General features: G+C 61.6%; 109 protein-coding genes, 3 tRNA genes and 3 rRNA genes (2 of these 115 cut by a window edge). 56 read left to right on the top strand and 59 right to left on the bottom strand.

The window, feature by feature from the left end; all coding sequences use genetic code 11:
- The 5 genes from KIG99_RS15375 to KIG99_RS15355 form a co-directional block, all read left to right on the top strand.
- A protein-coding gene (locus KIG99_RS15375; protein ID WP_226460942.1) for a cyanophycin synthetase crosses the window boundary here: on the top strand, positions 1–1,533 show its 3' portion. The gene continues 723 nt to the left of window position 1, outside the view; 1,533 of the gene's 2,256 nt are visible here — the last part of the coding sequence; its start codon lies off the left edge, out of view; the stop codon is at positions 1,531–1,533.
- A 15-nt stretch (positions 1,534–1,548) separates the two neighbouring features.
- The gene (gene cphA, locus KIG99_RS15370) at positions 1,549–4,122 is read left to right on the top strand and encodes a cyanophycin synthetase (RefSeq protein WP_226460941.1); all 2,574 of its coding nucleotides are present in this window, start codon (positions 1,549–1,551) and stop codon (positions 4,120–4,122) included.
- Positions 4,123–4,272: 150 nt separating this feature from the next.
- Complete coding sequence (gene cobA / locus KIG99_RS15365) at positions 4,273–5,037, top strand: uroporphyrinogen-III C-methyltransferase (protein ID WP_226460940.1); 765 nt, start codon at positions 4,273–4,275, stop codon at positions 5,035–5,037.
- Positions 5,034–5,435: a Rap1a/Tai family immunity protein gene (locus KIG99_RS15360; protein WP_226460939.1), complete on the top strand. Its 402-nt coding sequence runs from the start codon at positions 5,034–5,036 to the stop codon at positions 5,433–5,435. Before cobA ends, KIG99_RS15360 begins: the two co-directional genes overlap by 4 nt.
- Positions 5,436–5,460: 25 nt before the next feature.
- Positions 5,461–5,545: transfer RNA gene (locus KIG99_RS15355), tRNA-Leu, on the top strand.
- A gap of 411 nt (positions 5,546–5,956) precedes the next feature.
- Here the strand turns inward: KIG99_RS15355 and KIG99_RS15350 are convergent.
- The 3 genes from KIG99_RS15350 to KIG99_RS15340 all read right to left on the bottom strand — a co-directional run bounded on the left by KIG99_RS15350 (position 5,957) and on the right by KIG99_RS15340 (position 11,012).
- A complete protein-coding gene (locus KIG99_RS15350; RefSeq protein WP_226460938.1) occupies positions 5,957–9,037 on the bottom strand; it encodes an autotransporter outer membrane beta-barrel domain-containing protein in 3,081 nt (1,026 codons plus the stop codon).
- An 18-nt stretch (positions 9,038–9,055) separates the two neighbouring features.
- The gene (locus KIG99_RS15345) at positions 9,056–9,856 is read right to left on the bottom strand and encodes an alpha/beta hydrolase family protein (protein WP_226460937.1); all 801 of its coding nucleotides are present in this window, start codon (positions 9,854–9,856) and stop codon (positions 9,056–9,058) included.
- Between the two features lie 403 nt (positions 9,857–10,259).
- Positions 10,260–11,012 carry a response regulator transcription factor gene (locus KIG99_RS15340; protein ID WP_226460936.1) on the bottom strand — a complete coding sequence of 251 codons (753 nt, stop codon included), beginning with the start codon at positions 11,010–11,012 and terminating at the stop codon, positions 10,260–10,262.
- Between KIG99_RS15340 and KIG99_RS15335 the strand changes: the two genes are divergently transcribed.
- Both KIG99_RS15335 and KIG99_RS15330 read left to right on the top strand, forming a co-directional pair.
- Positions 11,011–13,050 (top strand): sensor histidine kinase, encoded by a 2,040-nt coding sequence (locus KIG99_RS15335; protein ID WP_226460935.1) that lies wholly within the window; start codon positions 11,011–11,013, stop codon positions 13,048–13,050. The two genes, KIG99_RS15340 and KIG99_RS15335, sit on opposite strands and share 2 nt — an antisense overlap.
- Positions 13,037–13,939 (top strand): transporter, encoded by a 903-nt coding sequence (locus KIG99_RS15330; protein WP_226460934.1) that lies wholly within the window; start codon positions 13,037–13,039, stop codon positions 13,937–13,939. Before KIG99_RS15335 ends, KIG99_RS15330 begins: the two co-directional genes overlap by 14 nt.
- Before the next feature lie 376 nt (positions 13,940–14,315).
- Here the strand turns inward: KIG99_RS15330 and KIG99_RS15325 are convergent, their stop codons facing one another.
- Positions 14,316–15,236, bottom strand: coding sequence for a hypothetical protein (locus KIG99_RS15325; RefSeq protein ID WP_226460933.1), 921 nt, complete (start codon positions 15,234–15,236; stop codon positions 14,316–14,318).
- Positions 15,237–15,324: 88 nt separating this feature from the next.
- On the opposite strand from KIG99_RS15325, the gene queA reads away from it, so the two are divergent.
- The 6 genes from queA (at position 15,325) to KIG99_RS15295 (ending at position 21,289) form a co-directional block, all read left to right on the top strand.
- Complete coding sequence (queA, locus tag KIG99_RS15320) at positions 15,325–16,371, top strand: tRNA preQ1(34) S-adenosylmethionine ribosyltransferase-isomerase QueA (RefSeq protein ID WP_226460932.1); 1,047 nt, start codon at positions 15,325–15,327, stop codon at positions 16,369–16,371.
- Positions 16,361–17,470 carry a tRNA guanosine(34) transglycosylase Tgt gene (gene tgt, locus KIG99_RS15315; protein ID WP_226460931.1) on the top strand — a complete coding sequence of 370 codons (1,110 nt, stop codon included), beginning with the start codon at positions 16,361–16,363 and terminating at the stop codon, positions 17,468–17,470. Before queA ends, tgt begins: the two co-directional genes overlap by 11 nt.
- A 42-nt stretch (positions 17,471–17,512) precedes the next feature.
- On the top strand, positions 17,513–17,836 hold the full coding sequence (gene yajC / locus KIG99_RS15310) for a preprotein translocase subunit YajC (protein ID WP_226442821.1): 324 nt from the start codon (positions 17,513–17,515) through the stop codon (positions 17,834–17,836).
- A 49-nt stretch (positions 17,837–17,885) separates the two neighbouring features.
- The gene (gene secD, locus KIG99_RS15305; protein ID WP_226460930.1) at positions 17,886–19,763 is read left to right on the top strand and encodes a protein translocase subunit SecD; all 1,878 of its coding nucleotides are present in this window, start codon (positions 17,886–17,888) and stop codon (positions 19,761–19,763) included.
- Positions 19,764–19,774: 11 nt separating this feature from the next.
- Entirely contained in the window at positions 19,775–20,722 is a 948-nt protein-coding gene (gene secF, locus KIG99_RS15300) for a protein translocase subunit SecF (protein ID WP_226460929.1), read from the top strand.
- Positions 20,723–20,875: 153 nt separating this feature from the next.
- Entirely contained in the window at positions 20,876–21,289 is a 414-nt protein-coding gene (locus KIG99_RS15295; RefSeq protein WP_226460928.1) for a bacteriohemerythrin, read from the top strand.
- Positions 21,290–21,343: 54 nt separating this feature from the next.
- Here the strand turns inward: KIG99_RS15295 and KIG99_RS15290 are convergent, their stop codons facing one another.
- The 4 genes from KIG99_RS15290 to purB form a co-directional block, all read right to left on the bottom strand.
- Positions 21,344–22,033: a cytochrome b/b6 domain-containing protein gene (locus KIG99_RS15290; RefSeq protein ID WP_226460927.1), complete on the bottom strand. Its 690-nt coding sequence runs from the start codon at positions 22,031–22,033 to the stop codon at positions 21,344–21,346.
- 77 nt (positions 22,034–22,110) lie between these two features.
- Complete coding sequence (locus KIG99_RS15285) at positions 22,111–22,566, bottom strand: c-type cytochrome (RefSeq protein ID WP_226460926.1); 456 nt, start codon at positions 22,564–22,566, stop codon at positions 22,111–22,113.
- Positions 22,567–22,699: 133 nt separating this feature from the next.
- The gene (locus KIG99_RS15280) at positions 22,700–23,017 is read right to left on the bottom strand and encodes a DUF2322 family protein (protein WP_226442806.1); all 318 of its coding nucleotides are present in this window, start codon (positions 23,015–23,017) and stop codon (positions 22,700–22,702) included.
- A gap of 153 nt (positions 23,018–23,170) precedes the next feature.
- Positions 23,171–24,538: an adenylosuccinate lyase gene (gene purB, locus KIG99_RS15275; protein WP_226442805.1), complete on the bottom strand. Its 1,368-nt coding sequence runs from the start codon at positions 24,536–24,538 to the stop codon at positions 23,171–23,173.
- Positions 24,539–24,631: 93 nt separating this feature from the next.
- On the opposite strand from purB, the gene KIG99_RS15270 reads away from it, so the two are divergent.
- Positions 24,632–25,240 carry a glutathione S-transferase gene (locus KIG99_RS15270; protein WP_226460925.1) on the top strand — a complete coding sequence of 203 codons (609 nt, stop codon included), beginning with the start codon at positions 24,632–24,634 and terminating at the stop codon, positions 25,238–25,240.
- 42 nt (positions 25,241–25,282) lie between these two features.
- Here the strand turns inward: KIG99_RS15270 and KIG99_RS15265 are convergent, their stop codons facing one another.
- The 5 genes from KIG99_RS15265 to KIG99_RS15245 form a co-directional block, all read right to left on the bottom strand.
- Positions 25,283–26,170, bottom strand: a complete 888-nt coding sequence (locus KIG99_RS15265; RefSeq protein WP_319002397.1) for a patatin-like phospholipase family protein — start codon at positions 26,168–26,170, stop codon at positions 25,283–25,285.
- 12 nt (positions 26,171–26,182) lie between these two features.
- A complete protein-coding gene (locus tag KIG99_RS15260) occupies positions 26,183–26,761 on the bottom strand; it encodes an OmpA family protein (RefSeq protein ID WP_226460924.1) in 579 nt (192 codons plus the stop codon).
- A gap of 317 nt (positions 26,762–27,078) precedes the next feature.
- Positions 27,079–28,176 (bottom strand): tRNA 2-thiouridine(34) synthase MnmA, encoded by a 1,098-nt coding sequence (gene mnmA, locus KIG99_RS15255; protein WP_226460923.1) that lies wholly within the window; start codon positions 28,174–28,176, stop codon positions 27,079–27,081.
- Entirely contained in the window at positions 28,169–28,723 is a 555-nt protein-coding gene (locus tag KIG99_RS15250; RefSeq protein WP_226460922.1) for a hypothetical protein, read from the bottom strand. Before KIG99_RS15250 ends, mnmA begins: the two co-directional genes overlap by 8 nt.
- A complete protein-coding gene (locus KIG99_RS15245; protein ID WP_226460921.1) occupies positions 28,723–29,172 on the bottom strand; it encodes an NUDIX hydrolase in 450 nt (149 codons plus the stop codon). Before KIG99_RS15245 ends, KIG99_RS15250 begins: the two co-directional genes overlap by 1 nt.
- Positions 29,173–29,261: 89 nt before the next feature.
- Here KIG99_RS15245 and KIG99_RS15240 point away from each other — a divergent pair, with 89 nt between their 5' ends.
- The 6 genes from KIG99_RS15240 to KIG99_RS15215 all read left to right on the top strand — a co-directional run bounded on the left by KIG99_RS15240 (position 29,262) and on the right by KIG99_RS15215 (position 34,351).
- Entirely contained in the window at positions 29,262–30,182 is a 921-nt protein-coding gene (locus tag KIG99_RS15240; protein WP_226442799.1) for a branched-chain amino acid transaminase, read from the top strand.
- 16 nt (positions 30,183–30,198) lie between these two features.
- Positions 30,199–30,387 (top strand): zinc-finger domain-containing protein, encoded by a 189-nt coding sequence (locus KIG99_RS15235; protein WP_226460920.1) that lies wholly within the window; start codon positions 30,199–30,201, stop codon positions 30,385–30,387.
- A 36-nt stretch (positions 30,388–30,423) separates the two neighbouring features.
- A complete protein-coding gene (gene waaF, locus KIG99_RS15230; protein ID WP_226460919.1) occupies positions 30,424–31,437 on the top strand; it encodes a lipopolysaccharide heptosyltransferase II in 1,014 nt (337 codons plus the stop codon).
- The gene (locus tag KIG99_RS15225; RefSeq protein ID WP_226460918.1) at positions 31,434–31,865 is read left to right on the top strand and encodes a YybH family protein; all 432 of its coding nucleotides are present in this window, start codon (positions 31,434–31,436) and stop codon (positions 31,863–31,865) included. The genes waaF and KIG99_RS15225 overlap by 4 nt, the downstream gene beginning before the upstream one ends.
- On the top strand, positions 31,862–32,830 hold the full coding sequence (locus KIG99_RS15220; protein ID WP_226460917.1) for a YheT family hydrolase: 969 nt from the start codon (positions 31,862–31,864) through the stop codon (positions 32,828–32,830). The genes KIG99_RS15225 and KIG99_RS15220 overlap by 4 nt, the downstream gene beginning before the upstream one ends.
- Before the next feature lie 267 nt (positions 32,831–33,097).
- Positions 33,098–34,351: an EAL and HDOD domain-containing protein gene (locus KIG99_RS15215; protein WP_226460916.1), complete on the top strand. Its 1,254-nt coding sequence runs from the start codon at positions 33,098–33,100 to the stop codon at positions 34,349–34,351.
- Positions 34,352–34,492: 141 nt separating this feature from the next.
- On the opposite strand, the gene rrf is transcribed toward KIG99_RS15215, so the two are convergent.
- From rrf to rsxA, 29 genes are all read right to left on the bottom strand, one after another.
- A 5S ribosomal RNA gene (gene rrf / locus KIG99_RS15210) occupies positions 34,493–34,606 on the bottom strand.
- A 105-nt stretch (positions 34,607–34,711) separates the two neighbouring features.
- Positions 34,712–37,592 (bottom strand): 23S ribosomal RNA (locus KIG99_RS15205).
- Positions 37,593–37,798: 206 nt separating this feature from the next.
- Positions 37,799–37,874: transfer RNA gene (locus KIG99_RS15200), tRNA-Ala, on the bottom strand.
- 96 nt (positions 37,875–37,970) lie between these two features.
- Positions 37,971–38,047 (bottom strand) — tRNA-Ile (locus KIG99_RS15195).
- 62 nt (positions 38,048–38,109) lie between these two features.
- Positions 38,110–39,647: ribosomal RNA gene (locus KIG99_RS15190) — 16S ribosomal RNA — on the bottom strand.
- Together the 16S, 23S and 5S rRNA genes with 2 tRNA genes alongside form the textbook arrangement of a ribosomal RNA operon.
- A gap of 503 nt (positions 39,648–40,150) precedes the next feature.
- Positions 40,151–41,359 carry a cysteine desulfurase NifS gene (gene nifS / locus KIG99_RS15185; protein WP_226460915.1) on the bottom strand — a complete coding sequence of 403 codons (1,209 nt, stop codon included), beginning with the start codon at positions 41,357–41,359 and terminating at the stop codon, positions 40,151–40,153.
- Between the two features lie 39 nt (positions 41,360–41,398).
- On the bottom strand, positions 41,399–42,295 hold the full coding sequence (gene nifU, locus KIG99_RS15180; RefSeq protein WP_226460914.1) for a Fe-S cluster assembly protein NifU: 897 nt from the start codon (positions 42,293–42,295) through the stop codon (positions 41,399–41,401).
- A 12-nt stretch (positions 42,296–42,307) separates the two neighbouring features.
- Positions 42,308–42,631 carry a HesB/IscA family protein gene (locus KIG99_RS15175; protein WP_226442791.1) on the bottom strand — a complete coding sequence of 108 codons (324 nt, stop codon included), beginning with the start codon at positions 42,629–42,631 and terminating at the stop codon, positions 42,308–42,310.
- Between the two features lie 121 nt (positions 42,632–42,752).
- On the bottom strand, positions 42,753–43,178 hold the full coding sequence (locus tag KIG99_RS15170) for a hypothetical protein (protein WP_226460913.1): 426 nt from the start codon (positions 43,176–43,178) through the stop codon (positions 42,753–42,755).
- A gap of 30 nt (positions 43,179–43,208) precedes the next feature.
- A complete protein-coding gene (locus KIG99_RS15165) occupies positions 43,209–43,568 on the bottom strand; it encodes a hypothetical protein (RefSeq protein ID WP_226460912.1) in 360 nt (119 codons plus the stop codon).
- A gap of 11 nt (positions 43,569–43,579) precedes the next feature.
- A complete protein-coding gene (gene fdxB, locus KIG99_RS15160) occupies positions 43,580–43,855 on the bottom strand; it encodes a ferredoxin III, nif-specific (RefSeq protein ID WP_226442788.1) in 276 nt (91 codons plus the stop codon).
- Positions 43,856–43,858: 3 nt separating this feature from the next.
- Positions 43,859–44,068, bottom strand: a complete 210-nt coding sequence (locus KIG99_RS15155; RefSeq protein ID WP_226460911.1) for a CCE_0567 family metalloprotein — start codon at positions 44,066–44,068, stop codon at positions 43,859–43,861.
- A 50-nt stretch (positions 44,069–44,118) separates the two neighbouring features.
- Complete coding sequence (locus KIG99_RS15150; RefSeq protein ID WP_226460910.1) at positions 44,119–44,568, bottom strand: NifX-associated nitrogen fixation protein; 450 nt, start codon at positions 44,566–44,568, stop codon at positions 44,119–44,121.
- Entirely contained in the window at positions 44,558–45,016 is a 459-nt protein-coding gene (locus KIG99_RS15145; protein WP_226460909.1) for a SoxR reducing system RseC family protein, read from the bottom strand. Before KIG99_RS15145 ends, KIG99_RS15150 begins: the two co-directional genes overlap by 11 nt.
- Before the next feature lie 8 nt (positions 45,017–45,024).
- Positions 45,025–45,447, bottom strand: coding sequence for a NifB/NifX family molybdenum-iron cluster-binding protein (locus KIG99_RS15140; protein WP_226460908.1), 423 nt, complete (start codon positions 45,445–45,447; stop codon positions 45,025–45,027).
- A 16-nt stretch (positions 45,448–45,463) separates the two neighbouring features.
- Complete coding sequence (gene nifN, locus KIG99_RS15135; protein ID WP_226460907.1) at positions 45,464–46,873, bottom strand: nitrogenase iron-molybdenum cofactor biosynthesis protein NifN; 1,410 nt, start codon at positions 46,871–46,873, stop codon at positions 45,464–45,466.
- A gap of 634 nt (positions 46,874–47,507) precedes the next feature.
- Positions 47,508–48,908 (bottom strand): nitrogenase iron-molybdenum cofactor biosynthesis protein NifE, encoded by a 1,401-nt coding sequence (nifE, locus tag KIG99_RS15130; RefSeq protein WP_226460906.1) that lies wholly within the window; start codon positions 48,906–48,908, stop codon positions 47,508–47,510.
- Between the two features lie 132 nt (positions 48,909–49,040).
- A complete protein-coding gene (locus KIG99_RS15125) occupies positions 49,041–50,114 on the bottom strand; it encodes a ComEA family DNA-binding protein (protein WP_226460905.1) in 1,074 nt (357 codons plus the stop codon).
- A 183-nt stretch (positions 50,115–50,297) separates the two neighbouring features.
- On the bottom strand, positions 50,298–51,620 hold the full coding sequence (locus tag KIG99_RS15120; protein ID WP_226460904.1) for a citrate transporter: 1,323 nt from the start codon (positions 51,618–51,620) through the stop codon (positions 50,298–50,300).
- A 69-nt stretch (positions 51,621–51,689) separates the two neighbouring features.
- Positions 51,690–53,060 (bottom strand): NAD(P)(+) transhydrogenase (Re/Si-specific) subunit beta, encoded by a 1,371-nt coding sequence (locus KIG99_RS15115; protein WP_226460903.1) that lies wholly within the window; start codon positions 53,058–53,060, stop codon positions 51,690–51,692.
- Between the two features lie 87 nt (positions 53,061–53,147).
- Positions 53,148–53,429 carry an NAD(P) transhydrogenase subunit alpha gene (locus tag KIG99_RS15110; RefSeq protein WP_210426598.1) on the bottom strand — a complete coding sequence of 94 codons (282 nt, stop codon included), beginning with the start codon at positions 53,427–53,429 and terminating at the stop codon, positions 53,148–53,150.
- On the bottom strand, positions 53,429–54,556 hold the full coding sequence (locus KIG99_RS15105) for an NAD(P) transhydrogenase subunit alpha (RefSeq protein WP_226460902.1): 1,128 nt from the start codon (positions 54,554–54,556) through the stop codon (positions 53,429–53,431). Before KIG99_RS15105 ends, KIG99_RS15110 begins: the two co-directional genes overlap by 1 nt.
- Before the next feature lie 5 nt (positions 54,557–54,561).
- Complete coding sequence (locus KIG99_RS15100) at positions 54,562–54,834, bottom strand: RnfH family protein (RefSeq protein ID WP_226460901.1); 273 nt, start codon at positions 54,832–54,834, stop codon at positions 54,562–54,564.
- Between the two features lie 12 nt (positions 54,835–54,846).
- The gene (locus tag KIG99_RS15095) at positions 54,847–55,554 is read right to left on the bottom strand and encodes an electron transport complex subunit E (protein ID WP_226460900.1); all 708 of its coding nucleotides are present in this window, start codon (positions 55,552–55,554) and stop codon (positions 54,847–54,849) included.
- Complete coding sequence (locus KIG99_RS15090) at positions 55,551–56,165, bottom strand: RnfABCDGE type electron transport complex subunit G (protein ID WP_226460899.1); 615 nt, start codon at positions 56,163–56,165, stop codon at positions 55,551–55,553. The genes KIG99_RS15095 and KIG99_RS15090 overlap by 4 nt, the downstream gene beginning before the upstream one ends.
- Position 56,166: 1 nt before the next feature.
- Entirely contained in the window at positions 56,167–57,264 is a 1,098-nt protein-coding gene (locus tag KIG99_RS15085; RefSeq protein ID WP_226460898.1) for an RnfABCDGE type electron transport complex subunit D, read from the bottom strand.
- A complete protein-coding gene (gene rsxC, locus KIG99_RS15080; protein ID WP_226460897.1) occupies positions 57,261–58,769 on the bottom strand; it encodes an electron transport complex subunit RsxC in 1,509 nt (502 codons plus the stop codon). The genes KIG99_RS15085 and rsxC overlap by 4 nt, the downstream gene beginning before the upstream one ends.
- Positions 58,770–58,776: 7 nt before the next feature.
- Positions 58,777–59,304, bottom strand: a complete 528-nt coding sequence (locus KIG99_RS15075; protein WP_226460896.1) for an RnfABCDGE type electron transport complex subunit B — start codon at positions 59,302–59,304, stop codon at positions 58,777–58,779.
- Between the two features lie 13 nt (positions 59,305–59,317).
- Positions 59,318–59,896, bottom strand: a complete 579-nt coding sequence (rsxA, locus tag KIG99_RS15070) for an electron transport complex subunit RsxA (RefSeq protein ID WP_226460895.1) — start codon at positions 59,894–59,896, stop codon at positions 59,318–59,320.
- Between the two features lie 290 nt (positions 59,897–60,186).
- Here rsxA and nifL point away from each other — a divergent pair, with 290 nt between their 5' ends.
- From nifL to KIG99_RS15055, 3 genes are all read left to right on the top strand, one after another.
- Complete coding sequence (gene nifL, locus KIG99_RS15065) at positions 60,187–61,713, top strand: nitrogen fixation negative regulator NifL (protein WP_226460894.1); 1,527 nt, start codon at positions 60,187–60,189, stop codon at positions 61,711–61,713.
- 22 nt (positions 61,714–61,735) lie between these two features.
- Positions 61,736–63,364 (top strand): nif-specific transcriptional activator NifA, encoded by a 1,629-nt coding sequence (gene nifA, locus KIG99_RS15060; RefSeq protein ID WP_226460893.1) that lies wholly within the window; start codon positions 61,736–61,738, stop codon positions 63,362–63,364.
- 97 nt (positions 63,365–63,461) lie between these two features.
- Positions 63,462–64,940 (top strand): methyl-accepting chemotaxis protein, encoded by a 1,479-nt coding sequence (locus tag KIG99_RS15055; RefSeq protein WP_226460892.1) that lies wholly within the window; start codon positions 63,462–63,464, stop codon positions 64,938–64,940.
- 17 nt (positions 64,941–64,957) lie between these two features.
- Here KIG99_RS15055 and KIG99_RS15050 read toward each other — a convergent pair whose 3' ends face one another.
- Together KIG99_RS15050 and KIG99_RS15045 are read right to left on the bottom strand one after the other, a co-directional pair.
- Positions 64,958–65,725 (bottom strand): NAD-dependent deacylase, encoded by a 768-nt coding sequence (locus KIG99_RS15050; RefSeq protein WP_226460891.1) that lies wholly within the window; start codon positions 65,723–65,725, stop codon positions 64,958–64,960.
- A 21-nt stretch (positions 65,726–65,746) separates the two neighbouring features.
- Positions 65,747–67,726, bottom strand: coding sequence for a response regulator (locus tag KIG99_RS15045; RefSeq protein WP_226460890.1), 1,980 nt, complete (start codon positions 67,724–67,726; stop codon positions 65,747–65,749).
- Positions 67,727–67,862: 136 nt separating this feature from the next.
- On the opposite strand from KIG99_RS15045, the gene KIG99_RS15040 reads away from it, so the two are divergent.
- From KIG99_RS15040 to KIG99_RS15020, 5 genes are all read left to right on the top strand, one after another.
- The gene (locus KIG99_RS15040; RefSeq protein ID WP_226460889.1) at positions 67,863–68,543 is read left to right on the top strand and encodes an alpha/beta hydrolase; all 681 of its coding nucleotides are present in this window, start codon (positions 67,863–67,865) and stop codon (positions 68,541–68,543) included.
- Positions 68,544–68,662: 119 nt separating this feature from the next.
- On the top strand, positions 68,663–68,995 hold the full coding sequence (locus tag KIG99_RS15035; RefSeq protein ID WP_226442763.1) for a (2Fe-2S) ferredoxin domain-containing protein: 333 nt from the start codon (positions 68,663–68,665) through the stop codon (positions 68,993–68,995).
- A gap of 3 nt (positions 68,996–68,998) precedes the next feature.
- Positions 68,999–69,268 carry a nitrogen fixation protein NifZ gene (locus KIG99_RS15030; protein WP_226460888.1) on the top strand — a complete coding sequence of 90 codons (270 nt, stop codon included), beginning with the start codon at positions 68,999–69,001 and terminating at the stop codon, positions 69,266–69,268.
- Positions 69,269–69,274: 6 nt separating this feature from the next.
- Positions 69,275–69,808 carry a flavodoxin gene (locus KIG99_RS15025; RefSeq protein ID WP_226460887.1) on the top strand — a complete coding sequence of 178 codons (534 nt, stop codon included), beginning with the start codon at positions 69,275–69,277 and terminating at the stop codon, positions 69,806–69,808.
- Positions 69,805–70,110 carry a hypothetical protein gene (locus tag KIG99_RS15020; RefSeq protein WP_226460886.1) on the top strand — a complete coding sequence of 102 codons (306 nt, stop codon included), beginning with the start codon at positions 69,805–69,807 and terminating at the stop codon, positions 70,108–70,110. The genes KIG99_RS15025 and KIG99_RS15020 overlap by 4 nt, the downstream gene beginning before the upstream one ends.
- A gap of 1 nt (position 70,111) precedes the next feature.
- Here KIG99_RS15020 and KIG99_RS15015 read toward each other — a convergent pair whose 3' ends face one another.
- Both KIG99_RS15015 and KIG99_RS15010 read right to left on the bottom strand, forming a co-directional pair.
- A complete protein-coding gene (locus tag KIG99_RS15015) occupies positions 70,112–72,157 on the bottom strand; it encodes an ATP-binding protein (protein WP_226460885.1) in 2,046 nt (681 codons plus the stop codon).
- 9 nt (positions 72,158–72,166) lie between these two features.
- On the bottom strand, positions 72,167–73,006 hold the full coding sequence (locus KIG99_RS15010; protein ID WP_226460884.1) for a phosphate/phosphite/phosphonate ABC transporter substrate-binding protein: 840 nt from the start codon (positions 73,004–73,006) through the stop codon (positions 72,167–72,169).
- A 306-nt stretch (positions 73,007–73,312) separates the two neighbouring features.
- On the opposite strand from KIG99_RS15010, the gene KIG99_RS15005 reads away from it, so the two are divergent.
- The gene (locus KIG99_RS15005) at positions 73,313–73,726 is read left to right on the top strand and encodes a hypothetical protein (protein ID WP_226460883.1); all 414 of its coding nucleotides are present in this window, start codon (positions 73,313–73,315) and stop codon (positions 73,724–73,726) included.
- Between the two features lie 87 nt (positions 73,727–73,813).
- On the opposite strand, the gene KIG99_RS15000 is transcribed toward KIG99_RS15005, so the two are convergent.
- The 3 genes from KIG99_RS15000 to KIG99_RS14990 all read right to left on the bottom strand — a co-directional run bounded on the left by KIG99_RS15000 (position 73,814) and on the right by KIG99_RS14990 (position 77,882).
- Entirely contained in the window at positions 73,814–76,420 is a 2,607-nt protein-coding gene (locus KIG99_RS15000; RefSeq protein ID WP_226460882.1) for an ATP-binding protein, read from the bottom strand.
- 5 nt (positions 76,421–76,425) lie between these two features.
- Entirely contained in the window at positions 76,426–77,286 is an 861-nt protein-coding gene (locus KIG99_RS14995; protein WP_226460881.1) for a phosphate/phosphite/phosphonate ABC transporter substrate-binding protein, read from the bottom strand.
- A gap of 167 nt (positions 77,287–77,453) precedes the next feature.
- Positions 77,454–77,882, bottom strand: coding sequence for a TOBE domain-containing protein (locus KIG99_RS14990; RefSeq protein WP_226460880.1), 429 nt, complete (start codon positions 77,880–77,882; stop codon positions 77,454–77,456).
- Between the two features lie 199 nt (positions 77,883–78,081).
- Here KIG99_RS14990 and KIG99_RS14985 point away from each other — a divergent pair, with 199 nt between their 5' ends.
- The 8 genes from KIG99_RS14985 to KIG99_RS14950 all read left to right on the top strand — a co-directional run bounded on the left by KIG99_RS14985 (position 78,082) and on the right by KIG99_RS14950 (position 85,799).
- The gene (locus KIG99_RS14985; protein WP_226460879.1) at positions 78,082–78,900 is read left to right on the top strand and encodes a TOBE domain-containing protein; all 819 of its coding nucleotides are present in this window, start codon (positions 78,082–78,084) and stop codon (positions 78,898–78,900) included.
- Positions 78,901–79,114: 214 nt separating this feature from the next.
- Complete coding sequence (modA, locus tag KIG99_RS14980) at positions 79,115–79,861, top strand: molybdate ABC transporter substrate-binding protein (RefSeq protein ID WP_226460878.1); 747 nt, start codon at positions 79,115–79,117, stop codon at positions 79,859–79,861.
- Between the two features lie 14 nt (positions 79,862–79,875).
- Entirely contained in the window at positions 79,876–80,718 is an 843-nt protein-coding gene (modD, locus tag KIG99_RS14975) for a ModD protein (protein WP_226460877.1), read from the top strand.
- 143 nt (positions 80,719–80,861) lie between these two features.
- Positions 80,862–81,254, top strand: a complete 393-nt coding sequence (locus KIG99_RS14970) for a NifB/NifX family molybdenum-iron cluster-binding protein (RefSeq protein WP_226460876.1) — start codon at positions 80,862–80,864, stop codon at positions 81,252–81,254.
- 13 nt (positions 81,255–81,267) lie between these two features.
- Entirely contained in the window at positions 81,268–81,942 is a 675-nt protein-coding gene (modB, locus tag KIG99_RS14965) for a molybdate ABC transporter permease subunit (protein WP_226460875.1), read from the top strand.
- Positions 81,939–83,018, top strand: coding sequence for a molybdenum ABC transporter ATP-binding protein (gene modC, locus KIG99_RS14960; protein WP_226460874.1), 1,080 nt, complete (start codon positions 81,939–81,941; stop codon positions 83,016–83,018). The genes modB and modC overlap by 4 nt, the downstream gene beginning before the upstream one ends.
- A 165-nt stretch (positions 83,019–83,183) precedes the next feature.
- Positions 83,184–84,146, top strand: a complete 963-nt coding sequence (locus tag KIG99_RS14955) for a hypothetical protein (RefSeq protein ID WP_226460873.1) — start codon at positions 83,184–83,186, stop codon at positions 84,144–84,146.
- Between the two features lie 186 nt (positions 84,147–84,332).
- A complete protein-coding gene (locus KIG99_RS14950; protein WP_226460872.1) occupies positions 84,333–85,799 on the top strand; it encodes a type IV pilus assembly protein FimV in 1,467 nt (488 codons plus the stop codon).
- On the opposite strand, the gene KIG99_RS14945 is transcribed toward KIG99_RS14950, so the two are convergent.
- Positions 85,796–87,136: a (Fe-S)-binding protein gene (locus tag KIG99_RS14945; protein ID WP_226460871.1), complete on the bottom strand. Its 1,341-nt coding sequence runs from the start codon at positions 87,134–87,136 to the stop codon at positions 85,796–85,798. The two genes, KIG99_RS14950 and KIG99_RS14945, sit on opposite strands and share 4 nt — an antisense overlap.
- 302 nt (positions 87,137–87,438) lie before the next feature.
- On the opposite strand from KIG99_RS14945, the gene KIG99_RS14940 reads away from it, so the two are divergent.
- Together KIG99_RS14940 and KIG99_RS14935 are read left to right on the top strand one after the other, a co-directional pair.
- Positions 87,439–88,554: an ABC transporter substrate-binding protein gene (locus KIG99_RS14940; RefSeq protein WP_226460870.1), complete on the top strand. Its 1,116-nt coding sequence runs from the start codon at positions 87,439–87,441 to the stop codon at positions 88,552–88,554.
- On the top strand, positions 88,551–90,845 hold the full coding sequence (locus tag KIG99_RS14935; RefSeq protein ID WP_226460869.1) for a hybrid sensor histidine kinase/response regulator: 2,295 nt from the start codon (positions 88,551–88,553) through the stop codon (positions 90,843–90,845). Before KIG99_RS14940 ends, KIG99_RS14935 begins: the two co-directional genes overlap by 4 nt.
- 104 nt (positions 90,846–90,949) lie before the next feature.
- On the opposite strand, the gene KIG99_RS14930 is transcribed toward KIG99_RS14935, so the two are convergent.
- Both KIG99_RS14930 and KIG99_RS14925 read right to left on the bottom strand, forming a co-directional pair.
- A complete protein-coding gene (locus KIG99_RS14930) occupies positions 90,950–91,873 on the bottom strand; it encodes a hypothetical protein (protein ID WP_226460868.1) in 924 nt (307 codons plus the stop codon).
- On the bottom strand, positions 91,870–93,021 hold the full coding sequence (locus tag KIG99_RS14925; protein ID WP_226460867.1) for an alpha/beta hydrolase: 1,152 nt from the start codon (positions 93,019–93,021) through the stop codon (positions 91,870–91,872). Before KIG99_RS14925 ends, KIG99_RS14930 begins: the two co-directional genes overlap by 4 nt.
- A 322-nt stretch (positions 93,022–93,343) precedes the next feature.
- Here KIG99_RS14925 and nifB point away from each other — a divergent pair, with 322 nt between their 5' ends.
- From nifB to draG, 8 genes are all read left to right on the top strand, one after another.
- Positions 93,344–94,852 (top strand): nitrogenase cofactor biosynthesis protein NifB, encoded by a 1,509-nt coding sequence (gene nifB / locus KIG99_RS14920; protein ID WP_226460866.1) that lies wholly within the window; start codon positions 93,344–93,346, stop codon positions 94,850–94,852.
- Positions 94,853–95,131 (top strand): 4Fe-4S binding protein, encoded by a 279-nt coding sequence (locus KIG99_RS14915; RefSeq protein WP_226442727.1) that lies wholly within the window; start codon positions 94,853–94,855, stop codon positions 95,129–95,131.
- Between the two features lie 4 nt (positions 95,132–95,135).
- The gene (locus KIG99_RS14910) at positions 95,136–95,609 is read left to right on the top strand and encodes an ArsC/Spx/MgsR family protein (protein ID WP_226460865.1); all 474 of its coding nucleotides are present in this window, start codon (positions 95,136–95,138) and stop codon (positions 95,607–95,609) included.
- Positions 95,587–96,858 carry an FprA family A-type flavoprotein gene (locus tag KIG99_RS14905; protein WP_226460864.1) on the top strand — a complete coding sequence of 424 codons (1,272 nt, stop codon included), beginning with the start codon at positions 95,587–95,589 and terminating at the stop codon, positions 96,856–96,858. The genes KIG99_RS14910 and KIG99_RS14905 overlap by 23 nt, the downstream gene beginning before the upstream one ends.
- A 15-nt stretch (positions 96,859–96,873) precedes the next feature.
- The gene (locus KIG99_RS14900) at positions 96,874–97,161 is read left to right on the top strand and encodes a 2Fe-2S iron-sulfur cluster-binding protein (RefSeq protein WP_226460863.1); all 288 of its coding nucleotides are present in this window, start codon (positions 96,874–96,876) and stop codon (positions 97,159–97,161) included.
- A 160-nt stretch (positions 97,162–97,321) separates the two neighbouring features.
- The gene (locus KIG99_RS14895; protein ID WP_226460862.1) at positions 97,322–97,684 is read left to right on the top strand and encodes a 2Fe-2S iron-sulfur cluster-binding protein; all 363 of its coding nucleotides are present in this window, start codon (positions 97,322–97,324) and stop codon (positions 97,682–97,684) included.
- A gap of 10 nt (positions 97,685–97,694) precedes the next feature.
- Positions 97,695–98,267 carry a nitrogen fixation protein NifQ gene (locus KIG99_RS14890; RefSeq protein WP_226460861.1) on the top strand — a complete coding sequence of 191 codons (573 nt, stop codon included), beginning with the start codon at positions 97,695–97,697 and terminating at the stop codon, positions 98,265–98,267.
- The gene (draG, locus tag KIG99_RS14885; protein ID WP_226460860.1) at positions 98,246–99,214 is read left to right on the top strand and encodes an ADP-ribosyl-[dinitrogen reductase] hydrolase; all 969 of its coding nucleotides are present in this window, start codon (positions 98,246–98,248) and stop codon (positions 99,212–99,214) included. Before KIG99_RS14890 ends, draG begins: the two co-directional genes overlap by 22 nt.
- Positions 99,215–99,218: 4 nt before the next feature.
- Here the strand turns inward: draG and KIG99_RS14880 are convergent, their stop codons facing one another.
- A complete protein-coding gene (locus KIG99_RS14880; protein ID WP_226460859.1) occupies positions 99,219–102,191 on the bottom strand; it encodes a bifunctional diguanylate cyclase/phosphodiesterase in 2,973 nt (990 codons plus the stop codon).
- 157 nt (positions 102,192–102,348) lie between these two features.
- Here KIG99_RS14880 and KIG99_RS14875 point away from each other — a divergent pair, with 157 nt between their 5' ends.
- Positions 102,349–102,816, top strand: coding sequence for a YeeE/YedE family protein (locus KIG99_RS14875; protein ID WP_226460858.1), 468 nt, complete (start codon positions 102,349–102,351; stop codon positions 102,814–102,816).
- A complete protein-coding gene (locus tag KIG99_RS14870; RefSeq protein WP_226460857.1) occupies positions 102,813–103,238 on the top strand; it encodes a DUF6691 family protein in 426 nt (141 codons plus the stop codon). The genes KIG99_RS14875 and KIG99_RS14870 overlap by 4 nt, the downstream gene beginning before the upstream one ends.
- Here KIG99_RS14870 and KIG99_RS14865 read toward each other — a convergent pair whose 3' ends face one another.
- From KIG99_RS14865 to KIG99_RS14855, 3 genes are read right to left on the bottom strand one after another with little or no spacing between them, the layout of a single operon-like run.
- On the bottom strand, positions 103,239–103,625 hold the full coding sequence (locus tag KIG99_RS14865; protein ID WP_226460856.1) for a bacteriohemerythrin: 387 nt from the start codon (positions 103,623–103,625) through the stop codon (positions 103,239–103,241).
- A complete protein-coding gene (locus tag KIG99_RS14860; RefSeq protein WP_226460855.1) occupies positions 103,625–104,182 on the bottom strand; it encodes a hypothetical protein in 558 nt (185 codons plus the stop codon). The genes KIG99_RS14865 and KIG99_RS14860 overlap by 1 nt, the downstream gene beginning before the upstream one ends.
- A gap of 27 nt (positions 104,183–104,209) precedes the next feature.
- Positions 104,210–105,046, bottom strand: a complete 837-nt coding sequence (locus KIG99_RS14855) for an SIR2 family protein (RefSeq protein WP_226460854.1) — start codon at positions 105,044–105,046, stop codon at positions 104,210–104,212.
- 222 nt (positions 105,047–105,268) lie between these two features.
- Here KIG99_RS14855 and KIG99_RS14850 point away from each other — a divergent pair, with 222 nt between their 5' ends.
- From KIG99_RS14850 to KIG99_RS14820, 7 genes are all read left to right on the top strand, one after another.
- Positions 105,269–105,409 (top strand): hypothetical protein, encoded by a 141-nt coding sequence (locus KIG99_RS14850; protein ID WP_226460853.1) that lies wholly within the window; start codon positions 105,269–105,271, stop codon positions 105,407–105,409.
- A gap of 81 nt (positions 105,410–105,490) precedes the next feature.
- The gene (locus tag KIG99_RS14845) at positions 105,491–106,069 is read left to right on the top strand and encodes an SCO family protein (protein WP_226460852.1); all 579 of its coding nucleotides are present in this window, start codon (positions 105,491–105,493) and stop codon (positions 106,067–106,069) included.
- Positions 106,069–106,401 carry a hypothetical protein gene (locus tag KIG99_RS14840; protein WP_226460851.1) on the top strand — a complete coding sequence of 111 codons (333 nt, stop codon included), beginning with the start codon at positions 106,069–106,071 and terminating at the stop codon, positions 106,399–106,401. Before KIG99_RS14845 ends, KIG99_RS14840 begins: the two co-directional genes overlap by 1 nt.
- Entirely contained in the window at positions 106,364–107,497 is a 1,134-nt protein-coding gene (locus tag KIG99_RS14835; RefSeq protein WP_226460850.1) for an ABC transporter permease, read from the top strand. Before KIG99_RS14840 ends, KIG99_RS14835 begins: the two co-directional genes overlap by 38 nt.
- A 7-nt stretch (positions 107,498–107,504) precedes the next feature.
- Positions 107,505–108,179: an ABC transporter ATP-binding protein gene (locus KIG99_RS14830; RefSeq protein WP_226460849.1), complete on the top strand. Its 675-nt coding sequence runs from the start codon at positions 107,505–107,507 to the stop codon at positions 108,177–108,179.
- 5 nt (positions 108,180–108,184) lie between these two features.
- On the top strand, positions 108,185–109,192 hold the full coding sequence (locus KIG99_RS14825) for a hypothetical protein (protein ID WP_226460848.1): 1,008 nt from the start codon (positions 108,185–108,187) through the stop codon (positions 109,190–109,192).
- A gap of 1 nt (position 109,193) precedes the next feature.
- Positions 109,194–109,679 (top strand): TlpA family protein disulfide reductase, encoded by a 486-nt coding sequence (locus KIG99_RS14820; protein ID WP_226460847.1) that lies wholly within the window; start codon positions 109,194–109,196, stop codon positions 109,677–109,679.
- A gap of 129 nt (positions 109,680–109,808) precedes the next feature.
- Here the strand turns inward: KIG99_RS14820 and KIG99_RS14815 are convergent, their stop codons facing one another.
- The 3 genes from KIG99_RS14815 to KIG99_RS14805 form a co-directional block, all read right to left on the bottom strand.
- Positions 109,809–110,360, bottom strand: coding sequence for a nitrous oxide reductase accessory protein NosL (locus KIG99_RS14815; RefSeq protein ID WP_226460846.1), 552 nt, complete (start codon positions 110,358–110,360; stop codon positions 109,809–109,811).
- Between the two features lie 37 nt (positions 110,361–110,397).
- Positions 110,398–113,121, bottom strand: coding sequence for a TonB-dependent receptor (locus KIG99_RS14810; RefSeq protein ID WP_226460845.1), 2,724 nt, complete (start codon positions 113,119–113,121; stop codon positions 110,398–110,400).
- Positions 113,122–113,223: 102 nt separating this feature from the next.
- On the bottom strand, positions 113,224–113,460 hold the 3' end of the coding sequence (locus KIG99_RS14805) for a FecR family protein (protein WP_226460844.1). Its footprint extends 693 nt past the window's final position; 237 of the gene's 930 nt are visible here — the last part of the coding sequence; its start codon lies beyond the right edge, outside the window — the gene reads right to left on this strand; the stop codon is at positions 113,224–113,226.

Here is a 113,460-nt window from a genome sequence, read left to right as displayed (position 1 = left end):
AGCAGCGCCGAAGATGCCTGGGAAGCCGCCGAAGACATCGGCCTGCCGGTCGTCGTCAAACCGACCGACGGCAACCACGGACGCGGAGTGTTTATCGACCTGACCAGCAAGGAAGAGGTAGCCAAGGCCTACGCCATCGCCGTCGAAGAAGGCTCCGGCGTTCTGGTCGAGCGCTCCATCCAGGGCATCGAACACCGCCTGCTCGTCGTCGGCGGCAAACTGGTCGCCGCCAATCGCAGCGACCTGATCACAATCAACGGCGACGGCAAGTCGACCGTGCAGGAACTGATCGACAGCCAGATCAACGTTGATCCTCGACGTGGCACGACCGAACTGCATCCGCTCTCGATCATCCGCATCGACACCGCGGCCCGCATGGAACTCGAACGCCAGGGCCTGAGCGCCGACAGCGTGCCGGCGGCCGGGCGCGAAGTGCTGATCCAGCGCAACGCCAACCACGCCTTTGACTGCACCGACGACGTCCATCCGGAAACGGCACGTACCGCCGCCCTGGCGGCGCGCATCGTCGGCCTCGACATTGCCGGCATCGACCTCGTCTGCAAGGACATCGCCAAGCCGCTCGCCGAACAGGGTGGCGCCATCGTTGAAGTCAACGCCGGCCCCAGCCTGCTGATGCACATCAAGCCGGGCATCGGCAAACCGCGCCCGGTTGGCCAGGCCATCGTCGACAACCTGTTTGGCGCTGGCGTCGGCGGTCGCGTACCGCTGGTCGGCGTGACCGGCACGCACGGCAAGACCGCCGTTGCCAAGCTGATTGCCCACTTCCTCTACCTGTCCGGCCAGAAAGCCGGCCTGGCCTGCAGCGACGGCATTTTCCTCGGCCGCCGCCAGGTCCAGAAAAGCAATGCGGCCAACTGGGAAGGCGGCCGTCGCCTGCTGCTCAACCGCTCGGTCGAAGCTGCCGTCATCGAGAACGGCGCCGAAGTCATCCTCGGCGAAGGCCTGCCTTACGACCGTTGCTCGGTCGGTGTCATCACCGACATCGTCCCGGCCGACGAAGACCTCTCGCGCTGGGATGTCCAGCCCACAGGCGGCGAGTACTACACGACGCACCGCTCGATCTACCGCACCCAGGTCGATGTCGTGCTGCCCAGCGGCCATGCCGTACTCAATGGCGCCGACGAGCTGGTCGCCGAGTTTGCCGAGCTGTGCGACGGCGAAGTGATCTTCTACGCCGCCGATCCGGCCACCCCGGCCCTGGTCACGCACCGCGCCGGCAACGGCCGCACGGTCTATGTCGCCGAGGGCCGCATCATCATGGCCAGCGGCCAGGACGAGATCCGCCTGTGCCGTCTGGGCGATGCCCCGGTGATCGGCAAGCAGAAGGATCCGCACACCATCGCCAACGTGCTGGCCGCGGTCGCTGCCGGCTGGGCCCTGGGCCTGACGCAGGAAGTCATCGTCACCGGCCTCAAGACCTTCGGTATCGAACTGCCCGACCCCGCCGCGCTGCTACCGCTGCGCGCCAAGAAATCGCCCGTGGCCAAAAAGCCGGCGACCCACCGGAACTAACAAGGATTTAGCGTCATGGACGTTTCCCGTATTCGTGCCCTGCGCGGCCCCAACCTGTGGAGCCGGCACACCGCGATCCAGGCCATCGTCACCTGCGAAGGTGCCGAATGTGCCATCTCCGATCTGGACAATTTCGAAGCCCGCCTGCGCGAGCGCTTCCCGGCGCTGGGCGACCTGATCCCGGCCGACCACCTCGACACCGTTTCGATGGCGCATGCCCTCGAGTTTGCCGCTCTCGGCCTGCAGGCCCAGGCCGGTTGCCCGGTCACCTTCAGCCGCACGGCACAAACCGTCGATCAAGGCGTTTATCAGGTCGTCGTCGAGTACACCGAAGAAGAAGTCGGTCGCCTCGCCTTCGAGCGCGCCGAGCAACTCTGCCTGGCCGCAATCGCTGACACACCCTTCGATCTTGAAGGCACGCTCAAGGAATTGCGTGAGCTCGACGAGGATATCCGCCTCGGCCCATCGACCGGCGCCATTGTCGCCGCGGCCGTGGCGCGCGGCATCCCCTACCGCCGCCTGACCCAAGGCAGCCTCGTCCAGTTCGGCTGGGGCAGCAAGCAGAAGCGTATCCAGGCGGCCGAAACCAGTCTGACCAGTGCGATCGGCGAAGCCATCGCGCAGGACAAGGAACTGACCAAGAAGCTGCTGCACGCCGCCGGCGTTGCCGTGCCTTACGGCCGCCCGGTCGAGGACGAGGACGATGCCTGGGTAGCCGCCCAGGAAGTCGGCCTGCCGGTCGTCGTCAAGCCGCAGGACGGCAATCAGGGCAAGGGCATCTCGGTCAACCTGACCACCGAAGAACAGGTCCGCAAGGCCTACCAGGTCGCTGTCAGTTTCTTCGACGACATCATGGTCGAGAAATTCCTGCCCGGCCACGACTGGCGCCTGCTGGTCATCGGCGACAAACTGATCGCCGCAGCCCGGCGCGATCCGCCGCTGGTCATCGGCGATGGTACGCACACCGTGCGCGAACTGGTCGACATCGTGAACAGCGATCCGCGCCGCTCGGATGGTCACGCCACCTCGCTGACCAAGATCCGCTTTGACGCCATCGCCCTCGCCCGCCTCGAAGAGCAAGGCTATACGGCCGAGTCCGTACCCGGCCGCGGGGTGCGTGTCGTGTTGCGCAACAACGCCAACCTGTCGACCGGCGGCACCGCCACCGACGTCACCGACGACGTGCATCCGGAACTCGCTGCTGCCGCCATCGCTGCCGCGCAGACGGTCGGCCTCGACATCTGCGGCATAGACGTTGTCTGCGACACCATGCACAAGCCGCTCGAAGAACAGGGTGGTGGCATTGTCGAATGCAATGCCGCCCCCGGCCTGCGCATGCACCTCGACCCGTCTTTCGGCAAGGGCCGCGCCGTCGGCGAAGCGATTGTCGGCATGATGTTCCCGGACGGCGACAACGCCCGCATCCCGGTTGTCGCCATCGCCGGCACCAACGGCAAGACGACGACCAGCCGCCTGATCGGCCGCATTTTTGAGGCCCAGGGACTGCGCGTCGGCATGACCAGCACCGACGGTGTCTATATCGAAGGCCGCCGCACCGATGACGGCGACTGTTCCGGCCCGCGCAGCGCCCGCAACGTGCTGCTGCATCCGGACGTCGACGCTGCCGTGTTCGAAACCGCCCGTGGCGGCGTGCTGCGCGAAGGCCTCGGTTTCGACATGTGCGATGTTGCCGTGATCACCAATATCGGCCTCGGCGACCACCTCGGTCTCAACTACATCACGACGGTCGACGAGCTGGCCGTGGTCAAAAGGGTCATCGTCGAAAACGTGGCGCCGACCGGTACCGCCGTGCTCAACGCCGCCGACCCGGTAGTCGCCGCCATGGCGCACCATTGCCACGGCGACATCATCTTTTTTGCGCGCGACCGCATGAACCCGGTACTCGCCACGCACCGCGCCCAGGGCCGCCGGGTGATCTACGCCGAACGCGACGCGATCATCTGCGGCGAAGGTCGCAAGAAACACCGCATCCCGTTCGCCAACATTCCGCTGACCCGTAACGGCACGATCGGCTTCCAGGTCGAGAACGCCATGGCGGCCATCGGCACCGGCTGGGCGCTTGACTACGCCTGGGAAGTGATCGAAAAGGCACTGGCCAACTTCGTCAGCGACGCGGCGACCGCTCCCGGTCGTTTCAACGTCTTCGACTACAAGGGTGCGACGCTGATTGCCGACTACGGCCATAACCCGGATGCCATCCAGGCGCTGGTCGGCGGCATCGCCAACATGCCGGCGGTACGCCGCTCGGTGGTGATCAGCGGCGCCGGCGACCGGCGCGACGACGACATCCGCCAGCAGACCGAGATCCTCGGCGAAGCCTTCGACGACGTCATCCTCTACCAGGATGCCTGCCAGCGCGGCCGCGAAGACGGCGAAGTCATCGGCCTGCTCCGCGAAGGCCTGGCCAACGCCAGCCGCACCAAGCATATCGATGCGATCACCGGCGAGTTCCTGGCCATCGATACGGCACTGGAGCGTCTGCGTCCGGGCGATCTCTGCCTGATCCTGATCGACCAGGTCGACGAGGCACTCGCCCATATCGCCCAACGAATCAGCGAAGCCGGCTAAAGCGACAAGCAAAATGCATCACGGGCTGCTGCAAGGTGTACGCGCACCAGGCAGCAGCCCTTTCCTTTTAACGGTCGACCGGGGAAAAACAGTGTTTTTCCCCGGTCGACCGCCAGTCACCCAGCGAACAAGCCCGTGCCGAAAACCGACATGAACGACAACGAAACACACTCCACCGGCAAGGTCTGGCTGGTCGGTGCCGGCCCCGGCGATGCCGACCTGCTGACCGTCAAGGCGGCCCGCCTGATCGCCAGTGCCGACGCCATCGTCTATGACCACCTGGTCGGCGAAGGCGTGCGCGCCCTCTTTCCGACCCACAGCCGTCACATCTACGTCGGCAAGAAGGCCTCCCGGCACACCCTGAAGCAGGAAGAGATCAACCAGCTGCTCGTCGAACTCGCGGCAGAAGGCCTCGCCGTGATCAGGCTGAAAGGCGGCGACCCGTTCATCTTCGGGCGCGGCGGCGAAGAGCTTGAAATCCTCCAGGCCTCCGGCGTTCCCTTCGAGGTCGTTCCCGGCGTCACCGCTGCGGCCGGCTGCGCCGCCTATGCCGGCTTCCCGCTGACGCATCGCGACCACGCCCAGTCGGTCACCTTCGTCACCGGCCACCTCAAGGATGGCAGCGTCAATCTCGACTGGCCGGCACTGGCCCGCCCCGGCCAGACCGTGGTTTTCTACATGGGCATCGGTGCCGCCGAACAAATCTGCCAGCAGATGATCGCGCACGGTCTGCCGTCACTGACACCGGCCGCCGTCATCCGCAAGGGCACCCTGCCCGAACAGCAAACGCTGCTCGCTACGCTCGGCACCTTGCCACAGCGCATTGTCGAGTCCGGCATCAAGCCGCCGGCGCTGATCGTCGTCGGCAGCGTCGTCAATCTGCATGACAAGCTCAACTGGTTCGAAAAATCATGAAAAGACTCTTCTGCCTGCTCGCCCTCTGCTGCGCCACCTCAGCCCACGCCTACTCGATCGATGAGCTGCGCGACGACTGCCAGGCCGCCGACGACTTTTACGCCCGGAAAAAGACAACCGACCCTTACCAGTCGGTGCGCAGCGCCCGCTGCATTTCCTACGTCGCCGGCTTTGCCGACGGTTACGCCGTCAGTGACTATCTCGCCGACAAGATCGGCATCAAACTCAATGCCTTTTGCCTGCCAAATGAAGCCGATCTGACACCGCGCCTGGTCCGCGCCGTGCTCGCCCATCTTGAACATCTCCCCCCCAAACCCGGCGGCAACACCGCCATGCTGGTCGCCAGCGCCCTGGCTAAATCCTTCTCCTGTCCTGATTCACTTGAAACGAAGAAGTGATTCATGGATAATCCGGCCTCCATTCGCCCCGATGGCGGAATCGGTAGACGCAGCGGATTCAAAATCCGCCGCCGAAAGGTGTGCCAGTTCGAGTCTGGCTCGGGGCACCAGTTAGCTGGTTAAAGCAGTCCAAGCAAGTCCATGAAACCCGCACCAGTGCGGGTTTTTTGTTGCCTTTCGTTCCACCACGGTCCAGAATGATCCAAACAAATCCGGGCCTTTGTGGGGGTAACTCTGGGGGTAGCAGCACTTACCCCCAGAGTTACCCCCAAGCACTTACCCCCACAGGCTACGGCAACCCGTGACGGTCACCTCTGATAGTGCAGGCTCACCAACTGCGCGTGCCACGGCGCAAAAACCCAAAAAAGCGATAGTTGCCCCAATCTTGCCTAGCCGCCCCCCTGCTTTTATCAACATATCATAATTTCAGGCCCACTCAATAAAGTCTGCCTTCTGGCTTATTCAGCTAGGCAAGGCGACAAACACTTCAACCGGATTGAGTGGGGTATCTGTTGAACGACTCAGAAATCCCAGCGCCCACTCAGTTGCAAGGCATGTGACTGATAACCCGAGCGTCCCTCAAAGTCGTAATTCAGGCTGAATTTGGCCAGCTTGTTTGGTTGAACCGTCACACCCAAGCCAAGATTGATCGCATCCTTCTCGATCTTCTGCCCCGGCGTCAAAAAGCTGGCGCCGCCGCCTGTGTAGGTCGACGTCGTATCCGTGCCGGCATCCTTGAAATCATGGAACCAGACGACGCGTGCTTCAGGCTTGACCGCCATGCCCGCCACAAATGTATCAGCCTGCAGACGTGCGCCCAAACCGGAGCGCAGACGCGTGTTACTTGCTGCATCGACATTCAAATTCAAGGCGCCAGCACCAGTTTCAGTGTACGCATCCTGCTTGAGCTGGCTCCACTCCAGTGAAGCCAGCGGAGTGACCGTCGTAACACCCAGCGGAATGCGATAGCCGCTATCCAAGCGCGCGCTCAATTGCGTACCGCTCCAGTTACCGCTCGCTGTGCGGCTCAACGCTGTCGCACGATGGCTCTTGTAATCGTGCCGGGCGTAAGCCAGCAAGCCATCAACATAGGCAGCCCCAAATTCCTTCATGGCATAAAAAGTTCCCTGATAGCTCGTGATGTTCGTGCCATCGCCATGGCGCTGATCCTGTTGAGCAACGCCGGTACCGGCATAGCTGAAGGCGGCACCCAGTCGCAGGTTGCTCGCGCCGACCAGCGTATCGGCCCCCAAGGAGACACCGGCTGAATTAGCCTTGTAGCCGCTGTAGGCATCCTTCGCATCCTGTTGCCCCCAGGAGCCAAAGCCCTTGAGCCAGACGCTGCGACCGCGCTCGTCATCACCGGCCGAAAGACCGGTCTGTCCGGCCGAGGCCAATTGTTCACCACGCAGGTTAGCCAGGCGGCCAGAAACTGTGCTCAAACCGGCGTTGACCGTAGAAAGGCTGGCCGAAGTTAGCGCGTTGTTTGAAACCGGTGCCAGCTTTTGCACTTCACTGTTCAACTGTGCCGCGGAATACATATTGAAAGTATTGACCACCGTCTGCATGTCACCCGTACCGCCGTTGGTGTTGGCGATGTTACTCAACACATTGCCGGCACTGGCAGAGGGATTGCTGCTAGTAACATTTCCGGAAGATGTGTAGTTCGCGCCACTGGCCGCGCTGGCCAGCACCCAGAGGTCTTCGCCTGCCGCACCTTCAGCACTGTTCAGCTTGTTACCGTCGTTGTCACCGGACTGCGCCGTAAAAGTGAGCGTCGCGCTGTTGGTGCTGACGTGCTTGGACATCAAGGTCTTCGCATTCATCCCGCCGGTAAAGTCAATCAGTCTGAACTTGGCGCCGTTGGCGACTCCACCTGTCATATTCACGGTAAGCAGCTCGTAGCCACTCATGCTACCCGCCCTCGCAACAATCTTGCCGTTGCTGGTGAAAGCACTTCCGTTACCTGCTGCATCGACCTTGATCCAGCCTAGGCTACTGCTATTGAATTCGCCGACTTTGCTCGTTCCTGAGCCGAGTTCCAATGTTCCTGAACTGCCAAGTGTCAGCGCCCCGGATAGGGTCATGCCGCCAGCAGTGTTCAGTGTGCCACTGCCAGTCATGTTCAACGTATTGGCCGCGAGGGAACCGGAAACACTGACAACAGAGCCGTCAACGCCGGCGTTGATGACATCCACACCTGCCACATTGCCCTTAACGACACTGCTACCGGCAAAGGTCAGCGTGCTGCCGGTTACTGTGTTCCCCGTGTTTTGTACATCCCCGGTCAAATTCTGGTTATTGGCGAGAACAACTGTACCTGCCTTGTTGTTGAAATTGATATTGCCGATCAGCCCGCCATTCAGTTTGATCGTGCCGGTACCGGACAGATTGAGCGTGCTTGCATCAACGCTGCTGCTGAAGGTTGCTATCTTTCCGGTTTCGCCGGCATTGATCGTGTTCAAGCCAGCCACCGTTCCGGTAATCGTTGAAGTGCCGAGTACGTTCAAGGTGCCGTTGCGGCCAAGGGGGCTGGAAACAGTACCGGTCAGATCCTTGGCATCAGCGAGGTTGACCGTGCCGGCCTTGTTGTTCATATCCAGATTGCCGGCCAGTCCGCCGTTGAGGTTGATCGTGCCGGGGCCAAGCAATTTGACGGTGCTTGCCGCATTACCAACGGTGAAATCAACTGTTTTGCTATCAGCACCGGCTTCGATGGTGCTCCAGATGCCACTGGTGTTGCTGACGGTACCGTCTCCGGCATAGCGCAGGGTCGCTTTGCCGGTGTTGCTGATGGTGCCGCTGATCGTTTGTGCATCACCGAGAACAATGGTGCCGCTCTTATTCTGACCGTCAAGGTCGCCGGTGAGCCCCGCATTTAATTCAACCGTGCCAGTGCCGGAGAGATTCAGTGAATATGCGATGACCTTTTGCTGGAATGTCACTGTCTTGCCATCCGCGCCCGCGTTGATGATAAAGGTGTTCGCGGAATCTGGCGTAAATCCACTATCGGTAAATGCACCATTGATAGTTGAGGAGCCCAAAAAATTAAGCGTGGCGTGGCCATTCAATCCCCAAAAACTTCCGGTGGTGATGTTTACACCATCAGCAACATTGATTTGAGGTGTCGCGAGCGCAAGCAAACGGCCAGAGGAGCTAATATTCAGATCCCCATTGAGATCAAGGGTTGGTACATGGCTCCCTAGTTGCAAGTCCCCTGCGAGAAACGTGGCGCCGTTTATCGTGAGAGCACGACCGGTGATAATCTCTCTCAGGCGGCTCGAGTCGCTACCCACGTCACCCGTGATCACCAAGGGTGACGTAACCCCCCCGCTGAATGCATATAAGCTTCCTTCTCCACTATTGTTTGTGACAGTATTGCCCGTTATGGAAGTCAGTGTATATCCCGTATAGACAGCATCGGGGCCAGTAAAGTAGATCGCTGTACTACCCGGCATGTTCGGGTCATCCGATAGATTGAAATTGCTGGAGGTAACGTTGAATGTTCCTGCGTGGACTGACGTGCCCAATATTCCTACCGCAATTGCCGCCGCCTTACCGCCTAACTTGACGATCCGAAACATCTGATTCCGTTCTTTCATTTTTTCTCTCCGAGCAATTCATCGAGCCGCACAAGGCAGCGGTGTATTCAAAAAATCAATCCAGCGTTTTTCCCAGCCGCCGCTATGCGTGGCGTTTGCTACGGTTTGCAGCCGTGTGCAGTTGCCTTGGCCGACCGCATTGGCGTAGCGATTGGCGAGTGGCGGCGGGATGCTTGTGTCGTTCTGGCCGAGCCAGTGGGTTTGTGGAATCTTCGCCAGCGTGGCGGCATGGCGCAGCGGATTGCTCTCCGGCCCTAGCGGCGTGACCTGGTGATGGCTGGTGAAGGCATCGGTATCGAGGTTGCCGGCGACGGTGCGGATGCTGGCAATGTCATTGCGCTGCGCGGCAATCAGCAAGGCCATGGTGGCACCGCCGGAATAGCCGATCAGGTTCAGGCGTTGGGCGGCGACCCGTGTTTTAAGTTGGGTAATGGCCGCATCCAGCGCGTTGACCAGTTCGCGGCTGTAACGCAGGGTGCTCCAGTGATCAGCGCGACAGTTGGCGGAATCAGCCAAAACGTACTGGCAGGGGCGGGCCAGCCAGGCCACGTTGGCAGCGGGATCAAGCGCGGCAAGTTTCAGGGCGAGCGGATTAACCGGCGTCGGGTCAGCCGATAACTGATTGCGGCTGAGCCAGGCGTCGCCATCGCCTTCGATATAGATATTGAGTTCCTGACCCGGCTGGCTGATGCGGGTCTGCGCGAAAATCGGAAAACGCTGCGTTTGCAGGGTTGTAGCGGTCAACCCAGATTTTTGGCCGATATTCGCAGCCTGTTCGCGCTCGCTGAGCAGGCTGGCGCAGCTCGCAAGTAAAAGCACCGCCATCATCAATACAGTCGGCAATGCTTTGTGGTGATTCAGCGATCTTGCATGACTGCGCTGAAGAGATGCCAATTGAGCCAAAATGATGCCATCGAAATGAGTAATCTGCGAAATTTACCCATTGCTTTGACAAATTGTCAGTCTCAACTTCTCTCAATTTCTCTCAAATAACGACTTCGGAACCTCGCAATTGATTTTTTGCTACCAGAAGTAGCCCTTGCCGAAAATGCTTCGCATCGGAAGCGGCGCACCAAGCTGGTTTTATGCTTTTTGACGCAAGGGGAAACGATGACCGCAATCGAGATAATAGTTCGAAGCCCCTTCCTGGACGGCAGGGAGAGGTTCCCGACGACAGCTTCAGGGCATCCAGGTTCGCAAAAACCGGGGGGCTGACTGGCAGCTATCGGGAGTCCGAACCTCGCATCTGATTTTTGGACACCAGAACAAAACCCTTACCAAAAATGGTTCGTATCGGTAGAGGTGAGCCAAGCAGACTCTCGGACTTCTGGCGCAGGCGGGAAACGATAACGTCGACACGGTGCAAATCGATTTCTTCGGCTTCAGGGAAAATCGCTGCGTGCAGGGCAGCCTTACCGACCACCAGCCCCTGAGCCCCCATCAGACAGGCGAGCAGATTGCATTCGCGCTCGGAAAACTTGATCTTCCTGCCATCCGGTAAGTTCAGCGTCTGGGCGGTTGGCTCAAGTACCCAATTATCGGCACTGGCGAGCGGTGTTGAGTTTTTTGCGCCTTCGGTTGCAGCAGACCTGGCGACCATTCTTCGCCACAAAGACTCGATTGCAGCGAGCAATTCGCGTGTATCGACCGGTTTGATGAAATAGTGATCAGCCCCGGCTTCCAGTCCGGCAATCCGGTTCTCGGAGCCCCCCCGTGCAGTAACGACAATAATCCCGAGATTGCCGTTCTGACGTAGGTGGCGCAAGGCAGAGAGGCCATCTTCGCCAGGCAGACCGAGATCAACCAGCACAATATCCGCCGGCGAAACAGCACGCTCACGATAGAATTCTTCGGCGCTGGCGGCCCCCCATGTGGGGTAATTTTTGCTGCGCAGCGTGAGTAACAAGTTGGCACGCAGGTCTTCGTCATCTTCAATGACGGCTATGCAGGGGAATGTAGGGAATGGGTGATCCATGCGCGTAAATATACGTGATTTCTTTGATTTGCTAATTCGTTGGCCGCTGATTGCGGGTTTTCTGGCGATATTTCTATTGGTTGGTAGCGTCCATGCTGGGGGCACTCCCGAGCATGACAGGCTCGCTCCGCCCCTGCGACTGGGCGTTGAATTGCCCTACGGTGTGCTGGTTGACCCGACCGGCAAGCTGTCGCATGAAGAGGTCGCGGCTCTACCCAGCGAACGCTTTGCCAAATACCAGGGCGCTTTTGCCGCCGGCTTTACAACGAGCGCCTTCTGGCTGCGCGTAGACTTGCCGCCACAGGCTAAAACCAATCAGGAAAGCTGGCTGGTATTGAGCCCACCGTTCATAGATTCCGTGCAGATTTTCGAGTCGACAGCAATCGGCTGGCGCAGGCACGAGGGGGGTGATCTGTTGCCCCTGTCAACGCGCGAAATGGATTCCCGCGACTTTGTGTTCCGCCTTAAGCCGCAAGGCAATCAACCGCTTTACATCCGCGTGGCCAGCACCAGTACCGTAATTTTGTATGGCGCCCTATGGCAACCGGCGGCTTTTGCGACACAGGCTTTGCCTGAGGCGCGCAATTGGGGCTTGTACTTCGGCACGATGGCTTTCATAGGCATCCTGCTGGTTGGCCTAGTCGTCATTTTTCGCCAACGACGCTTTGTGGTGCTGCTGCTGACTTGTCTTTTCAATTACGGGATGGTCGCGGGGTTGCAAGGTTTTCACGTCTGGCTTCTGTGGCCCGAATCACCGCAACTGGCCAGCATGAGCCTGGGCATTCTGGTGTGCCTGGGGAGTGCAACCGGGATTTTGCTGGTGCGGGAATGTTTATCGCTTTCCCGAAGTTTCCCGCGCATCGACAAGTTATATCTCGCAACTGCCAGCCTTCTGGTCATCGGTGCCTTGAGCGTACCGCTCAATCTTTACCACTGGGTCGCAGGCTGGGTGACGCTGGCCACTGAATTGGCCAGTCTGGGCGCCTTCATCATGGCGCTGATTCTGGCGTTGCGGGACAACAGATTGCAACTGGCCTTTGCGCTGGCTTTTCTGGTTCATTTTCTGGCGGTTGCACCGGCACTTGCCATCAACTTCGGCTTGTTGGCGCCCTCGCGTGCCATGCACACGCTTTGGCAATACGAGTTGATCCCGCACATGCTGGTGATAGCCGGCATCTTCCTGTTTGAAATCCGGCGCGCGCATGTGCAGTGGGTCAGTGAGCAAAACGAAGCGTTACTGGCGACCCGGGAGGCCAAAACCTTGCTCGAAGCCAAGGTGCAGGAACGCACTCGGGACTTGTCGCTGGCACAAGCCTCCTTGCAATACGCCCTCGATAACGAGCGCCAGGCGCTGTTTGAACATCGGCAATTCATGGCCATGGTCTCGCACGAATTTCGCACGCCGCTGGCGGTGATTGATGCAACGGCAAACAACCTGACCGAGGTGCCGCCACAGGATGATGAGGACTTGCAGATGCGAGCCAGACAGGTGCTGCGCGCCACACGCCGCCTGACAAAACTGACCGATACCTGCCTCGCCGATGCCCGCCTGCGTGACGATGCCTTTGCCTTGCATTGGGCAGACGTACCTCTGGAAATCCTGGTGCGCGAGGCGGCGGATATCGTCATCTGGTCGGCAAAGAACACACTGGTTACTGATTTTTCCCGGGCACCTGAAATATGGCGCTGCGATCCGGCATTGCTGCGCATTGCCCTCTCCAACCTGCTCGATAACGCGGTCAAATACGGCGGCCCGGGCGAGGTGAAAGTTTCAGTCGCCAAAGCCGACGACGACTTGCTGATCGAAGTCAGCGATCAAGGGCAAGGCATTGCCGAAGCTGACCGCATCAGGATATTCGAGCGTTACCAGCGCGGCGTCAATGTACCGGAAGGTAAAGGTGGCGGGCTTGGACTGGCTGTTATCCGGATGATTGCCAAAGCGCATGGCGGCAGCATTGAACTGCGGACCAAGGAAACGCCCGGCTGCCTGTTTGCGCTACGCTTGCCACGACAAGGGAGTGACGATGTCCAATCCTGAAATGAAAATGCCGATTCGCCGCCATTTGGCCGCGGCGACAGCACTGATGCTTGGCTTGTCGGCAAATGCTGCGGTCAATGACGTTTTGCCGGCCGATTTTTTCCCGCTGGCAACCGGCACGACGACCTTTGCCGTGTATGCATACAATCGCCAGTTTAGCGGCCCTTACAGCCACGGCAACAAACTGCTCGACGGCGAATTGTCGTCACAGATTGTTGCCTTGCGCGCGGGACATTTCATTGAGGTGGCAGGGATGCCGGTTTCGCTGGTAGCTGTTTTGCCGTGGTCGCAAAATGCCGTCAGCCCGACGCCACTGGCGCGCGCCCTGGGCGAAGAAGCCCGCGGCCTGGGCGATCTTCGTTTTGGCGCAACCGGCTGGCTATTGGCCAACCGCGAGAGTGGCGAATATATCGGCCTCACCAGCCTCTTGTTCGTCCCAAGCGGGGATTACGACAGCCGCCAAGCACTGAATGTCGGCGAAAACCGCTACAAATTCACACTGAACGGCGGCTGGATTAAGCCGCTGGGTAGCGGGGTCATTTTTGAGCTAGTCCCTGAAGTCGCGTGGTTCGGCGACAACACCGACTACGTTGGGGGACGTACTCTGAAGCAGAAAACCGCCTATGCACTCAGCAGCCACCTGCGCTATCGCGCCAATCAGAACTGGCAGTTTCATTTGGGCAGTCAGATCAATCGCGGTGGCGAAACACGGATCAACGCGGTTGACCAGCATAACGCACCGGATAATTCACGCGCCGTGCTGGGAACGACCTACCTGACGGATGACAAATCACATCAGTTTATTTTCCGGGTGGCACGGGATCTTGAGGTTAAGAACGGCTTCAAGATCAATAGCGAAATTATGCTGCGGTATATGAAAATATTTTAGCCTGCTGAGCATAGCTTCGAAGTTCGCCTATTTACCAATACGAATGCATGGCCGCTTTAAGTTTATTTAGAAGCCATTGCCCATGAAAAACCATCAGTCCGCTCAGGGCGCGTCGTGACGGTGGGGGCATATAGATTTTTGATAAGATCAAAACACTTGAGCCACAATGATCCTCCCGGACTATTCAATGCTGGCTCGGGCACCAGCTAGCGGGTTAAAGCATTCCAAGCAAGTCCATCAAACCCGCCTCCGAGCGGGTTTTTTGTTGGTTTTCCCGCAATAAAAAACCGGCCCCTTGGCAACAAGAATCCGGTTTTTTTGAATTCAGCCCGCTTCGTCAAACTCGCGGGACTTGCAGGGAGCGCCAGGTCGAACCTTAAGAAAACTTCCGCTCGTGCGCCTGAACTGCTTTAGTTCTGGCAATCAACAAGCGGAGTTTGACGGCATCGGAAACATCCGCAGAGGTATGCTCGTCCGCAGCAGCACTTGCCATCTTGTGCGCTTCGACCGCCTTCATGCGTGCCAGAAACAGCCTGAGCTTCACGGTTTCCGAAACTGCTGGGTGAGCAATCTGTTCATCATCCTGATCATCCGCACCAGCCAGCTTCGGGCGGCTGAACGAACGATGCAGGTCAAGATCATCGGCGCCCTCATCATCATCGCCATCGTCGATGAACTTGAACGAGGCAGCCAGTTCAGGCATGGCTTTCGTGCTCAACAAGCTCATCTGGCTACGCGCACTCCTGGAGAGCATCGATTTTTTGATCGTGCCTTTCTTCTCCAGCTTTGCCACTTTTTGTGGCGTAATTTGCGGAACGCTGCTCGGTACGGCAACTTTCGCAATGTCGGATGCGGCGCGAGCGGTCTGGGCGTAATCGATCACTGTCGTTACGACCTCGGCTGCCGGCACAGCAGTTACTTCAGGTTCAGCGGCGCTGCCTGCCCCTGAAACCAATGCTGCGACCAATGCGATTGCTATCCAGCGCACTCCGATTCCCTCATAAACACGAACTCGATGCATGCTTAACGCACCAATTTCGATTTGGTTGTCATCAGAACGCAAATAAATCAAATAATTGGCTTTATTGAGCCACTCAGGTTCATGAAACCCGTTCACCAACGCCACCCGGACCATGAATGCCGGCGCCAATCCATCGCCCGGCCGGGGTGGGCAAGTTACAGTCAGCACGAGCATTCCGAACCGGCGTTTTACCGGGAGCGAGACCGGGGAAGCCTGCGGATGGTAATATTCGCCCCGCTTGATTGAGCGAAACATCAACTCGTTGATGCCGCTCATCCCCAGCCAATGCCGGCGCCCGATAGCGCCATCCGCCAGCGGCGCTCCCTGTGGGCGCCGTTATCATTCAGCAATACGGATTCTGCCCATGTCGTTGACAGTAGACGACTTCGACTTCCCCCTCCCGCCCGAACTGATCGCCCAGCATCCCTCCGCCGAGCGCGGTGGCAGCCGCTTGCTGCACGTCAGCGGTCAACAGCTTGTGGACCGGCAATTTGCCGCACTGCCCGATTTGCTCCGGGCCGGCGACCTGCTCGTCTTCAACGATACGCGCGTTATCAAGGCACGCTTCTTCGGCGTCAAGGACAGCGGCGGCCGGGTCGAAATCATGCTCGAACGCATCGTCGATGCGACGCACGCAATCTGCCAGATTCGCGCCAGCAAGGCGCCGAAGACCGGCTGCACGCTGCTGCTGGCTGATGCCTTCACGGTAAAAATGACCGGCCGGGCTGGTGCCGACGGTGATTTCTTTGCCCTGGAGCTGGTCGACCGTACGGACTTCTGGGAAGTCGCCGAACAGTACGGCAAGCTGCCACTGCCGCCCTATATCGAACACCCCGCCGAAGGCGCCGACGAAACGCGCTACCAGACGGTCTATGCGCGTGAGCCGGGCGCCGTCGCCGCGCCTACTGCCGGCCTGCATTTCACCGAGGAAATGCTGGCCACGCTGCGCGCGCAGGGCGTCAATACCGCCTTCGTCACGCTGCATGTCGGCGCCGGCACCTACCGGCCGGTACGCGTCGAGAAAATCGCCGACCACCGCATGCACAGCGAGCGTTACGAAATCCCGCAGGCCACGGCCGATGCCATCGCCGCCACCCGCGCCGCCGGCGGCCGCGTCATCGCGGTCGGCACGACCAGCCTGCGCTCGCTCGAATCGGCCGGCAACGACGATGGCACGGTGCGCGTCGGCGCCAGCGAAACCGACATCTTCATCACGCCGGGTTATCGCTTCAAGGTCGTCGACCGCCTGATCACCAATTTCCACCTGCCGAAATCGACGCTGCTCATGCTCGTCTCGGCCTTTGCCGGCTACGCCAACATCCGCGCCGCCTATGCCCACGCCGTAGCCGAGCGCTACCGCTTCTTCAGCTATGGCGATGCCATGCTTCTGGAAAAAATCGATGCAATTTGAACTCCTCAAGACCGATGGCGCCGCCCGCCGCGGCACCGTGACCCTGGCCCATGGCCAGGTCCAGACCCCCGTCTTCATGCCGGTCGGCACCTACGGCACGGTCAAGGCGATGACGCCGCAAAGTCTCAACGACATCGGCGCGCAGATCTGCCTGGGCAACACCTTCCACCTGTGGCTGCGCCCCGGCCTCGATGTCGTTGCCGCGCACAACGGCCTGCACGATTTCATGAACTGGCAGAAGCCCATCCTCACCGACTCGGGCGGCTTCCAGGTCTTCTCGCTGGGCGCCATGCGCAAGATCACCGAGGAAGGCGTCAAATTCAGCTCGCCGCACGACGGCGCCAAGCTCTTCCTGACACCGGAAATCTCGATGCAGATCCAGAAGGTGCTCAATTCCGACATCGTGATGATCTTCGACGAGTGCACGCCTTACCCGGCCAGCCATGACGAAGCCGCCAAATCGATGCGCATGTCGATGCGCTGGGCGCAACGTTCGCGTGACGAGCACAACAGGCTGGAAAACCATAACGCGCTGTTCGGCATCGTCCAGGGCGGCATGTATGAAGACCTGCGCGACGAATCGGTGGCCGGCCTGTGCGACATCGGCTTCGACGGCATGGCGATCGGCGGCCTCTCGGTCGGCGAACCCAAGGACGACATGGCGCGCATCCTGGCCCATACCGCGCCGCGCCTGCCGACCAACAAGCCGCGCTACCTGATGGGCGTCGGCACGCCGGAAGACCTGGTCAATGGCGTCAAGAACGGCATCGACATGTTCGACTGCGTGATGCCGACCCGCAACGCGCGCAACGGCCACCTGTTCACTCGCTTCGGCGACGTCAAGATCAAGAACGCCCGCTACAAGCTGGATACCGGCCCGCTCGATCCGTCCTGCACCTGCTACACCTGCACGCAATTCACGCGCAGCTACCTGCACCACCTCTTCCGCAATGGCGAAATCCTCGGCGGCATGCTCAACACCATCCACAACTTGCATTTCTACCAGACCATCATGGCCGAAATGCGCGCCGCCATCGAGGCCGGGACGCTCGAGCAGTGGTCGGCCGCCTTTGCCCAGGACCGTTCTGCGGGCCAATGATAGAATCCACGTTTTGTTTTTTCGCATCCAGGAGTTTGACCAATGATTAGTCTTGCCCACGCCCAGACCGCTGCCGCCAACGACCCGACCGGCGGCCTGATGCAGTACCTCCCGCTGCTTATCATGGTGGCCGCCATGTGGCTGCTCTTCATCCGTCCGCAGATGAAGAAGGCCAAGGAACACAAGGCCCTGATCGATGCGCTGGCCAAGGGTGACGAAGTCGTCACGGGCGGCGGCCTGGTTGGCAAGATCGTCAAGGTTGGCGACAACTACGTGACCCTCGAAGTTGCCGAAGGTACCGAAGTCGTCGTGCAAAAACCGGCCATCGGCCTGGTTCTGCCGAAGGGCACGCTGAAGTCGCTGTAATCACCCCAAAAAAGGCGGCCGCTGGCCGCCTTTTCGCTTTAAAGCCACCATGAATCGCTATCCTCTCTGGAAGTACATCACCGTCGCCATCGCGCTGGTGCTTGGTTTCATCTACACCCTGCCCAATTTCTTCGGCGAGTCGCCGGCCGTGCAGGTTTCGAGCGCCAAGGTCACCATCAAGATCGATGACAAGACCAAGGCCCGCGTCGAAGAAGCCTTGAGCGCCGCCGGCGTTGCCAACGACGGCATCCTGCTCGACCTGAACGGCGTCAAGACCCGCTTCAAGGACACCGACACCCAGTTGAAGGCCAAGGACGTCCTGGAAAAAGCCTTCAATCCTGACCCGGCCGATCCGAAATACGTCGTCGCCCTCAACCTGCTTTCGGCCTCGCCGCAATGGTTGACCGCCATGCACTCGCTGCCGATGTATCTCGGCCTCGACCTGCGCGGCGGCGTGCACTTCCTGCTCCAGGTGGACATGAAGGGCGCGCTGACCAAGCGCCTCGACTCGACCGCCGGCGACCTGCGCACCCTGCTGCGCGACAAGAACCTGCGCCACGCCGGCATCAGCCGCGAAGGCGACCGTCTGGTCGTCAAGTTCCGCGAAGTCGAAACCCGCGACAAGGCACGCAACGTGATCAGCGACGGCCAGCCGGATCTGCTGGTCGCCGAACAGTCCGACGGCAGTGACTTCAAGCTGATTGCGACGCTCAAGCCGCAGGCGCAGCAGAAGATCGGCGAATTCGCGCTGAAGCAGAACATCAATACCCTGCACAACCGGATCAACGAACTCGGCGTCGCCGAGCCGGTGATCCAGCAGCAAGGCGCCGATCGCATCGTCGTTCAACTGCCGGGCGTGCAGGACACGGCCAAGGCCAAGGACATCCTCGGCCGCACCGCGACCCTCGAAATCCGCATGGTCGACGACGCACCGGGTGGCCTGGAGGCAGCTCTGGCCGGCAACCCGCCTTTCGGCACCGAGGTCTATAACGAACGCGGCGGCCAACCGCTGCTGGTCAAGAAGCAGGTCGTCCTGACCGGCGACCGCCTGACCGACGCCCAACCCGGTTTCGACAACCAGACCCAGGAAGCCGCCGTGCATCTGACGCTGGACTCGGCCGGCGCCCGCATCTTCCGCGACATCACGCGCGAAAACGTCGGCAAGCGCATGGCCATCCTGCTCATCGAAAAGGGCAAGGGCGAAGTCGTCACCGCACCGGTCATCCGTACCGAAATCGGCGGCGGCCGCGTCCAGATTTCCGGCCGCATGTCCACCAGCGAAGCCAACGACACCGCCCTGCTGCTGCGCGCCGGTTCGCTGGCCGCACCGATGGACATCATCGAGGAACGCACGATCGGCCCGTCGCTCGGCGCCGACAACATCCAGAAGGGCTTCCATTCGACGCTCTGGGGTTTTGCTGCAATCGCGCTGTTCATGATCGTTTATTACCAGGTCTTCGGCGTCGTCTCGGTGCTCGCCCTGGGCGCCAACCTGCTCTTCCTGATCGCCCTGCTCTCTCTGCTGCAGGCGACGCTGACCCTGCCCGGCATCGCCGCCATCGCGCTGGCGCTGGGTATGGCCATCGACTCGAACGTGCTGATCAACGAACGGATCCGCGAGGAATTGCGTAACGGCATGCCGCCGCAAGGCGCCATCTCGGAAGGCTACGAACGCGCTTTCGGGACCATTCTCGACTCCAACGTGACGACGCTGATCGTCGGCCTGATGCTGCTCATCTTCGGCTCCGGCCCGGTGCGCGGCTTCGCCGTCGTGCATTGTCTCGGCATCCTGACCTCGATCTTCTCTTCGGTCGTCGTTTCCCGTGCCCTGGTCAACCTGATCTACGGCCGCCAGAAGAAGCTGACCAAGGTTGCCATCGGCCAGCTCTGGAAACCCGCTGCCGCCCCAATCGACGGTCAGAAATAAGGAGAACGGACATGGAATTTTTCCGCATCCACAAAGACATTCCCTTCATGCGCCACGCGCTGACGTTCAACGTCATCTCGCTGGTCACCTTCATCCTCGCCGTCGTCTTCCTGTTCACCAAGGGGCTGCATCTCTCGGTCGAATTCACCGGCGGTACGCTGATCGAAACCCACTACGAACAGACTGCCGACCTGGAAAAGGTGCGCAATGCGCTGGGCAAGGCGGGGTTCAGCGATTACGCCGTGCAGAACTTCGGCTCCTCGCAGGACGTCATGATCCGTCTGCCGCTCAAGGGCGAGCAGAACAGCAACCAGCTCGGCGAAGCGGTGATGAAGTCGCTCGAAGCCGATGCCCCCGGTTCGCAGTTGCGTCGCGTCGAGTTCGTCGGTCCGCAGGTCGGCAAGGAACTTGCCGAAAATGGCGCCATGGCCCTGCTGCTGGTCATCATCGGCATCGTCATCTATCTGGCCGTACGCTTCGAATGGCGCTTTTCGGTCTCGGCGATCATCGCCAACCTGCACGACGTGGTGATCATTCTCGGCTTCTTCGCCTTCTTCCAGTGGGAGTTCTCGCTGTCGGTGCTGGCCGCCATCCTGGCCGTGCTCGGTTACTCGGTGAATGAGTCGGTCGTCGTATTCGACCGCGTGCGCGAAACCTTCAAGGGAAAGCGCGGCCTGACCACGCCGGAAGTGCTCGACCACGCGATCACCAGCACGATCAGCCGGACGATCATCACGCACGGCTGTACGCAGATGATGGTTCTGTCGATGCTCGTCTTCGGTGGCGAAACCCTGCACTACTTCGCGATGGCGCTGACCATCGGCATCTGCTTCGGCATCTACTCCTCGGTGCTGGTCGCCAGCCCGCTGGTCATGTGGCTGGGCGTGTCGCGCGAACAGTTCATCGCCAAGCAGAAAAAAGTCGTCGAAGGCGCCAACGAAGAAGGCGCCGTGGTTTAAGCCGTTTTCCAACGGTCGACCGCAAAAAGGGAGCCATTTTGGCTCCCTTTTTCTTGGCCGAACAAATGGCAAGCACCTGATTCGTATATAGTTGCTGCGCACAAGGGATACAAGGGCACACCAAGCTGCCCGCAAACAACAAAGGGTTCGCGCATGGACAATAGCGACTTTACCGAATGGCAACCCCATTACAGTGTCGGCAATGCCTTGCTGGATGGGCAACACAAGCAACTCCTGCAACTGTGCGGCCGCGCCATCCGCTGCATGGAGCAAACCGGCAACGAAGGCATCGCACATTTTCAGGATGTCCTGAACGAGCTCTCGGACTACGTGCGCGAGCACTTCAACCTGGAAGAGGCGATGCTGCGCGAATGCGCCTTCCCGATGTACGAAAAGCATCGCCAGGAACACATCGCCTACCAGCTCAAGCTGACCGAGCTATTGCTTACCGCCGGCCTCGGCGAATACGACCGGGCAGGCCTGACCCACTGCCTTTCCGAGTGGTGGAATGAACACATCCTGCATACCGACAAGCAATACGTGCAGTATCTGCGCGACACCGATTAGCCGGGCGCCCGGCGGTCGACACAAAAAAGCCACCGGAATCCGGTGGCTTTTTGCTTACCAGCTCGGCGTTTCGGCCGCCGGCGGTGGCGGCGGTGGCTCCGGCAACCAGACGCCGCTGGCGCCATAAACGACCGCCGCGGCGATCAGCACAGCCACGACGAAAGCGACAGCACCGCCGCCCGTCGCCGACTTGCCTTCGCCCTCCTGCCAGCCGGTCAGCATCGGCTTGACCAGGTTCTTGTTCTTGACCCGTACATAGAAGGCGACCGCTGCGATGTGCAGCACGACGAGGATGATCAGGCCGTCGGCGACCAAATGATGAATGCCGGTCAGACGATTGCTCAGATCCTTGCTCACCAGATCGAAAAGCGGGCCGACGAAAGCGATGTCATCGTTGCTGAACAGACCGGTCAAAACCTGTACGGTCAACAGTCCGAGCAGGGCAAAAACCGAGAGTGCGCCGAGCGGATTATGCCCCTCGCCCTGCCACTCTCCCTTCAGGTAGGCGCGGATGCGGCCCGGCGTCGGGAAGAACTGGGCAAAACGGGCGTAGGTCGAGCCGAGCACGCCCCAGACCAGGCGAAAAACGAGCAGGCCAAGAATGAAGAGACCAATGACGGCATGCCGGTCGATCAGGTTGCCGCCGAGCTGGCCGCTGACCACCGCGCCCAGCATGGCCAGCACGAGCAGCCAGTGGAACAGGCGGGTCGGCAGATCCCAGAGACGGATGCGTTTGCTGTTCATGTTTTTCCTTTTTTATCGATGAAGTAAAACAGGCGCCCTGCGGCGCCTGTAAGGTCACAACACGCGAGCGAAGTAGTTTACTTCTTCACCTTGAAGTCGTCATGACAGCCCTTGCAGGTACCGCCCAGCTTGCCGAGCTGCATCTTGACGGCAGCAGCATCGCCGGTTGCGGCAACCTTGGCCATTTCATTGGCTTCACGCACGAAGTCGGTGGCGACCTTGCCCATCTTTTCCTTGTCGGTCCAGATTTCCGGCTTGGCGCGGGTTTCTTCCCAGCCCTTGCCCTTGTCGGTACCGGGCAGGTAAAGCGCGCCCATGCCGGAGTTGGCAATCGCCTGGATGGCGTTGGCGGCCTTGATGACCTCATCCTTGTTGTACTGGCCTTCGACATTGGTCTTGATGCGACCCATGTTCCAGCCCATGAAGGCATAGCCGGACTGGCGGTACTTGATGGCATCTTCCGGCTTGACCTGGGCGACGGCGGAACCGGCCACAGCGATGGTAAGCAGAGCGAGCAAAAGCTTGGATTTCATTGGGCATTCTCCGTTGTAGTTGAGAAAAATGGCTGCCCACCGGTCAACGGTCAAAAACAGCCATAAATCCGCGGAACATTATAACCGGCTAATATGACAATCAGCCGCTTGCCCCGCCTGGCGGGCAAAACTGTCAAACGGCAAAAACGTGCTTGACGCGCAGGGCCGGGCCACCATTCTCGATCGCGATCAGGCGGGCGATATTCGGGTGCTTGCCGGGATTGGCCCGTTCGTCCTCGCTGTGTTCGGCAAAGATTTCAATGCCCTTCTTCGCCGCTTCGAGGTTGATCGAGCCATAGGTCTGCGCCAGGTGGTTGTACACCGCCAGCGAGCCCTGGCTGCCGGCCTTGTTCTCGATCGTCGCAACCACGCCGCCTTCGGCATCGAGCAGGTTGATGGCGGCAAGATGCGAAATGCCGGGCAGTTTCTTCAGGTTTTCAGCGAAAGACATGGTTTCGGTTGTTAGCAATGAGTGATTAGGAGCAGGAGCGGAGGAACGCCGACAAAAAGCAGCGAAGCGGTCCTGGCTAGGCGCGCCACCGCAGACAGTACAAGACGTACGGCCAGGCGGCGCAACAACGCCAGGAGCTTTTTGGCGGTGTTCCTAGATGCGCTTGGCCAGTTCGGCTGCCTTGCCGGTGTAATCCCAGGGCGTCAGCTCGAGCAGTTCGGCCTTGGCGGCTTCCGGGATTTCCAGCGTGGACACGAATTCCTGCATGCCGGCGCGCGAGACGCGCGTGCCGCGGGTCAGCTCCTTGAGCTTTTCGTAGGCGTTCGGCACGGCATAGCGGCGCATCACCGTCTGGATCGGCTCGGCGAGCAGTTCCCAGTTGGCGTCGAGGTCGGCCTTCATCAGGTCGGCGTTCACTTCCAGCTTGGACAGACCCTTCAACAGCGAATCGTAGCCGAGCAGCGCGTAGCCGAGGCCGACGCCCATGTTGCGCAGCACCGTCGAATCGGTCAGGTCGCGCTGCCAGCGCGAAACCGGCAGCTTTTCGGCGAGGAACTTGAGCATCGCGTTGGCCAGACCGAGGTTGCCTTCGGAGTTTTCGAAGTCGATCGGATTGACCTTGTGCGGCATGGTCGAAGAACCGATTTCACCGGCCTTGACCTTCTGCTTGAAGAAGCCGAGCGAGATGTAGCCCCAGATGTCGCGATCAAGGTCGATCAGGATGCTGTTGGTGCGCGCGAAGGCATCGAACAGCTCGGCCAGCGCGTCATGCGGCTCGATCTGGATGGTGTACGGATTGAAAGTCAGGCCGAGCGACTCGACAAAGCGCTTGGCGAAGCCTTCCCAGTCGTAGCCCGGGTAGGCAGTCAGGTGGGCGTTGTAGTTGCCGACGGCGCCGTTGATCTTGCCGAGCAGTTCGACGGCGACGATGCGGGCGCGGGCGCGCTGCAGGCGGTAGGCGACGTTGGCCATTTCCTTGCCGAGCGTGGTCGGGGTTGCCGGCTGGCCGTGCGTGCGGCTCATCATCGGCACTTCGGCGTTGACGTGGGCCAGCTCGCGCAGGCGTTCGATCAGCTTGTCGAGCATCGGCAACATGCCCTGCTCGCGGGCGCCTTTGCACATCAGTGCGTGCGACAGGTTGTTGATGTCTTCGGAAGTGCAGGCGAAATGGATGAACTCGCTGACCTTGACCACTTCGGCGTTGTTCTTGGTGTTCTTCTTGATCCAGTACTCGAGCGCCTTGACGTCATGGTTGGTGACGGCCTCCTCGGCCTTCACTTCGGCGGCCTGTTCAACGCTGAAGTTGGCAACCAGCGCATCCAGTTCGGCAACGGTCGACGGCGAAAACGGGGCAATTTCCGTGAAATGCGGCTCGGCGGCGAGCGCCTTCAGCCACTCGATCTCGACCTTCAGACGGCTCTTGATCAGGCCAAACTCGGAAAAATGCTCGCGCAGGGCATCGACCTTGCCGGCGTAGCGGCCATCGAGCGGGGAAAGGGCAGTCAGGGGATTGAAGGTCATAAAACATCCTTTTCAGTAAGCCCGACATTTTACCTGCCCGGCGAAGGCCTCGCCATACGCTATAATCGTCATCCCCAAACCAGAGAGCATGCGATGAAGCTGATCGGCTCCCACACCAGCCCGTTTGCACGAAAAGTGCGGATCGTGCTGGCCGAAAAAAAGATTGACTACGATTTCGAAATCGACTCACCCTGGCTCGAAGAGAGCAAGGTGCCGAACATCAACCCGCTGGGCAAGATCCCCGTGCTGGTGCTGGACGACAACACGCCACTGTTCGACTCCCGCGTCATCGTTGAATACATCGACAACGTCACGCCGAACAGCAAGCTGTTCCCGGCTCCGAATCGCGAACGTACCGAAGTCAAGCGCTGGGAAGCCCTCGCCGACGGCATCTGCGACGCCGGCGTCGCCGCCTTCCTCGAAGCCAAGCGCCCGAAGAAGGAACAGAGCGCCAGCTGGATTGCCCGTCAGCGCGACAAGATCGCACGCAGCCTGGCCTTCATGAGCAGCGAACTCGGCGAAAAGAATTTCTGCATGGGCACGCATTTCTCGCTCGCCGACATCGCCCTCGGCACCGCCCTCGGCTACCTGAGTTTCCGCTTCCCCGACATCAACTGGCAGGAAACCCATCCCAACCTGGACAAGCTCAACGCCAAGCTGCTGCTGCGTCCCTCGTTCGCGGACACGGTGCCGCACGACTGATACGGGTGACGCCGTTTGCCCGGGCAAACGGCGTCACCGGTTTCAAACGCGACGCCGAGGCGTCGCCAGCTTTTCCCTGATCACTGGCAACAAACGCGCCCCGGCCTGCTGACCGATGGCAATCAGTGCCTTGCGAGCACCAAAATCGGTACTGGCAATCCGGCTCAGGTCAGGCCGGATCAGGATGTCGGCATCTGCTGCCTCACGTTTGCGCAACGACTGGCTCATGATTTCGAAGGAGCGCAGCAGCAGGTTGTAGAGGCCGTGACTATCATCAGCCGTCGGATCCGCCCCACCGACATCAACCGCCAGCACGAGATCACCGCCCAGCTTGCGGGCGGTCGCTACCGGCAGTGGGCTGACCAGACCGCCATCCAGATATTCCCGCCCCTCGTCGCTCGCCGGAATGAACACTCCGGGAATGGAGCAGGATGCACGGACGGCAAAACCGGCATCGCCTTTGTCGAACACCACCGGCTCGCCACTCGGATAACTCGTCGCCACTGCGGCAAACGGCGTTTTCAGCGATTCGATATTGCGATTCTGCAACGCCTGATTGACGAAGGTCTGCAGACTGCGCCCGGTCACCATGCCGCGTTGTGTAGTGCTGCCACCACTGACCAGATCGACAATTTCGCTGTCCTTGACGCGCAGCGCCAGCTCTTCCATCTGGAAGCCGGTGAAACCAGCGGCCCAAAAAGCACCAACCAGCGAACCGGCACTGCAGCCGACGATCATCTCCGGCCGGATACCCCCCGCTTCAAGCGCCTTGATCACGCCGATATGGGCAAAGCCGCGTGCCGAGCCACCACCCAGCACGACGGTCAGCCGCCGCGCCGTACCGGTGGCAACGGTTGCCGCATCAGCAAGCAGCGGCGCCGCCAGCAAGGCACCAAGCAACTGGCGGCGTTTGGGTAAAAATCCTTGCATCGAGGCCTCCACTCAGCTCTTGCCTTGCGGCTGTTCAAGCAGGCGTTTGAGGCGATCAAAAGCCTCTTCGAAGGCATTATCCGGCTCACCGCGCTTCAGATTTTCCAGACGCTCGCCCAGCAGGATAAGCTCGACCCGGCGATTCAGCTTGCGTCCGGTTTCCGTGTCATTGGGCGCGAGCGGCTGACTCAGACCAAGCCCCACCACCTTCATCCGTGCCTCCGGTACGCCACGCACCAGCAGCGCATCGCGAACCACATCGGCACGGCGCTGCGACAGCGTCAGATTGGCAGCCGCGTTACCAATATTGTCGGTATGCCCCTCAAGCAGGATATCGCTGGTCGACTTCTCTTTCAGCAATTGGGCAACCCGGTCGAGATACGGCCCGGCCGCATTGAGATCAAGAGCCGACTTGCCAAACTCGAAAAGCACGCTATCCGGCAGCCAGACCATCACCCCGCGCTCGACCTGGGCGACCGCCAGGGTCACCCGCGGCGCCGGTGGCGGCGTTGTGGCACAAGCCGCAAGCAGCAAGATGGCCGCCATGGCGGCCAGCGTGGAAACAGGACGAACAAGGGAACGCAAATTCATGGCAACACCTTCAGGCTGATCATCGATTTGATGCAACAGGTTTCCGGCAAAGCCCTCTCGGCAACACCGGAAACGGGCGGCGGATTATGCGCAGCCGTCCCCTGATCGGCAAACCCGCTGAAGTCAGCCGATTTACACAAAACTTACATTACTCGGCGGCATCCCCCGGCAATCAGATCGACTACCGCAGAAATGCGCAAGGCGCACCCAAACCTGGGCCTGGAATGCGCCGTGAGAGCATGCTGGCCGTCACCAAAAGCCCGCAATTACCTACAATAATTTACAGAATTGCCCTGCCCGACGCCCCGGCGGAGAGTTCAGCGAATGACCCCGCCGCCCAGACAGACGCGGCTCTCGTAAAGCACGACCGACTGCCCCGGCGTCAGCGCCCATTGCGGCTCGGCGAAGCGGATTTCACAACTCTCGGCATTGACCGTTTCGACCTCGCAAGCCTGGTCGACCGTGCGGTAACGCGGCTTGGCGGTGTATACCCAGTGCGGATGCGGCGCCCGCCCGGACACCCAGGACAACTGCTCGGCAACCAGCGTATCGGTCAGCAAGGCCGGATGATCGTGGCCCTGCACGACGTAGAGCACGTTCTTCTCCATGTCCTTGCCGGCGACGAACCAGGCGTCGTGATCACCACCGCCGGGCCGCCCCTTTTCCTTGATGCCGCCGATCTGCAGGCCCTTGCGCTGGCCGATGGTGTGATACATCAGACCATCGTGCTCGCCCATCACCTTGCCGTCGTCGAGGCGACGGATCTCGCCCTTCTTCGGCGGCAGGTAACGACTGAGAAAATCCTTGAACGGGCGTTCGCCGATGAAGCAGATACCGGTCGAATCCTTCTTGGCGGCGACATGCAGGCCGGCGGACTCGGCGATCCTGCGCACGTCGCGCTTGTAGATATCGGCAAGCGGGAACAGGGTTTTGGAGAGCTGCGCCTGGTTCAGGCGATAGAGGAAATAGCTCTGGTCCTTGGTCCCGTCCTCGGCCTTGAGCAACTGGAATTCGCCATTGAATTCGCGCACGCCGGCGTAATGGCCGGTCGCGATTTTGTCGGCGCCGAGCTGCATGGCGTGATCAAGGAAGGCCTTGAACTTGATTTCTGAATTGCACAGGATGTCCGGGTTCGGCGTGCGCCCGGCCTGGTATTCGCGCAGGAATTCGGCAAACACCCGCTCGCGGTATTCGGCGGCGAAATTGACCACCTCGACATCGATGCCGATGGTGTCGGCGACGCTCATCACGTCGATCAGGTCCTGCCGCGTCGAGCAGTATTCTTCGGTATCGTCGTCTTCCCAGTTCTTCATGAACAGGCCGATCACCTTCCAGCCCTGTTGCTTGAGCAACAAAGCCGCGACAGAGGAATCGACACCGCCGGACAAGCCGACCACCACAGTTTTTTCAGACATCGGGCCCAGCCCCCTTCTTCCATTCATCCAGCGGCAGGATCACCGCTGGCTGTCCATTATCAACGAACCAGCTATCGACGACGAAGCGTGCCGCTTCGCCGCCCTCTTTTTCTTCGATCACCGCCGAGTAGTGCGCCGGGAATAGGTAGGCCCAGTTGCGCACCTCGATCCCGACCACCCGGTGCCAGCGCAGGTAGCCGCGCGCGTCGAGCAGGCGCAGCAGGCGCGCCGTCGAGCTCGAGTGATCGATGCAATCCATCTTGCCCGGCACACCGGCGTCGGCGAGGTTGCCACCACGATCGTTGTGGATATCGGTCATCTGGCCGGCCCAGGCATACATCCGGCCGATGGCGAGGGCGAGCATTTCGCGCTCGCCGACGGCGTCGACCGCTGAAAACAGCAAACGGCGGATTTCGCCCAGCTGGCCGTCGCTATAGGCGACATCGACCTGCACCAGGCAACCGTAGCCGTGGCAGATCTCGACCCGCTCGTCGGCAAAGGCCGTAGCGGTCAACAGCGTAAAAAAGGCAAAAACCAGCCCGCGCATCAAGCGTAATGCACCAACAGATCAAGTGGATACGCCTTGCCGGCCAGCGCATCCTCGATGCAACGCAGGATCAGCGGGCTGCGGTGCCGCGCCTGCGTCGCCCTGACCTCGTCCAGCGTCAGCCAGCGCGCCGCGACGATGCCGTCGTCGAGCTTGCGCCCGGCCTCGTAACCACGCAGTTCGCCGGCAAAGGCAAAGCGCAGGTAGGTCGTGTCTTCCTTGGTCGGATGCTTCCAGTTGTAGATCCCGACCAGGTGCGTCGGCTTGAAATGGTAGGCGGTTTCCTCGAGCGCCTCGCGCACCACGGCGTCAAGCAGCGACTCGCCTTCTTCAAGATGGCCGGCCGGCTGGTTGAAGGCCAGCCCGGTGTCGGTTTCTTCCTCGACCAGCAGGAACTTGCCGTCACGCTGGACGACGGCGGCTACGGTAACGTGGGGTTTCCAGACCATGCACTGACTCGATCGGCAAAAGCGTTATTTTACCTGCTGATTTCGGCTAGAATTATGGGCTTTTACAGGCGCAACACGGAGAATCGAACATGTCCATGTCGGATCGCGACGGCTTTATTTGGCAAGACGGCAAACTGGTGCCCTGGCGTGAAGCCACCACCCACGTCCTCACCCACTCCCTGCATTACGGCATGGGCGTTTTCGAGGGCGTCCGTGCCTACAAGACCGAGCGCGGCACCGCCATCTTCCGCCTGGAAGACCATACCGACCGCCTGTTCAACTCCGCTCACATCTTCCAGATGACCATGCCGTACGACAAGGCAGCCATCAACGAAGCGCACAAGGAAGTGCTGCGCGCCAACAATCTCGAATCCGGCTACATCCGCCCGATCGCCTTCTACGGCTCGGAAAAGATGGGCGTTTCCCCGAAGGGCGCCAAGGTGCATGTCGCCATCGCCGCCTGGCCGTGGGGTGCCTACCTCGGCGAAGAAGGCATGGAACGCGGCATCCGCGTCAAGGTGTCGAGCTTCACCCGCCACCACGTCAATATCTCGATGGTGCGCGCCAAGGCTTCCGGCCATTACATCAACTCCATCCTGGCCAACAACGAAGTGACCAACGAAGGTTACGACGAAGCCATGCTGCTCGATCCGGAAGGCTACGTTGCCGAAGGCGCCGGCGAGAACCTCTTCATCGTCAAGAAGGGCAAGCTGTACACGCCTGACCTGACCTCCTGCCTCGAAGGCATCACGCGCGCCACGGTGCTGCAACTGGCGGCCGAACTCGGTCTCGAAGTCCAGGAAAAGCGCATCACCCGCGACGAAGTCTATACCTGCGATGAAGCCTTCTTCACCGGCACCGCCGCCGAAGTCACGCCGATCCGCGAACTCGACGGTCGCCAGATCGGCATCGGCCGCCGCGGTCCGATCACCGAGAAGCTGCAGCAGAAGTATTTCGACGTCGTATACGGCCGCTCGGCCCAGCACGACGGCTGGCTGGCCTACATCTAAGTCCAGGGAGAAGAAGATGTCCGACAACAAGACCATTGAAGTCATCGCCCACGACCTGCCGCTGCACTGCCCGACGCCGAATGTGGCGCTGTGGAGCCAGCATCCGCGCGTCTTCCTTGACGTGCTGAAGACCGGCGAAGTCACCTGCCCGTACTGCAGTACCAAGTACGTATTCAAGGGCGAAGCGCCCAAGGGCCATCACTAAGCTCAGGACGGCGGGCCGCAAACCCGCCGTTTTCGCATGAAGAAGGCACTGATCGTCGCCCCGTCCTGGATCGGCGACACCATCATGGCGCAGCCGCTGTTCGCGCGCCTGCAGGTCAGACATCCCGGACTGCAGCTCGACGCCCTGGCCCCTCGCTGGGTGGCGCCCGTGCTGCAACGCATGGCCGAAATCAGCGAAGTCATCGACAGTCCATTCGGGCACGGCCAGCTCGCGTTGAAGCCGCGCTGGCAACTGGCCCGGCAGCTGGCGGCGCGCGACTACGATGCCGTCTATGTCCTACCCAATTCGCTCAAGTCGGCACTCGTTCCGTTCATGGCCGGCATCCCGCAGCGCATCGGTTTTACCGGTGAGTCGCGCTACGGCCTGATCAATATCCGCCACACGCTCGACAAGACAGCGCTGCCGCTGATGGTCGAACGCTTTGCGCAACTGGCTGAAATTCCTGGCGGCGCCTTGGCGCGCCCGGTTTCCTATCCGCGCATCCGGTCGACCGCTGGCGAACGGCAAAAAACACTGGACGAACTCGGTCTCGAACGCCCGGCACGCATCGTCGCCTTCTGCCCGGGCGCCGAATACGGGCCGGCGAAGCGCTGGCCGGCGGCGCACTTCGCCGCCCTGGCTAAAAAGCTGGCGGAACAGGGTTGTGCCATCTGGCTGTTCGGCTCGCCAAAGGACCACGCGGTCGCCGAGGAAATCGCACAACTGGCCCCCGGCCTGTGTCGCAACCTGTGCGGTGCAACCTCGCTGGCCCAGGCGGTCGACTTGCTGGCGATGGCCGATTTGGTGGTCTGCAACGACTCCGGCCTGATGCATGTCGCCGCCGCGCTCGACCGGCCGCTGGTGACGCTTTACGGCTCCTCGTCACCCGGCTTCACGCCACCGCTCTCCGACCAGGCCGACATCCTCAGCCTGCAACTCGCATGCAGCCCCTGCTTCAAGCGCGAATGCCCGCTTGGCCACCTCGATTGTCTCAACCGGCTGACGCCCGAGAGGGTGCTCGCCGCCTGCCTGAAACGGATTTCCCGATGAGCAAGTCCAATGCCTACGCCACGCCCGAAGACCTTGAGCAGGCCTTCTACGAAACGCTGACCCGCGGCGATGCCGACCTGATGATCCTGCTCTGGGCGGAGGAAGAAGAAACCCTGTGCGTGCACCCGACCGGCATTCGCCTGCAGGGCATCGTGCCGATCCGCGAAAGCTGGCGCAGCATCTTCGGCGCCGCCCGCCTGCGCGTCCAGGCCGAACAGGTCGCCCACTGGCAAGGCTCGATGCTGGCCATCCACCACTTGACCGAAACCCTGTTCATCGGCGACGACCCGAGCCCGCATGGCCCCTTGCATGTCACGCACGTCTATTCGCGCGGCGCGCACGGCTGGCGCCTGGTCAGCCGGCATGCTTCGGCCGCCGATGACGGCCATCAGGCGAGCAGCGAAGCCGTCTCGCACACACTGCATTGAGCCCGGCCGCCAAGCCTTACCGCGCCCCGGCCTGGCTGCCCGGCGGCCATGCCCAGACCATCTGGCCGCTGCTGATCAAGCCCACGCCGCTGAAGCTGCGGCGCGAGCGCTGGACGACGCCGGATGGTGACTTCATTGACGTCGACCACCTCGACGCGCCACCCGGCGCTCCGGTCCTGGTGCTTTTTCATGGCCTCGAAGGCAGTGCCCGCAGCCACTACGCGATTTCAACGGCACGTGCCTGCCGGAAGGCTGGCTGGCATTTCGTGCTGCCGCATTTTCGCGGCTGTTCCGGCGAACTGAATCGCCAGCCCCGCGCCTACCATTCCGGCGACTCGGCTGAAATCGACTGGATCCTGCGCCGCCTGCACCATGCCAATCAGGGCCGCCGCCTGCATGCCGCCGGTGTCTCACTCGGCGGCAATGCGCTGCTCAAATGGGCCGGCGAACAGGGCGAAATGGCGGCAGAACTGGTCACCGGCGTCGCCGCGATGTGCGCCCCGCTCGATCTCGCCGGCTGCGGCCACCATCTGGCACGCGGCTTCAACCGCCTCTACACGCAACACTTCCTGAAAACCCTGAAAGCCGTCTCGGCCGCTCGCCTGCAGCGCTTTCCCGGACTCTTCGACGCCGTTCGCATGCAACAGGCGATCAACCTTTACCAGTTTGACGATGCGATCACCGCGCCGGTGCATGGCTTTGCCGGCGCCGACGACTACTGGGCTCGAGCATCCGCCAAACCCTGGCTGGCGTCGATCCGCATCCCCGCTCTAGCGGTCAACCCGAAAAATGACCCGTTTTTGCCGGCACACCATCTGCCCAGCCAGGCAGAGGTCGACACTAGCGTCCGGCTCGAACAGCCGGCCGAAGGCGGGCATGTCGGCTTCGTCAGCGGCCCGTTTCCGGGAAACCTGGACTGGCTGCCGCAACGGCTGCTGCATTTCTTCCAGCACGAAACGCAGTAAATCCTGCCAGGTCACTTCGCGCACCAAGCGGTCGCCGCCGCGCAAATATCACAGCCAACCATCCTGCTCCGCTTCTTGCTGAACGAGGACAACGCACCACCTAGCCGGCCTGCGCGTAAAATAGATAACTGAACACGGCCAAGTAGCCAATTGCTCACCATCCACGGTTCTGCCACCTTTCTGCAAAAGATACAGGGGTGCCGTGAGATTTTGACCTGTGCGGCGGGCCATCCGGCCGGAAGCACCAAGCTGATTTAAGGAGCTCTCTTGAGCGAAGTCACCAGCGACCAACTCTTTCTCGGACGCCAACCCATCCTTGACCGGGAGCAGCGCCTTTACGCTTATGAGCTCCTGTTCCGCAACGGCTCGCGCAATGCTGCCGATGTCACGGATGGCGTCCAGGCGACCGCGACCGTCATCGCCAATACCTTTTCCGAACTGGGCGTTGAAGCCGCGCTGGGCAACTGTCGCGGTTTCATCAATATCGATGAAGCCTTCCTGTTCAGCGACCTGATCGAACTGCTGCCCAAAGAATCGGTCGTTCTCGAAATTCTGGAAACAGTACCGCCAACCCCGGCCGTCATCGAACGCTGCAAGATACTGAAGGCAGCAGGCTTTACACTGGCCCTGGATGATGTCATCCAGCTCGCACCGGAATTTGCCGAGTTGCTGTCGCTGGTTGAAATCATCAAGGTCGATATCCAGCCGCTGTCACGCGTCGAAATCATGCAGCTAGTGATGAAGCTGAAACCGATGGGCAAAATCCTGTTGGCAGAAAAAGTCGATTCGCGCGAGCAGATGGAACAATGCCTGAAACTCGGTTTCACGCTGTTTCAGGGTTACTACTTCGCCAAGCCGACCATTATCGCCGGCAAGAAACTCGACCACTCGCAACTGTCCCTGATGAAACTGATGGGATTACTGCTCGGCGACGCCGACACCAGCGAACTGGAAGAAGCTCTCAAGCCCGAGCCCGGCCTGACGGTCAACCTGCTGCGCATGACCAATTCGGTCGGCGCCGGCAGCACCGAAACCATCACCTCGCTGCGCCACGCCATTACCGTGCTTGGCCGTCGCCAGTTGCAACGCTGGCTGCAACTTCTGGTCTTCTCCTCCGGCAAGCAGGCCGGCTCGACGAATCCACTACTGCTGATGGCGGCCACCCGCGGCCGACTGATGGAACTACTTGCAGAGGAAATGCGACCTGGCAACAACGCCTTCGCCGATCACGCCTTCATGGTTGGCATCATGTCTCTGATGCCCGCCCTGATCAGTCTGCCGATCGAAGAAATCATCGCCCCGCTCGGCCTCGCCGAAGAGGTCAAGGAAGCATTGACCGGCTCCAACCCGGACAACATCCTGGGTAACCTGCTACAAATCACCGCCGCCTGTGAAACAGGCGATCTGGAGATCCTGAGCAAGCACCTGCAAAAACTTGACGGCATCAGCATCAAGGCACTCAACCGTGCCCAGACGCATGCCTTGCAATGGGCGAACGGGCTGAACCAGCCCTCTCCCTGAAAAACTCTTTAGCAGCACGAAAGTTTGCCGGTAAAAGCGTCGAGGTCTTTTCGCGCCCTCGTTTGATTCTCTCGATATTTTGAGTGTTGTAGACGCACAAAAGCCCCGCTAGCGAGAGCTAGAGGGGCTTTTGAAATGGGAGCCTGGCGGTGACCTACTTTCGCGAGCGAAATACTCACTATCATCGGCGCTTTGCTGTTTCACGGTCCTGTTCGGGAAGGGAAGGGGTGGGTCCAGCAGGCTATTGCCGCCAAGCGTAACTTGTGTGCCTGCCGCGGATTGCGTCAGGCCAAATTGGGATAGAAGGTTGATTGTTGTGACTGCTTTATGAGTATTGCTTGCAGTGTATTACAAGGTTATAGGATCAAGCCGTACGGGCAATTAGTATCAGTTAGCTTAACGCATTACTGCGCTTCCACACCTGACCTATCAACGTCGTGGTCTTCGACGACCCTTTAAGGAGTTCAAGACTCCGGGAAATCTCATCTTAAGGCGAGTTTCACGCTTAGATGCTTTCAGCGTTTATCTCTTCCGAACATAGCTACCCGGCGATACGACTGGCGTCATAACCGGTACACCAGAGGTTCGTCCACTCCGGTCCTCTCGTACTAGGAGCAGCCCCCTTCAAATTTCCAGCGCCCACGGCAGATAGGGACCAAACTGTCTCACGACGTTTTAAACCCAGCTCACGTACCTCTTTAAATGGCGAACAGCCATACCCTTGGGACCGGCTACAGCCCCAGGATGAGATGAGCCGACATCGAGGTGCCAAACACCGCCGTCGATATGAACTCTTGGGCGGTATCAGCCTGTTATCCCCAGAGTACCTTTTATCCGTTGAGCGATGGCCCTTCCATACAGAACCACCGGATCACTATGACCTGCTTTCGCACCTGCTCGACTTGTGGGTCTCGCAGTCAAGCACGCTTTTGCCATTGCACTTTATGGACGATGTCCGACCGTCCTAAGCGTACCTTCGTACTCCTCCGTTACCTTTTGGGAGGAGACCGCCCCAGTCAAACTGCCCACCATGCACGGTCCCCGATCCGGATTCACGGATCAAGGTTAGAACCTCAAATAAATCAGGGTGGTATTTCAAGGTTGGCTCCACCGAAACTAGCGTCCCGGTTTCACAGCCTCCCACCTATCCTACACAGACCGATTCAAAGTCCAATGCAAAGCTACAGTAAAGGTTCATGGGGTCTTTCCGTCTTGCCGCGGGGAGATTGCATCTTCACAAACATTTCAACTTCGCTGAGTCTCAGGAGGAGACAGTGTGGCCATCGTTACGCCATTCGTGCAGGTCGGAACTTACCCGACAAGGAATTTCGCTACCTTAGGACCGTTATAGTTACGGCCGCCGTTTACCGGGGCTTCGATCAAGAGCTTGCACCCCATCACTTAACCTTCCGGCACCGGGCAGGCGTCACACCCTATACGTCCACTTTCGTGTTTGCAGAGTGCTGTGTTTTTATTAAACAGTCGCAGCCACCATTTCACTGCAACCCCATCGGGCTTTCGTCGCGAGGACTTATACCCTACCGGGGCACACCTTCTCCCGAAGTTACGGTGTTAATTTGCCGAGTTCCTTCTCCTGAGTTCTCTCAAGCGCCTTAGAATTTTCATCCTGCCCACCTGTGTCGGTTTGCGGTACGGTCAATTCTAGACTGAAGCTTAGTGGCTTTTCCTGGAAGCTTGGTATCAATCACTTCAGCACCGTAGTGCCTCGTCGTCACGCCTCAGATAATTCCCCCGGATTTGCCTAAGGGACACTCCTACACGCTTAAACCACCTATTCCAACAGATGGCTGACCTAACCTTCTCCGTCCCCACATCGCATCTAGAATCGGTACAGGAATATTGACCTGTTTCCCATCGACTACGCATTTCTGCCTCGCCTTAGGGGCCGACTCACCCTACGCCGATGAACGTTGCGTAGGAAACCTTGGGCTTTCGGCGAGGGAGCTTTTCACTCCCTTTATCGCTACTCATGTCAGCATTCGCACTTCTGATATCTCCAGCAACCTTCTCAAGTCACCTTCACAGACCTACAGAACGCTCCCCTACCATATCTTTCGATATCCGCAGCTTCGGTGCACAGTTTGAGCCCCGTTACATCTTCCGCGCAGGACGACTCGACTAGTGAGCTATTACGCTTTCTTTAAAGGATGGCTGCTTCTAAGCCAACCTCCTAGCTGTCTATGCCTTCCCACTTCGTTTCCCACTTAACTGTGTCTTGGGGACCTTAGCTGGCGGTCTGGGTTGTTTCCCTCTTGACAATGGACGTTAGCACCCACTGTCTGTCTGCCACACTCGCACTCAACGGTATTCAGAGTTTGCCATGGTTTGGTAAGTCGCGATGACCCCCTAGCCATAACAGTGCTTTACCCCCGTTGGTGATATGTGACGCACTACCTAAATAGTTTTCGGGGAGAACCAGCTATTTCCGGATTTGTTTAGCCTTTCACCCCTATCCACAGCTCATCCCCTAATTTTTCAACATTAGTGGGTTCGGACCTCCAGTACCTGTTACGGCACCTTCATCCTGGCCATGGATAGATCATCCGGTTTCGGGTCTACGCCGTGCTACTAAACGCCCTTATCAGACTCGCTTTCGCTACGCCTCCCCTATTCGGTTAAGCTCGCAACACAACGTAAGTCGCTGACCCATTATACAAAAGGTACGCAGTCACCGAACAAGTCGGCTCCCACTGTTTGTATGCATGCGGTTTCAGGATCTATTTCACTCCCCTCCCGGGGTTCTTTTCGCCTTTCCCTCACGGTACTAGTTCACTATCGGTCGATCACGAGTATTTAGCCTTGGAGGATGGTCCCCCCATGTTCAGACAAGGTTTCACGTGCCCCGCCCTACTTTTCGCTAACTTAGTACCACGGATTGGTTTTCATGTACGGGGCTATCACCCACTACGGCCGGACTTTCCATTCCGTTCCATTAACCATTCCGCTATCACTAGCAGGCTGCTCCCCGTTCGCTCGCCACTACTTGGGGAATCTCGGTTGATTTATTTTCCTCCGGCTACTTAGATGTTTCAGTTCACCGGGTTCGCCTCCCTGACCTATGTATTCAGTCAGGGATACCTCATAAGAGGTGGGTTTCCCCATTCGGATATCGGGGGATCAAAGCTTCATTGCCAGCTCCCCCCCGCTTTTCGCAGGCTTGCACGTCCTTCATCGCCTGTGATCGCCAAGGCATCCACCACATGCACTTAGTCGCTTGATCCTATAACCTTGTACTCTCTTAGCGAGAGCGGCTACAGGCAAACTCATATTTGTGCTGTATCGTCCGAAGACGTTACAGATGCAATCACAACGCATCACCCATGCCTCATCAGCACGAGTGACACAACCTTCTTCCAATTTGTTAAAGAGCGTAGCAATTGATTCCTCAAAAGCTAAAGATAAACATCTCTGCTTATCTTTAGGTTCTGGTGGAGGATAACGGGATCGAACCGTTGACCCCCTGCTTGCAAAGCAGGTGCTCTCCCAGCTGAGCTAATCCCCCGTTAAGCTTCGCATTACGTCGTTGCTCAACATCTTGCATACAGGTGTATGCGGCGATGTCTCGCGCCTCGTACTGCTCGCTTACTTGATTTGACGTTGGTGGGTCTGGTTGGAATCGAACCAACGACCCCCGCCTTATCAAGACGGTGCTCTAACCGACTGAGCTACAGACCCTCGTCTGTTTGCTACTCATTGAACAACCGATAGGTTGTGGGTGCCAGTGATGCTTTCTCTAGAAAGGAGGTGATCCAGCCGCAGGTTCCCCTACGGCTACCTTGTTACGACTTCACCCCAGTCACGAACCCCGCCGTGGTAAGCGCCCCCCTTGCGGTTAGGCTACCTACTTCTGGCGGAACCCGCTCCCATGGTGTGACGGGCGGTGTGTACAAGACCCGGGAACGTATTCACCGTGACATGCTGATCCACGATTACTAGCGATTCCGACTTCACGCAGGCGAGTTGCAGCCTACGATCCGGACTACGATCGGCTTTCTGGGATTAGCTCCACCTCGCGGCTTGGCAACCCTTTGTACCGACCATTGTATGACGTGTGAAGCCCTACCCATAAGGGCCATGAGGACTTGACGTCATCCCCACCTTCCTCCGGTTTGTCACCGGCAGTCTCGTTAAAGTGCCCAACTAAATGATGGCAATTAACGACAAGGGTTGCGCTCGTTGCGGGACTTAACCCAACATCTCACGACACGAGCTGACGACAGCCATGCAGCACCTGTGTTCCAGTTCCCTTTCGGGCACTCCCAAATCTCTTCAGGATCCTGAACATGTCAAGGGTAGGTAAGGTTTTTCGCGTTGCATCGAATTAATCCACATCATCCACCGCTTGTGCGGGTCCCCGTCAATTCCTTTGAGTTTTAACCTTGCGGCCGTACTCCCCAGGCGGTCAACTTCACGCGTTAGCTCCGGTACTAAATGGTTTTACCCACCCAACACCTAGTTGACATCGTTTAGGGCGTGGACTACCAGGGTATCTAATCCTGTTTGCTCCCCACGCTTTCGTGCATGAGCGTCAGTATTGGCCCAGGGGGCTGCCTTCGCCATCGGTGTTCCTCCACATCTCTACGCATTTCACTGCTACACGTGGAATTCCACCCCCCTCTGCCATACTCTAGCCTTCCAGTCACAAGCGCAGTTCCCAGGTTGAGCCCGGGGATTTCACGCCTGTCTTAAAAAACCGCCTGCGCACGCTTTACGCCCAGTAATTCCGATTAACGCTCGCACCCTACGTATTACCGCGGCTGCTGGCACGTAGTTAGCCGGTGCTTCTTATTCCGGTACTGTCATCCACACCAGGTATTAACTGATGCGATTTCCTCCCGGCCGAAAGAGCTTTACAACCCGAAGGCCTTCTTCACTCACGCGGCATGGCTGGATCAGGGTTGCCCCCATTGTCCAAAATTCCCCACTGCTGCCTCCCGTAGGAGTCTGGACCGTGTCTCAGTTCCAGTGTGGCGGATCATCCTCTCAGACCCGCTACAGATCGTCGCCTTGGTGAGCCTTTACCTCACCAACTAGCTAATCTGATATCGGCCGCTCAAAGAGCACAAGGTCTTGCGATCCCCTGCTTTCCCCCTCAGGGTATATGCGGTATTAGCGTAACTTTCGCTACGTTATCCCCCACTCAATGGTACGTTCCGATACATTACTCACCCGTTCGCCACTCGCCACCAGGATTGCTCCCGTGCTGCCGTTCGACTTGCATGTGTAAGGCATGCCGCCAGCGTTCAATCTGAGCCAGGATCAAACTCTTCAGTTCAATCCAACATTACTACTCACAATTCACTGACGGTAGAATTTAACTTCTACCTCGATGGATCTCTCCATCCGTGTGATTGCCTTTAATACTTTTGTGTGACCTAAGTCACTAGCATCAAGGCACCCACACCTATCGGTTGTTCAAATTGTTAAAGATCATTTCCACCGCGCCGTCTCGTTAAATCCGTCAGCAGCAGAGAAGCGAGATTATGAAGAACTTCAGCTAAACCGTCAAGCAAAATTTGAAATCTTTTTTCGCTCAACCTGCCAAAACTCAAACCACCACTTCTTCCCCTCACCGCCCGTAGAACCAAGCGCTGCAAGGAGGGGCGCATTATATAGAACTTCAAACCAAGGTCAATACTGTTTTCGAAATTAATTCAATTCGTCCCTTTTCGGCCGCTTTTGGCGCCTCCCCCAACTTAACCAGTCTGTAGACAAAAAAGGGCCCCGGAATCGCTTCCGGGGCCAACCGAGGTTACTGCTGAGAGAGAACGGCTGCCGTCAGGCGTAAGTCGGAGCGAAGGCGGCCTCGGGATTAGCCACCGGACCCTTGTCACTCCAGTACGGGGAAAGTTTGCGCAGCTGGGCGACGATGGGCGGGACTTCCGCGATCACCCGGTCGATTTCCGCTTCGGTGTTGTAACGCGACAGCGAGAAACGGATCGTGCCATGGGCGGCGGTGTATGGAATACCCATCGCCCGCATCACATGCGAAGGCTCGAGCGAGCCGGAAGTACAGGCGGAACCCGAACTGCCGGCAATGCCCACCTTGTTGAGCAGCATCAGAATGCCTTCACCCTCGATGTACTCGAAGGCGATATTGCAGGTATTGGGCAGGCGGTTCGAGACATCACCGGTCGGGAAACAATGCGTGATCTGGCTGAGCAGGCCTTTTTCCAGCTTGTCGCGCAGACGCTTGACCGTGGTGTTCTCTTCTTCCATATGCTGCATCGCCAATTCACAGGCAACACCAAGGCCGACGATGGAGGCCGAGTTTTCGGTGCCAGCCCGGCGACCACGCTCCTGATGACCACCCCGCAGCAGCGGACGGAAGCGGCAACCACGCCGCAGATAAAGGACGCCTATCCCCTTAGGCGCATGCAGCTTGTGGCCAGAGAGAGAGAGCATGTCGATCCTGGTGTTCTTCAGATCGATGGGAATCTTGCCAACGGCCTGCACGGCATCGGTGTGGAACATGATGCCTTTGGCACTGGCCAGTTCGGCCATTTCTTCCACCGGGAAAATCGTACCAGTCTCATTATTGGCCCACATCACGGAAACGATGGCGACACGGTCGTTCAACAGCGACTTGTATTCGTCGATGTCGATCCGCCCCTTCTTGTCCACCTTGAGCTTGTGGACGATATAACCTTCCTTCTCCAGCCATTCGCACAGCGTCAGGATGGCTGGATGCTCGACATTGGTCGTAATGACCGTATTGCGGTCCGGTTGCGCCTTGAGCGCAGAGAGAATCGCAGTCGAGTCGGACTCGGTGCCACAGGAAGTAAAGATGATTTCCGAGTCGTGTTCGGCACCGAGCAGCGCCTGAATCTGACCGCGGGCTTTCTTTAGCGCCTTACCGACTTCACTGCCAAAGGCGTGAATCGACGACGCGTTACCGAAATGCTCGGTGAAGAAAGGAAGCATGGCTTCCACGACGGCGGGATCGCAGCGCGTCGTGGCGTTGTTGTCGAGATAGATCGGTTCCATGGCGCAGTCCTTTGGTTTCTCTGTCGGGATTGGGGATTCTTACGCGTCGACCGGCATGTGCGAGGACGGCAGGACCTGCACGAGTTCGCCCAGCGTTTCGATCATCTTCTGCTGAATGCCGCCCAGGGTGGCCGCTTCCATCATGCAGCCGGAACAGGCGCCCTTCAGATGCACATAGATCTTCTTGCCCTGCACGTCGGCCAGCTCGACGTCACCGTGGTCGCGCTGCAGCATCGGACGGACCGACTCCAGCACTTCCTGAATCTTGGCGATCTTCTCGACAATCGACAGCTTCTTGGCTGGCGGCTTCGGCGCTTCCGGCGTCGCCGGGCAAGCCGGCGGCGGCGAGACTTCGCCCGGACCGGCCCGCTCGGCCATCACCTTGGCGAGGATTTCCTCGATACCTTCATGGCAGGCAGCACAACCACCGCCGGCCTTGGTATAGAAAGTGACCTCTTCAACCGTATTCAGGTTGTTGGCCTTGACCACGTCTTCGATCATCACCGCATCGATCGCAAAGCACTTGCAGATCAGGGCGCCTTCTTCGTGATCGTCGGACCACTCTTCGCCACGGTAGTTGGCGATGGCAGCCTGCAGGGCTTCACGCCCCATCACCGAACAGTGCATCTTTTCCGGCGGCAGGCCATCGAGATAGTCGGCGATGTTCTGATTCGACACTTCAAGTGCCTGGTCCAGGGTCATGCCCTTGATGATTTCGGTCAGCGCCGAGGAAGAGGCAATGGCCGAACCGCAGCCGAAAGTCTGGAAGTGCGCATCCTGGATGATCTCGGTTTCCGGATCGACCTTGAGCATCAGGCGCAGCGCATCGCCGCACTGGATGGAACCGACGTCGCCGATGCCGTTGGCTTCTTCAAGCGGACCGGAGTTGCGCGGGTTGAAGAAGTGTTCGCGAACCTTGTCAGAGTATTCCCACATGTTGTCTGCTCCTTAAACCGAGAACGAGGAGCCGCAGGAACACTGGGCGCTGGCGTTGGGGTTGTCGAATTTGAAACCGGTATGGGTCAGGGTGTCGATGAAATCGACCGTGACGTTGTCGATCATCGGCATGGTCATCGGATCGACCAGCAGCTTGACGCCGTCGATTTCCAGCTCCCAGTCATCCTCGGCCTTCTCGGCTTCGAGCTTCATGCCATATTGCAGGCCGGAGCAGCCACCACCCGAAATAACCAGGCGCAGGCCGATAACCGGCGTTTCAGAACCACGAATAAAGCGTTGTACGGCTTTAACGGCAGCGGGGGTCAGATTGATCATGGCGTTTCTCCCAGAGTAGATGGACTATTCATTGCAAGCCCTGTGCCATACCGGGAAAAACGTATAAACAATTGAATCTATTGATTTGTTGTAACACGTAGCTTTGTCGCTTTTGCGACAATCAACCCAAAAGATGTTCGTAAGCGCGTCGCAACAATTCGCGCTCGACCAAAGGCAGGCGGCGCGCCTCGGTAATGGCGATGAATTTTCCACCCTGCTTTTCCGCCGCCTCGAACGGCGGATCGATGCTGGTGCAGGCGGCCAGCAACACAGCCTGATCACCTTGCGGCGTATCAACCCAGACACAGAATTCGGCAACCGGCTCAAGCCCGCCTTCGGGTAGACCAAGCTGCTTCTCGGCGGCACGCAACGCGGCAGTCGGATGAAACTGCAGCGTCGGCGAGTAAGACTCGTCGCGCAGGACCGCCTGCTCCGGCAAAGGAGAAAAAGCGAGCACACTGTCGCCGAGCGTCATGAAGCGAACCCGGGCACTGGTGCTTTGCTTGTGCAGGATGATCAGGCGAGGCAATTCAGAGGTTTCGCTCATATATATATGCAGCTCCAGGATAAATACGGATCAAGCGGCAAACGCGGCAATCACCGGATCGCCTTTCAGCGCACCGGCACGGCCCCAGACCTGGACGGCCTCGACATAATGACCAGGCAGCGCCGGATGCGGCAACAGCACTTGATACTCGGCAAACACCCGACCATCCGGGAACAGGGTCACCGTGCCGTAGCGCGCCTTGCCGCGCCAGGTGCCGACCAGGCTGCGCTCCCCGGAATAGGGGTCAGCCTGTTCGACAAAGGCGGCCTCGGCCCAGACCGGCTCATCGCCGATCTCGAGGCCGAGTTTTTCCACCTGCCGGCGAATCGCCTGGCAGAGCTCACTACCGAGAACCGGGTCCGGTCTGACCGGACCACTGGCGTTCGGCATGCCGCTCAAACTCAGGCAGCCATCGGCGCGTAGGTGTAGCAGAGCTTCGGGCAGACGCGGTTGCAGGCGCCGCAGCCGATGCAGTCGTTGGCATCCTTGATGCTCATCTTGGCCGCTGCGCTTTCGTCTTCGTCGTCATCGGCATCGGAATCGATCAGGTCGAGCACGTCGCGCGGACAGACCTTGTAGCAACGGCCGCAGCCGATGCACTTCTCCTGATTGATGGCGGTGACGAACTCGGGAACCCAGGCATCGCCGCCACGGGTAAGAGCAGTGTAGGAACTCATGATTTAACCTTTCTGAATGGCTGCCAGTTTGGCATTGGCTTTCGCCCATGCCGCGCAGGCGTCGAACGTGGATTGGGCGATGCCCGGGATTTCGAGATAACCGGCGGGCAGACGATCCTCAACCAGATCGTGCATTTGCGATGCCCACTCGGACGCAATGCGTTTGAGCTTTTTGACTTCCTTGTCCAAGTTTTTGATTTCTTCCTCGGTCAAGCTAACCTCCCTGTGACGACGATTTTGACGATAAAAAGAGTGTCGACCGCTCAGAGCCCGGCGACATCGGGGTATTGCCCGATCCGCTCGAGGGCGATACCGAGCAGCTTGTCGGCTTCGTCCTTCATCTTGGACAGGCTCGGGAAGCCGAAGCGATGTACGTCGCGCAGCGTCTTTTCAACGGCAACCAGCTTGCCGACAGTGATGATCGAACGACCAAAGCCTTCGTGCGTCAGATGGACGAGGGGCACGGCGAGCAGCTTGCATTCCTTCTCGATCAATACGGCAATCGCGTTGTAGAAAGCCTTGACGCGCGAAATGGTCTCGTCGTCCGGATCGCCGATCAGCGGGATGCCGGCCTTGCGTTCCTTGGTCAGGATGTAGGGATCGAGGATCTTTTCGACCGTCCAGCCCGTATAGGTACCGTAGGTGTCCAGGGCGCGCATCTGGCGAGCCATTTCCTTGACGAAGTCGGTTTCGAAGATCGGATCAGTGCTCATGGTGAAACTCCTGTTGTGAAACATTTGAATGACTGGATAGGGAAATCAGCTGCGGCGTCGGCAGCAAACCGGGAATCAGGCCGATCGCAACGCGGGAAATGACGAGCGCCCCGAGAAAGCCGGCTATGGCACCGAGTGCCGTGGCGGCATCGCTACCGTCGAGCGTCGCGCCGAGTCCGGCGCCGAGCAGCATGGCGAAAGCGGGAAAGAGATAGCCGAGCAAGGCAGAAAGCGTCAGGCGGCTTTGCGGCAGAACAATGCTGACCGCGTCGCCAACCCGCAGATCCGGCCCGGCCGGCAGGGTCAGCAAGGTTGCCGCCCGCCCGCTCGCCATCTTGCCGATGCCGCAGGAGCCGCCCTGACCGCAGGACGAACAACCCGCGGTTTCCATGGCGACGATTGCCTGATCGGCGTCGATGCGCTGGACGATGCCGCGATGTTCGATCATGCCGGCACTCATCCCTGCCAACCCTCTTCTTCCATGCTGGCGAAGCGGTCCTCGGTCTTCTTGGCTTGCAGGGCGACGGCGCGATCCACCCAGGCCACGCCACCTTCGTTCATCGCCTTGGAAATCTCGCCCAGCAGGTCGTCGACCGCATCGACCTCATTGGTGCGGATCGGCTGAATCCCCTTGGCCATCAGCTTCTTGATCGCCGAAGCACCGATCGCCATGACGTAGACCGCAGCACAACCTTCGAGGAAATCGACCTTGGCGATCAACTTGTCCTCGTTGCCGTCCATGGCCTCCTCGGCGAACTCGCCAACCCCGACCAGGGTCGCCTTGTCGGGCGTCACCTCGTAGATGGCGAAGGCTTCGGCGGCACCGAAGTGCTGATTGACGCGCAGGCGGTCGGTGGATGCAAACGCAACCTTGATCATGGCAGCAGGCTCCTGCTTAGTGGACCAGACCAGCTGCAGACGACGCGATGACATGTTGTTTGCCGGAACCGCAGTTGTCGCGGTCGTCGGCCCAGTAGCTTGATCGATAGGGTTCGGGTTCATGGTGTTGCCCCAGCATCAGGTTGGCGAGATCGAAAAGGGCTTGCCGCGTACCGCGGTAACCCACCCAGGTGCGGGCATAACCGCCCACGTGGTCGTACTGCGGGAAGCCCGCACGCAGCAGCGGCAGGCCGAGACGGTGCGCGGTATCGACGGCGTGCGAGTTGGCGATAACCAACTGCGCACCGGCTGCCCGCGCCTGCTTTTCCATGTCTTCGAGATCGCCGACGATGACTTTCCCGATCGGCAGCGACGCCAGGCTTTCGTGCTTGGCCGGACTCACCGCGCTGACGATTTCGGCGCCCATGCTGGTCAGGAAGCGCACCTGCATGCCGAGCAGGTCGGGATCGGCGGCCAGCGCGATGCGCGCGAAACCGATCATGAAATGGCTGTCGACCATGGCGTCCTGCAACTGGGCGCGGTGGCGTTCGATTTTTTCCGGCACCGGTTTGCCGGAAATGTCGGCCAGCGCCTGCGTGAAGGCATCGCAATCGTCGAGACCCATCAGGCCATCGAAACGGAAGTCGGGCACGCCAGTACGTTCCTTCAGGATATTGGCCGCCTTGCCGAGCGAGGGGCCGATCACCAGCGTAGCGGTCGACTCGCCCATGGACTCGATTTCCGTGCGCGGCGTACCGCCTATGGTCAGCGACGAGGTTTCCGCCTCGACCAGGTGGCCGTCCAGCGAATCGCCGATATCCGGCACGACGACCGGGCGCAGGCCGAAAGCCTCGACCCAGTCCTTGATCGCCTCGATATCGCCCGGCGTCAGCATTGCCGAAGCCAGCACATTGACCTGCTTCGGCCGCTTGCCAACGCAACTGCTCGGCGGCACCAGCGTCTGGATCAGCGACTCGATGGCCAGCGCGTAGCCGCTTTCCAGGCAACCGACATAGTCCGGCGTATTGACCGGGACCACGGCGACATGCGCGAACTCGGGATGCGCGGCGCGGAATTCCTTGACCGAGCGCAGGATGTCGGTGCCCTGCGTTTCCGACAAACCGGTGGTGACCAGGCCGATGATGTCCGGCTTGCTCTTGTCGGACAGCGTCGCCAGGGCTTCGATGATGTTCTCGTCGGCGCCCATGATGGTCGACACCTGATCCATCGCCGTCGTCTGCAGCGGAATCGGCTCGCGGAAATGGCGCACGAAAAACACCTTGCCGAAAGCGGTACACCCCTGCGAGCCATGCATCAGCGGCAGGCTGCGGTTAAGCCCGAGAAAGGCGAGCGAAGCGCCGATCGGCTGGCTGACCTTGAGAGGATTGACCGCCAGCGCCTTCTTGGATTGGATGATTTCGGCCATTTGGACATCGTCCTGATGAGATTGCCTTCATCCGAGCAAGGAACGCGCCAAGGAGTGATTTCATTTAAAAACAACAATTTGCAACAAGATCACACTGTCACAAAACCGACAATGGCACTTCGCCATAAACACGAAGCACGACAATCACGAAGCCATATGACGAGGTTCAGCCCTGCCTACTGCGTTACTTGAGCAGCATCGGCATACCTGTGCGTTCAGCCCATGCCGAAAATCGGCCTTTTCCCCGGTCGACCGCTACAAGGCAGGAAATGCGGGAACATGACGGAAGGCTCACCCCGTATCCGCGGCAAAACTGCTGCCGCCCCGCTCGCCATCGGCGAATTCACCATGACTACCTACGCATGGCAGGAACAGTAAGCCTATCGGGGAAGACTGAGACCGCCGGTTAGACGGTCGGCCACATCGCCTTTTCACCAGTTGAAGATCAGATGGCAGCGCGAACGGCACGATCTCGGTCCGCTGTCGATCCGCCCGGACGGTAGCGCCAGGGCATCGGCAAGACGCAGCGTGCCGGCCGAATTCGTGTCTGCGCGGAAGTTGACCGGTAGCTTGCCGCCACGCGATCACCCTTCACCCAGGCTGCAACGCGCCCGGCGAATGACGCCTGGCGTCGTCAGGCGGTGAGCACAGCGCCTGAGACAGCTCCCTTGGCCCACGGCGCGGGTTTGCGCACCGCGGCCCAGACCGGGCTTTCCATCGACAGCGCCAGCTGGCGGGCGAGTTCGACCATGCCGCTGTAGCCGGCGTAGCCGAATTCGCGCTCCTGGTTGATGTCGAGGAAGGGAATGCGTGCCTTCAAGGCGGTGTAGAGATTGCGCCCGCCGGCGATCAGGATGTCGGCCTTGTACTCGTGATAGGTCGAGAGCAGCGCCTTGGGGCTGCCGTCGTCGATCATCTTGGTGTCTTCGCCCATCAGTTCGCGGATGCGTGCCTTGTCTTCTTCGGTCGATTTCTTGGTGCCGGTGGCGACTACCTTCATGCCCAGATCCTGCAGCGCGGACACGATGGACCACGACTTGACGCCGCCGGTATAGAGCAGGACGCGCTTGTCTTTCAGGCGCACGCGCCAGGCATCGAGCTCGGCATTGGACTTGGCTTCTTCGCGGGCAATGACGGCTTCGGTACGCGCCATGAGGTCGGGGTCGCCGATCAACTTCGCAAAATCGCGCAGCGCGTTGGAAACGTCGGCGACGCCATAGAAACTGCCTTCGAAGAAGGGAATACCGAAGTCGTCCTGCATCTTGCGCGCCACGTTGAGCAGCGCCTTGGCACAGACCACCATGTTCACCTTGGCGCGGTGCATGGTCTGCACTTCATGGAAGCGCGCATCGCCGGACAAGGTGCACAGGATGCGCAGGCCCAGCTCATCGAAGAGCGGCGCGACATTCCAGAATTCGCCGGCGATGTTGTATTCGCCGATCAGATTGACGTCGTAGGTTGGCAGACCATCGGCACGCGGTGCAGCCGGCGTCGGTTCGGCAGTGCCGATGACATGCTTGAACATGGCTTCGCCGGCCAGGCGGTTGCCGAGATTCTTGGTGCCATAGAAGCCGGCCGCATCGACCGGAATCACCGGCGTGCCCCAGCGCGCCGAAGCATCGCGGCAGACGGCTTCGATATCGTCGCCGATCAGCGCCGTGACGCAGGTGTTGTAGATGAAGACGGCCTTGGGCGCGTAACTGTCGATCGCCTGCTTGATCGCATGGAACAGGCGCTTTTCGCTACGCCCCATGACGACGTCAGTTTCCGACAAATCAGTGGTCATGCCGATCTTGTACAGCGTCACGCCGCTTGAGCGCGTACCGCGGTTATCCCAGGAGGAACCGGCGCAGGCGATCGGGCCATGCACGATGTGCGCGACGTCGGCGATCGGCAGCAGCGCGATCTGCGCCCCGTCGAAGGAACAGCCGCCTGCCGTCGCCCCCGGCTTGGGCTTGGCGCAGCCGGACTTTTCCTTGGTATTGTGGGTACAGGCGGGCTCGTCGAGCAGGGCTTGGATTTCGCTGGCTTTCATGCTGTTCTCCAGAGGTTCTGGATAACATTTAGCAAGACGGGTGCCACCCTCAATTCATTGTTTTAAAACAAAAAACAAAGGCCGGAACTTGTCATCAATACGACAAGCCCCGGCCCGTACGACAAAAACCCCTTACAGAACCAGCTGATCGCGCAGCTTGGCCAGCATCTTCGGCCCCATGCCCTTGGCCTTGCACACTTCTTCAAGGCTGGCGAACGGACGCGCCGCGACGATCGCGCGCGCGACGCTGGGCGGCAGACCCTTGACCGCGGCCAATTCTGCCTCGCTGGCGGTGTTGACCGATACGCCCCTGGCTTCGCTCTTGGCCGCAGCCTTCTTGGCGGCCTTGGCTGCCTTGCCCGGTTTAGCTACCTTGCCTGACTTGGCCGACTTGTCCGCCTCGGCCGCAGTTTCCTTGGCGGCCTCGGCGACCGGCACCTTCTTGGTGGCAGCGGGCTTGACCTTTTCGGCAGGAACAACCGCAACAGCCACCGGCGCCGCAAGCGCAGCGATATTGCGGTAATCGCGGGTTACATAACCGGCCGGCGTCCATTCGCGCAGCATCACGGTCAGCGCCGCGCCAGCAAGCGGCAACGCGGCCGGCACGCTGAACTGACAGGCCGACCACTGCTCGCCACCCGCCAGGGTACCAAGAATGACCGTCGCCACCGGCACGCCCACCCAGCTGCCGCCGGCGTAGGGAGCGTCGAGCGCCCAGACTTCGAGCGACAAGGTACCGCTCAGATTGTCGGCAGCGCGCGGGTTGCCGATCGCATCGATGTTCAGTTCGGCAACTCCATCAGCCAGCGCGCAGGAAACATTGCCTTCGAGCAGCGGCTGGAAAAAGCGCTCGCGCACCGGGTAGACCGCCAGGTCACGCAGCTCGGCCTGACCGTCGGCCACAAAAGCAACCAGCGCCAGAGCCAGCGCCTGATCGGCCGTCCCGGCCGGCAGCATGGCTGCGCACTCGGCATTCACCAGCACACCGCCGGCAACCGGCCAGACCGCCTGCTCGGCCAGCTTGACCCCGCACAAACCATCGAAGAAACCGGCTTCACTGGCCCACAACTGCAGCGCCCAATTGGCACCCGCCGTCAGATCGGCATCGGAAAAACTTACTTCGGCATTGAGATGCACGAAATCGCCAGCGAAACGGTAACCATGGTTGTCACCGATACGGGTCATGCAGCTGGATACATTAGTCATGAAAACGGCCTACTCAGCGGATAAAAAGGCGCGCATTATAGAATTGATTTTTCTTTTTTTATCATATAGTTAGTTAATATTTTTACGCACAATCATGGTGCAAAAACAGAGCACTTTTTGTCATAAACCCGACATAAAAAAGGGGCTCCGCAGAGCCCCTTCGTGATTCGGACAACAGCCGGATCAGTGAGCGACCGGTGCCTCGACAGCAGCCGGCGCCGGAACGGCAACCGCCTTGTGCGGCTGATCAGGATGCCAACCGAGGACCGCCAGCATGAAGAAGAAGCCGACAACGTAAGCCACCGTCACGTGCCAGCCATGCTTCAGCCACTGGGCGGCCGACTTGGCTTCCGGGAACATGCTGGAGAGAGCGACACCGGCCGACGAGCCGAACCACAGCATCGAACCGCCGAAACCGACCGCGTAGGCCAGGAAGCCCCAGTCGAAACCACCTTGGCGCAGCGCCAACGCGGTCAGCGGGATATTGTCGAAGACAGCGGAAACAAAGCCCAGGGTCAGGGCCGACTGCCACGAGGCCGGCGGCAAGGCCTCAACCGGCATCATCGAAGCGCAGGTAACGAGGGACAACAGGAAGACCGAGCCCTTGATGGTATCCGGCAGGAGTTCCCAGTCATGACGACGCACCGGAATGGTCAGGATGATGGCCGTCCAGACGGCAACCCCGATGAAAGGGAAGGCGTCGGCCATGCTCGGGAATTTCACGTTGATCGTGACATTGGCAATGATCGCGAAAGCCAGCATCAGGAAGACAATAAAAATGCGCCCCCAATCGACATGGGTTCCGGCATGGGCGTTCTTGAGGATGGGCGAATAAGCATGCTGCTGCTTGGCGGCAAAGTAACCGGTAATCAGCAGCGCCACACCGGCTGCAGTGTAAGCATGCACGACCGCTGCTGGGCTGATGCCGTCGATCCACATCATGGTTGTCGTCGTATCACCGACCACCGAACCCGAGCCGCCGGCATTGGAAGCCGCCACGATGGCAGCCAGATAGCCTACATGTACCTTGCCCTTGAACAACTGGTGTGCCATGGCGCCGCCGATCAGGGCGGCGGCAATGTTGTCGAGGAAGCTGGAAATCACGAAGACCATGACCAGCAGCACGAAGCCGCCCTTCCAGTCGTTCGGCAGGAATTTCGGCAGGATGACCGGCACGTGGCTCTTCTCGAAATGCCGGGCGAGCAGCGCAAAACCGGTGAGCAGGCAGAACAGGTTGGCCAGCGTCACCCATTCATGCCCGAGATGGCCGAAGAAGCCGGCGATGCCGAGGCCCGTCTTGAAGCCGGTGAAGACGATCTTGTACAGGCTGATCGTCGCCAGGCCGGTCAGGGCAACGTACAGCGTGGCGTTATGGAAGAGCGCCACGCCGAGCAGGGTCAGCGCGAAAAGAATGAAGTCGACCGGGATGCCGCCCACCATCGGCAGCGTGTCGGCCGCCTGGGCGAGTGACGGAAAAAGGACGAGCAGGGGCAACAAACGGTACATGGCTGAAAATTCCACAAAATGAAAATCTGTAAAAAGCCCGGCAGAGCCGGGCTTTTCGGGAGGCATGGCTTAGCCCATGGCCTTCAGTTGCTGGATGATCTCCCCGGCCATCGGCTGGGCATCACCGTAGAGCATGCGGCAATTGTCGGTGTAGAACAGGGCGTTTTCAACTCCGGAATAACCCGTACCCTTGCCGCGCTTGATGACGATCACGTTCTGCGCCTTGTCGGCATCGAGAATCGGCATGCCGTAGATCGGGCTGGTCTTGTCGGTACGCGCGCTCGGGTTGACCACGTCGTTGGCACCGATGATCAGCGCCACGTCGGTCTGGCCGAACTCGCCGTTGATTTCTTCAAGGTCGAGAATCTTGTCGTAAGGCACGCCGGCTTCGGCGAGCAGCACGTTCATATGACCCGGCATCCGTCCGGCCACCGGATGGATGGCGAACTTCACCTCGACCCCAGCCTCTTCCAGGATCTCGGTCATTTCCCAGACTTTGTGCTGCGCATGCGCCACCGCCATGCCGTAACCCGGCACGATGATGACTTTGCTGGCATAGCGCATCATCGCCGCCGCATCGAGCGCCGACAGTTCCTTCATCGTGCCGGTGATCGCCTCGCCGGGACCGCTGGCCACCATCGGCGTGAAGAGGATGTTGGTGAGCGGACGGTTCATCGCCTTGGCCATGAGCTGAGTGAGCAGCGTGCCGGCCGCACCGACCACGATGCCGGCAATGATCAGCGCCGGGTTGCCCAGCACGTAGCCTTCGAAACCGACCGCCAGGCCGGTGAAGGCATTGAACAGCGAGATCACCACCGGCATGTCGGCGCCGCCGATCGGCAGCGTGACGATCAGGCCAAGCACCAGGGCAACCGCGAAGAAGCCGAAGATCAGCTCCGGCTGGGCCGGGGCCATGACGACCATGGCGGCACCGAGAGCGATGGCGACCAAAGCCAGCACGACATTGACCGCATTCTGGGCCGGCAGGCGATGCGCTTTTTTGAGCACGCCCTGCAGCTTGGCCCAGGCCACGCAGGAGCCGGTGAAGGAAACCGCACCGATCAGCGCACCGACCACTGCCAGGATGGTGGTGACCACGCTGTGCGCATCGCCCTTGGCGAACTCGATGGCGGCAATCGCGGCGGCCGCGCCGCCGCCCATGCCGTTGTAGATGGCGACCATCTGCGGCATGTCGGTCATCTTGACCTTCTTGCCGGAGATCCAGGCCACCGCACCGCCGAGCACGAGGGCCAGGGCCATCAGCGCCAGGTTCTGCAGACCGGGAATCAGGAAGGTCGCAGCAATCGCCAGCAGCATGCCGTAACCGGCGATGACGATCCCCTTGCGGGCGGAAGCCGGCGAGCCCATGCCCTTGAGACCGAAAATGAAAAGCAGTGCGCCGACGTACCAGGCGCCTTGAACGTAGATAGGCAGCGTCATAGCCAAGCCTCCTGCCGGGCAGTCCCAAGGGAGGCTTGCGCCCCCTCGGGGGGCAGCGAACGAAGTGAGCGTGTGGGGCTAATCATTTCAAGCCTCCTTCTTCTTGAACATGGCGAGCATGCGCTCGGTGACCACGTAGCCACCGGCCGCGTTGGCTGCACCGAGGGCGACGGCGAAGAAGCCGATGGCCTGCTGCACCGGCGTGTCAGCCGTGCCCAGCATGAGCATGGCGCCGACCACGACCACGCCGTGCACGAAGTTGGACCCGGACATCAGCGGCGTGTGCAGGATGACCGGCACCTTGGCGATGATCTCGTAGCCGGTGAAGGCTGCGAGCGTGAAGATATATAAAGCGAGCAAACCGTCCATCATGCGTCTCCCAAAACCTGCTTCACGGTGGCGTGCACCGTTGCGCCGTCCTTGCAGAGCAAGGTGCCAGCGACCACTTCATCGCTCCAGTCGAACTCGAGCTTGCCGTCCTTGATCCACGGCGACAGGAAGTTGTAGAGGTTCTTGGCGTACAGCTCGGAGGCATGCGTCGGCATGCGCGACGGCAGGTTGAGCGGACCATGGATATTGACGTCGTTGGCGACGACATGTTCGCCAGGCTGGGTCAGCGCACAGTTGCCGCCCGATTCGGCGGCCATGTCGACGACGATGGCGCCGTATTTCATGCGTTTGATCATGTCGACCGTAATGATCACCGGCGCCTTCTTGCCGGGGATCGCTGCCGTGGTGATCACGACATCGGCCATTTCAACGGCCTTGGCCAGCTTTTCGGCCTGCTGCGCCTTTTCCTCGGCGGAAAGTTCGCGCGCATAACCGCCGGCGCCGTCAGCCGAAACGCCAGTATCGACGAACTTGGCGCCGAGCGATTCGATCTGTTCCTTGGCTGCGGCCCGCACGTCGTAGGCTTCAACCATCGCGCCGAGGCGCTTGCAGGTGGCGATCGCCTGCAGACCGGCAACGCCGGCCCCGATCACCAGCACGCGCGCCGGCCGGATGGTGCCGGCCGCCGTGGTCAGCATCGGGAAGAATTTGGTACAACGCGCCGCGGCGATCAGGCCGCACTGGTAGCCGGCACAGGCGCCCTGGCTGGACAGCGCGTCCATGCTCTGGGCGCGCGAAATGCGCGGCAGCAGTTCAAGCGAGAAGGCGGTGATCTTGCGGGCATTGAGCGCCGCCAGTCGAGCCTTGTCCTCGAAGGGTTTGAGCAGACCGATCAGCACCGCACCTTCGGGGATTTCTGCAATTTCCTCGAGGGTGGGGGGGGTCACGCGCAAAATCAGGTCGGCGCCGCGGTAGATTCCCTGCACGCCCTGGCTGAAAGTGGCCCCTTCATAGGTCGAATCCATGAAGTGGCTTTCCAGCCCCAGCGTATTCTCGAGGACGAATTTCGCCCCCAAGGCCTGGAATTTCTTGGCCGTTTCCGGCACAACTGCGACGCGATGTTCTCCCGGTGCGCTTTCGCGCACCACACCGATAGTTAAAGACATAGTGTTTATTCTTCTTCGTTCGTGTCCCGACGTGGGACGGTTTCCGGATCGGCGATGATCGGCCGGTAAATTTCGATACGGTCGCCCGGTTTTAGGGCGGCCTCCAACTTTACCAGACGACCGAACACACCGACTTTCTGAGTTGCCAAATCAATGTGCGGAAACTGCTTGAGCACACCCGAACGTTCGATCCCTTCTGCAACGGTCGACTCGTCCGGAACCTCGATATTCAACCAGATCTGCTGTCCTGGTTCTGAATAAGCAATGCCGATCTGCATTTTCTTCTCCCTTTAAGCAACAAGCGGTGCTGCACCACCACTTGCATTCTTTGCCCGCGCCTCTGCCCGCTGCTCCATGACCCGCTTGCCGGCAAGCAGGAAGCCGAGCACGGCAAAAGCGCCCGGCGGCAGGATCATCAGCAGGGCACCACCGTAACCCGGCAGTTTCATTTCGAGGAACGCGAAAGACGGACCGAGCAGGTTCGAAGCCTGCGCAAACAAGGTGCCCGAACCGAGAAACTCGCGGATCAGGCCGATCAGGGTCAGGGCGCCGGTGAAACCCAGGCCCATCGCCAGACCATCGACCGCCGAGGCGAACACACCGTTCTTGACGGCGTAGGCTTCGGCGCGGCCGAGAATGGCGCAATTGACCACGATCAGCGCGATGAACAGGCCGAGCACCTTGTAAAGATCGTGCATCCAGGCATTCATGACCATATCGACGACAGTCACCAGCGTGGCAATCAACACCACGAACACTGGAATCCGCACCTGCGAACTGACCGTGTGCCGGATCATCGAGACCAGGATATTGGAGACCACCAGCACCGCCGTGGTCGCCAGTCCCATGCCGAGACCGTTGGTCCCGCTCGTCGTCACCGCCATGGTCGGGCACAGGGCGAGCATCTGCGAGAACACCACGTTCTGTTCCCACAGGCCGTCCTTGATGATGCTGCCGTAGTTTTCCCCCTGGGGGACTTCTTTCAGGGCGTCACTCATGATTTGTCTCCGAGAATTTCCTTGCGATGCGCGGCGTAGAAATCCAGCCCGCCCTTGACCGCCTTGACCACGGCCCGCGGCGTGATGGTGGCGCCGGCGAACTGGTCGAAGATGCCGCCGTCCTTCTTGACCGCCCATTTCTCGGGCGCCGGATTGCCCAGCGACTTGCCGTCGAAGTCCTTGATCCACGGCGCCTTGGAGAGCTCGATCTTGTCGCCCAGACCCGGCGTTTCGGCATGCTTGAGCACGCGCGCGCCGAGCATTTTTCCATCAGCATCGACCGCCATCAGGATGACGATATCGGCGGCATAGCCACGTTCGGCCACCTTGAAAATTGCCCCCTTGACCACCCCACCCTGGCGGGCACGGTAAATGGTGACGGTTTTGCCCTTGTTTTCGAGGTCGACCGTATCGTGCAGAAAATCGTTGTCGGCAAAGCCTTGCGGCAGCACTTCGGCCAGCGAGTCGCGCAAATCCTTGGCTTCGGCCGCGGCGATGGCGCCGGCGGTGGATTCCGAGACCCAGGCCAGGGCGCCGCTGGCCAGCAGCGCAAAGACGCCGAGCAGGACGGGCTGGTAACCCAGTTTTTCACGTATCGATGCAAATCCCATCTCAGGCCCCCTTCTTTTCCGGAATGCTCAACGGCTTGCCCTTGCGGTCACGGCCAAGGATGCGCGGTTTGACGAAGCGATCGATGACCGGCGTCATGGCGTTCATCAGCAGGACCGCGAAAGCCATCCCCTCCGGATAAGCGCCCCAGGTGCGAATGACCCAGGTCAGCAAACCGACGCCCAGACCGAAGACGATTTGTCCCGCCCCCGTATTGGGCGAAGTCACGTAGTCAGTGGCGATGAAGAAAGCGCCGAGCATGGCAGCCCCCGACAACAGGTGCGCCGAAACGCTCAGGTAATGCCCCGGATCGACGGCATGACCGATTGCAGCGGGAATCGCCAGACCGGCCAGTACCGCCAGCGGCGTATGCCAGGTGATGACACCGCGCGCCAGCAGGTAGAGGCCGCCGCCAAGGATCAGCAAGGAAGCCGACTCACCGAAGCTGCCGGCCCGCGTACCGAGCCACGACAGGGCCGGCGCCTGGGCACCGGCCAGTGAATGCAGCAGGTCGATGCCGCGCGACATTTCGGTCTTGGAAAAGCCGAGCAGCGAAGCACTGGCCATCGCATCCGGTAGCGGCAGGCTGGTCAGAAAGATACGCAGACCGTCAATGAAGTCGGGCGCGGCCAGCGAAGTCAGCGGCAGGGGGAAAACCCACTGGGTCAGCGGGACGGGGAAGGAGATCAGCAAGGCGACGCGGGCCACCATGGCCGGATTGAAGACATTCTGGCCAACACCGCCAAAGACCTGCTTGCCGATCACGATCGCGATGAAACCACCGAGCACGGCGACCCACCACGGCGCCCAGGGCGGCAGGGTCATCGCCAGCAGCCAGCCGGTGAGCATGGCCGATCCGTCGAACAGGGTGCCCTTGAAACGCTGGCGCCCCATCAGCTTGAGCGACAGGGCCTCGAACCCGAGGCAGGACAGGACGGTGAGCAGGAAGAGGAAGACCGACGGCCAGCCGAACAGCCAGAAGCCGAACAGCGTCGCCGGCAGCAGCGCCAGCTGGACGCGGAACATGGTCAGGGTGACCGAATTGCCGCCGTGTGCGTGCGGCGAGGCGATCGGTGGCGCAGTCAGGCTGCTGGTGCTCATGCGGACTCTCCTTGTTTGGCCGCTTCGGCAGCGGCTGCTGCGGCGGCGGCCGCAGCACGTTCGGCCTTGCGTTTGGCGGCCGCTTCGACCTTCTCGCGCTGCTCGCGATCCAGACGTTCCTGACGCTGCAGGGCCATTTTCTTGGTTGCCTCGGTGCGCAGCTTGTTGCGCTCACGGGCGTAGAGATCGCCCTTGGCGTGGTAGAAGTACTGGACCAGCGGGATGTGCGAGGGGCAGACGTAGGCACAGCAACCGCAGGCGATGCAGTCGGCCAGACCGAGATCGGCCGCGGCATCCATTTCGTCGTTGCGGATGCGCGCGCTCATTTCGAGCGGCAGCAGCCCCATCGGACAGGCCTTGACGCAACTGCCGCAGCGGATGCAATCCTCGACTTCGCCACCCGCCGCCTCGTTGGCGTCGAGCAGCAGGATGCCGCTGGTGCCCTTGATCACCGGCACCCGCATGTGGGGCAGGATAGTGCCCATCATCGGGCCGCCCATCACCAGCTTGGCGACCTCGCCCGTCGTGCCGCCAGTGAAGGCGACCAGGTCGCTGATCAGGGTGCCGAGCGGCACTTCGTAGTTGCCCGGCGTCGCTGCAACGCCGCCATTCAGGGTCATCACCCGGCTGAGCAGCGGCCGGCCGAGACAGACCGCCTGCTGCACGGCGTAGGCCGTACCGACGTTATGGACGATGACGCCGACGTCAGCGGCACGCGCGTCGGACGGGACTTCGCGCCCGGTCAGTTCGACGATCAACTGGCGGTCGGAACCCATCGGGTAACGCGCCGGCACCGGGAAAATCGTGACATTGTCGAAACGGGCTGCGGCCTCGCGCATCGCGGCGATCGCTTCCGGCTTGTTGTCCTCGATACCGACCTTGGCTTCGCCGGCACCGGTCGAGATCAGCATCAGGCGGATGCCGGTCACGATGTCGGCGGCGCGGTCGCGCATCAGGCGGTCGTCGCAAGACAGGTAAGGCTCGCACTCGCTGCCGTTCATGATCAGCGTGTCGATTTTCGAACGGCGGCCAAGATTAAGTTTGACCGAGGACGGGAAGGTGGCGCCACCCAGGCCGACCACACCGGCCGCGGCGACGCGTTTGGCGATGTCCTCGGGCGAGAGCGAAAAAGGATCGGTGATGACTTCGGTTTCGATCCAGGCATCTTCGCCATCGCTGTCGATCGAGATCGCCATGCCGGGCAGGCCGGAAGCGTGCGGCGCGGTAATTTCGCCGATCGCGCTGATCGTGCCGGAAGTCGAGGCATGCAGCGGCGCCGAGATGTTGCCCTGGGCGGCGGCAATCAGCTGGCCCTTCCTGACCTTTTCGCCGACCAGCACGATCGGCCGCGACGGGGCGCCGACGTGTTGCGACAGCATCAGGTGCAGGCGTGGCGGAATCGGCAGTTTGCGGGTCGGCACATCGGAGGCCGGACGCTTGTGGTCGGCCGGATGGACGCCCCAGTCCTTGCCGAGGAAATGCTTGAAGAGGTTCATGAATCCCATGTTGATCTCACGCAGCCAGGGGTTTGGGCATGACCCAGTGCTGCAGGGTCACCGGCACCGGCGTCATCACCAGTGCCTCGGTCGGGCATTTTTCGATGCAGCTGCTGCAGCCGGTACAGGCCTCGCGCAGCACGTTATGGATCTGCTTGGCGGCACCGAGAATGGCGTCGGTCGGGCAGACTTTGCTGCAACGGCAGCAGCCGATGCAAAGCTCTTCGGCAACCAGCGCGATTTTCGGACCGTCGTCGGTCATCCCCGACAGATCGACCTCGATGCCGAGCTTGGCGGCAATTGCCGCGGCCAGCGCCTTGCCGCCCGGCGGGCAGCAGGTCGGGGCGGCCGAACCATCGACGATGGCCTCGGCAGCGCCGGAACAACCGGGGAAGCCGCATTGGCCGCAATTGGAACCGGGCATGATGGCGAGCAGTTCTTCCACCACCGGATTGCCTTCGACCTGCAGGAATTTGTTGGCCACACCGAGAATGATGCCGAGTGCGGCACCGAGGATGGTCAGACTGAGAATGGCAGCGATCATTGATTTATCTCCCTTAGACGTTCAGGCCGGAAAAGCCCATGAAGGCGAGGGCCAGCAGGCTGATGGTGACGAAGGCGATCGGCGCCCCGACGAAGGCACCAGGAACGCGGGCCAAGGCGACGCGTTCGCGCAGACCGGCGAAGATCAGCAGCACGATGGTGAAACCGAGCGCCGAGCCGAAACCGTAGAGCAGGCTCTTGAACAGGCTGAATTTCTGTTCGACGTTGAGCAGCGCAACACCGAGCACGGCGCAGTTGGTGGTGATCAGCGGCAGGTAGATGCCGAGCGACTGGTAGAGACCGGGACTGGCCTTCTTGATGAACATCTCGGTGAATTGGACGACGGCCGCGATCACCAGGATGAAGGTCAGGATGCGCAGGTAGCCCAGACCGAGCGGCGTCAGCAGCCAGTTGTCGAGCATCCAGGAGGCACCGGCCGCCAGCGTGATGACGAAGGTCGTCGCCAGCCCCATGCCGAGGGCGCTATCGACACTCTTCGAGACACCCATTACCGGGCAGAGCCCGAGAAACTTGATCAATACGACGTTATTGACCAGCGCGGTGGAGAGTAACAGGAGAATAAATTCGCTCATGGCTTTCGGTTTCCAGTTTTACCGACTGCCTCTCTGCACAAGGCGTGCCAAATCGCCATCACCTCCCGCAAACCCGCGTCGATGCACGATTTTGCGGTCGGCGCACCAAAACAGGGCAAAACCAGAGGAGTGGCAATGTCGCAAAGGTGACATGAATTTCGTCGCATTTGCTCCGCAAGCCTGACGGCAAGCCGCCATCGCCACGACCTGAAGCGAGCGGCACGGAACCTGCTAGATACGGAGCAAACACCCATACGACCAGACCAAACGTACTAATCAGGAGCATGACCATGTCGGCTGTCCCCAGTGCCCAGGCACCCATTGCGCAAAAGACGGAACTGCCGCCCGAGGCCTATCGCCAGGCGGTCGACCAGGCAGATCTGGCCATTTCGATCACCGATCCCAAGGCCAACATCCTCTTCGCCAACGAAGCCTTCGCCCGCGTCACTGGCTATACGCCCGACGAAATCATCGGCCAGAACGAATCCGTTCTCTCCAATCACACCACCCCGCCCGAGCTGTACAAGTCGATGTGGAGCGAATTGGCCGCCCAGCGACCGTGGACCGGCAAGCTGCTCAACGTCAGGAAAGGCGGCGAACGCTATCTCGCCGAACTGCACATCTCGCCGGTCGTCGACAGCAAGGGCAAGACCACGCACTTCCTGGGCATGCACCGCGACATCACCGAGATGCGTCGCCTGGAAAGCATGGTCCTCAACCAGAAACAGCTGATCGAATCGGTCGTCGATTCGGCGCCGATGGCCTTCGCCCTGCTTGATCAGAAAGGCCGCGTCATTCTCGACAACCAGGAATACAAGAAACTGGTCAGCGACCTGCGCACCAAGGAACCGGCGCACACCTTGCTCGACAGCGTGATGCCGCACTGGCTGGAGAGCCTGGCCAAATCCCCCGGCAAATGCGGCTTCGTCAGCCGCGAGGCGCGTATCGACCGTGCCGCCGGCCGGCCGCGCTGGCTTTCGGTGAGTTCATCGGTGATCGAGATGCATAGCGACGAAGCGGACAGCTATCTCCACACCGGCGGCAAGCCGGGCCTGCTGCTGGTCATCTCCGACATCACGTCCTTGCGCGAAGAGCAGGAAAAGGCGCGCGCCGCCGTGCTGCAGGCCGTGCTGGCCGACGAGGAACGCACCGCCGCGATCCGCGAAGGCCTCTCTGCCGCCATCTTCCGCCTTGAAGAACCGATGAATGTCATGGCCTCGGCTGCTTCCGTGCTGCAACGCCGCGACCCGGCCAGCGCCGGCGTGCTGCAGCAGGCCCTGGCGGCCAGTCGCGAACACATGGAAATGCTGCGTCAGGTCATCCCGCAAAGCCCGCAGGAAATCGCCGTACGCATCAACATCAACGAAATCCTGCGCGACGTCCTGGAAATCTGCACGCCGCGCCTGCTTGCCGCGGGCGTCATCGTCGATTGGCAGCCGGCCGCAACCCTGCCGCCGATCATCGGCCGCCCGCTGCAATTGCGCATGCTGTTCAAGGCCCTGGTCGATAACGCCATCGAAGCCATGAACATCAAGGGCTGGAAACGCCGCGAACTGAGCCTGACCAGCTCGGTCGAGCGTGACTGCGTGGTGATTGCCGTGCTCGACACCGGCCCGGGCATTCCGCACGAGTGGCGGCACAAGGCCTTCGAACCCTTCTTCACCGCCAAGAACGGCAGCGGCCGCCATATCGGCACCGGCCTGTCGCGCGCCCAGCAGGTTGTCGCCGACCACGGCGGCATCATCGACCTGGCAGAAAGTCCGAGCGGCGGTTGTGCGGCAATCGTCGAATTCCGTCTCGACGGCGACCCGATCTAAAAAGAACAAGAAAGGGAACAGCATGCACGAACACATCATCCACTCCGCCGACGAGTGCCCGCCGCCCGGTGGCTACTGCCGAACGCACGAGCTGAACATCCTGCTGCTCGCCGCGCTCTATGCGGTGAGCCGGGTGCTCAGCCGCTCGCTCGCCTTCAATGAAACCCTGCGCGACGTCCTGCGCGTCCTGCACGACGAAGCCGGCCTGACCCGTGGCCTGATCAGCGTCGTCGATCCGGCCAGCGGCAAGCTCGGCATCCACACGCTGTACAACCCGAATGGTCCCGACCTGGCCGACGTCCAGTACGGGCCGGGCGAAGGCATCATCGGCCTGGTTCTGGAAAAGCAGCGCACCATCAAGCTCGTTTGCGCTGCCGACGAACCGCGCTTCCTGAATCGCGAAGGCGTCTACCAGACCGACCTCCCCTTCATTGCCGTGCCGATCAAGGTCGGCGGCGATCTGCTCGGCGTCCTGGCTGTCCAGCCGGAATTGCCGGAAGACGGCCTGCTTGAGGAGCGCGCCCAGTTTGTCGAAATGGTCGCCAACCTGATCGGCCAGAACCTGCGTCTGTCACGCGATGTCCAGCAGGAAAAAAGCACCCTGCTCGAAGAACGCGACCTGTTGCGCCGCACCGTTCGCCACCAGTTCGGCTTCGACAGCATGGTCGGCCGCTCGGCCGTGATGCGCCGGGTTTTCGACCAGGCCCGCCTGGTCGCCAAGTGGAACACCACGGTACTGATCCGCGGCGAAACCGGTACCGGCAAGGAACTGATCGCCAACGCCATCCACTACAACTCGCCGCGCGCGCGCAATGCGCTGGTCAAGCTCAACTGCGCCGCCCTGCCGGAAAACCTGCTCGAATCCGAACTTTTCGGCCACGAACGCGGCGCCTTCACCGGCGCCGTCGAGTCGCGCAAGGGGCGTTTCGAGCAGGCGCACGGCGGCACCCTCTTCCTCGACGAAATCGGCGAAGTCTCGGCGCCCTTCCAGGCCAAGCTGCTGCGCATCCTGCAGGAAGGCGAGTTCGAGCGGGTCGGCGGCAGCAAGACGATCAAGGTCGATGTGCGGATCATCGCCGCTACGCATCGCGATTTGGAGACAGCCGTCGACATGGGCGATTTCCGCGAGGACTTGTTCTATCGCCTGAATGTCATGCCCCTCTTCCTGCCGCCGCTGCGCGAGCGCATCGAGGACATTCCCGAGATTGCCCGCCACCTGCTGAGCAAGATCGGCAACGACCAGAAACGCAAGCTGAGCCTGACCGACATGGCGAATCGCCGGCTCGCCAATTACGAATGGCCGGGCAATGTGCGCGAACTGGAAAACTGTCTGGAACGGGCGGCCGTGCTCTCCGAGGATGGCAAGATCGATGTCGACCTGATCCGCTTCCCGAGCAGCCGCGAACGCAGCTCACCGAAACCGCAGCGCGGTTTTTCCGCGCCAGCGGTCAACCCGGTTTCCAGCCCGATTTCCAGCCCCCTCTCGGAAATCGACATCGACGATCCCAACCTGTCGGAAAAGGAACGCGTCATTGCCGCTCTCGAGCAGGCCGGCTGGGTGCAGGCCAAGGCAGCCCGCATTCTCGGCATGACTCCGCGCCAGATCGCCTACCGCATCCAGACACTGAATATCGAGGTCAAGCAATTCTGATACATTGAGCAACAAGCCGCTTCGGGCCGTTCGACCCGAAGCGGTAACAATGCCCCGCGACAATTCACCGCATTTTCGACCGACTGGCCCAAATTTCATGCAGCGAACCCCTTTCCTTTCGAGCGCCGTTCTCGAAGTCATCTTCCTCAACATTCTGCTGCTGATTGCCGGCCTGATCGGTATGGCCACACATGGCTGGCAATTGCTCGACGGCATCTGGATGTTCCTGCTGATGTGTTTCGGCATCGGCAGCGGCCTGTTCTACCTGCACAAGCTGAAAGTGGCGCTGACGCCGCTGCAACACATCGCCCGCATTTCCGGCGAAATCGCCGAAGGGGTGATCGGCGCCCGCATCCCCGACAATCACCGGACCGACGAACTGGGCCGGGTGTGCAGCAACGTCAACGCCATGCTCGACCAGATGGAAGGCTGCTTCCGGCTTCAGCGCGAAGCCCTGGAAGCCGCCAGCAGCAACCAGTTCCAGCAGAAGCTGGACAGCAGCAGCCTGCGCGGCGTGTTCCGCGATGCGGTCGAAGGCGGCAACCGCTCGCTCGACATCCTGCTCGACAACTATCACCAGGAAATGCGCAACAACCTGCTCTCCCGCCTCGGGCAGTTGAATGCCGAAAACCTGCTGAAAAACATGAAGACCAGCCAGCAGGACATGCTCGGCATCGTCGCCGCCACCGATGAACTGGCGGCGATCTCGGAAGGCAACTCGCGTGCCGCCGAAGAAAGCAGCACGGCGATCACCCAGGTCGTCAGCGCGATGAACCGTCTGGTCGAGAAAATCGAGGATACCGGCCAGGCGATCAATGAATTCAACAGTCACCGGGAAGAAATCGCGCGTTCGGTGCAACTGATCGCCAACATCGCCGACCAGACCAACCTGCTCGCCCTCAACGCCGCCATCGAAGCCGCCCGCGCCGGCGAACATGGCCGCGGCTTCGCCGTCGTCGCCGACGAGGTAGGCAAGCTGGCCGAACACTCGAAGACCTCCTCGTCGGAAATCTCCGCGATCATGCAGACCTTGCAAGTCGACGCGGAAAAGATGCTCGCCAACTCGGGTGAAATGCGTGACATCGCCTCGGAATCCCGCGGCACGATCGGCGATTTCGACCGCCGCTTCGCTGACGTGGCGGCATCCTCAGCCACCGCGCTGACGCAGATCCGCTTCGTGCATGACGTCAGTTTTGCCTCGCTGGCCAAGGTCGACCACTTCATCTACAAGCAGAATGGCTACATGGCGATCAATCGCGGCATCGAATCGGACAATGCGCAGGCGATCAAGGTCAGCGAAACCGGCTGCCGCCTTGGCAAGTGGCTGGGCAACGATGCCACCCAGGCGATCTTTGGCCGCCTCGGCGCCTTCAAGCAGATCGCCGCGCCGCACCGTGGAGTACATCAGAACATGCACCAGGCGCTCGCATTGATGGGCAGTGGCTGGGAAACCGACTTCGCGATCCAGAAACAGCTGTTCTCCTCTTTCGAGGAAGTCGAACACGGCAGCGACGGCGTCATCATCGCACTCGACGACATGGTGCGCGAAAAGCACGGCAGTCAGGCCGTACGCTGATCTGGCATCGGCCGCCCTCAGGCGGCGTCGAGGCGCTGCATAATAGCCTGCAGCGCGGCCGCCGCGCCGAGTGGCAGATGGTAGTCGACGAGCTGACTGAGGCGGGTCTGCAGCGGATTGATCTCGACCGTCGGAATGCCGGACTGCGCGGCCCACACTACCGGTTCGGCGATGTAGGGAAAGACGCCGGAAGTGCCAATCGTGAACACCATGTCGAAACCGGCATCGAGGGCGTCGAGAAAACGCTCCATGGCCGCCTCCGGCAGTGCCTCGCCGAACAACACGACATTCGGGCGCAGCACGCTGCCGCAGCGCGGACAGCGCGGCGGCATTGCGTGCCCGGCCAGATGGTCGACCGTCTCGGCAAAGTCGCAGGCGGTGCACAACAGCCCCTGCAGGTTGCCGTGGATCTCGATCACGTCGCGGCTGCCGGCCTTGCGGTGCAGGCCGTCGACGTTCTGGGTGAACACCGTGACCCGCGCCAGCCGGCGTTCGAGTTCGGCGATCGCCAAGTGCGCCGCATTGGGCTGGGCGGCACGACAGTTTTCCTCGATCTGGGCGAGGTATTTCCAGGTGATGTCGGGGCGCAGCGCGAATACCTCGCCGGACAGCGCATCCTCGATCGCCAGGCCATCCTCGGTATGTTCGCCGTTGTAGAGGCCACCGACGCCACGATAAGTGGGCAGGCCCGAATCGGCCGAAATACCGGCGCCGGTAATGAACAGGACGCGCTCGGCCCGGGCCTGGCGCAGCGCAATGTCGTCAAGTGCGTTTTCGATCAGCATCCGGCAAGGATACCGTCTCGCCTAGCCGACCGCATCCACTGCCCGCAAATTCCGTAGCAATGCGGCAAACAGCACCGGCGGATCGACCGGCTTGCTGACGAAATCGTTCATGCCGGCGGCGAAACAGCGCTGCCGGTCATCATCGAAGGCGTTCGCCGTCATCGCCAGGATGCGCAGCTTCGCGCCACCGGGCAGGGCGCGGATCGCCTGCGCCGCGGCCAGACCGTCCATATTGGGCATCTGCATGTCCATCAGGACCAGGTCGAAATGCCGGTCGCGCGCCAGGTCGACCGCCTGCCGGCCGTCTTCCGCCGTTTCGACGACCAGCCCGACTTCTTCGAGCAAAAGACGTGCAATTTCCTGGTTGACCGGTTCGTCCTCGGCCAGCAGGATGCGCCGGCCGCGAAACTCGCGGGCCAGCACTTCCTCGGCGGCATCGGCAACCGGCGCAGCAATACCGGCCGGCTGCGCCTCGCCCTTGCGCAGGCGGACGGTGAACCAGAAATTGCTGCCCACCCCCGGCGTACTGCTGACCCCGGCCGCACCGCCCATCAGTTCGGCAATCTTGCGGGTGATGCTGAGACCGAGGCCGGTGCCGCCGTATTGCCGCGTCGTCGAGTTGTCGGCCTGCTCGAAATCGGAAAACAGGCGGCCGACCACCTCGGGCGGAATGCCGATCCCGGTATCCTCAACCTCGAAGCGAACCATCACCGAATCGGCATCCTCGCCGAGCGACAAGGCCCGCAAGGTAATGCTGCCGGCCGCCGTGAACTTGATGGCGTTGTTGAGATAGTTGAGCAACGCCTGTTGCAGCCGGGTCGGATCGCCCAGCAGGCGCTGCTCGAGCCCGGAACATTCGGCAAGCAAACGAAGATGCCGGGCCTGGACGCGCTCCTGCAGGATCGAGACGACATTGGCGATCAGGGCGGGAACCGACAACTCGCTTTCCTCGAGCGCGAACTTGCCGGCATCGATCTTGGAAAGTTCGAGCACGGCATTGATGATTTCCAGCAGATGCCGTCCGGCATTGTCGATTTTCTGCAACTGATCGGCCTGCTGTGGCGTGGCCCCGCCGCGCTGCAGCAGGTGCACCATGCCGGTGATCGCATTGAGCGGCGTGCGGATTTCGTGACTGATGTTGGCAAGGAAGGTGCTCTTCGCCCGGTTGGCCGCCTCCGCCTCATCCCTGGCGGCAGTCAGGGCCTGAGTACGCTCGGCGACCTGCGCTTCGAGATGTTCCTGGTTACGCAACAATTCGGCCTGAGTCTTTTCCCGCTCATCGGCCCAGCGCCCGACCAACCTGGCGACCCAAACCAGCCCCGCCATGCCGAGCAGCCAGATCAGCAGATGACTCGCGCCCAGGGTCAGGCGGGACTCGGCAATCTCCGCCAGATAAGGCGCCAGTGGCAGGTTGAGGCCGGTCGCACCGCGCATGTCGCCGATCTTGTAACCGAGAATGGCGTGGCATTTGCTGCACCCATCCTCCATGTACATGGCGCGCAGGTAGCGCAGGTAAGGCTGGCCGTCGATCTGGTTGATCGCCCAGACTTCCTTGCGCTCGCCCCGGACGAAGGCTTCGAGCTGCAATTTTTCCCAAGCATCCGGCGCATTGCCCGGGTTGAGGTACTTGAGACCGGTGATGCGACCCCGGATACCATAGCTGTCGGCATAGAGATCCATCATCTGGCGCAGCATGCTGGCCGGATTGAGCAGGGTCAGCTGCCGCCCGTCCGTGGTCGTCACGTCACGTCCGGGCACATGCGCCAGAAAGGGCACCGATTTCTGGGTGGCCGTGATCGGCACATAGACACCGCCATGCAGGGTGCCCCAGCGGCGCAGCGTCAGATCCTTGTTAAGATTGGCGCGCGCCTCGGCATAAGCCATGTTCATGACCTGGACCTCGGCATTGCGCAGGTTCCAGATTGCCGAGGCCGCGAGCGTCAGTGTCCACAGCAGGAAGGCCAGGATGAACAAGCGCCGCTGCATCAGTTTTTCAGCCATTGTTCCCACCCCTTTCGCGTGCGCCCCGGACAGGTTAAGACGATAGCATCTACGCCTGCGCACAGCCAGCCGCTCGGACATGGCAAACGCAAGTTAATATGCGGCCTCGCTCCACCGTACGCAGAAAGACCAGACCATGCCCACCCTGCTCCCCGCCATTGAAATCGAAACCGCAGCCAATCCGGCGTTCGCCGTCATCTGGCTGCACGGACTCGGTGCCGACGGCGGCGATTTCGCACCGATCGTGCCGCACCTTGCGTTGCCGGCCGGACTGGGCGTGCGTTTCGTTTTTCCGCATGCGCCGGAACTGGCGGTGACCTGCAACAACGGTTACGTGATGCCGGCCTGGTACGACATCACCTACATCGACGGCATCGACCGGGGGGTCGATGAAGACGGCGTCCTGCAGAGCGCCGCGCGCATCCGCGATCTGATTGCCCGCCAGAACGAGCTCGGCATTCCCTGTCGCAACATCGTGCTGGCCGGTTTTTCGCAAGGCGGCGCAATGGCCTACAGCGCCGGGCTGACGCATCCGGAAAGGCTGGCCGGCATCGTCGCCCTGTCCGCCTATATTCCGGCCCCCGGGCTGTTGACCGATGCGGCCTTGACCGCCAACCGCGCAACGCCGGTTTTCGCCGGCCACGGCACGGAAGACGACGTTGTGCCCTTGCAACTCGGCCGCCAGGCATTTGCCCACCTGCAGGCGATGAACTACCCGATCGAGTGGCATGACTACCCGATGCCACACTCGGTCTGCATCGAGGAAATCGCCGACATCGGCCGCTGGCTGACCGGACGCTTCACATCGGCTGGCTGAACGCCGACGGAACTTGTCGCAAAAGCGACATCGACAATTGAGCACAAGCAACTGAATTCATTGGATTTAAAGCCTGGCACTACCCTTGCATTGCTTCAAGCATCAACAAGGAGAGCTCCATGTCAGGAAAACCCAAAAAACACGTCTTCGTCTGCGTTCAGGGCCGCCCGGCCGGTCACCCGCGCGGCTCCTGCCAGGAAAAGGGCTGCGGCCAGACCTGGCAAGCCTTTTCCGATGAATTCACCGCCCGCAACCTGTGGGCCTCAGGCTTCGCGCTGACCAATACCGGCTGCCTCGGCCCCTGCCATGTCGGCCCCAGCGTGCTGGTCTACCCGGACGGCATCATGTACACCAACGTCAAGCCGGAAGACGTCGCCGTCATCATCGACGAACACCTGATGTTCGACCAGCCGGTACAGCGCCTGCTCGCTACCCCTGACGTCTGGAGCTGAGCCATGGAAGACTACAAATACGAGATTGGCGAACTGGTCTACGCCGCCGTGGATATCCTCAACGATGGCGGCATGCCCGGCATTGACGACGAAGAAGGCCTGATCGCCCCGGCCGGCATGCGCGGCATGATCATCCAGTTCGGCCGTGCCGAAGCCGACGAAACCCAGCACGTTTACCTGGTCCAGTTCGAAAACGGCCCGGAAGGCGTGCTCGGCGCCCCGGTCGGCTGTCTGCCGGAAGAGCTGACCCAGGAAAAGCTGGTCGCCGCCTGATCCGCCATGCCCAGCATCGGCATTTTTTTCGGCACCGACACCGGCCGCACCCGGCTGCTCGCCAAGCAGATCGCAAAAAAGCTCGGTGATGCAGTCGCGGCGCCGGTCAATATCGGGCGCACGACGCTGACCGACTTTCTCGCCCATGACCGGCTGATTCTCGGCAGCCCGACGCTGGGCGCCGGCGAGCTGCCCGGCTTGTCCACCGGCCTCAATCAGCCGAGCTGGGAAGAGTTCCTGCCGCAACTGGCCGGCGCCGACCTGCGCGGCAAGATCGTCGCCATCTTCGGCCTCGGTGACCAGAAAAAATACCCGGACGAATTCGTCGACGCAATCGGCCTCATCCACGATGTCGTGCTTGCGGCCGGTGCGACGGTTATCGGGCGCTGGCCGGTCGACGGCTACGAATTCAACATTTCGCAGGCGGTAGACGGCGACGAATTCCTCGGCCTCGCCATCGACCAGATCAACCAGCCGCTGCTCACTGAAGAGCGCGTCGAGCGCTGGCTGGCACAGATCAGCCCGGAATTGCTGCGATGAACATCAATCCCTGGGTCGCCCCCAAGTCACGCGAAATCCGCAAGGTCCTGGTCGCGCTCGCACCCCACGTTGCCAGCGCCTGCGACGTCGTCCCCGACGCCGGCAACGATCCGCAGATCGTCATCCTGCGCCACACCGAACTCGACAAACTGCGCGCCCACATCTACGTGCATGGCCAACGCGCCGGCACCTACGGCATCTTCCTCGAATACCCGCACCCGGTGCCGGGCATCATGGAAAGCGAAGAAAACCTGCCGCTAGCGCGCCTGCTCGAAAGCCTGGCGCTTCACTTCGCCGCCTGAATCAACCGTGGCGGCCAGCCCAACGGGCAAGGCAATCAAACAACTGCCTGGCATTGATCGGTTTGGAAACGTAGTCATCCATTCCCGCTTCAAGACACAACTCGCGGTCGCCCTGCATGGCATTGGCGGTCATCGCGATGATTGGCACATGGCCCTTGCCCGAAACAGTCTCGTCAGCGCGAATGCGGCGCGTCGCCTCCAGACCGTCCATGACCGGCATCTGCATATCCATCAGGATCGCGGAAAAGGCATTCCCGGCCAGGGCGGAAATCGCTTCCTGGCCATTTTCGGCAAGGGTCACGCGATAGCCGCGCCGCTCGAGCAAAGTCCTCGCCAAACGCTGGTTGACCGGGTTGTCCTCGACCAGCAGCAATTGCTGTGCAGGCAATTCCGGGATATCCGTCCGCCCCGCTTCGCTCGCTGCTGCATCCGGCGAGGCGGAGGACAAGTTTTCCTGTGCCAGCACCTCCACCAGCAAAGTGAAATGGAAGCTGCTGCCAGCACCAGGCTGGCTTTCAACCCAGATACGCCCGCCCAGCAGTTCGACAAGGCGGCGGCAAATGGTCAGCCCCAGCCCGGTGCCGCCGTATTTGCGCGTCGTCGAGTTGTCAGCCTGGGTAAAGGCATCGAAAACCTGATCCAGTCTTTCCGGCGCAATGCCTATGCCGCTATCGCGTACCGTCAAATGCAGCAGATGTGAGCCGGAATCACCATTGAGCCAGTCGACACGGACCAGCACTTCACCGGATTCGGTGAACTTGAGCGCATTGCCGAGCAGATTGGTCAGAATCTGCAGCAAACGCACCGGATCGCAAACCACGCTCATCGGCAAATCCGGCGCGATTTCGCAACGCAGCGCCAGATGTTTTTCTGCGGCGAGCAGTTCCATGGGCTGTACCGACGCCTCGATGACTTTGCGCAACTCGCAAGGCACACGTTCGATCGAGAGCATGCCCGCCTCGATCTTCGAAAAATCGAGGATATCGTTGATGATGGTCAGCAAGGACTCGGCCGACGTCTTGACGATGCCGACAAACTCCCGCTGTTCGGGGTTGATGTCGGAATCGAGGACAAGATCGGTCATGCCGATGATGCCATTCATCGGCGTACGGATTTCATGGCTCATGTTGGCGAGAAACTCGCTCTTCGCACGACTCGCCGCCTCGGCCGAGTCTTTCGCCTGCTGCAACTCAAGGCGACTGGCTTCGCGCTCGGCGACCATGCGGGCAATGACTTTCGAGAGGACGGCAATATCGTCGGTTTTCTGCTCGACACTGAGTTCGCTCACCGGCAACATGCTCGCGACAATCTCGCGCAATGAATGCAGCGCCCGATCCCGGGCCGCAAGCTCGGTACGCAGACTCTCGGCAGTACGTTGCAGCACCTCGAAAGCCGGCCTGAACTCGAGCGGCAAATCATCGACCAGGGCCGCATCGGCAGCGTTCGCATCAAGACGAAAATCCCGCTCGAAGGTTTGCACGCGCTCCAGCGCTCCCAGCCAGTGCCGCAGCGGAAACCAGATCAGCAGCAGGCCGCCGAACAGGCTGGACAAGGCCAGGCTGACGCCGACCCGGATCAGTTGCCAGAGCCCTTCGGCGATACTGTCGACGGCAAACACCAGGCGCAGTACCCCGTAATCGACACCACCCGCGCCCACGTTCCGGTTGACGTCATACAGCTGATCAGCCACCCGCTGGCGCAACCAATCCGGCGCCTTTGTCCTGGCCATCTGCGGGTTTTCACTTTTGAGCACACCGCCAGCCAGATCGATGAATTTGGCCGACTCGAACTGCGAACGCAGGATGGACTTGTCGAGGGTGCGCTGAATGGTGTCGTAATCGCCAATCACCGCACTGTCGGAAACGGTTTGCGCCACCACCTCGATCAACATCGTCGCCGAGCGCTGCGCCTCTTCGATGGTTTCGTTGTACTGATATTGATAAAACAGCACCAGGCTGCCACCAACAAACAGCAGCAAGGTGGCCGAATAGAGGGCGTACACCCGCCCGATCAGCGATTGCGGCAGAACGTGACGCAAAATACTCATACCCGACACTCAGCGCAGCGCTGCAGGTGCACTTTCGTAAAACCGGCGATAAGAAGCGTAGTCTGCCGTCGAAGCCGGCAGGAAGTAGGCTTTCGGATCGAGTCCGACCTCTTCCGAGGAACGCAGCAGGATGGCCTTGCCAACCGGATCGCGGTGCATGCCGACAAAGGCGGAAGCAACCGCTTTGACATCCTTTTCCGGCACCTTGCTCGCCGCCATCAGGGCCAGATCGTGATACGACTCCGAGGTCCACAGCACGCGGAAACGTTTGCCTTCTCGCGTCGTGTAGCCGTCAATCAATGCCGAGTTGCTGCCGACAGCCTTGGCCTTGCCGGCAAACAACTGGGCAAAAGCGGCATTCTGGTTACCGGCAAAAACACTTCTGACATCGATATTTTTTGAAAGCAGATAGCCGTACGGCACCTTGTAACCGACAAAAGCTTCCGGGCCGGCAAACACGACTTCCTGTCCCTTCAACTCCTCGACCCGGGTAATCGGTGAATCCTCCGGCACAGCGATCTGGCCGGAGAGCGGCGGCGTCCAGCGCCGGCCGAACACTTTCCAGCCCAGCTTTTCCCGCGCCGGGCTGAACAGGTGATTCGAGAAGACGAACTCGACTTCCTGCGCCAGCACGTAGGCCGTCGTATCAGCCGATGTGCGGCCGATCTTGAGCTCCAGCCTGACACCGCTCTTGTCACTGACGTACTTGATGATCGGATTCCAGTAGGCCGCCGTTTTATTGATATCCCACTGGTTGACCGGGGAGAAGCGGTAGACGTTGTCCTGCGCCAGGACAGGGGCCGAAAAGGCCAGAACGAAGGGCAAAAAGATACTCAGGATTCGCAACATGTTTGACTCGATCAGAGGAAAACAAAGACAGCGTCAGAGTACATCAATTTGCCTGCCAAACGCCCTCCCCGCCTGCCGCCGGCGGCCTTTTCATGGCGTACTCGCAACGCACCGGCAACGGCGCTTTCGCACCTGACGGCGGAATGAAGCAAACCGAACACGCGCTGTCGGATTAACAACATTCGTTGTGTAGTTAACGACATAACGAATAATAAGCAGCCAAAAAACACGAGCCAACCAGCAAAACAAGCGGGCACAGCTTTTGCGAAGCAACAAGCATCGTTATATAGACAACTATATTTTGAAATGAAAACCCAAACAGAAGCCGACACCAGGAAGTCCTGGGCCCCGAACCGTCCGTCGCGCGGAAAAGCAAACCTGCACGCCAAGCCGGCCTGGCGCAGTCACCTGCCGCAAGAGTGGCTGGATGCCGTCGAATCACCGCTCTATTTCGAGCAATACAGCGAATACGAAATCAGCGCCGGGCGCAGCATCGGCTACGACGCCGACGACCGCCCCTGCTTCACCTCGCACTACTACCTGCTGACCAGTCTGGTCAGTGACGACGACGAGGAATTCTACGAAGTCGTCACTTATTGCGAGGAAATGTCGGCCTGGCGCATGCGCGACGGGCGCTGGCTGATCTACCGCCGCAACTGCACCAGCCAGACAGACGAGCCACGCAGCTTCTACGCCTTCGCCAGCGACATGCCGCGCTGAACCCAAAAAGCCAGCCTCAGCATCAAGCCCCCGCCGCCACACCGAAAAAATGAGCACCGGGTATTTTCGTTGAACACGGGAAACTGATCAGCGGCCGGCCTCGTCATTGTTGCCACGGAGTTCGCGCAGGGTCTGTTGTGCCCCTTCAAAGTCGAACAGCCTGATCTGGCGCAGGAAACCCTCGTAGCGAACGCCCAGCGTGTAGCGCAGTTGCGGCGCGTAGGCGTCGAGCAAGCCGAGGCAGCTCATTTCACCGGCGGTCAGCAGATCATCGAGTTCCTGCAGGACCCGCGGCGGAATCGTCTGCTCCGAAACGAGGACACTGTCTTGCAGCGCGGCCGATGAATGCCCCAGGCCCACCGCCAGAATATCCAGCTGCTGGCGTACGACTTCCATTTCCCGGTGTATTTCGTCGCGCTGCGCAACGATGTCGCAGCCCGGGCGCAGCATGCCTTCCAGACTGCGCGCGCACTCCGCCAGGTGATCGGCGCCCAGGGTTGCGGCGGCACCTTTCAGCGAATGCGCGTGGCGCTGCGCCGTCGCCTGATCGCCCTCGGCCAGGCAGGCGGCAACCAGGGCCATGTCATTGACGTGTCCTTCGACAAAGCGGCCAAGCAGATCGAGATAGCGCCCAGTCTTGCCGCGCACGACCTTCAGGCCACGCTCGATGTCGAGATCCGGCAAGCGTCGCGCCACTTCGCGCAGAACAGCCTCGTCACCGGCATCAAGCGGCGGCGGCAGAACCGCGCCGGCAACCGGTTCAGCCCCGCCGGCCCGGGCCGGCAACCATTTCAGCAAGGCTTCGTAGAGGGTCTGCGGATCGACCGGCTTGGCGATGAAGTCGCTCATGCCCGCTGCCGCACAGGCCCGCCGGTCTTCGTCGAAGGCATTGGCGGTCATCGCCAGAATCGGTGCCCGGTTGAATGTCGGCTGGGCGCGAATAGAGCGCGCCGCCTCCAGGCCATCCATGTTGGGCATCTGGATATCCATCAGGATCAGGTCGTAGGCGGTGTTGCGGGCCCGCTCCAGGGCGAGCAAACCGTCCTCGGCGGTATCGACAACCATACCGACGCCGTGCAGCAACTCGAGCGCCACCTCGCTGTTGATGGCATTGTCCTCGGCCAGCAGGAGGCGGGCGCCGGCATGCCGGTTGCGCAGTTCGACCTCGAGGTTGCGCGCATCGCTTTCAGCCACTTCGGCCACGGCGTGCATTTGTACGCGCTGCAGGCGCACGGTAAACCAGAAGGTACTGCCCTTGCCCGGCTCGCTTTCGGCGCCGACTTCACCGCCCATCAACTCGGCCAGGCGGCGGGTAATCGCCAGCCCCAAGCCGGTACCGCCATATTTGCGCGTGGTCGAGGCATCGGCCTGCTCGAAGACGACAAAGAGCTTGTCCAGCTTGTCGGGCGCAATCCCGATGCCGGTATCGACAATCTCGAAACGCAGCAGCACGTCGTCGCCATGCTCTTCAAGCAGTTGCGCGCGCAGGCTGACAACACCGTGCTCGGTGAACTTGACGGCATTGCCAGCATAGTTGAGCAGCGCCTGACGCAAACGGGTCTGGTCGCCGCGCACCCATTTGGGCAAATGATCGTAGTCGATTTCAAGTTGCAGACCTTTAGCCTGCGCCGCCTCGAAAACCATGGAGCGGACGTGATCGAGTACCGCCCCCGGCGAGAACTCGTCCTCCAGCAGTTGCAGCTTGCCCGACTCGATCTTGGAGAGATCGAGAATGTCATTGATGATCGACAGCAGGTGCCGGGCCGCACTGCCGATCTTGGCCAGACGCGCCGCCTGCTCTGCCGTGGCACCGACCCGCAGCAGATGGGTCAGGCCGATGATGGCATTCATCGGCGTGCGGATCTCGTGGCTCATGTTGGCGACGAAGGTGCTTTTCGCCTGACTTGCCGCCACCGCCATATCCCTGGCGCCCTGCAATTCTGCAGTGCGCTGCTCGACCAGTTTTTCGAGATGCTGGCGATGTTCGCGCAATTCGCTTTCGGCTTTCTGCCGCTCGCGAATTTCGCCGAGCAATTCATCGTGATAATCCTGCAGGTCGCGCCGCATCGCAGCGAAGCTCTCGATGGTATCGCCGACCTCATCCCCCCTACCAAGCGGCAGCGGCACATCGAACTGACGCCGGGAGAGCGCCTTGGCAGCCCCCGACAGACGCCGCATCGGGCGCACGACCACGCTTTCGACCATGACCACCCAGATCACGCCAAGCAGCAGGATGGTGCCAATCAGCAGCATGGCGAGTTGCTGATGCTGCTGATAACGTTTTTCCAGCCAGCGCGACAGATCGACCCGGACATGCAGATGTCCGACCGGCCGCCCCAGGCAAGCAATGTCCTTTTCCAGGGTCTGCACCTGCCGCCCCTCCGCTTGCGGCTGATCAGCACCGGTACGTGGCGGATACAGCTGCTGCCCGCGCTCGTTGCTGAGCACGATGTGCTGCCACTGCGGGCTCTTCTTTTTCAGTTCATCCAGGTTGGCATTGATGATGTCGAGCTGGCTGGCCATCATCAGCGGAATCAGGCCTTCGATGACGCTGTCCAGGTGATGATCGGTCTCTTCGAGATACTCTTTCTTCTGGGTTTCGAGATAGCCGGGTATCCAGACCAGATGCAGGAAGAGCAGCGAGGCCAGACTAGCCAGCACGAGCGGTAGCAACAATCTCCAGCGTAGTGACATGGTGTTTATTTCCGGGCCGGAACCCAATAGGTTTCAAGGCCCCACTTGCGCATGACGAGAAAATCATCGAGTGAAGTCGTGACCGGCGCACGCATCGGCACCTCTTCCCACAACGCCTTGCCGGCCGGCGTTGCTGCCATCTCGAGAATGGCCTTGCGCAGCCGCTCGCGCACTTCGGCCGGAATGCGCGGATGCGCCGCCACCGGGTGCGAAGGCATGGCGCGCGTCGTGTAGAGCACGCGCAAACCGCCGCGAATCCCGGCCTCCTGCTCGGAAAGCGTTTTTTCGACACCGCCGCCGGCATCGGTCAGGCCGTTCAGCACATTGAGATAAACCGAACTATGGGTTTGCACATTGACCACATTCATCGTCGTATTGAACAGGCGGTTCAGATCCGCCTGCAGCAACAGGCTGGCCCCCAGCGCATTCGGCGAGGGCACCGCCAGCGTTCGTCCGGCCAGATCCTCGACCTTTTGCACCGGGCTGTCGCGACGCACGACAAGAATGCCACGCAAGGGCTCGCGGTCGCGCACCAGCGGGATGTAGCCCTGCACGTCGCTGCTGCGCAGGATGTGATACGGATTGGCATAGACGAAGTCGAAATTCCCCTTTTCCAGGCCGGCTTCGAACTCCGGCACAGTCAGGGTCACGGCAAGACGAATATCGAGTCCGGTGCGCCGGCTCAGTTCATCGGCAATCGGCTTCCAGATCGAAAAGACCTTGCGCTGCTCGAACTGGGGAACGACGCCCAGGGTAAAACTCTTGCCGCTGTCCGCCTGCACCGCCCAGACCGGCAGCAGGCACAACGCGAGGACCAGGCCGAGTCCCTTGCCGCTGCGCCCGATTCGTTCCAGTACTGCAATCATGATCACTCCCGGAAGTTGGCGTCAGCCCCCGGCCTGACGCTCCCCGTCCAAACTCGACGGCGTGTTCTTGCCTGCGATTCTGGCACTCTCCGGGCAATCCGGCCAGCACTTAAAGCCGGCACAAAAAAGGCGGCCCGTGGCCGCCTGGTGCATAGCGCTGCCGAGTTTCAGGCGGGCACGCCAAGAATGACGTGACTGGCCTTGATCAAGGCAGAAGCGGCGACACCTTCCCTGAGACCGAGTTCGAGCACGGCTTCGTTGGTCACCACGGCATAGACCGTCGTCCCGCCGGCCAGTTTGATGCCCACTTCGGTGTTCACCGCACCTTTCTGGAGCGTGCTGACCGTACCGGTCAACTGGTTGCGGGCCGAGAATTTGATCTGCTCGACACCGGCCAGCAGCATCACCCAGGGTGCCTTGACGTAGGCGACCACTTCCTTGCCGACCGCCAGACCAAGCGACTCGACGCTGCCTTCCGTCACGATTGCGACAATTTTGTCGCCGCCTTCCGTCGTCAGTTCGACTTCGGCATTGACCGCACCATCGACCAGGGCTGTGATTTTTCCTTTGAATACATTGCGGGCGCTGACACTCATGCTGCTCTCCTGAATAAGTTGATCCGACTGGCCCGATTTTCGCTATATACAAAATAACTCAACGAATATTGTCGGGTTATCGACACTGTAGGCGCTAGCGTTACACGAATACAACCATAGCGCAGCCGGTATTTTCAGTAAATGGACTTGAGTTATAGTAACCGTTATATAGACAACGAAATCACGAAATCACGAAATCATGGACACGATACTGCACCGCCTGCGCGGCAAACTGGAAGTCGATACCGAATTCGGCACCTTTCTCGGCGACACGCGAATTCGCCTGCTTGAGGCGGTCGACCGGCACGGCTCGATCTCGCAAGCAGCAAAAGCCGTGCCGCTTTCCTACAAGGCGGCCTGGGACGCGATCGACGCCATGAACAACCTGGCCGACCAGCCGCTGGTGCTGCGCTCGACCGGCGGCAAGAACGGCGGCGGCACGCTGCTCACCGAGTACGGCAAGAAGGTGATCGCGCTCTACCGTGCCCTCGAAGCCGAATACCAGGCCGCGCTCGACCGCCTGACGGCGAGCATGAACGACGGCGAGGCGAGCGACTTCAAGCAATTCAGCAGGCTGCTCAAGCGCATGTCGATGAAGACCAGCGCCCGCAACCAGTTCGCCGGCCATGTCGTCGGCCTGCGCGAAGGCCATGTCGACTACGAAGTGCGCCTCAAGCTCGACGAAGAAAACGAAATCGTCGCCGTGATCACCGGCGAATCGGCCGAAACCATGGGCCTGTCGATCGGCATGGAGCTCAACGCGCTGGTCAAGTCGTCGTCGGTGCTGCTGCTCAACGACAGCAGCGTCAGGACCAGCGCCCGCAACCACCTGTGGGGCGAGATCACGCGCATCCACGACGGCCCGGTCAATTCGGAAATCACGCTCGCCATGAAGAGCGGCAAGTCGGTCTGCGCCGTCGTCACCCACGACAGCGTCGAGCGCCTCGGCCTCGCCGTCGGCGAACAGGCCTGCGCCGTGTTCAAGGCTTCCGCCGTCATTCTTTGCAAATACGCCTGAGCGGGGAAAAAGCCATGCGCGAACCGCATCCGGATCCTTCGTTCCGACTCCCCACCGGCGCCGGCATTGCCCTGGCACACGGCTGCGGTGGCGGTTATCGGGTCCGCCCGGCGCAGGCAGCCGCAAGCAGCCCGGCGCCAGGCGTCGCTCCCGGCGAGAAAACAGCCGTACCCGACGCCCAGCCCATTTCCAGCCCAACCCCAGGAGAACTTCCATGAAACGCACCCTGCCGCTGATTTTTGCCCTTTTTGCGCTGTCGACCGCCCAGGCCGATGAAGTCCAGGTCGCCGTCGCCGCCAATTTCACCGGCCCGATGCAGGTCATCAGTGCGCTGTTCGAGCGCGACACCGGCCACAAGACCAGCCTCGCCTTCGGCGCGACCGGCAAGTTCTACGCCCAGATCAACAATGGCGCGCCTTTCGAAGTGCTGCTCGCGGCCGACGACGAAACCCCGGCCAAGCTGGTCAAGGAAGGCAATGCCGTCGCCGGCACGCCCTTCACCTACGCCATCGGCACGCTGGTGCTGTGGTCGGCCGATCCCAAGCGGGTCGACAACAAGGGCGACATCCTGAAAAAGGGCGGCTTCAAGCACCTCGCCATCGCCAATCCGAAAGCCGCACCTTACGGCGCAGCTGCCATGCAGACCATGAGCAAGCTCGGCGTCGTCGACCAGCTCAAGCCGCTCTTCGTGCAGGGCGAAAACATTTCGCAGACGCACCAGTTCATCTCCACCGGCGCCGCCGAACTCGGCTTCGTCGCCTACTCGCAGGTCATCAAAAACGGCCAGATCGGCAGCGGTTCGGGCTGGATCGTGCCGGGCAGCTTCTATGACCCGATCCGCCAGGATGCGGTGATCCTCGCCAAGGGCAAGGACAAGCCGGCCGCCGTTGCGCTGATGAATTACCTCAAGGGCGACAAGGCCAAGGCCGTGATCAAGTCCTTCGGTTACGAACTGCGCTGAAAGAAACCTCGCCGATGAGCCCCTTCCGCCTGCCCGACAGCCAGCTCGAACAACTGCTGCACGACGATGCGCCCTGCGGCGATGCCACCACGCACGCTCTGGCCATCGGTCAACTGCCCGGAAAGATGGTTTTTCGCGCCCGTTACGACATGGTCGTCTGCGGCAGCGAAGAGGCGCAGCGTCTGGGCGAACTGCGCGGATTGCAGGCCGTTGGCGCGGTCGTCGCCAGTGGCACGCGCCTGCCGGCCGGGGCGGAAATCCTGACGCTTGAAGGCGATGCCGCCGCCCTGCACCTCGTCTGGAAAACAGCGCAGACACTGATGGAATACCTGTCCGGTATCGCCACCAGCGCCGCCGACATCGTCACCGCCGCCCGCCAGGCCGACCCGGCGGCCAGCGTCGTGTGCACGCGCAAGAATTTCCCCGGCACCAAGCAGGCGGCGATGAAAGCCGTGCTCTGCGCCGGCGCCAGCCCGCATCGCCTGAGCCTTTCCGAAACCCTGCTCGTCTTTGCCGAACACCGCGCCTTTCTCGGCGCCGAAGCGCCCGCCGAGAGCCTCGCCCGCCTGCGCCGGCAATGGCCGGAGCGCGCCCTCGTCGTCGAGGTCGCCAGTGAAGCCGAAGCGCTGGACTGGGCCGCCGCCGGCGCCGACATCCTGCAATTGGAAAAATGGTCGCCGGCAGCGGTCGACCGCCTGCACCGGCAGATTCCCGCCACCCGCCTGGCTGCCGCCGGCGGTGTCAATGCCGGCAATGCCGCGGCCTACGTGCAGACCGGTGCGCTGATCCTGGTCAGCAGCGCGCCCTATTTCGCCGCACCGCGCGATGTCGCGGTCAGCATCACGCCACTCGCCTGAGGCGCGAGACGCCCACCCATGCGCCAAGCCCAACCGCATTTCCTTCCGGACGCCGCCCGACAGCTTCGCTATCATGCGCATGTTCCGGTCGCTACCATGCACTGCGTAGCGACCCCGCCCACCGAACTGTCGAGGCCTCATCCATGAAAATCGCCATCGCCACCAAGGATTTCAGCAAAGTCAGCGGTCACGCCGGGCAAGCCCGGCAATGGCTCCTCTATGACCTGACCGAACATCGCTCCAGCCAGTTGCTGCCTGCACCGCAGTTCATCGAACTGAACAAGGAGCAGATCCTGCACAGCTTCGAAGACAAGGAGCCGCACCCGCTTGATGGCGTCGACATCGTCGTCGCGGCCAGTGCCGGCGACGGTTTCATCCGCCACATGAAGCTGCGCGGCACCGAAGTCCTGCTCACCGGCGAAGAAGACCCGACCATGGCGATCAGCCGCATCCTGGCCGGCGAAGCCCTGCCCGATACGCGCTTCGACATCACCACCACGCTGTGCAAGGTGCGCGACCTGTTTTCCCGACATTGAAGCCTGACTGAACATGGAAACATCCGACCTCGCCGCCATCTGGCTGACGCTTAAACTGGCGACGACCGTCACCGCGCTGCTGCTCGTCATCGGCACACCAATCGCCTGGTGGCTGGCGCGCACCCGCTCGATGTTCAAGGGCATTGTCGGCGCCGTCGTCGCGCTGCCGCTGGTCCTGCCGCCCACCGTGCTCGGCTTCTACATGCTGGTCGTCATGGGGCCGCACGGTCCACTCGGCCAATTGACTGAAAAGCTCGGCCTCGGCCTCTTGCCCTTCACCTTCCCCGGCCTGGTCATCGCCTCCGTTTTCTATTCGCTGCCCTTTGTCGTGCAGCCGATCCAGAACGCTTTCGAGGCCATCGGCGAGCGTCCGCTCGAAGTAGCCGCGACGCTGCGCGCCAGCCCCTGGGATGCCTTCTGGTCGGTCGCCGTACCGCTCGCCAAACCCGGCTTCCTGTCCGGCGCCATCCTCGGCTTTGCCCATACGGTCGGCGAATTCGGCATCGTGCTGATGATAGGCGGCAACATTCCCGACAAGACGCGCGTCGTCTCGGTACTGATCTACGATCACGTCGAAGCCATGGAATATACCCAGGCGCACTGGCTGGCCGGCGGCATGGTGTTGTTCAGTTTCATGGTCCTGCTCGGCCTGTACACCTTCAACCCGGCACGGAGGAAAGCCCTGTGAGCGGCGAAATCACGGCCCGTTTTCATGTCGACCGCCAGGATTTCGTGCTCGACGTCGATCTCTGCCTGCCGGGCAGCGGCGTCAGCGCCCTGTTCGGCCACTCCGGCTCGGGCAAGACGACCTGCCTGCGCGCCATGGCCGGCCTCGAACGCGCGCCGCAGGGCTATTTCGCGATCGGAGACGAAGTCTGGCAGGACGAGGCGCGCGGCCATTTCGTGCCGCCGCACCAGCGCGCCCTCGGTTTCGTTTTTCAGGAAGCCAGCCTGTTCCCGCATCTCTCGGTGCGCCGCAACATGGAATTCGGGCAAAAACGCGCGTCGACCGCTACGGGCGGCCTCGCCCTGCCCGCCGTCAGCGAACTGCTCGGCATCGGCCACCTGCTCGAACGCATGCCCGGCCAGCTCTCCGGCGGCGAACGCCAGCGCGTCGCGATCGCCCGCGCCCTCCTCGCCGCGCCCAAGATCCTGCTGATGGACGAGCCGCTGGCCGCGCTCGATCTCAAACGCAAGCAGGAAATCCTGCCCTATCTCGAACGCCTGCACCAGGAACTGGCGCTGCCGATCATCTATGTCAGCCACGCGCCGGACGAAGTGGCCCGCCTCGCCGACCATCTCGTCCTGCTCGATCAGGGCCGCACGGTGGCGAGCGGCCCGCTCAACGACGTGCTGGCCCGTCTTGATCTGCCGGAAGCCTTTGCCGACGATGCCGGCGTCGTCATCCAGACGCGTGTCGCCGAGCACGAAGCCGACGACCTGACCCGCCTCGAATTCGCCGGTGGCGAAATCTACGTTTCACGCCGCGATGAAGCTGTCGGCACGCCGCTGCGCTGTCGCATCCACGCCCGCGACGTCAGCCTGACGCTGCTGCCGCAGGTGCAAAGCAGCATCCTGAACTGCGTTGCGGCCAGCGTCGTCGACCTGGCCCCCACCGAGACGCCGGGACATGTCCTGGTCCGCCTCGATGTCGGCAACACCCCCTTGCTCGCCCGCATTACCCGACGTTCGGCGGAACGTCTGGCGATCCAGCCGGGTCTAAACCTGCGCGCCCAGATCAAAGCCGTCGCACTCCTCGGTTAGAATGGCGCCCGAAGCGGGGGCTCCACGCACCGAAAAGAGGCGAGTTTCACCCCGGAAGCTTTTTCCAAACGCCGATTTTTCCATCAAATTCAGCAATTTGGGTTTGCAGCCCGAGGCGCATGTTTATTGCTTGATGGCTAATCCGTTGACCGACAGCGACCCAACATGAACAACGTGTATCACCTGGAACACAGTCAGACGCCCGAAGAAAACCCGCCGGAGGGCACGCGCCGCCTGATCGACGGCGAGGAACGCGTGCTCTACGACGGTTACTGGATCAAGACCTACGAGGTCCCGGCCGATACGCTGGAAGCCAAGAAACGCCTGATCGAGGCGCTCACCCGCCGCCTCTTCAACCACACCGAACACGGCCTCAACATTCCCGGCACGCGTCTCGCCGAGGCCCGCGCCAGCCACGAGGCGGAAACCGATCCGGCCAAGAAGCGGGTCAAGGCAGCAATGCTGGCCGGCGCCTTGTTCAACCGGGCAACCGACATCTTCCGCAAACTGGTCGAACTGCAATCCTGCGGCATCGAGATTCGCAGCGACGACGCCCTGATGCGCGAATGCGGCCAGTGTCTGCTGAGCGCCATGGAACTCGGCCACTGCGTGCGCCACCGCAGCGGCGACGAAGGCATCGACGAATTGTGGGGCGAACCCTTCCGCGCCTTCTCGATCCCGCTCGAGGATTTCTACGAAAGCCGCTACATCAAGATCGGCCAGAGCCTGCGCGATATCGACAAGATCGCCAATGCAATGATTGCCTGCTTTGCCCAGATCCCGGTATTTGCCGGCATCGAAGCGCCGATCCGCGACTTCGTCCGCGCCGCCAAGCTGAAAACCGAGATCCTGCGCACCGACGGCGACATTTTCGAAGTCTGGTCCGAACTGGTCACCGCCGGCGAACGCCTCGCCAACTTCACGCCGCTCGCCCCGGTCGACGACAACAAGCCGCTGCACAGCATCACCGACGGCCTGCAACTGCTGCGCAACGGCCGCGACCTGGTGTTCTACATCACGCGCGCCCGCACGCCGATGCCGAAAAGCACGCGCGAACACATCGAACGCTGCGAAACCTACCTTGCCACCGGCCGCGTGCCGCTGATGCCGGTGCCGCTGCCGGTTTGAGCCGAGCGCCCGGCGGCCACGCCGCCAACGGCAAACCCCGGTGGAAATTATTCAATGGTGAATAATTTCCACCCAAGGAAAAAAGTCGCCGCCGCTTGATCCACGGCAACAGGCCCGCGAATCGCGGCCTGGCGCGCCCCGCCCCCTGCTAGGATTTACTTGCAGAAACAAAATAAAGGGGCGGTCATGACTCCTGAAAAAATCCTGCTCCAGGCCATTTTGCTGGCCTTGTGCAGCAGCGAAGCAAGCGCAATCGGGTTGGGGGAAATCACCTTGCATTCCCGGCTCGGGGAAAGCCTCCGGGCCGATATTCCCCTGCACACCGCAGACGGCGAGATTCCGGATGCCACATGCTTTGCCGTGGTCCGCGACGATGCCCCCGGCCTGCCGGTGCTGGCCACTGCCAGCCTGAGTCTGGTCCGCAAAGCCGGCACCTACCACCTCAGCCTGCGCAGCCGCCAGCCGATTGCCGATCCGGCCTTCGTGCTCGCGATCAAGGCACGCTGCAGCATGGAACTCCAGCGCACCTACGTCCTGATGCCCGACCCGCCGCAATTCGGCGAAATCGAATTGGTGAGCAATGCCGTGGACATGGTACGCCCGGCCGATGGACAAACCTGGTTCGCCCGCGAAGGTGAAACCCTGCGCGAAATCGCCGCCAGTCTCGCTGCCGGCAACCCGCGCCAGCAGGCGCGCAGCCTGGCGGCTCTCCGCCGGGCCAACCCGGGCATCGCGCGCGACGAGGCCTTGCCGGAAGGCACCGCCATTCTGTTGCGCGCGCCACGCCGGCCGCAGGCGGAAAGCCGCACCAAGTCCGAACTCACCGCCATACCGCCTGCGCCGGCAACCCGGACGCGCCAGGCCGCAGCCAGGAGCAAGGCCCCTCGCACAGCGGCCAAGGTCGACCGGGTCATGGTCAGTACAACGCCGCCCGCCCCGGTGCCCAATCCCTTGTCCGCCACGGGAGAAACGCTGGGCCAGATCGAGGAACGCATCCTCAAGCTGGAGCAGACCCTGCACACCCTGCATGCCGAAGTCAGCAAGCTTGATGTCGCCCTCAATGAAACCAATGCTGCCCTGCTTGAAAGAAACCGCCTGCAACTGGCGCAGCAGATCGAGCAAGTGCCGCCAACCAACCAGAAGCAGGCCAACGGCGGCCAGGAATTGCTGTTCAGCGCGCTCGCCGGCGGCGGCATTGCCGTCCTCCTCGCCCATCTCCTCGGCCGGCGCCGGGAACGCCTGGTAGCCAAGGAAATGCCGCTGATCATGAACGGCTATCATCCGGAAGTGCAGGTCGACCGGAGCGGGCTGCCCGAAAGCCCGAGTCGCCAGCCGGAACCTTCGACAGAACGGGCCGTGCCGGACATCGGCGTCGCCGAGTTGCCGTTCGACGAGAACAATACCGAACTGGCACTGGTCGAGATGTTGCTCGCCTCGGGCCGGGCGCGCGGCGCCATGGAAACGCTGGCCAGATATATCGCCAACAATTCGCCGGACGACATCGAGCCGTGGAAGATGCTGCTCGATCTTTACCGGCAATGCGGGATGCAAAGCGAATACGAAAGCCTGCACCGGCAGATCCTCGAGAAATTCAAGATCCGCGTCGCCGACTGGGAAACCCGGATCGAACCGGCTGCGCGCATCGCCGCCTAGGCCAGCGCCCGCTGCAGCAACACCGCCACGTGTATCGCCTGGCGGCCGCTGCCGTCGGCGATCTGGTGACGACAGGAAAAGCCGTCGGCGACGATCAGGGTGTCCGGCGCAGCTGCGCGTACGGCCGGCAACAAGGCCAACTCGCCCATCGCCACCGAGGCGGCGTAATGCTCGGCTTCCAGCCCGAAACTGCCGGACATGCCGCAGCAGCTGGCGTCAATGATCTCGAACTCGAATTCCGGGATCCAGGCGAGTACCTTTCTGACCGATTTCATCGCGCCGAAGGCCTTCTGGTGGCAATGCCCATGCACCAGTGCCTTGCCGCCGGGAATCGGCTGCAGCTTGAGCTGCATCCCCTTGTTCGCCTCGCGCATCAGGAATTCTTCAAAGAGGAAGGCCTGCTTGCCGAGTTGTGCCACATCCGGGCCGAGCGACAGGCTGTAGAACTCGTCGCGCAGGGCGAGCAAACACGAGGGCTCCAGCCCGATGATCGGCGTTCCTGCCGCCAAGGCCGGCGCCAGCGCCGCCATGACCCGCTTGCCTTCGCGTTTGGCCGCCTCGACCATGCCTTGCGACAGGTACGTCCGGCCGCAGCACAACGGCCGTTCCGGCTCGCCGTCGTCGGCCGCCGGGCGCAGCATCTCGACGGCGTAGCCGGCGGCGGTCAGCACTGCGCGCGCCGCGCTGGCGACTTCCGGCGTGTAGTAATGCGTGAAGGTATCGACAAAAAGGAGCACTTTGCCGCGTTGACCGCTGGCCGGCGCTTCGGCTGCCGGCAGCGGCCCGCCGACGATTGCCGGGATCGGTCGCCGGGCCGAGATGCCGAGCCGGCGTTCGGCGAGCGCCGCCAGCCAGGGCGAGGCATTGCGCCAGCGCACGAGCAGGGCCAAGGGAGCCCGCCAGCGATGCAGCCAGGCCGGCAGGCTGCCGAACAGGCGGGCGCGCAGCGAGACGCCGTGGCGTTCGTTTTTCTGCGCCAGGTATTCGGTCTTGATCAGGGTCATATCGACGGCGCTCGGGCATTCCTTCTTGCAGCCCTTGCACGAGACGCAGAGATCCATCGCCGCCGCCAGATCAGGATGAGAAAAGGGCTCGTCGCCGAGTTCACCGTTGAGCGCCGCCTTGAAGGCCTTGACACGGGCACCGGTCGAATGCGCCGGATCGTGCGTGATGCGGTAGCTCGGGCACATGACGCCCTTGCCGTCGCGCTGGCACTGGTGATTGTTCATGCACACGGCGACCGCCTTGGCGTAATTGCCGCCGGTCGCCGGAATGCCGGCATAAGCGTCGCCGGCACCGTAGGTATCGTAGGCCGACCAGTCGAGATGGGTTTTCATGCAGAGCACCAAGCAAGAGCGGCGCCATCGGGAAAACACGCAGAATCAGCCAGATAGCCAATGGGCATTTGTCGACAATGCGACAAACATCGCGCGCTGCCAGGCCATGCCGCCGCAAGCCCGGCCCCGGGCCATCCACGGGCTTTGCGGGGCGCTGACGAGGGCCGCCGGCTAATCATCCGGAATGGCCGAATCCCGCATGGCTGCTGGCATCGCGCTTGACCCTCCCGGAGCCGGGTGGTACAAAATCGGCTCGCCACGGAGATGGCGACAAAAGAACAAATAACGAGGAGGGAGATGCCTTGATCCTGCATGGAACTTCGCGGCTGCTCGGCGCATCCTGCCTGCTGCTCGCACTAGCCGCCTGCACGCCGCCCGAGCCGATCCGGATCGGTCTGCTCGCGGGTCTTTCCGACCGTGGCTCGGATTTTGGCGAAAGCGTCCGCAATGGCGTCATTCTCGCCGTCGAGCAACAGAACCAGGCTGGCGGCATCAATGGCCGCAAGATCGAACTGCTCGTGCGCGACGACGGCCAGGACAAGGACAAGGCCAGACAGGCCGCCCAGGAACTGATCGCACTGCACCCCGACATCATCATCGGCCCGGTCACCAGTTCGATGGCGGCCGTGGTCATGCCGCTGTTCAATCAGGCCGGCCAGATCATCATCAGCCCGACCGTGGCATCGACTGATTTTTACGGCAAGGATGACAACCTCTTCCGCGTCAATTGCACCACCCGCGAAGCCGCCATCCAGCATGCCCGGGTGCTCTACGAGCGCGGCAGCCGCCGGGTTGGCCTCGCCTTCGACGCCTCCAACCTGCCCTTTGGCGAAACCTGGGTGAAGGGATTCTCTTCCGAGTTCGAAAAACTGGGCGGTGTCACCAGCAGCACCGCCGGTTTCGAATCGACGGCAAGCACACGTTTTTCCGACGTCATCAATCGGCTGCTCGCCGACCGGCCGGATGCGCTGATCTTTGTCGCCAGCACGCTCGATACGGCGCGCCTGGCGCAGCAGGCCCGCCGCCTCGCCCCCGGCCTGCCGCTCAGCTCCTCGGAATGGGCGGCCTCCGGCGAAGCGCTCAGCGAAATGGGCGGCAGCGCCGTCGAAGGCATGCTGATGACCCACGCTTACAACCGCGACGATCCCGGCGTCGCCTACCAGAATTTCCGCAACGCCTTCAAGCAACGCTTCCAGCGCGAATTCGGCTCCTTCTCGCTGCTTGCCTACGACACGGCGAACGTCGTCTTTGCCGCGCTGCAGAAACGCGACAAGGATGAGGACATGAAGGCAGCCTTGCTCAAATACGGCCCGTATCAGGGCGTACAGCAGGAAATCCGCTTCGACACCAATGGCGACGCGACGCGCCGGGTCTTTTTCACCGAAATCCACGACGGCAGCCTGCACCAGCTCAAATGACCCCACCCGCCTTGCGCGAATGGCGACTGCACGCTTACCTCGGCGTGTTGCTCGCAGTAACCTCGGTGCTGACCTTCCTGATCGTCGGCTCGATCTTCCTGCTCACCCGCATTCCACAGCTGGAGTCGGAAATCCGCACCCGCGCCGAAGGCGACGCCCGCGAGCTGGCCTTCCGCATCGAAATGCAGATGCTGGCCCAGCAGGAGCAACTGGCCCTGGTCGCCAGTGCGCTCGGCAACAGCGCATCACCGACCGCGCTGATTGGACAGACGGTTGCCGGTGGCAAGGTTTTCCGGGCGCTGTATCTGCTCTCGGCCAAGGGCGAAGTGATCACCGCCGGTTTGCCGCCCGAGTATCGCCATCTCGAACACGAGGTGCTCGGCAGCGACCTTTCCGGCACGCCGCTCTTTCGTGAAGTCAAACTGCGCGCCGGCCCGGTCTGGAGCGACAAGTACCTGTCGGCGCTGAGCGGCGTCGTGACCGTCGGGCTGGCCGTACCGGCCGGCAACGAGCAGGTGCTGCTGGCGGAAATTCCGCTCGGCTACCTGCTCAATATCCTCGATCGCAACCCCGGGGAAAAACAAAGGGCAATCTGGGTCCTCGACCAGCGCGGCGAACTGCTCGCCGATACCGAATCGGCCAAGCGGGTCGGCGAACTGAATCTCTACAACTCGCCCATCCTCAATGCCGTGCTCAAGGGTGAAACCCTGCCCACGCAATATGCTTTCGACGGGCGCAACTATTACGTCGGCGGCGCCCGCTCGGCCGCCCTCGGCTGGTCCTTCATCGCCCGCCTGCCGGCCGGCCTCGCCCACCCGGAAATCCGCATGACCGTCTTCATCGTCTGCGGCGGTTTCCTGGCATCCTTGCTGATCGGCTCCCTGCTCGCCCTGTACGGCGCCTCGCGCCTGCTCCGGCCACTGGCCGGCATCGTCCGTCAGGCGCACCAGATCGCCCAGGGCGAAACGGTAGACGCCTGGCCGCGCGGCCGCATCACCGAATTCAATCACCTTTCCGACGACATCGGCCAGATGGCCAATGCCATTCTCGAACGCGAGCATGAGCTGCGCGACATGAACGCGAGCCTCGAGGCGCGCGTCAGCGAACGCACCACCGCCCTCTACCAGGCCAAGGAAGCGGCCGAGGCGGCCAGCCGCTCGAAGAGCACCTTCCTCGCCAACATGAGTCACGAAATCCGCACGCCGCTCAATGCGATCAGCGGCATGGCCCTGCTCATGCGCCGGGCCGGCCTCAGCCCGGCGCAGGGCGAACGCCTCGGCAAGCTGGAGGCGGCCGGCGAGCATCTGCTTGAAGTCATCAACATGGTGCTCGACCTTTCCAAGATCGAAGCCGGCAAACTGATCCTCGAAGAAAGCAGCTTCCCGGTCGGCAGCCTGTTTGAAAACGTCAGTTCGATGCTGCAGCTGCGAGCCAAGGAAAAACAGCTGCAACTCTCCTATACCTTGCCCGAGTTGCCGCCGCTGGTGCTTGGCGACCGGACCCGCCTGCAGCAAGCGCTGCTCAATTACGCCGTCAATGCCGTGAAATTCACCGAACAGGGCAGCGTCACCCTGCGCGCCGTCATCCTCGAAGAAGATGCCGCCAGCCTGCTGCTGCGTTTCGAGGTCAGCGACACCGGCATCGGCATTGCACCGGAGGCCCTGCCCCGCTTGTTCACCGCCTTTGAACAGGCGGACGGCTCGACGACGCGCAAATATGGCGGCACCGGGCTCGGCCTGGCGATTACCGCGAAAATTGCCGATGCCATGAACGGCGAAGTGGGGGTCGAAAGCGAACCGGGCAAGGGCAGCATCTTCTGGTTCACCGCCCGCCTGAAAAAGCCGCAGCCGCAAGCCGAACACCCAATCGCGCATGAGCTCGACGCCGAAGCCTCCCTGCGCCAGAGCTTTGCCGGCAGCCATGTCCTGCTGGTCGAGGACGAACCGATCAATCGCGAGATCGCCCAGATCCTGCTCGAAGAAATCGGCTTTCACGTCGACACCGCCGAAGATGGCGAACAGGCCGTCGCGCTGTTCCAGCAACAGCCGCACTATGCGCTGATCCTGATGGATATGCAGATGCCGCGCATGGACGGCCTCGAAGCAACCCGGCGCATTCGCGCCCTGCCCGGCGGCGAGGAACAGCTGATCATCGCGATGACCGCGAATGCCTTTGCCGAAGACAAGGCACGCTGCCTGGCGGCCGGCATGGATGATTTTTCGACCAAGCCGATCGACCCGGACATCTTCTTCAAGCTGCTGCTCGACAAACTGTCGGCGCGCCAGAAATAAGCAGGGCCGGATCAACCGGCCCTGGCATGCACATCAACGCGAATCCCGAGCGGTCGACCTGCCCGCAACGGCATTTTTGACCGCTTGCCGCCGCAGGGGCACGTCTACTCGGCCGTCTTTTCGCCGTTACCGCGCTTGAAGAAAAATGCCGCAATCGCGGCCAGGCTGGTGCCGAGCAGGGCAAACAGGCTGTCCACCTGCCTGACCCAGCTTTTGAGCAATTCAATGAATTCCTCGAAGGTCGCCGGTGGCCACGAAGTGACGATAACGCTGCCGAGATAGGGCGTGCTGACGCCACTTTCCCGCCCGCTGACGCGCGCCGCGACCCGAACCTGCAGCTTCAGTTCGCCGGTTTTCAGCGGTTTGACCAGCCATTGCCAGCGCAGCGGCACCTTGGGCAATACCGGCTGGACGATGGGGCCGGCCGGATTGACCTCGAACTCGCCGTTGAACACCAGCAGCTCGGCGACCACTTCGTTGCCGAGTTCGACGACCAGCCGCCCGGTATTGACCTCGCCCGCCGCCGGCTTGATCTTCAAGGCCAGATTGCGCCCGAGATCGGCCTCGCCGACTTGTTGATCGAGCCAGAGTTCGACCGGATAACTGCGCCCGATGTGCATCTCGCGCGTCACACTGTAGGCCAGACTGGCCTCGACCAGTTCGGGCGGCGGCGTTTCGGCTTCGAGGAAGGCAACTTCCGGCGCTTGGCTGGCCGCGCGGCGCGCTCTTAACAGGCGGGCCGAGCCGCTGCGCGGGGCGCTCGTTGCGACAGCAGCCGGCGCCGCTGCAACGGCCTGCGGCACCTCGCCCGGTAGCGCACTTTCCGGCTGTGGCGCCGGCAGCGTCGGTGCAGGCGCTGGCATTGGCGCCGGCGCCACGGCACTCGCCCGAACCGGCATTTCTGCCGCTGGCGAAGAGTCGACCGCTGACGAAGCGCAGCCACCGAGCCCAAGCAACAACAAGAGTATTGCCAGCCAGCCCAGCGGTCCACGCTGCAAAAAGGGCAAAAATGCTGCGAAATTCCTCATGGCGCCACCTGCATCGTCCAACAATTGTCGAGATTGGCGTTGCGCGCACGCTGGCGCAGCGCATCGTCCTGCGCCCGGCCGTCGATGCTCAGGCGGATGTCGGCATTGACGCTGCCGCTCAGGTAGTAGCTGTGGCCGGTGAAGTCGCTGACCACCGGCGTGCAATCGACCTGGTGGATCTTGTTGTGCAATTGCGCCGGATGCGCGGCGCCGTTATGGCCGAGGCGCTCCGGATTGCCCTTGGTGTAGTCGGAGACATACATCGCCTTGTCGTGCCGGTTGTAATAGAGCGTCACCTGGCGCGCGATCTGGTTGATCCGGCCAAGCGCCTTGCCTTCTTCCAGCGCGTTGTCGTCGAGATCGGGCGCGCACAGGAAGACGTGCTCGAACAGGCGCGGCAGGGCATTGCCCGGCGAGAAGTCGTAGAGCCGGGCGAGTGCGTTTTCGAGCAGGAAATTGCCCATCGAATGGCAGAGCAGATGGATGTCCTGACCGCACAGCTCACGCCCGCCGGCGCGTGCCTTGTCGCGCAGGCCGACCAGGAAATCGCGCACTTTGAGGAAGGCGCGCCCGACCGCACCGCCCGAGCCGGCCGCCTCGGTGCGGTCCGACTTGTAGGACACCCAGGGCAGCGCCGCGCCGTCCGATGGCCAGGAGAAGAGCACGACCGAGAGGTTCTGCGCCGGATCGCGCCGCGGACTGTTGTCGAGCATCAGTTGCAATGCGAGTGCGCCGCCCACCGCTTCGTTCCATTTGACATTGAAGCCGTGGATGTAGATCAGCACATCGCTGCTCGCCTCCATCAGGCACATCAGGTCCTCGAACATGGCGAGCGAGCCGAGTTTGGCGTTTTTCTGAGCGACATCGGCAATATCCTTGCTGATCGACTCGGGATAGACATCGATGCTCGCCGTTGCCGCACACGTTGCCAGGTATTCGCTGAGCTTTTCGCCATTGCCCTTGCCGAGCGGCCCGACATCGGCCTTGAGGCACTTCTTGATCTGCGCATCGGCGGCCTTGACGGTCAACACGCCAAAACGCAGGTTTTCCATGCCGTCGTCGCTGAACTTGGTGCCGTAACCATCGGGATGCAAGGCATCGCCCAGGTGGTGCCGGTTGGTCGCATAAAACAGTTTCAGGTTTGCCATGCTGCATCTCCCCGTGAATGCGTCCGGGCCGCCTGCGGCAGATCGCGTCGCCCCGCCCCCGGAATCCTCCCGATTGTAGGAGCACGCCGCGCGAAGTCAATCAAATGACATAGAACAATGTCTTGACACGGCGAACTCTCCAAAACAGACGGGGATGATCAGCCGGCAAGGTCGGGAAGCCGGCCGCGGGCTGTCGCGTTTCTGACAAGGTAACCGACAGAGCCAAGACAACAAACAAGCAAACCATTGATTCAAATAAACAAACATGACTGGCACAGCGATTGCTGAATAGGCTGCAAACCGATTTCGAGGAGCCTTCATCGTGGAACTTCCAGTTATCAGCAATACCCCGCCGGCCGCAGAAGGCGGCGGCTGCGCCTCCAGCGGTTGCGGCAGTGCGCCCGACGCACTGGCCCACCTGCCCGATCACATCCGCGCCAAGGTTCAGGATCATCCCTGCTACTCCGAAGAGGCGCACCATTACTTTGCCCGCATGCACGTTGCCGTGGCCCCGGCCTGCAACATCCAGTGCAATTACTGCAACCGCAAGTACGACTGTTCCAACGAATCCCGTCCGGGCGTCGTTTCCGAAGTGCTGACGCCGAAGCAGGCGATCAACAAGGTGCTCGCCGTCGCCGCCGAAATCCCGCAAATGACGGTACTCGGCATCGCCGGCCCCGGCGACCCTCTCGCCAACCCGGCCCGCACTTTCGAGACTTTTGAAGAGCTTTCGGCGCGCGCCCCGGACATCAAGCTCTGCGTGTCGACCAACGGCCTCAACCTGCCGATGTATGTCGACCGTATTGCTCAGCACAACATCGACCACGTGACGATCACCATCAACTGCGTCGATCCCGAAGTCGGTGCCAAGATCTACCCGTGGATTTTCTGGGAGAACAAGCGCATCTTCGGCGTCGAAGGCGCACGCATCCTCATCGAGCAGCAGCAGAAGGGTCTGCAGATGCTGACCGAGCGCGGCATCCTGGTGAAGGTCAATTCGGTGCTGATCCCCGGCGTCAATGACGAGCATCTCAAGGAAGTCTCGAAGATCGTCAAGGCCAAGGGCGCCTTCCTGCACAACGTCATGCCGCTGATCGCCGAGCCGGAGCACGGCACCTACTACGGGATCATGGAGCAGCCGGAACCGACGCCGGAGCAACTGCAGGAACTGCAGGACGCCTGTGCCGGCGACATGGCGATGATGCGCCATTGCCGCCAGTGCCGTGCCGATGCGGTCGGCCTGCTCGGCGAGGATCGCGGCGACGAGTTCACCATGGACAAGATCGACGTCATGGAGGTCGATTACGAAGCCGCCATGGTCCGCCGCAAGGAAGTGCACGACTCGATCATCGAACAGCTTGAAGCCAAGCGCGGCAACGTCAAGCCGAAGGCCGAAGAACTCGGCATTCCGGCTGATGCCCGCCCGGTGCTCATGGCGGTAGCCGGCAAGAACGGCGTCGTCGCCGAACACTTCGGTCACGCCAAGGAGTTCCTGATCTACGAGGCCTCGCCGGCTGGCGCGCGCTTCATGAGCCATCGCAAGACCGAACTCTACTGCGGCGGCATGGATGCCTGCGGTGACGGCGACGTCGTCGATGCCGGCGCCACGGAATCGCTGCTCGAACGCAACATCCGCATTCTCGAAGGCTGTGAAGTGGTGCTCTGCTCCAAGATCGGCTACGAGCCTTGGGGCAAGCTGGAAGCCGCCGGCATCGTGCCGAATGGCGAACATGCGATGGAGCCGATCGAGGAAGCGGTGATGGCGGTGTACAAGGAAATCGCGGCGACCGGCAAGCTGAGTCCCGCGCTCGATAGCAAAAAGGTGGCGTGAATGGCTCTCCAGATTACCGAATCCTGCGTCAATTGCTGGGCTTGCGTCGATGTCTGTCCGAACGACGCGATCTACGAAGACAAGCCGCATTTCCTGATCGCCGACGATAAATGTACCGAGTGTCTGGGCGATCACAGCGTGCCGCAATGCGCTGCGATCTGCCCGATTGAAATGGCCATCGTCGATGAACTGGGCGCATTCCTGAATCCGCCCGGTTCGCTGACCGGCATCCCGATTGAAAAGCTGAAGCAATTCGGCCTCTGGAAAGAAGCGGCATAACCCCATGGCAGTTGTCACGTTTTACGAAAAACCCGGTTGCAAGGGCAATCTTCGCCAGAAGACCCTGCTCGCCGCCGCCGGCCACACCGTGCAGGCGAAAAACCTGAAAACCGAGGCGTGGACCGCTGACCGCTTGCTTGCCTTCATCGGCAAGCTGCCGGTTGGCAGCTGGTTCAACCCGGCGGCACCGGCGATCAAGGCCGGGCAGATCGTGCCGGAGAACCTCAGCTTCGAGCATGCCGTCAATCTGCTGTTGGAAAACCCGCTGCTGATTCGCCGCCCGCTGATGGAAATCGGCGAGGAACGCATGGTCGGTTTCGATGTTGCAGCGGTCGACGCCTGGATCGGGCTGAATAACGTCGAATTGCCGGCTGGCAATATCGAAGCCTGCGTGCATGGCCCCGAAGGCCACGGCAGCTGCGGCAGCCATGAGCATGAGGACGAGGACAGCAGCCATGTCAGCTGCGGCCATCACTGATAACGCGATCGAGATTGCTCCGGGCGTCCACTGGGTGGGCGCCCTCGACCCGCATCTGCGCACCTTCGACATCATCCTGAAAACCGCCAACGGCACGAGCTACAACTCGTATGTCGTGCGCGGCGAAACCGGCGTCGCGGTGATCGATACGGTCAAGGAAAGCTTCGCCGACGATTTCTTCCGTCGCCTCGAATCGGTGGCGCGTTACGACGAAATCACCACCATCGTCCTCAACCACCTCGAGCCTGACCACAGCGGCGCCCTGCCCGAGTTATTGAAGCGTGCCCCACAGGCCCGCGTTTACCTGTCGAGCCGCGCCCAGATGATGCTGAAGGCGCTGTTGAAGCCTTCCGGCGAAAAGCCGCCCGAATACATTCCGGTCACCACCGACGACACTGTCGACCTCGGCGGCCGGACGCTGCGCTTCCTGCATACGCCCTACCTGCACTGGCCGGACACGCAGTGCACCTATCTCGAGGAAGACGCCATCCTGTTCACCGGCGACGTCTTCGGCTGCCATTTCTGCGACGGCCGCCTGTTCAACGACCGGGTCGGCGATTTCCGCTTTTCCTTCGAGTATTACTACGCCCACATCATGCGTCCCTTCCGCGAGTACGTGCTCGACGCGATGGCCTTGATCGAGCCGCTCGCCCTGCAACTGATCGCGCCGGCGCACGGCCCCATCCTGCGCCACCAACCGCGCGACTATGTACTGCGCTACCGCGAGCTGGCCTCGCCGCGCCTGTTCAACGAAGCGCGCAGCGAAAAGACCCTGGTCGTCTTCTACATCTCGGCCTACGGCAATACCCGGCGCATGGCCGAGGCACTGGCTGCCGGCGCCGAACGCATCGAAGGCGTGCGTGTCTCGCTGTACGACCTCGAAGGCGGCGAATCCGGCATCTTTACCGACCTGATCGAGGAGGCCGACGGCATCGCCATCGGCAGCCCGACCATCAACGGCGATGCCGTACGCCCGATCTGGGATCTGCTCTCCTCGCTGACCACCGTCAACATCAAGGGCAAGCTCGGTGCCGCCTTCGGCTCCTACGGCTGGAGCGGCGAAGCGGTACGGCTGATCGAGGACCGCCTGCGCGGCCTCAAGCTGCGCGTACCGGTCGACGGCCTGCGCATCAAGCTGGTGCCGGCCGCCGAGGAACTCGAACACTGCCGCAATCTGGGCGAAAGCCTGGCCCGTCACCTGACCGGCCAGGTCGAACACCGCGAGATCGACATGGCGTCGCTCGCTTAAAACAGGGAGAAAACAATGCCTAAAGCAAAAGTCACCTTCGAAGACATCGGCGTCACCGTCACCGTCCCGGCCGGCACCCGTCTCATTGAAGTCTCGGAAAAGGTCGGCGCCGGCATCGTTTACGGCTGCCGCGAAGGCGAATGCTGCACCTGCCTGACCAAGGTCATCTCCGGCGGTGAAAACCTCGCTGCCCCCAGCATGCTGGAAGACCAGGTACTGAAAGACAACCTCGCGCCGCGCGGCCACCGCCTGGCCTGCCAGGCCCAGATCATCGGCGGCGACATCGTCGTCAAACCAGCCTGAAGGCGCGTTGCCCCCATGACTTTGTCGACTTCGCCTTGCCGTGCAATTTGCACTGCCTGCGGCTCGTCTTCGCGTCCTGGGCGCAATGCGCCTTCAGGCCACGCATGAACAACATCCAACCACAACAGAGAAAACTCTAAAACCGCTCAGGAGAAATACGATGGCCCTCATTACATTCAGCAGTCACATGCACAAGGACAAGACGGTTTACGCCGTCGCCGGCAGCCACCGCCAGACCGTTCTGGAACTGGCCAAGGAACACCACATCCCGATCGACTTCGGTTGCGGCGATGGCGAATGCGGCACCTGCCTGGTCAAGGTTTCCTCGGTTGATGCCAAGCGCTCGCCGATGGGCGCCCCGCTGACCGATCGCGAAATCGGAGTGCTCAAGGAAATGGGTCATATCACCCAGGCCCAGATCGACCAGATGCGCGTCGACGACCTCTGCCCGACCCAATGGCGCCTCGCCTGCCAGGTCGTGCTGCGCGATGAAGACGTGCTGATCGAATACCCGAGCAAGTGAGTCACCCATCATGAACGGCCCGGACCGCCGCCTCGCCCGCGAAGTCATCTTCGCGGAACTCCTGCTTGCCCCGTGCAGCAGCAAGGCAGCCGGCGATCCGAACCGTTCATTGCTGGCCAGCATGCTGGCCGGTCAGGGCATAGGAGAAGGTTGCCTGCCGCCCGACCTCGGATTGGGAGAAGAAGTATTCCGCCACCTGCTTGGCGAGTACTTCCCCGATGCCGAGTTTTCTGGCCATAGCCGCCAGGTTGAAGCGATTCCCGAATGGAGCGACCTGCAAAAGCTGCTGCTTGAGCATCGCGCCCGCCAACACCCATCCGAACTGCTGCTCGCCAATATCGTCGCCACCGCCTGCGCCGGCCGCGACCATCTCTGGCAGGACCTCGGCCTGCTCAACCGGGCCGAACTGAGCAGCCTGATGTGGGCAAACTTCCCTGCCCTCGCCGCCGCCAACACCGGCGACATGAAATGGAAGAAGTTTCTTTACCGGCAATTCTGCTCGCGCGAAGGCATCTACGTTTGCCCCGCGCCCTCCTGTGGTCAATGTCAGGAATACGCCAAATGTTTTGGACCGGAGAACTGATTGCCCGCACGGCGCCGGTACGCCGGCGCGCGGCACCACCGCCCTGGGCTTCGCCCCGGCTCGACAAGGCAATAGCCGCCTACCTCGGCCTGGCGATCGGCGATGCGCTGGGAGCCAGCGTCGAATTCATGACGCCCAACGAAATTCGCCATACGCACGGCGTGCACCGTGAAATCACCGGCGGCGGCTGGCTGCGCCTGAAGCCGGGCACGGTCACCGACGACACGACCATGGCGCTGGCGCTCGGCGCCGCCATCCTGGCCAGCGGCGGCGTCGATGCCCTTGCCGCGGCGCAGGCCTTCGATGCCTGGATGCGCGCCAAGCCGGTCGACATCGGCAATACCGTGCGCCGCAACCTGATCCAATTCAGGAAAACCGGCCGGCCGGAAGCCGTCGCCAGCGAACACGACGCCGGCAACGGCGCGATCATGCGCGTCCTGCCGGTCGCCCTGGCCTGTAGCGGTCAACCGCCGGAAAACACCATTTTTGCCTGCCGCGCCCAGGCGCACGTCACGCACAACAACGAACTCTCCGACGCGGCTGGCGAAACCCTGGTTTTCATGGTCCAGGACCTGCTCGCCGGACGAGACACGGCTGCAGTCCGCGCGCGTGCCGATGCACTGGCCCGGCAACATCCGCTCTATGCGTTTGACAACAAGCCGCGCGAGAACCCGAGCGGCTATGTCGTGGAAACCATGCAGGCCGTCTTCCAGGCCTTTTTCGCCACCGACAGTTTCGAGGATTGCCTGATCGACATCGTCAATCGCGGCGGCGATGCCGACACCACCGGTGCCATCGCCGGCATGCTGGCCGGTGCCCGCTACGGACTGGAAAGCATTCCGAAACGCTGGCTGAAGGTGCTCGATGGCAAAACCCGGGAAGCCTGCGAGCAGCAGGCCGCCGGACTGATCAAGCTGGCGGACGAAAGAATCCCGGCCCTGGCTTGATCGTTCAGGCCTGACAGCTGGCTACCAGGGCGACGACCTGTTCGGCCGGAATGCCCGGACTGCAATAGAAGCCCTGGTATTCGTCGCAGCCGTGACGGCGCAGGAACTCAAGCTGCTCGATGGTTTCGACGCCTTCCGCAATCACCTTGCGCTCGAGCTCCGTCGCAATGCCGATCACCATGCGCACGATCGCCGCGTCGTTGCTGTTGCGCTCGAGATCGCGCACGAAGGAGCGGTCGATCTTGATCTTGTCGATCGGGAAACGCTTCAGATACGACAGGCTGGAATAGCCGGTGCCGAAATCGTCGATCGACAGGCTGACCCCAAGTGCCTTGAGTTCTTCCATGATGCGCACCACCCGTTCCGGATCCTCGACGATGACGCTCTCGGTGATTTCCAGTTCAAGATAACGCGCTTCCAGCCCGGTGTCCTGCAAGGCCTGCGCTACCGCGGCGACAACGTCGGCTCCGTGGAACTGTACCGCCGACAGATTGACGGCCACCACCAGCGGCGCCATGCCGGCATCCTGCCAGGCCTTGTTCTGGCGACAGGCTTCTTCCAGCACCCAGGCACCGATCGGCAGGATCAAGCGGCTTTCCTCGGCAAGCGGAATGAAACGGACCGGCGAGACCATGCCGAGTTCCGGATGCTGCCAGCGCAACAGGCACTCGAAACCGATGACGGCACCGCTGTGGATATCGACCTGCGGCTGGTAATGCAGCAACAACTCGCCGCGGGGCAGCGCCCAGCGCAAATCGCTTTCCAGGCGCAGGCGTTCCTCCATCCGCACATTCATGTCGGCCGAGAAGAAGCGGAAACTGTTCGGCCCGGAGTTCTTGGCATGGTGCAATGCATTGTCGGCATTGCGCAGCAGGATCGCGACATCGCCGCCATCCTCATGCAGCAGGCAAATACCGGCCGAAGCGGTGGTCACGACATCGCTGCCTTCAATGCTTACCGGTCGACCGATCACATCGAGCAGTTTCCGCGCGACGATTTCGGCCGCAATCGGCCGTGCGCCCTCGGCGAGCAGCACACCGAACTGGTCGCCGCCGAGCCGACCGACGACATCGCCGTCGCGCAGCAATTTGCGCAGACGCACGCTCATCCGGCGCAGCAGGGTATCGCCGGCCGCGTGGCCGAAGGCATCATTGACGCGACTGAGCTGGTTCAAATCGATAACCAGCAATACCCCCGGCTTGGCAGCCGCCAGCCATTCGCCAAGAACCCGGGCGAAACCCTGGCGGTTGGGCAGTTCGGTCAGCTGATCGACGTGGGTCAACGACTCGATCCGCGCCTCGGCCGCCTTGCGCTCACTGAGATCGGTGACGAACACCGCCCAATTGACGACCCGCCCCTCGTCATTGCGGATCGAGCTGACATTGCAGTAAATCGGCAAACGGCTGCCATCCTTGCGCGCCGCCTGCATTTCACCGCGCCAGATACCCTGCTCATCAAGCACCTGCACGACAGCGTCGAGTGCCGCCGGGTCCTGACAGCCATCCACCATGAAGCGCGGCAAGCGGCCCTGCAGGTCCTCCAGCGTATAACCGCTGATCGCCGTCACCGCCTTGTTCAAGGTCAGGACGCGACGCTCCTCGTCAAGAATCAGGACGGCATCGTTGGCGTTGTCGAAAAAGTGGGTAATCAGGCGTTGCCGCTCTTCAGCCGCGAAACGCTCGCTCATGTCCCAGGCCACACCGGCCAGTCCGCGCGGCTGGCCATCGTCGCGATAAACCGGAACACGCAGGAACTCGAAGGGGGTCAGCTTGCCGCACAGATGCAGCCAGACCAGTTGGCGGACCGGCCCGCCCTGGCGGTAGACCTCCAGTTGCCCGGCGCGCAGCACTTTGGCTTCCTCCACCGGGAAAAGCTCCTCGACGGTATGACCGATGATCGCATCCATCGACCGCCCCAAAGAATGGCAATAAGCTTCGTTGACCGCCAGGAAATGACCATCGTTGTCGAGCAGCCAGGCCGGATCGGGAATCGAATCAAGCAGGGCACGACTCTCCCGCGACTTGTCGGCAAAATCGGCGGCCAGCTTTTCCGCCAGCGCCTCGGCCTGACGATAGCCCATGCCCCAGGAACGCACCAGCGCCAGCAGGGCGCCGAGCAACACAACAGCGAGCACACCGTAAATCAGCGCCCGGCGCTTCCATTCGGCAAGGATATCGGCTTCGGCAAAACCGACCGTGACGACAAATGGAAAACCTTCCAGCGCACGATAGACAAAAAGACGCTGCTTGCCGTCCAGCGCACCGGCCCGGCGGAAACTGCCATGCGATTCGCCCGCCTGCAGCGCAGCCGGAATCGGACTGTCTTCCAGGATGCTGCCCTGCCGCTCGGGCAGCCTCGGAGCGCGGGCGAACAAGGCCATGTCGCGACTCCACAGGGCGATGACGCCATGCTGCCCGACCTCCAGCCCACGGTAGTAACGCTCGAAATAATCGGCACGCAGGGTGGCAAATACGACGCCGGCGAAATTGCCGGCCCGATCCTGCAGACGGCGGGCAAAAACGATCACGATGTCATGCGTACTTCGCGAAACCAGAGGCGGCGAAATAACCAGTTCGGCTGCGGGATCGTCACGCAGGCGGATGAAATAGGGACGATCGGCGATATTTACATCGCTCAGCACACCACTCGCATCATAGAGGTAGCGCCCGCTGGTATCGGCCACGCGAAAGCTTCGCACTTCCGGAATGCGCTTCAGATAGTACTGCAACCCCTCTTCGACGCGCGCGCGCGGCACACGATCTGCGATATCGAACTGGAAGCGCTGCACGAAATCCGAGAGTTGCTGATCGACCTTGCTCGCCGTCGCCTGCAAATGACTTTCCAGCAACTTGGTCAGCGTGGCACCGATATGTTCGGCCGCCTGCAACTCGCGTTCACGCGACTGCTGCAGATCGAGACCGACCCAGCCGAACAGGCTCAGGCACAGCACTGTCACCAGCAATGCACCGAAACGCAAGGACCACTTCGCCGCCACCCTACCCCCTGATTCGCAGCTGTTTAATTTACTTGTTTGGCGCAGTCTAGCACGTGAAATACTGGAATCCAGGTACGAAAAACCGCGAAACCATGACGAGTGATGCGACAATTTCGTCCCCTCCCTGCCCCCCTTATTGATGATTTCCCACTATTTCCCGAACGGCCTCGAGCGTTACCTGATCGGCGGCCTGCTGATCGGCAGCGGCGTTGCCCTGCTATTTCTGAGCACCGGCCGCCAGGGCGGCGTCAGCACCTTCTTCAGCGCGGCCTGGTCCTGGTTCAGCCAGCACCCCTTCTTTCAGCAAGCCAGCCTGCGCGACAGCCGGCACTGGCGACTGCTCTACGCGCTCGGCCTGGTGCTGGGCGGCGCCGTCTACGCCGGACTTGGCCTGCCGCTCGCGGCGAGCCAGTTGCCGACCTGGAAATTCGCCGTCGGCGGTCTGCTGATCGGTTTCGGCGCGCGCCAGGGCGGTGGTTGCACCTCCGGCCACGGCATCTGCGGCATGGCCTCGCTGTCGGCCGGCTCGCTGCTCATGGTGTGCACCTTCCTCGGCACCGCCATCGTCACCGCGCAGACCCTGAGCTACCTGGGCATTGCGCCATGAAGCAGCGCCTCAACCAGATCGCCACGCTGGCCAGCGGCGCCTTGTTCGGCTTCGGCCTCGCCTGGTCGACGATGATCCGGCCGGAATCGGTACTGGCCTTCCTCAATTTCCAGGACCTCGGGCTGCTGCTCGTGCTGGGCAGTGCCGTTGGCCTCAACCTGCTCGTCTTCCAGCTCGCGCCGCGCCTGCGCAAACGCGCCCTGCTCGGCGATGCCTTCCAGCAACGCCCGTTTGCACTGAACCGGCAGACCCTGAGCGGCGGCGTGCTGTTCGGACTCGGCTGGGGGCTGTGCGGCGTCTGCCCGGGTCCGGCGCTGGCCGGACTGGGGGCCGGCAATGGCGACCTGCTGATCGCCCTGGCCGGCATCTTTGCCGGCGCCTGGCTGCAAGGCCTTTGGGCCGGCCGCCCGAAACAGACCTGATTACTGCGCCGCGGCGCGCTGCTTGAGCGTACCGGCCAGCGCGGCATCCATCGTCGCCAGATGAGTGGCAAACCACTCGGGCAGCGCCTTGGCATATTGGCGTGCGCTGACCAGTCGACCGGCCGCCACGCCGCGCGCGAAGTGCGCCAGTTCGCCGAGCACACGCAGATGCTCGCTGTTGTGCTCGCCGATCGCCGCGAAGCGGCAGGCCTTCATCAGCTTGCCTTCATGTTCGAAATGCAGCCGGGTATGTTCGTGCAGGCGGGCAAAGAGAGCCGGGAACTCGGCGTCCGACGCGCCTTGCAGCGCATCGGCCAGATCGACGAACTCGCGGTGGGTGGCGTCCATGTCCGCCACCCCGAGCCCAAAACGCTCATCCCACGGCATCAGATGGCGCCGTGCGTGACGCGCTTGGCGTTGTTGGTGGTCTTCAGGGCTTCTTCGAGCGTCGATTCCGGATACTTGAATTTTTCGGACTTGAGGGCTTCATGGACGGTGACGACCTTATCAGCCGACGTCTGGCCCTTGAAGTCACCCTTTTCCAGGCCGACCAGGTCGATCAGCTCATTCCAGGCCATGCCTTCGGTGAGCGGGATGAAGACGACGCTGGCACCGTTCACCGTGGTGATGAAGGCCTTGGGAATATTGATGGTGAACAGCACGACGATGGCGCCGGCCTTGAGATCGGCCCCCAGGATTTCAGCCAGGAGCGGGAATTCCTGCAGTTCGTCGAGCGAACCGGACAGCAGCTTCAGATCGTCACCCTCGGCGAGCAGCGCAGCCTGCTTGAGAACCGCAGCCGGCGGACCGCGACGGCCCTGGGCATCAGCCACTTCGCCCTCTTTCAGGATGAACTCGCCACGATAGGCGACGACGCCCGGCTTGCTGGCGGCTTCCTTGAAATTGGAATTGAAAAAGAGGTGTTGGTAACGATCGAGCAGCATGTTTCTTCCTTGGTTGATTGAATAAGTTCAGGCGGGAACGGGCGCGCCGATGAAGTCGAAGATGTCGGCAGCGATGATTTCGAGACCGACCTTCTTGCAAAAGCGCTTTTCCTTGTCGGTCGGCGTCGCGATGAAGACCCAGCCGGCCGGCTGGGCCGCGGCGTAGATGAAGTCGGACATCACCATGCGTTCGGTGTCGCGGTTCAGGCGCAGGCCCATCAGCAGGTATTTCTTGCCCTTGCGCAGTTCCTTGACCTCGGGCGGAATCGAGAAGCCGCCCATCAGTTCGGTGATGAAATCGACGTAGTCGGCATCGGAAGCGATGTAATTGGCTTCCGGCTTGGGCGTGCCCATCGGCTTGAACAGGATGGGCAGGGCCGGGTTGATCGCCTCGCTCTTCTGGTAGGCGGCACCGTCCCAGAAATAGAGCTTGTAGCGGAAATCAGTACCGCCGATGCGGGCAATGCCGACCACCAGGTTGTGCGGCACGCCGGCGTAGGAGTCCTGCAGCTGCGTGTCGCGATTGATATCGACGACGTAATGCGGCGCGATTTCCTTCAGCCAGTCGTGGAAGGCACCGCGCGTCCATTCCGTCTCGCCGTAGGTCCGGGTCAGGAACTTGGTGACGGCGCTGCGCCCGCGCTTCAGTTCGATGTTCATCGCAGCGCGCGGAAATTCGTACATCAGCTTCGGCGCCATCGGCTTGCCGCCGTTCATGGCGATGATCAGCGAGTCGCTGTCCGCCGGGATAGGCTCACCGGTCGCGACATTCCTGACGTCGGCGAGCACGCCCGAACCAATATAGGGAACGATGCTGCCGTCCTTGAGGCCGGCGAGCAGCTCGGCACGCAGTTCTGGGGTCATGTTTTTTCTCTGTCGTGGGGCTAGGGTAGATGCCCTCACGCAAAATCCACGCCCGACGCAGAACAACGCAGCCATGCGGCTTTCCGCGCGCCACGCCGAGGCATTGTCAGCTTTGCGACACGACATCCGGGACGCGGTGCGACATGGCAAGTGCGACACTATGTCGCACTTGCGCCGGCAGAAAACTCGCTAGCATGCGAGCACTGCACCGGGGAAACCACCATGAACCACAACCAGACCACCCCAAAAGAGCCGGAAATGGTCTCGCTACTGCTTGGCGCCGGTTTTACGCTGGCTTCGCTGATCATCCTGCCCGCCATCGCCCAGCGTGGCGCCCTGATACGGGCCGAAAATCGTTTCTGATCCTGGCGCTTTTGACATAAGCGCTGTTTCCGGCACGTATCCGAGGGCAGACTGCACATCTGCTCTTTTGCATTGTCCGCCATGAAAAAATACACCCTGATCGGCATTGCCCTCTTTCTCGCGCTCCTGCTCGGTGCAGCCCTCTTGCTGCGCGGCGGCGGCCCGGCCCGGCCCGCCAACCTGCCGACCGGCGGCGATTTCATACTGCAAACGGTCGACGGCCCCTTTGACACGAAAACCGAGCGCGGCAAGGTGCTGCTCGTCTATTTCGGCTACACGAACTGCCCGGACATCTGCCCGGCCTCGCTGGCCGCTGGCGGCCAGGCGCTCAACGCGCTGACACCGGAAGAGCGGGCCAAGGTTCGCCTGCTGATGATCTCGGTCGATCCCGAACGCGACAGCCTGCAGCATCTCAAGGAATACACCGGCTTCTTCCACCCGAACATGCTCGGCGCCACCGGTACACCGGCCGAAATCGGCAAAATTGCCGGCAGTTTCGGCGCCGGCTACGTCAAGCAGGCAGCCAGGGCCGATGGCTCCTATGCCGTCGATCACACGGTATCGACCTATGTCGTCGGGCCGGACGGCAAACTGGCGGCCGTGCTCGATCTCGGTGTCACGACCGACAAACTGCTCGCCAGCATCCGCCAATTGCTCTGATGTTGCGTCCCTCGACCTTCGCCGCCGCGCTGCTCGGCGCTGCCGGGCTCGCCTTCGCGGTCAGCCTGCTCGATGCGGCGCGCCTCGGCACAGCCCGCCAGCCGGCGCGCGACGAACGGCGCGTTCTGGTCGGCAAGCTCGGCCTGACCGATCTTTCACTATTCACCGAAGCTCGCTACACCCGCCATCCCTCGCAGGCCGACCTGCATTCCGCATTGCAGGACCATCCGGCCGCCTTCGACCATTTCCCGACCGGCGCGCTGCTCGCGCCGCCGCCTCACCTGACTGCCCCGTATGCATCCCTGGCTGGAAAAACAGCGTCACCTGATTGATTTCACGCTGGCCGCATTGGCCCGGCGCAAGGCAAAGAATATCGGCCTGCTTGCCGCCTACGCGCTGCTCGTCTTCGTGCTCGCCTCGCTCGCCTTGTTCACCCAGGCCTTGCGCAAGGAAGCCGGTTTCGTGCTCGCCGCTTCGCCGGAAGTCATCGTCCAGCGCATGGTGGCCGGCCGCCACGACCTGATCCCGCCCGGCTACCTGGAAAAAATCGGCCGCCTGCGCGGCGTGCAGAAAAAGGAAGGCCGGCTCTGGGGCTATTACTACGACCCGGTGGTAAGCGCCAACTACACCTTCATGGCCCGCCCGGCCGAGGAAGTGGCGAGCGGCAGCATCATGCTCGGGGCGACGCTGGCGCGGGCACGCGGCCTGCAGCCGGGCAACCTGATTTCCTTCCGCTCCTATGCCGGCAAGCTGTTCAGCTTCAAGGTCGCCGCCCTGCTCTCGCCCGATTCCGAGCTGCTCGCGGCCGATCTCGTGCTGCTCTCGGAGGACGATTTCCGCGCCTTCTTCGACTACCCGGCCGGCCATTACACCGACATCGCGCTGTCGGTCGCCAATCCGCAGGAAGTGCGCAACATCGCCGCCAAACTCGCCAACGCGCTGCCCGACTCACGCCCCATCCTGCGCGAGGAAGTGCTGCGCACCTACCAGAGCATTTTCGACTGGCGCGAGGGCATCGTGCTCACCGTGCTGGCCGGCGCCATCCTCGCCTTCGCGCTGCTCGCCTGGGACAAGGCGTCCGGGCTGTCGGCCGAGGAGAAACGCGAGATCGGCATCCTCAAGGCCATCGGCTGGGAAACCGGCGACGTCATCCGCATGAAGCTGTGGGAAGGCGTGCTCGTTTCGCTGAGCGCCTTCCTGCTCGGCTTTGTCGCCGCCTACATCCACGTCTTTTATTTCGGCGCGGCGATTTTCAAGCCGGTGCTGCAAGGCTGGGCCGTGCTCTACCCGAGCTTCACGCTGGTCCCGGCGGTCGACGGGCTGCAGATCGCCACTTTGGCCTTCTTCACCATTTTCCCCTACAGCGCCGCCGTGCTCGTGCCGATCTGGCGCGCCGCGACGACCGACCCCGACGCGGTAATGCGATAAGGCCACCATGATCGAACTTTCCGCCGTCAAGAAGGCCTTCAACCTGGGCCGACCCAACGAGTACTGGGCGCTGCATGGCATCGACCTGGCCATCGAGGCCGGCCGCGTCACCGCCTTGCGCGGCCCGAGCGGTTCCGGCAAGACGACGCTGCTGACGCTGATCGGCTGCCTGGCGCGGCCGACCACTGGCCGCGTCCGCCTCCGCGGCGAAGACATATCCGGCCTGCCGGAACGTTTCCTGACCGAGATCCGCCGCCAGACCTTCGGCTTCATCTTTCAGCAATTCAACCTGATCAAGGGCCTGTCGGCACTGGAAAATGTCATCCTGCCGGCCTTCCCGACCGGCCGGCCGCGCCCCGAATTGGTCGAGAAAGCGGAAGTCCTGTTCGACCAGCTCAAGCTCGGCCACCGCGCCGCGGCCAAGGTCGAATGGCTGTCCGGCGGCGAGCAGCAGCGCGTCGCCATCGCCCGCGCCCTGATCAACGATCCGGCGGTGATCATCGCCGACGAGCCGACCGCCAATCTCGACACGGCCCTGGCGAAGGAATTCATGGCCATCCTCGAAGGCTTCACCGCCGCCGGCAAGACGGTACTGCTGACCAGCCACGACCCGCTGGTCGTCGAATCGAGCGCCGTGCATCGTGTCGTCGGCATGCGCGACGGCCGACTGGTCGACGCCTAAAAAACATGCTTTTTCAGCCGGCCATCATCGCCCTGCTGCTCGCCTCCGGCCTCGCCGTACTCATGCTGGCGGCCGCCGCGCCGTTTGCCGTGCAAATCATCCGGCGCTGGGACATCAGCAGCGGCTCGGAACTGCAACTGGCGCTGGAACGCCGCACCTACCTGTTCTCGACCCTGCTCGGCTTCGTCTTCGCCGCCCAGCTCGGCGCACTGCTGCTTTTCGTGTTCACCGCCGACCGCCTGAGCGTGATGTTCGTCGGCGCGATGTGCGCGGTCGGCACGCTGAACGTCAATGGCTACGGCTTTCCGGCGCTGCTGAGCCAGATTGGCGTCTTTTTCCTGGCCGCGATGTGGCTGACCATCAACCATGCCGACAGCCAGGCCCGCGATTACCCGCTGGTCCGCCTCAAGTACGCCCTGCTGCTCGTGCTGCTGCCGCTGCTGGCCGGCAGTTTCTGGCTGGAATTGCAATATTTCCGCGGCCTCAAGGCCAACGTGATCACTTCGTGCTGCGGCAGCCTCTTTTCCGGCGAAGCGAAAACCATCGCCGGCGAAGCCTCGGGCCTGCCGGCGCAGCCGGCCATTTTCCTGTTTTATGGCATGTTGACCGCTGCGGTCGCCGCCGCCCTCGTCCATTGGCGACGCCCCGGCCGGACCAGCGGTTACGTCTTGGCGGCGACCAGCGGTGGCGCCTTCGTTGCGGCCATCACCGGCATCCTCTCCTTCGTCTCGCTCTACCTCTACGAACACCCGCACCACCACTGCCCGTTCTGCATCCTCAAGCCGGAATACGATTACCAGGGCTACGCGCTCTACCTGCCGCTCTTCGTCGCCACCGCGGCCGGCCTCGGCGCCGGCGCCTTGCAGCCCTTCGCCAGGATACCCAGCCTGGCGGCCAGCCTGCCGCGACTGTCGGCGCGCCTGGCCGCCGTCGCCGCCGGCGGCTTCATCCTCTTCGCGGCGCTGGCCACATGGTTCGTGCTGGCGTCCAACCTGATCCTCATCGAGCACTGACATGCGCCGGCTGCTCGCCGTCCTGTTTTTCTGCCTCGCCGGCTGCGGCGACGAGACGCTGCCCCGACTCGACAGCGGCGATGCCGCGCCCGTCTTCTCGACAACGACGTCGGACGGGCAGCCCTACACGCTGCCGGCCGGCGGCAGCGGGCGGCCGCTGCTGATCGCTTTCTGGGCCGACTGGTGCCGCTATTGCGCCGCCGAATTGCGCGCCATCGACACGCTCCACCGGCGGCGCCCCGGTGCTTTCACGGTCGTCGCGATCAACACCGGCCAGGACCGGGCGACGGTCGCCGCCTTCGCGCGCAAGCTCGACCTCGGCTACCCGGCGCTGCTCGATGCGGGGGCGGCGATCACCCGCCGTTACGGCGTGATCGGGCTGCCGGCCACCTACCTGGTCGACGCGCAGGGCATCGTCCGCGGCAAGCTGCTCGGCGAGGCCGATGCCGCGACCATCGAACGCCAGCTCGCCGCCCTCTTGCCCTGAGCGGCAGCGGTCGACGCTGCAAAAACGGCATTTTCCCGGCGTCGACCGCCGGGCTGGGAAACGGCTGGGAAACGGCTGGGAAACGGCCGGTTGCCGACAATCAACCGGCCACCACCGGCTCTTTTCCGATCAGCTACCGCCCTTGCGCAGCAGGCGTTCGCGGTCGTTGGCGTAGCGCCGGACCAGGCTGTTCGCCGTCTCGTCGAAGGACGCGGCGATCGCCGTCGCGAAGCTGCCAATCTCGCCGCCGTAGGTCTGCTGCGCCTGCAGCGCCGCTGCGCGGCTGGCGAAGGCAACCTTGCTGACCGGGGTCATCACGCCGCGCAAATCGCTGCCGATCAGGTAGGTCGCCGACGCCGCCTCGACCAGCGCCTTCGGCTCGGCGGTCGACGCGTAATCGGGCGCATAAATCGTCCGAAAGCCGCGCCGCCGCTCGCGCAGCATGCACTCGGCGGCGCAATGCACGGAGCAGGTGCCCTGCGCCGTAGCATCGCCGTAATGCAGCAGATGGCGCGCGTAATGGAACTTGCGGCGGTCCATGTTGCAGATCACGCAGCGCGGGTATTTTTCCAGTTCGTCGACCAGCGGCTCCGGGTCGCCGGCCGCCCCGACCGTCTCGGCCATCGCCTTGCTGCCACCGGCCAGGAGCAGCGCCCCCAGCAATACATCTCTTCTTTTCATTGAAATTCCCTCCGGCGCTCTAGACGCAATAAGCCAATCAAAAGCGATAACCCAACTCCAGCCAGAACTGACGGCCGTATTCGTAAAGCCCGCCCAGGCTGGACCCGTTGTCGTACATCGCGACCTTCCGGTCCAGCACGTTGTTGATCGACACCGTGGTATAGGCTTCCTGCTTGGCGATCCCGGTCGGGATCGACCAAGTGGCGCTCAAGTCCCAGACCATAGCGCCGCCGAAATGGCGCTTGGCGTAATCGGTGATATTCACGCCGTTATAGCTGTAGCTACCGACCGAGACGACCTGGTCGTAACCCGCGCGATAGCGCAGGAAGTTGCCGATCTTGATACGCGCCGCCGGAATTTCGGTATTCAGCAACAGCCGCGCCGTCCAAGGGCGGATGTAGTTGTCGACCGGCTTTTCCGACCAGGGCATGACCGTGCCGTTGTAGCGGATCATCCGGGCCAGGCCGTTGCTGTCCAGGGTCTCGCCATAGCTCATGTGCGATGCCGTGACTTGCGTCCGGTCGAGCACGAGCATCGCCTCCGTACTGGTGCCTGCCAGCTTCCAGGGCCTCGTATTGGTGGCGGTCAGCGACAGGATATCGGCATCGCTCTTCCCGTCGTTGCTGAAGTAGTAGAGCAGGTTGCCCGAACCGCCCGGATCGGTCACGGTCTGCGTTGCAACCTGCTTGCGCCCCTTGCGGTTCACCCATTTCGCCGTCCACGAGAAGCCGCCCCATTGCTGACGCAGGGAAAGCATCGCTTCATCGTCATAGGGATTTTCGAGGGGACGGGCGCGATCCCGGTCAAAGACATTGCTGCTATATACCCAAGGCGAGGCCATGCTGGCCCGGGTTTCGTAATACAGCAGGCCACGCCGGCCGGCGGTCAGCTGATAGGCAAACAGCGGATAGCTGTAATAGCGATTCAGGCCGGCCTCGAACTGCGTGCGCTTGTCGCCGAAGACGTCCCAGAATGCAGCCAGGCGCGGCGCCAGGCCGGACTTGGTGGACAAGTCGTCGTTCTGGTAGCGCAGCCCCAGGCGCAAACGCAGATCGCCCTGCAGAATCTCGTCCTGCATGAAAAGCGCCCGGCGATAGCCTTCCGCCTCGATCCGCCCGGCGCGGTAGGTCGCGCGTTGCGACAGGAATTGTCCGCCCCAGGTCGGCTGGTTGTAAGGCGCCGACAACGAACAGGTCGTGAAATCGGCGACTCCGTCGGGGCCGATGCACGAATTAGTGTCCTTGGGTTTTTCGTAATAGGAAAAGCTGCTTTCCCGCTCGTAATAGGCTTCGGTTTTCGAGAGTTCGAGGCCCGCCTGGAACTGGTGCCGGAAATCGCCCAGTTGCAGTGCATTCCAGTCGAACTTGCCGAGATAGGTTGCGGTACGCTCCTTCTGGTTTTGCGGCCCGCGGCCACCTTCGACGGCATTCGATCCGGCTGCGGCCCAATTTTTCTCCGGCGAGGCGTACCACCACTTTGACGATGCCGCATCCTCGTTGCCGCGCGAGCCTTCGACTTCGGTCCAGGAAACGCGCTGGGTCAGCGTTCCCTTGTCGAGCCGCCAGACCATGCCGAGATTGGCCCCCATGCCGCCGCTCCGGTTGGTCCAGCCCGAGTTCTGCCAGGTATTCATGTAGCGCCGGTCTTCGCCCGGCGCGAAGGTAACGGACATATCCAGATCAATATCGCTGACCGGATGCCAGAAACCGCGGACGAAGAAATTTTCCAGCTTGCGGGTTTCGGTCAGATTGTTCTGCGGACTGGCGACGCCGCCTCCCTGGTAGCTCTGCAGGGGGATGCTCGACTCGGTCTGGACGAAGCTGCCGATCAGGCCGCTGTTCTCGGTCGGTTTGCCTTCCAGTGCAAGGCGCCAGCTTTGCTTGGTGAACTTGGGTTGCCCGAGAAAGCTGTCGCTGGAGTTCTGGTAGGCATCCTTGTAACGCTCGTCGACATACGCATGCATCCACGAAGAACGGGTCGTCTGGTACGACAACTGACCGCCGAAAGCCCGCTTCGGCTCACAGGTTTTTGCTTCGACCACGCCGCCGGTAAAGCCACCGAATTCGACCGCCACGTTGGCATCACGCACCACGATGTCACACACCAGACTGGAGTCGATATTCATGCCGAAGGCGCTGCCCGAGAGCATGTGCGGCATATTCTCGGTCTTCGTCGCCGGATCGAGGTGATTGCTGATCCCCATGCCATCCAGCATGTAGGAGTTCTGGTAAAACTTGGCTCCGTTGATGCTGATATCGGCCGGCGCAATTTCACCGCCCTTGGCCGACTGAAGCACCTTGGAGTCGAACTGCACGTTCGGATGGATTTTGAGCAAACTGGTCATGTCGCCGTTGCCCCGCGGCAGGGCCTCGATGACCCGCCGATCAAGGTGTTCCTCTCCGGCGGAAAGCGGCATCGCAGCTGCCGTTACCAACACCTCCGGCAACTCCCTTTCCCCGGAGGCCGATGGTTTTTTCTGCACCACGAACGTCCCCTTGCCCGTACTGGCAAAGCCGAAGCCGCTGCCGTCGAGCAACTGGCGCAAGGCCGCTTCGGGTGAAAGATTGCCGTGCAGGGCCGGAGCGCGGGCGCCTTTGAGTTCGTCGGCGTTGAACAGCAACTGGATGCCGCTCTGGCTGGCCAGCGCGGTCAGCGCGCCGGCCAGCGGCTGGGCGGGAATGTCGAGTGTCTTGGCCTGGGCGAGAACGCCGCCGGAATGGATGGCGGCGACGAGCAGCGCCAGGCGTAGTGGTTTGTGCATGTCTGGAACCCCTGTTACGTTGTTTTCAAGCGGACCTGCAGGTCCTGTATGACTTGAGACGTAAAACGGGGCAGCACCCTGACAAGGATCTGCAAATATTTTTCAGCGCCGGCGCAATTGCGTTGCTTCGGCCTTTTCCTCGATCCGCAGCGGCAGCAGGACGGTCAGGGCCTTGAGCAGGCCGGCCCGGTCGCTGCGGTCGAAGACGCCGCTGACCCGGTAGTTCTCCAGGCCGGCCCCGGCCAGGCAGAGCGGACGCGCATGCTGGCGGTTGATCTGGCGCACGACTTCGCCGAGCGAAGCGTCTTCGAAAATCCAGCGCTCCTGCTGCCAGACACC

The sequence above is a fragment of the Quatrionicoccus australiensis genome (assembly GCF_020510425.1).
Classification (GTDB): Bacteria; Pseudomonadota; Gammaproteobacteria; order Burkholderiales; family Rhodocyclaceae; genus Azonexus; species Azonexus australiensis_A.
The sequence above is the reverse complement of the archived record's forward strand: the minus strand, read 5'-3'. Positions and strand labels throughout refer to the sequence as shown.

Bases quoted from the DNA above. Each gene is read 5' to 3' on its own strand.
- cphA (WP_226460941.1), top strand. From the start codon at position 1,549: ATGGACGTTTCCCGTATTCGTGCCCTGCGCGGCCCCAACCTGTGGAGC.
- cobA (WP_226460940.1), top strand. From the start codon at position 4,273: ATGAACGACAACGAAACACACTCCACCGGCAAGGTCTGGCTGGTCGGT.
- KIG99_RS15360 (WP_226460939.1), top strand. From the start codon at position 5,034: ATGAAAAGACTCTTCTGCCTGCTCGCCCTCTGCTGCGCCACCTCAGCC.
- KIG99_RS15350 (WP_226460938.1), bottom strand. From the start codon at position 9,037: ATGAAAGAACGGAATCAGATGTTTCGGATCGTCAAGTTAGGCGGTAAG.
- KIG99_RS15335 (WP_226460935.1), top strand. From the start codon at position 11,011: ATGCGCGTAAATATACGTGATTTCTTTGATTTGCTAATTCGTTGGCCG.
- KIG99_RS15340 (WP_226460936.1), bottom strand. From the start codon at position 11,012: ATGGATCACCCATTCCCTACATTCCCCTGCATAGCCGTCATTGAAGAT.
- KIG99_RS15330 (WP_226460934.1), top strand. From the start codon at position 13,037: ATGTCCAATCCTGAAATGAAAATGCCGATTCGCCGCCATTTGGCCGCG.
- KIG99_RS15325 (WP_226460933.1), bottom strand. From the start codon at position 15,236: ATGAGCGGCATCAACGAGTTGATGTTTCGCTCAATCAAGCGGGGCGAA.
- queA (WP_226460932.1), top strand. From the start codon at position 15,325: ATGTCGTTGACAGTAGACGACTTCGACTTCCCCCTCCCGCCCGAACTG.
- tgt (WP_226460931.1), top strand. From the start codon at position 16,361: ATGCAATTTGAACTCCTCAAGACCGATGGCGCCGCCCGCCGCGGCACC.
- yajC (WP_226442821.1), top strand. From the start codon at position 17,513: ATGATTAGTCTTGCCCACGCCCAGACCGCTGCCGCCAACGACCCGACC.
- secD (WP_226460930.1), top strand. From the start codon at position 17,886: ATGAATCGCTATCCTCTCTGGAAGTACATCACCGTCGCCATCGCGCTG.
- secF (WP_226460929.1), top strand. From the start codon at position 19,775: ATGGAATTTTTCCGCATCCACAAAGACATTCCCTTCATGCGCCACGCG.
- KIG99_RS15295 (WP_226460928.1), top strand. From the start codon at position 20,876: ATGGACAATAGCGACTTTACCGAATGGCAACCCCATTACAGTGTCGGC.
- KIG99_RS15290 (WP_226460927.1), bottom strand. From the start codon at position 22,033: ATGAACAGCAAACGCATCCGTCTCTGGGATCTGCCGACCCGCCTGTTC.
- KIG99_RS15285 (WP_226460926.1), bottom strand. From the start codon at position 22,566: ATGAAATCCAAGCTTTTGCTCGCTCTGCTTACCATCGCTGTGGCCGGT.
- KIG99_RS15280 (WP_226442806.1), bottom strand. From the start codon at position 23,017: ATGTCTTTCGCTGAAAACCTGAAGAAACTGCCCGGCATTTCGCATCTT.
- purB (WP_226442805.1), bottom strand. From the start codon at position 24,538: ATGACCTTCAATCCCCTGACTGCCCTTTCCCCGCTCGATGGCCGCTAC.
- KIG99_RS15270 (WP_226460925.1), top strand. From the start codon at position 24,632: ATGAAGCTGATCGGCTCCCACACCAGCCCGTTTGCACGAAAAGTGCGG.
- KIG99_RS15265 (WP_319002397.1), bottom strand. From the start codon at position 26,170: ATGCAAGGATTTTTACCCAAACGCCGCCAGTTGCTTGGTGCCTTGCTG.
- KIG99_RS15260 (WP_226460924.1), bottom strand. From the start codon at position 26,761: ATGAATTTGCGTTCCCTTGTTCGTCCTGTTTCCACGCTGGCCGCCATG.
- mnmA (WP_226460923.1), bottom strand. From the start codon at position 28,176: ATGTCTGAAAAAACTGTGGTGGTCGGCTTGTCCGGCGGTGTCGATTCC.
- KIG99_RS15250 (WP_226460922.1), bottom strand. From the start codon at position 28,723: ATGCGCGGGCTGGTTTTTGCCTTTTTTACGCTGTTGACCGCTACGGCC.
- KIG99_RS15245 (WP_226460921.1), bottom strand. From the start codon at position 29,172: ATGGTCTGGAAACCCCACGTTACCGTAGCCGCCGTCGTCCAGCGTGAC.
- KIG99_RS15240 (WP_226442799.1), top strand. From the start codon at position 29,262: ATGTCCATGTCGGATCGCGACGGCTTTATTTGGCAAGACGGCAAACTG.
- KIG99_RS15235 (WP_226460920.1), top strand. From the start codon at position 30,199: ATGTCCGACAACAAGACCATTGAAGTCATCGCCCACGACCTGCCGCTG.
- waaF (WP_226460919.1), top strand. From the start codon at position 30,424: ATGAAGAAGGCACTGATCGTCGCCCCGTCCTGGATCGGCGACACCATC.
- KIG99_RS15225 (WP_226460918.1), top strand. From the start codon at position 31,434: ATGAGCAAGTCCAATGCCTACGCCACGCCCGAAGACCTTGAGCAGGCC.
- nifS (WP_226460915.1), bottom strand. From the start codon at position 41,359: ATGGAACCGATCTATCTCGACAACAACGCCACGACGCGCTGCGATCCC.
- nifU (WP_226460914.1), bottom strand. From the start codon at position 42,295: ATGTGGGAATACTCTGACAAGGTTCGCGAACACTTCTTCAACCCGCGC.
- KIG99_RS15175 (WP_226442791.1), bottom strand. From the start codon at position 42,631: ATGATCAATCTGACCCCCGCTGCCGTTAAAGCCGTACAACGCTTTATT.
- KIG99_RS15170 (WP_226460913.1), bottom strand. From the start codon at position 43,178: ATGAGCGAAACCTCTGAATTGCCTCGCCTGATCATCCTGCACAAGCAA.
- KIG99_RS15165 (WP_226460912.1), bottom strand. From the start codon at position 43,568: ATGCCGAACGCCAGTGGTCCGGTCAGACCGGACCCGGTTCTCGGTAGT.
- fdxB (WP_226442788.1), bottom strand. From the start codon at position 43,855: ATGAGTTCCTACACTGCTCTTACCCGTGGCGGCGATGCCTGGGTTCCC.
- KIG99_RS15150 (WP_226460910.1), bottom strand. From the start codon at position 44,568: ATGAGCACTGATCCGATCTTCGAAACCGACTTCGTCAAGGAAATGGCT.
- KIG99_RS15145 (WP_226460909.1), bottom strand. From the start codon at position 45,016: ATGATCGAACATCGCGGCATCGTCCAGCGCATCGACGCCGATCAGGCA.
- KIG99_RS15140 (WP_226460908.1), bottom strand. From the start codon at position 45,447: ATGATCAAGGTTGCGTTTGCATCCACCGACCGCCTGCGCGTCAATCAG.
- nifN (WP_226460907.1), bottom strand. From the start codon at position 46,873: ATGGCCGAAATCATCCAATCCAAGAAGGCGCTGGCGGTCAATCCTCTC.
- nifE (WP_226460906.1), bottom strand. From the start codon at position 48,908: ATGAAAGCCAGCGAAATCCAAGCCCTGCTCGACGAGCCCGCCTGTACC.
- KIG99_RS15125 (WP_226460905.1), bottom strand. From the start codon at position 50,114: ATGACTAATGTATCCAGCTGCATGACCCGTATCGGTGACAACCATGGT.
- KIG99_RS15120 (WP_226460904.1), bottom strand. From the start codon at position 51,620: ATGTACCGTTTGTTGCCCCTGCTCGTCCTTTTTCCGTCACTCGCCCAG.
- KIG99_RS15115 (WP_226460903.1), bottom strand. From the start codon at position 53,060: ATGACGCTGCCTATCTACGTTCAAGGCGCCTGGTACGTCGGCGCACTG.
- KIG99_RS15110 (WP_210426598.1), bottom strand. From the start codon at position 53,429: ATGGACGGTTTGCTCGCTTTATATATCTTCACGCTCGCAGCCTTCACC.
- KIG99_RS15105 (WP_226460902.1), bottom strand. From the start codon at position 54,556: ATGTCTTTAACTATCGGTGTGGTGCGCGAAAGCGCACCGGGAGAACAT.
- KIG99_RS15100 (WP_226460901.1), bottom strand. From the start codon at position 54,834: ATGCAGATCGGCATTGCTTATTCAGAACCAGGACAGCAGATCTGGTTG.
- KIG99_RS15095 (WP_226460900.1), bottom strand. From the start codon at position 55,554: ATGAGTGACGCCCTGAAAGAAGTCCCCCAGGGGGAAAACTACGGCAGC.
- KIG99_RS15090 (WP_226460899.1), bottom strand. From the start codon at position 56,165: ATGGGATTTGCATCGATACGTGAAAAACTGGGTTACCAGCCCGTCCTG.
- KIG99_RS15085 (WP_226460898.1), bottom strand. From the start codon at position 57,264: ATGAGCACCAGCAGCCTGACTGCGCCACCGATCGCCTCGCCGCACGCA.
- rsxC (WP_226460897.1), bottom strand. From the start codon at position 58,769: ATGGGATTCATGAACCTCTTCAAGCATTTCCTCGGCAAGGACTGGGGC.
- KIG99_RS15075 (WP_226460896.1), bottom strand. From the start codon at position 59,304: ATGATCGCTGCCATTCTCAGTCTGACCATCCTCGGTGCCGCACTCGGC.
- rsxA (WP_226460895.1), bottom strand. From the start codon at position 59,896: ATGAGCGAATTTATTCTCCTGTTACTCTCCACCGCGCTGGTCAATAAC.
- nifL (WP_226460894.1), top strand. From the start codon at position 60,187: ATGTCGGCTGTCCCCAGTGCCCAGGCACCCATTGCGCAAAAGACGGAA.
- nifA (WP_226460893.1), top strand. From the start codon at position 61,736: ATGCACGAACACATCATCCACTCCGCCGACGAGTGCCCGCCGCCCGGT.
- KIG99_RS15055 (WP_226460892.1), top strand. From the start codon at position 63,462: ATGCAGCGAACCCCTTTCCTTTCGAGCGCCGTTCTCGAAGTCATCTTC.
- KIG99_RS15050 (WP_226460891.1), bottom strand. From the start codon at position 65,725: ATGCTGATCGAAAACGCACTTGACGACATTGCGCTGCGCCAGGCCCGG.
- KIG99_RS15045 (WP_226460890.1), bottom strand. From the start codon at position 67,726: ATGGCTGAAAAACTGATGCAGCGGCGCTTGTTCATCCTGGCCTTCCTG.
- KIG99_RS15040 (WP_226460889.1), top strand. From the start codon at position 67,863: ATGCCCACCCTGCTCCCCGCCATTGAAATCGAAACCGCAGCCAATCCG.
- KIG99_RS15035 (WP_226442763.1), top strand. From the start codon at position 68,663: ATGTCAGGAAAACCCAAAAAACACGTCTTCGTCTGCGTTCAGGGCCGC.
- KIG99_RS15030 (WP_226460888.1), top strand. From the start codon at position 68,999: ATGGAAGACTACAAATACGAGATTGGCGAACTGGTCTACGCCGCCGTG.
- KIG99_RS15025 (WP_226460887.1), top strand. From the start codon at position 69,275: ATGCCCAGCATCGGCATTTTTTTCGGCACCGACACCGGCCGCACCCGG.
- KIG99_RS15020 (WP_226460886.1), top strand. From the start codon at position 69,805: ATGAACATCAATCCCTGGGTCGCCCCCAAGTCACGCGAAATCCGCAAG.
- KIG99_RS15015 (WP_226460885.1), bottom strand. From the start codon at position 72,157: ATGAGTATTTTGCGTCACGTTCTGCCGCAATCGCTGATCGGGCGGGTG.
- KIG99_RS15010 (WP_226460884.1), bottom strand. From the start codon at position 73,006: ATGTTGCGAATCCTGAGTATCTTTTTGCCCTTCGTTCTGGCCTTTTCG.
- KIG99_RS15005 (WP_226460883.1), top strand. From the start codon at position 73,313: ATGAAAACCCAAACAGAAGCCGACACCAGGAAGTCCTGGGCCCCGAAC.
- KIG99_RS15000 (WP_226460882.1), bottom strand. From the start codon at position 76,420: ATGTCACTACGCTGGAGATTGTTGCTACCGCTCGTGCTGGCTAGTCTG.
- KIG99_RS14995 (WP_226460881.1), bottom strand. From the start codon at position 77,286: ATGATTGCAGTACTGGAACGAATCGGGCGCAGCGGCAAGGGACTCGGC.
- KIG99_RS14990 (WP_226460880.1), bottom strand. From the start codon at position 77,882: ATGAGTGTCAGCGCCCGCAATGTATTCAAAGGAAAAATCACAGCCCTG.
- KIG99_RS14985 (WP_226460879.1), top strand. From the start codon at position 78,082: ATGGACACGATACTGCACCGCCTGCGCGGCAAACTGGAAGTCGATACC.
- modA (WP_226460878.1), top strand. From the start codon at position 79,115: ATGAAACGCACCCTGCCGCTGATTTTTGCCCTTTTTGCGCTGTCGACC.
- modD (WP_226460877.1), top strand. From the start codon at position 79,876: ATGAGCCCCTTCCGCCTGCCCGACAGCCAGCTCGAACAACTGCTGCAC.
- KIG99_RS14970 (WP_226460876.1), top strand. From the start codon at position 80,862: ATGAAAATCGCCATCGCCACCAAGGATTTCAGCAAAGTCAGCGGTCAC.
- modB (WP_226460875.1), top strand. From the start codon at position 81,268: ATGGAAACATCCGACCTCGCCGCCATCTGGCTGACGCTTAAACTGGCG.
- KIG99_RS14955 (WP_226460873.1), top strand. From the start codon at position 83,184: ATGAACAACGTGTATCACCTGGAACACAGTCAGACGCCCGAAGAAAAC.
- KIG99_RS14950 (WP_226460872.1), top strand. From the start codon at position 84,333: ATGACTCCTGAAAAAATCCTGCTCCAGGCCATTTTGCTGGCCTTGTGC.
- KIG99_RS14945 (WP_226460871.1), bottom strand. From the start codon at position 87,136: ATGAAAACCCATCTCGACTGGTCGGCCTACGATACCTACGGTGCCGGC.
- KIG99_RS14935 (WP_226460869.1), top strand. From the start codon at position 88,551: ATGACCCCACCCGCCTTGCGCGAATGGCGACTGCACGCTTACCTCGGC.
- KIG99_RS14930 (WP_226460868.1), bottom strand. From the start codon at position 91,873: ATGAGGAATTTCGCAGCATTTTTGCCCTTTTTGCAGCGTGGACCGCTG.
- KIG99_RS14925 (WP_226460867.1), bottom strand. From the start codon at position 93,021: ATGGCAAACCTGAAACTGTTTTATGCGACCAACCGGCACCACCTGGGC.
- KIG99_RS14915 (WP_226442727.1), top strand. From the start codon at position 94,853: ATGGCTCTCCAGATTACCGAATCCTGCGTCAATTGCTGGGCTTGCGTC.
- KIG99_RS14910 (WP_226460865.1), top strand. From the start codon at position 95,136: ATGGCAGTTGTCACGTTTTACGAAAAACCCGGTTGCAAGGGCAATCTT.
- KIG99_RS14905 (WP_226460864.1), top strand. From the start codon at position 95,587: ATGTCAGCTGCGGCCATCACTGATAACGCGATCGAGATTGCTCCGGGC.
- KIG99_RS14900 (WP_226460863.1), top strand. From the start codon at position 96,874: ATGCCTAAAGCAAAAGTCACCTTCGAAGACATCGGCGTCACCGTCACC.
- KIG99_RS14895 (WP_226460862.1), top strand. From the start codon at position 97,322: ATGGCCCTCATTACATTCAGCAGTCACATGCACAAGGACAAGACGGTT.
- KIG99_RS14890 (WP_226460861.1), top strand. From the start codon at position 97,695: ATGAACGGCCCGGACCGCCGCCTCGCCCGCGAAGTCATCTTCGCGGAA.
- draG (WP_226460860.1), top strand. From the start codon at position 98,246: ATGTTTTGGACCGGAGAACTGATTGCCCGCACGGCGCCGGTACGCCGG.
- KIG99_RS14875 (WP_226460858.1), top strand. From the start codon at position 102,349: ATGATTTCCCACTATTTCCCGAACGGCCTCGAGCGTTACCTGATCGGC.
- KIG99_RS14870 (WP_226460857.1), top strand. From the start codon at position 102,813: ATGAAGCAGCGCCTCAACCAGATCGCCACGCTGGCCAGCGGCGCCTTG.
- KIG99_RS14865 (WP_226460856.1), bottom strand. From the start codon at position 103,625: ATGCCGTGGGATGAGCGTTTTGGGCTCGGGGTGGCGGACATGGACGCC.
- KIG99_RS14860 (WP_226460855.1), bottom strand. From the start codon at position 104,182: ATGCTGCTCGATCGTTACCAACACCTCTTTTTCAATTCCAATTTCAAG.
- KIG99_RS14855 (WP_226460854.1), bottom strand. From the start codon at position 105,046: ATGACCCCAGAACTGCGTGCCGAGCTGCTCGCCGGCCTCAAGGACGGC.
- KIG99_RS14850 (WP_226460853.1), top strand. From the start codon at position 105,269: ATGAACCACAACCAGACCACCCCAAAAGAGCCGGAAATGGTCTCGCTA.
- KIG99_RS14845 (WP_226460852.1), top strand. From the start codon at position 105,491: ATGAAAAAATACACCCTGATCGGCATTGCCCTCTTTCTCGCGCTCCTG.
- KIG99_RS14840 (WP_226460851.1), top strand. From the start codon at position 106,069: ATGTTGCGTCCCTCGACCTTCGCCGCCGCGCTGCTCGGCGCTGCCGGG.
- KIG99_RS14835 (WP_226460850.1), top strand. From the start codon at position 106,364: ATGCATCCCTGGCTGGAAAAACAGCGTCACCTGATTGATTTCACGCTG.
- KIG99_RS14830 (WP_226460849.1), top strand. From the start codon at position 107,505: ATGATCGAACTTTCCGCCGTCAAGAAGGCCTTCAACCTGGGCCGACCC.
- KIG99_RS14825 (WP_226460848.1), top strand. From the start codon at position 108,185: ATGCTTTTTCAGCCGGCCATCATCGCCCTGCTGCTCGCCTCCGGCCTC.
- KIG99_RS14820 (WP_226460847.1), top strand. From the start codon at position 109,194: ATGCGCCGGCTGCTCGCCGTCCTGTTTTTCTGCCTCGCCGGCTGCGGC.
- KIG99_RS14815 (WP_226460846.1), bottom strand. From the start codon at position 110,360: ATGAAAAGAAGAGATGTATTGCTGGGGGCGCTGCTCCTGGCCGGTGGC.
- KIG99_RS14810 (WP_226460845.1), bottom strand. From the start codon at position 113,121: ATGCACAAACCACTACGCCTGGCGCTGCTCGTCGCCGCCATCCATTCC.